This window comes from Variovorax sp. LjRoot84 (assembly GCF_964254305.1).
In the GTDB taxonomy this organism is placed as follows: domain Bacteria; phylum Pseudomonadota; class Gammaproteobacteria; order Burkholderiales; family Burkholderiaceae_C; genus Variovorax.
Genome location: NZ_CAXUTE020000001.1, coordinates 4,341,532 through 4,453,607 on the forward strand (window position 1 = coordinate 4,341,532; position 112,076 = coordinate 4,453,607).

Annotated in this window: 101 protein-coding genes and 4 pseudogenes (2 of these 105 only partly in view); 39 read left to right on the plus strand and 66 right to left on the minus strand. The window is 65.1% G+C overall.

Annotated elements, in window-relative coordinates:
- Both ACSQ9I_RS21610 and ACSQ9I_RS21615 read right to left on the minus strand, forming a co-directional pair.
- Window positions 1-152, minus strand: the 5' portion of a protein-coding gene (locus ACSQ9I_RS21610; protein ID WP_436290895.1) for a Bug family tripartite tricarboxylate transporter substrate binding protein. 847 nt of this gene lie to the left of the window's left edge; 152 of the gene's 999 nt are visible here — the first part of the coding sequence; it begins with the start codon at window positions 150-152; its stop codon lies off the left edge, out of view.
- A 93-nt stretch (window positions 153-245) separates the two neighbouring features.
- The gene (locus tag ACSQ9I_RS21615) at window positions 246-554 is read right to left on the minus strand and encodes an acylphosphatase (protein ID WP_436314404.1); all 309 of its coding nucleotides are present in this window, start codon (window positions 552-554) and stop codon (window positions 246-248) included.
- Between the two features lie 179 nt (window positions 555-733).
- Between ACSQ9I_RS21615 and ACSQ9I_RS21620 the strand changes: the two genes are divergently transcribed.
- The 3 genes from ACSQ9I_RS21620 to ACSQ9I_RS21630 are packed head-to-tail and all read left to right on the plus strand — an operon-like array spanning window position 734 to window position 3,750.
- Window positions 734-2,194, plus strand: a complete 1,461-nt coding sequence (locus tag ACSQ9I_RS21620) for an NCS1 family nucleobase:cation symporter-1 (RefSeq protein WP_436315796.1) — start codon at window positions 734-736, stop codon at window positions 2,192-2,194.
- A gap of 6 nt (window positions 2,195-2,200) precedes the next feature.
- On the plus strand, window positions 2,201-2,965 hold the full coding sequence (locus ACSQ9I_RS21625) for an aspartate/glutamate racemase family protein (RefSeq protein ID WP_436314405.1): 765 nt from the start codon (window positions 2,201-2,203) through the stop codon (window positions 2,963-2,965).
- A gap of 41 nt (window positions 2,966-3,006) precedes the next feature.
- A complete protein-coding gene (locus ACSQ9I_RS21630) occupies window positions 3,007-3,750 on the plus strand; it encodes a GntR family transcriptional regulator (RefSeq protein ID WP_093102828.1) in 744 nt (247 codons plus the stop codon).
- A gap of 152 nt (window positions 3,751-3,902) precedes the next feature.
- Here ACSQ9I_RS21630 and ACSQ9I_RS21635 read toward each other — a convergent pair whose 3' ends face one another.
- The 18 genes from ACSQ9I_RS21635 to ACSQ9I_RS21720 form a co-directional block, all read right to left on the minus strand.
- A complete protein-coding gene (locus tag ACSQ9I_RS21635) occupies window positions 3,903-4,127 on the minus strand; it encodes a hypothetical protein (protein WP_436314406.1) in 225 nt (74 codons plus the stop codon).
- Between the two features lie 73 nt (window positions 4,128-4,200).
- Window positions 4,201-4,722 carry an N-acetyltransferase family protein gene (locus tag ACSQ9I_RS21640; protein WP_436314407.1) on the minus strand — a complete coding sequence of 174 codons (522 nt, stop codon included), beginning with the start codon at window positions 4,720-4,722 and terminating at the stop codon, window positions 4,201-4,203.
- A gap of 23 nt (window positions 4,723-4,745) precedes the next feature.
- A complete protein-coding gene (locus tag ACSQ9I_RS21645; protein ID WP_436314408.1) occupies window positions 4,746-5,201 on the minus strand; it encodes an N-acetyltransferase family protein in 456 nt (151 codons plus the stop codon).
- A 35-nt stretch (window positions 5,202-5,236) separates the two neighbouring features.
- A complete protein-coding gene (locus ACSQ9I_RS21650) occupies window positions 5,237-6,094 on the minus strand; it encodes an aldo/keto reductase (protein WP_436314409.1) in 858 nt (285 codons plus the stop codon).
- Window positions 6,095-6,206: 112 nt separating this feature from the next.
- Window positions 6,207-6,863, minus strand: coding sequence for an enoyl-CoA hydratase-related protein (locus tag ACSQ9I_RS21655; RefSeq protein WP_436314410.1), 657 nt, complete (start codon window positions 6,861-6,863; stop codon window positions 6,207-6,209).
- Window positions 6,864-6,910: 47 nt separating this feature from the next.
- A complete protein-coding gene (locus tag ACSQ9I_RS21660) occupies window positions 6,911-7,528 on the minus strand; it encodes a response regulator transcription factor (RefSeq protein WP_093102821.1) in 618 nt (205 codons plus the stop codon).
- 17 nt (window positions 7,529-7,545) lie between these two features.
- Window positions 7,546-7,794, minus strand: a complete 249-nt coding sequence (locus tag ACSQ9I_RS21665) for a hypothetical protein (protein WP_436309530.1) — start codon at window positions 7,792-7,794, stop codon at window positions 7,546-7,548.
- Between the two features lie 37 nt (window positions 7,795-7,831).
- The gene (locus ACSQ9I_RS21670) at window positions 7,832-8,212 is read right to left on the minus strand and encodes a response regulator transcription factor (protein WP_093102820.1); all 381 of its coding nucleotides are present in this window, start codon (window positions 8,210-8,212) and stop codon (window positions 7,832-7,834) included.
- A gap of 107 nt (window positions 8,213-8,319) precedes the next feature.
- Window positions 8,320-8,946 carry a response regulator transcription factor gene (locus tag ACSQ9I_RS21675; protein WP_436314411.1) on the minus strand — a complete coding sequence of 209 codons (627 nt, stop codon included), beginning with the start codon at window positions 8,944-8,946 and terminating at the stop codon, window positions 8,320-8,322.
- On the minus strand, window positions 8,946-13,610 hold the full coding sequence (locus ACSQ9I_RS21680; protein WP_436314412.1) for a PAS domain S-box protein: 4,665 nt from the start codon (window positions 13,608-13,610) through the stop codon (window positions 8,946-8,948). Before ACSQ9I_RS21680 ends, ACSQ9I_RS21675 begins: the two co-directional genes overlap by 1 nt.
- A gap of 63 nt (window positions 13,611-13,673) precedes the next feature.
- Window positions 13,674-13,934, minus strand: a complete 261-nt coding sequence (locus ACSQ9I_RS21685; RefSeq protein ID WP_436290885.1) for a hypothetical protein — start codon at window positions 13,932-13,934, stop codon at window positions 13,674-13,676.
- A 121-nt stretch (window positions 13,935-14,055) separates the two neighbouring features.
- Complete coding sequence (gene dmpG / locus ACSQ9I_RS21690) at window positions 14,056-15,108, minus strand: 4-hydroxy-2-oxovalerate aldolase (protein WP_436314413.1); 1,053 nt, start codon at window positions 15,106-15,108, stop codon at window positions 14,056-14,058.
- A complete protein-coding gene (locus ACSQ9I_RS21695) occupies window positions 15,105-16,064 on the minus strand; it encodes an acetaldehyde dehydrogenase (acetylating) (protein ID WP_436314414.1) in 960 nt (319 codons plus the stop codon). Before ACSQ9I_RS21695 ends, dmpG begins: the two co-directional genes overlap by 4 nt.
- Before the next feature lie 10 nt (window positions 16,065-16,074).
- Window positions 16,075-16,329, minus strand: coding sequence for a 4-oxalocrotonate tautomerase family protein (locus tag ACSQ9I_RS21700; protein ID WP_093102809.1), 255 nt, complete (start codon window positions 16,327-16,329; stop codon window positions 16,075-16,077).
- Between the two features lie 3 nt (window positions 16,330-16,332).
- On the minus strand, window positions 16,333-17,100 hold the full coding sequence (locus ACSQ9I_RS21705; RefSeq protein ID WP_093102808.1) for a 2-keto-4-pentenoate hydratase: 768 nt from the start codon (window positions 17,098-17,100) through the stop codon (window positions 16,333-16,335).
- Window positions 17,097-17,912 carry a 2-keto-4-pentenoate hydratase gene (gene mhpD, locus ACSQ9I_RS21710; RefSeq protein WP_436314415.1) on the minus strand — a complete coding sequence of 272 codons (816 nt, stop codon included), beginning with the start codon at window positions 17,910-17,912 and terminating at the stop codon, window positions 17,097-17,099. Before mhpD ends, ACSQ9I_RS21705 begins: the two co-directional genes overlap by 4 nt.
- An 85-nt stretch (window positions 17,913-17,997) precedes the next feature.
- Window positions 17,998-18,522 (minus strand): GlcG/HbpS family heme-binding protein, encoded by a 525-nt coding sequence (locus ACSQ9I_RS21715; RefSeq protein WP_093102805.1) that lies wholly within the window; start codon window positions 18,520-18,522, stop codon window positions 17,998-18,000.
- Between the two features lie 32 nt (window positions 18,523-18,554).
- Entirely contained in the window at window positions 18,555-19,529 is a 975-nt protein-coding gene (locus ACSQ9I_RS21720; RefSeq protein ID WP_436314416.1) for a tripartite tricarboxylate transporter substrate binding protein, read from the minus strand.
- A gap of 123 nt (window positions 19,530-19,652) precedes the next feature.
- Between ACSQ9I_RS21720 and ACSQ9I_RS21725 the strand changes: the two genes are divergently transcribed.
- Window positions 19,653-20,585 carry a LysR family transcriptional regulator gene (locus ACSQ9I_RS21725; RefSeq protein WP_436314417.1) on the plus strand — a complete coding sequence of 311 codons (933 nt, stop codon included), beginning with the start codon at window positions 19,653-19,655 and terminating at the stop codon, window positions 20,583-20,585.
- A gap of 1 nt (window position 20,586) precedes the next feature.
- Here ACSQ9I_RS21725 and ACSQ9I_RS21730 read toward each other — a convergent pair whose 3' ends face one another.
- The gene (locus ACSQ9I_RS21730) at window positions 20,587-21,642 is read right to left on the minus strand and encodes a lysophospholipase (protein WP_436314418.1); all 1,056 of its coding nucleotides are present in this window, start codon (window positions 21,640-21,642) and stop codon (window positions 20,587-20,589) included.
- 129 nt (window positions 21,643-21,771) lie between these two features.
- A complete protein-coding gene (locus tag ACSQ9I_RS21735) occupies window positions 21,772-22,740 on the minus strand; it encodes a LysR family transcriptional regulator (RefSeq protein ID WP_436314419.1) in 969 nt (322 codons plus the stop codon).
- Between the two features lie 114 nt (window positions 22,741-22,854).
- On the opposite strand from ACSQ9I_RS21735, the gene ACSQ9I_RS21740 reads away from it, so the two are divergent.
- From ACSQ9I_RS21740 to ACSQ9I_RS21760, 5 genes are all read left to right on the plus strand, one after another.
- Window positions 22,855-23,601: a transporter substrate-binding domain-containing protein gene (locus ACSQ9I_RS21740; RefSeq protein ID WP_436314420.1), complete on the plus strand. Its 747-nt coding sequence runs from the start codon at window positions 22,855-22,857 to the stop codon at window positions 23,599-23,601.
- A gap of 8 nt (window positions 23,602-23,609) precedes the next feature.
- Window positions 23,610-24,335, plus strand: a complete 726-nt coding sequence (locus ACSQ9I_RS21745) for an RraA family protein (protein ID WP_436314421.1) — start codon at window positions 23,610-23,612, stop codon at window positions 24,333-24,335.
- Window positions 24,336-24,347: 12 nt separating this feature from the next.
- On the plus strand, window positions 24,348-25,328 hold the full coding sequence (locus ACSQ9I_RS21750) for a D-2-hydroxyacid dehydrogenase family protein (RefSeq protein ID WP_436314422.1): 981 nt from the start codon (window positions 24,348-24,350) through the stop codon (window positions 25,326-25,328).
- 182 nt (window positions 25,329-25,510) lie between these two features.
- Window positions 25,511-26,344: a tripartite tricarboxylate transporter substrate-binding protein gene (locus ACSQ9I_RS21755; RefSeq protein WP_436314423.1), complete on the plus strand. Its 834-nt coding sequence runs from the start codon at window positions 25,511-25,513 to the stop codon at window positions 26,342-26,344.
- 51 nt (window positions 26,345-26,395) lie between these two features.
- The gene (locus ACSQ9I_RS21760) at window positions 26,396-27,184 is read left to right on the plus strand and encodes an SDR family oxidoreductase (RefSeq protein WP_436314424.1); all 789 of its coding nucleotides are present in this window, start codon (window positions 26,396-26,398) and stop codon (window positions 27,182-27,184) included.
- Window positions 27,185-27,225: 41 nt separating this feature from the next.
- On the opposite strand, the gene ACSQ9I_RS21765 is transcribed toward ACSQ9I_RS21760, so the two are convergent.
- Window positions 27,226-28,944, minus strand: a complete 1,719-nt coding sequence (locus ACSQ9I_RS21765) for a sigma 54-interacting transcriptional regulator (protein ID WP_436315797.1) — start codon at window positions 28,942-28,944, stop codon at window positions 27,226-27,228.
- 371 nt (window positions 28,945-29,315) lie between these two features.
- Here ACSQ9I_RS21765 and ACSQ9I_RS21770 point away from each other — a divergent pair, with 371 nt between their 5' ends.
- Genes ACSQ9I_RS21770 through ACSQ9I_RS21800 form a run of 7 tightly spaced genes read left to right on the plus strand, consistent with a single transcriptional unit; the run spans window position 29,316 to window position 39,250 of the window.
- Window positions 29,316-30,791 (plus strand): benzaldehyde dehydrogenase, encoded by a 1,476-nt coding sequence (locus tag ACSQ9I_RS21770; protein WP_436314425.1) that lies wholly within the window; start codon window positions 29,316-29,318, stop codon window positions 30,789-30,791.
- Window positions 30,792-30,824: 33 nt separating this feature from the next.
- Complete coding sequence (locus tag ACSQ9I_RS21775) at window positions 30,825-31,592, plus strand: coniferyl-alcohol dehydrogenase (RefSeq protein ID WP_436304930.1); 768 nt, start codon at window positions 30,825-30,827, stop codon at window positions 31,590-31,592.
- A gap of 40 nt (window positions 31,593-31,632) precedes the next feature.
- Entirely contained in the window at window positions 31,633-33,321 is a 1,689-nt protein-coding gene (locus ACSQ9I_RS21780; RefSeq protein ID WP_436314426.1) for a DUF1302 domain-containing protein, read from the plus strand.
- A 22-nt stretch (window positions 33,322-33,343) separates the two neighbouring features.
- On the plus strand, window positions 33,344-34,702 hold the full coding sequence (locus ACSQ9I_RS21785; RefSeq protein ID WP_436314427.1) for a DUF1329 domain-containing protein: 1,359 nt from the start codon (window positions 33,344-33,346) through the stop codon (window positions 34,700-34,702).
- The gene (locus tag ACSQ9I_RS21790; protein ID WP_436314428.1) at window positions 34,702-35,790 is read left to right on the plus strand and encodes a WD40/YVTN/BNR-like repeat-containing protein; all 1,089 of its coding nucleotides are present in this window, start codon (window positions 34,702-34,704) and stop codon (window positions 35,788-35,790) included. The genes ACSQ9I_RS21785 and ACSQ9I_RS21790 overlap by 1 nt, the downstream gene beginning before the upstream one ends.
- Before the next feature lie 23 nt (window positions 35,791-35,813).
- Entirely contained in the window at window positions 35,814-38,231 is a 2,418-nt protein-coding gene (locus ACSQ9I_RS21795; protein WP_436314429.1) for an efflux RND transporter permease subunit, read from the plus strand.
- A 29-nt stretch (window positions 38,232-38,260) separates the two neighbouring features.
- A complete protein-coding gene (locus ACSQ9I_RS21800) occupies window positions 38,261-39,250 on the plus strand; it encodes an alpha/beta hydrolase (RefSeq protein ID WP_436314430.1) in 990 nt (329 codons plus the stop codon).
- Here the strand turns inward: ACSQ9I_RS21800 and ACSQ9I_RS21805 are convergent.
- Genes ACSQ9I_RS21805 through ACSQ9I_RS21820 form a run of 4 tightly spaced genes read right to left on the minus strand, consistent with a single transcriptional unit; the run spans window position 39,151 to window position 42,219 of the window.
- Window positions 39,151-40,128, minus strand: a complete 978-nt coding sequence (locus tag ACSQ9I_RS21805; RefSeq protein WP_436314431.1) for an amidohydrolase family protein — start codon at window positions 40,126-40,128, stop codon at window positions 39,151-39,153. The two genes, ACSQ9I_RS21800 and ACSQ9I_RS21805, sit on opposite strands and share 100 nt — an antisense overlap.
- A gap of 1 nt (window position 40,129) precedes the next feature.
- The gene (locus ACSQ9I_RS21810; RefSeq protein WP_436314432.1) at window positions 40,130-40,750 is read right to left on the minus strand and encodes a 2-hydroxychromene-2-carboxylate isomerase; all 621 of its coding nucleotides are present in this window, start codon (window positions 40,748-40,750) and stop codon (window positions 40,130-40,132) included.
- Between the two features lie 2 nt (window positions 40,751-40,752).
- The gene (locus tag ACSQ9I_RS21815) at window positions 40,753-41,436 is read right to left on the minus strand and encodes a glutathione S-transferase N-terminal domain-containing protein (protein WP_436314433.1); all 684 of its coding nucleotides are present in this window, start codon (window positions 41,434-41,436) and stop codon (window positions 40,753-40,755) included.
- A 9-nt stretch (window positions 41,437-41,445) separates the two neighbouring features.
- Window positions 41,446-42,219: an enoyl-CoA hydratase/isomerase family protein gene (locus ACSQ9I_RS21820; protein WP_436314434.1), complete on the minus strand. Its 774-nt coding sequence runs from the start codon at window positions 42,217-42,219 to the stop codon at window positions 41,446-41,448.
- 144 nt (window positions 42,220-42,363) lie between these two features.
- On the opposite strand from ACSQ9I_RS21820, the gene ACSQ9I_RS21825 reads away from it, so the two are divergent.
- Together ACSQ9I_RS21825 and ACSQ9I_RS21830 are read left to right on the plus strand one after the other, a co-directional pair.
- Window positions 42,364-43,356 (plus strand): GlxA family transcriptional regulator, encoded by a 993-nt coding sequence (locus ACSQ9I_RS21825; protein ID WP_436314435.1) that lies wholly within the window; start codon window positions 42,364-42,366, stop codon window positions 43,354-43,356.
- Between the two features lie 112 nt (window positions 43,357-43,468).
- Window positions 43,469-43,738, plus strand: a pseudogene (locus ACSQ9I_RS21830) (nuclear transport factor 2 family protein); the annotation flags it as partial.
- 46 nt (window positions 43,739-43,784) lie between these two features.
- Here the strand turns inward: ACSQ9I_RS21830 and ACSQ9I_RS21835 are convergent.
- The 9 genes from ACSQ9I_RS21835 to ACSQ9I_RS21875 are packed head-to-tail and all read right to left on the minus strand — an operon-like array spanning window position 43,785 to window position 52,426.
- Window positions 43,785-44,705 (minus strand): ribokinase, encoded by a 921-nt coding sequence (locus ACSQ9I_RS21835; RefSeq protein ID WP_436314436.1) that lies wholly within the window; start codon window positions 44,703-44,705, stop codon window positions 43,785-43,787.
- 4 nt (window positions 44,706-44,709) lie between these two features.
- Window positions 44,710-45,627, minus strand: a complete 918-nt coding sequence (locus ACSQ9I_RS21840) for a dihydrodipicolinate synthase family protein (RefSeq protein ID WP_436314437.1) — start codon at window positions 45,625-45,627, stop codon at window positions 44,710-44,712.
- Between the two features lie 51 nt (window positions 45,628-45,678).
- Entirely contained in the window at window positions 45,679-46,548 is an 870-nt protein-coding gene (locus ACSQ9I_RS21845; RefSeq protein WP_436304939.1) for an isocitrate lyase/PEP mutase family protein, read from the minus strand.
- A 1-nt stretch (window position 46,549) separates the two neighbouring features.
- Entirely contained in the window at window positions 46,550-47,350 is an 801-nt protein-coding gene (locus tag ACSQ9I_RS21850) for an SDR family NAD(P)-dependent oxidoreductase (RefSeq protein WP_436314438.1), read from the minus strand.
- Window positions 47,347-48,126 (minus strand): SDR family oxidoreductase, encoded by a 780-nt coding sequence (locus ACSQ9I_RS21855; protein ID WP_436314439.1) that lies wholly within the window; start codon window positions 48,124-48,126, stop codon window positions 47,347-47,349. The genes ACSQ9I_RS21850 and ACSQ9I_RS21855 overlap by 4 nt, the downstream gene beginning before the upstream one ends.
- A gap of 16 nt (window positions 48,127-48,142) precedes the next feature.
- The gene (locus ACSQ9I_RS21860; RefSeq protein ID WP_436304942.1) at window positions 48,143-49,162 is read right to left on the minus strand and encodes a TRAP transporter substrate-binding protein; all 1,020 of its coding nucleotides are present in this window, start codon (window positions 49,160-49,162) and stop codon (window positions 48,143-48,145) included.
- A gap of 26 nt (window positions 49,163-49,188) precedes the next feature.
- A complete protein-coding gene (locus tag ACSQ9I_RS21865; protein ID WP_093102738.1) occupies window positions 49,189-50,466 on the minus strand; it encodes a TRAP transporter large permease in 1,278 nt (425 codons plus the stop codon).
- Window positions 50,463-51,008: a TRAP transporter small permease gene (locus ACSQ9I_RS21870; RefSeq protein ID WP_093102736.1), complete on the minus strand. Its 546-nt coding sequence runs from the start codon at window positions 51,006-51,008 to the stop codon at window positions 50,463-50,465. The genes ACSQ9I_RS21865 and ACSQ9I_RS21870 overlap by 4 nt, the downstream gene beginning before the upstream one ends.
- A gap of 2 nt (window positions 51,009-51,010) precedes the next feature.
- The gene (locus ACSQ9I_RS21875; RefSeq protein ID WP_436314440.1) at window positions 51,011-52,426 is read right to left on the minus strand and encodes an FAD-binding oxidoreductase; all 1,416 of its coding nucleotides are present in this window, start codon (window positions 52,424-52,426) and stop codon (window positions 51,011-51,013) included.
- Between the two features lie 144 nt (window positions 52,427-52,570).
- Here ACSQ9I_RS21875 and ACSQ9I_RS21880 point away from each other — a divergent pair, with 144 nt between their 5' ends.
- On the plus strand, window positions 52,571-53,254 hold the full coding sequence (locus tag ACSQ9I_RS21880) for a GntR family transcriptional regulator (protein ID WP_436314441.1): 684 nt from the start codon (window positions 52,571-52,573) through the stop codon (window positions 53,252-53,254).
- 36 nt (window positions 53,255-53,290) lie between these two features.
- Here the strand turns inward: ACSQ9I_RS21880 and ACSQ9I_RS21885 are convergent.
- Together ACSQ9I_RS21885 and ACSQ9I_RS21890 are read right to left on the minus strand one after the other, a co-directional pair.
- A pseudogene (locus ACSQ9I_RS21885) lies at window positions 53,291-53,488 on the minus strand (ABC transporter substrate-binding protein); the annotation flags it as partial.
- A 46-nt stretch (window positions 53,489-53,534) separates the two neighbouring features.
- Window positions 53,535-55,616: an LTA synthase family protein gene (locus ACSQ9I_RS21890; RefSeq protein ID WP_436314442.1), complete on the minus strand. Its 2,082-nt coding sequence runs from the start codon at window positions 55,614-55,616 to the stop codon at window positions 53,535-53,537.
- A 669-nt stretch (window positions 55,617-56,285) separates the two neighbouring features.
- Between ACSQ9I_RS21890 and ACSQ9I_RS21895 the strand changes: the two genes are divergently transcribed.
- Window positions 56,286-58,472, plus strand: a complete 2,187-nt coding sequence (locus tag ACSQ9I_RS21895) for a S8 family serine peptidase (protein WP_436314443.1) — start codon at window positions 56,286-56,288, stop codon at window positions 58,470-58,472.
- 1,277 nt (window positions 58,473-59,749) lie between these two features.
- Here the strand turns inward: ACSQ9I_RS21895 and ACSQ9I_RS21900 are convergent.
- From ACSQ9I_RS21900 to ACSQ9I_RS21930, 7 genes are all read right to left on the minus strand, one after another.
- Window positions 59,750-60,220 (minus strand): DM13 domain-containing protein, encoded by a 471-nt coding sequence (locus ACSQ9I_RS21900; protein WP_436309547.1) that lies wholly within the window; start codon window positions 60,218-60,220, stop codon window positions 59,750-59,752.
- Window positions 60,221-60,468: 248 nt separating this feature from the next.
- Window positions 60,469-60,675, minus strand: a complete 207-nt coding sequence (locus ACSQ9I_RS21905; RefSeq protein WP_093102726.1) for a hypothetical protein — start codon at window positions 60,673-60,675, stop codon at window positions 60,469-60,471.
- Window positions 60,676-60,717: 42 nt separating this feature from the next.
- A complete protein-coding gene (locus ACSQ9I_RS21910; protein ID WP_436314444.1) occupies window positions 60,718-61,155 on the minus strand; it encodes a LysR substrate-binding domain-containing protein in 438 nt (145 codons plus the stop codon).
- Between the two features lie 58 nt (window positions 61,156-61,213).
- Complete coding sequence (locus ACSQ9I_RS21915) at window positions 61,214-61,732, minus strand: LysR substrate-binding domain-containing protein (RefSeq protein ID WP_436314445.1); 519 nt, start codon at window positions 61,730-61,732, stop codon at window positions 61,214-61,216.
- Window positions 61,627-61,893, minus strand: a complete 267-nt coding sequence (locus ACSQ9I_RS21920; RefSeq protein WP_436315798.1) for a helix-turn-helix domain-containing protein — start codon at window positions 61,891-61,893, stop codon at window positions 61,627-61,629. The genes ACSQ9I_RS21915 and ACSQ9I_RS21920 overlap by 106 nt, the downstream gene beginning before the upstream one ends.
- 104 nt (window positions 61,894-61,997) lie before the next feature.
- A complete protein-coding gene (locus ACSQ9I_RS21925; protein ID WP_436314446.1) occupies window positions 61,998-63,056 on the minus strand; it encodes a DUF3500 domain-containing protein in 1,059 nt (352 codons plus the stop codon).
- Between the two features lie 400 nt (window positions 63,057-63,456).
- On the minus strand, window positions 63,457-63,924 hold the full coding sequence (locus tag ACSQ9I_RS21930) for a ferritin-like domain-containing protein (protein WP_436314447.1): 468 nt from the start codon (window positions 63,922-63,924) through the stop codon (window positions 63,457-63,459).
- A gap of 481 nt (window positions 63,925-64,405) precedes the next feature.
- Between ACSQ9I_RS21930 and ACSQ9I_RS21935 the strand changes: the two genes are divergently transcribed.
- The 7 genes from ACSQ9I_RS21935 to ACSQ9I_RS21965 all read left to right on the plus strand — a co-directional run bounded on the left by ACSQ9I_RS21935 (window position 64,406) and on the right by ACSQ9I_RS21965 (window position 74,093).
- Window positions 64,406-66,370 (plus strand): adenylate/guanylate cyclase domain-containing protein, encoded by a 1,965-nt coding sequence (locus tag ACSQ9I_RS21935; RefSeq protein ID WP_436314448.1) that lies wholly within the window; start codon window positions 64,406-64,408, stop codon window positions 66,368-66,370.
- On the plus strand, window positions 66,367-67,392 hold the full coding sequence (locus ACSQ9I_RS21940; RefSeq protein WP_436314449.1) for a dienelactone hydrolase family protein: 1,026 nt from the start codon (window positions 66,367-66,369) through the stop codon (window positions 67,390-67,392). Before ACSQ9I_RS21935 ends, ACSQ9I_RS21940 begins: the two co-directional genes overlap by 4 nt.
- Window positions 67,393-67,678: 286 nt before the next feature.
- Complete coding sequence (locus ACSQ9I_RS21945; RefSeq protein ID WP_436314450.1) at window positions 67,679-68,296, plus strand: GyrI-like domain-containing protein; 618 nt, start codon at window positions 67,679-67,681, stop codon at window positions 68,294-68,296.
- A gap of 1,152 nt (window positions 68,297-69,448) precedes the next feature.
- Window positions 69,449-70,369 carry an MBL fold metallo-hydrolase gene (locus tag ACSQ9I_RS21950; RefSeq protein ID WP_436315799.1) on the plus strand — a complete coding sequence of 307 codons (921 nt, stop codon included), beginning with the start codon at window positions 69,449-69,451 and terminating at the stop codon, window positions 70,367-70,369.
- 616 nt (window positions 70,370-70,985) lie between these two features.
- Entirely contained in the window at window positions 70,986-71,147 is a 162-nt protein-coding gene (locus ACSQ9I_RS21955; protein WP_436314451.1) for a hypothetical protein, read from the plus strand.
- Between the two features lie 244 nt (window positions 71,148-71,391).
- Window positions 71,392-73,575 carry a catalase/peroxidase HPI gene (gene katG / locus ACSQ9I_RS21960; RefSeq protein WP_436314452.1) on the plus strand — a complete coding sequence of 728 codons (2,184 nt, stop codon included), beginning with the start codon at window positions 71,392-71,394 and terminating at the stop codon, window positions 73,573-73,575.
- A gap of 287 nt (window positions 73,576-73,862) precedes the next feature.
- Window positions 73,863-74,093, plus strand: coding sequence for a hypothetical protein (locus tag ACSQ9I_RS21965; protein ID WP_093102713.1), 231 nt, complete (start codon window positions 73,863-73,865; stop codon window positions 74,091-74,093).
- A gap of 458 nt (window positions 74,094-74,551) precedes the next feature.
- On the opposite strand, the gene argC is transcribed toward ACSQ9I_RS21965, so the two are convergent.
- Complete coding sequence (gene argC, locus ACSQ9I_RS21970) at window positions 74,552-75,469, minus strand: N-acetyl-gamma-glutamyl-phosphate reductase (RefSeq protein WP_436314453.1); 918 nt, start codon at window positions 75,467-75,469, stop codon at window positions 74,552-74,554.
- 82 nt (window positions 75,470-75,551) lie between these two features.
- Between argC and ACSQ9I_RS21975 the strand changes: the two genes are divergently transcribed.
- The 7 genes from ACSQ9I_RS21975 to ACSQ9I_RS22005 all read left to right on the plus strand — a co-directional run bounded on the left by ACSQ9I_RS21975 (window position 75,552) and on the right by ACSQ9I_RS22005 (window position 83,625).
- The gene (locus tag ACSQ9I_RS21975) at window positions 75,552-76,442 is read left to right on the plus strand and encodes a LysR family transcriptional regulator (protein ID WP_436314454.1); all 891 of its coding nucleotides are present in this window, start codon (window positions 75,552-75,554) and stop codon (window positions 76,440-76,442) included.
- 884 nt (window positions 76,443-77,326) lie between these two features.
- Window positions 77,327-80,509, plus strand: a complete 3,183-nt coding sequence (locus tag ACSQ9I_RS21980; protein WP_436314455.1) for an adenylate/guanylate cyclase domain-containing protein — start codon at window positions 77,327-77,329, stop codon at window positions 80,507-80,509.
- A gap of 238 nt (window positions 80,510-80,747) precedes the next feature.
- Window positions 80,748-81,029, plus strand: coding sequence for an HU family DNA-binding protein (locus ACSQ9I_RS21985; protein WP_436314456.1), 282 nt, complete (start codon window positions 80,748-80,750; stop codon window positions 81,027-81,029).
- A gap of 317 nt (window positions 81,030-81,346) precedes the next feature.
- Window positions 81,347-81,763, plus strand: coding sequence for a hypothetical protein (locus ACSQ9I_RS21990; RefSeq protein WP_436314457.1), 417 nt, complete (start codon window positions 81,347-81,349; stop codon window positions 81,761-81,763).
- A 327-nt stretch (window positions 81,764-82,090) separates the two neighbouring features.
- Window positions 82,091-82,471 carry a TonB family protein gene (locus tag ACSQ9I_RS21995; RefSeq protein ID WP_436314458.1) on the plus strand — a complete coding sequence of 127 codons (381 nt, stop codon included), beginning with the start codon at window positions 82,091-82,093 and terminating at the stop codon, window positions 82,469-82,471.
- A 25-nt stretch (window positions 82,472-82,496) separates the two neighbouring features.
- Window positions 82,497-83,306, plus strand: coding sequence for a hypothetical protein (locus ACSQ9I_RS22000; protein ID WP_436314459.1), 810 nt, complete (start codon window positions 82,497-82,499; stop codon window positions 83,304-83,306).
- A gap of 1 nt (window position 83,307) precedes the next feature.
- Window positions 83,308-83,625 (plus strand): hypothetical protein, encoded by a 318-nt coding sequence (locus tag ACSQ9I_RS22005; RefSeq protein WP_436314460.1) that lies wholly within the window; start codon window positions 83,308-83,310, stop codon window positions 83,623-83,625.
- Between the two features lie 185 nt (window positions 83,626-83,810).
- Here ACSQ9I_RS22005 and ACSQ9I_RS22010 read toward each other — a convergent pair whose 3' ends face one another.
- The 3 genes from ACSQ9I_RS22010 to ACSQ9I_RS22020 all read right to left on the minus strand — a co-directional run bounded on the left by ACSQ9I_RS22010 (window position 83,811) and on the right by ACSQ9I_RS22020 (window position 88,100).
- The gene (locus ACSQ9I_RS22010) at window positions 83,811-85,583 is read right to left on the minus strand and encodes an adenylate/guanylate cyclase domain-containing protein (RefSeq protein ID WP_436314461.1); all 1,773 of its coding nucleotides are present in this window, start codon (window positions 85,581-85,583) and stop codon (window positions 83,811-83,813) included.
- A gap of 576 nt (window positions 85,584-86,159) precedes the next feature.
- Window positions 86,160-87,236 carry an alkene reductase gene (locus ACSQ9I_RS22015; RefSeq protein WP_436314462.1) on the minus strand — a complete coding sequence of 359 codons (1,077 nt, stop codon included), beginning with the start codon at window positions 87,234-87,236 and terminating at the stop codon, window positions 86,160-86,162.
- A 63-nt stretch (window positions 87,237-87,299) separates the two neighbouring features.
- Complete coding sequence (locus tag ACSQ9I_RS22020; protein ID WP_436314463.1) at window positions 87,300-88,100, minus strand: SDR family NAD(P)-dependent oxidoreductase; 801 nt, start codon at window positions 88,098-88,100, stop codon at window positions 87,300-87,302.
- Between the two features lie 109 nt (window positions 88,101-88,209).
- Between ACSQ9I_RS22020 and ACSQ9I_RS22025 the strand changes: the two genes are divergently transcribed.
- On the plus strand, window positions 88,210-88,755 hold the full coding sequence (locus tag ACSQ9I_RS22025) for a MarR family winged helix-turn-helix transcriptional regulator (RefSeq protein ID WP_436314464.1): 546 nt from the start codon (window positions 88,210-88,212) through the stop codon (window positions 88,753-88,755).
- 38 nt (window positions 88,756-88,793) lie between these two features.
- On the opposite strand, the pseudogene ACSQ9I_RS22030 reads toward ACSQ9I_RS22025, so the two are convergent.
- The 8 genes and pseudogenes from ACSQ9I_RS22030 to ACSQ9I_RS22065 all read right to left on the minus strand — a co-directional run.
- Window positions 88,794-89,348, minus strand: a pseudogene (locus tag ACSQ9I_RS22030) (oxidoreductase); the annotation flags it as partial.
- 282 nt (window positions 89,349-89,630) lie between these two features.
- Window positions 89,631-90,911 carry a porin gene (locus ACSQ9I_RS22035; protein ID WP_436314465.1) on the minus strand — a complete coding sequence of 427 codons (1,281 nt, stop codon included), beginning with the start codon at window positions 90,909-90,911 and terminating at the stop codon, window positions 89,631-89,633.
- Window positions 90,912-90,954: 43 nt separating this feature from the next.
- Entirely contained in the window at window positions 90,955-91,920 is a 966-nt protein-coding gene (locus ACSQ9I_RS22040; RefSeq protein WP_436314466.1) for a Bug family tripartite tricarboxylate transporter substrate binding protein, read from the minus strand.
- Window positions 91,917-93,026 carry a CobW family GTP-binding protein gene (locus tag ACSQ9I_RS22045; RefSeq protein ID WP_436314467.1) on the minus strand — a complete coding sequence of 370 codons (1,110 nt, stop codon included), beginning with the start codon at window positions 93,024-93,026 and terminating at the stop codon, window positions 91,917-91,919. Before ACSQ9I_RS22045 ends, ACSQ9I_RS22040 begins: the two co-directional genes overlap by 4 nt.
- A complete protein-coding gene (locus ACSQ9I_RS22050) occupies window positions 93,023-93,397 on the minus strand; it encodes a hypothetical protein (RefSeq protein WP_436314468.1) in 375 nt (124 codons plus the stop codon). The genes ACSQ9I_RS22045 and ACSQ9I_RS22050 overlap by 4 nt, the downstream gene beginning before the upstream one ends.
- A gap of 8 nt (window positions 93,398-93,405) precedes the next feature.
- Window positions 93,406-95,202, minus strand: coding sequence for a hydantoinase B/oxoprolinase family protein (locus tag ACSQ9I_RS22055; RefSeq protein ID WP_436314469.1), 1,797 nt, complete (start codon window positions 95,200-95,202; stop codon window positions 93,406-93,408).
- Complete coding sequence (locus tag ACSQ9I_RS22060) at window positions 95,199-97,283, minus strand: hydantoinase/oxoprolinase family protein (RefSeq protein ID WP_436314470.1); 2,085 nt, start codon at window positions 97,281-97,283, stop codon at window positions 95,199-95,201. Before ACSQ9I_RS22060 ends, ACSQ9I_RS22055 begins: the two co-directional genes overlap by 4 nt.
- Window positions 97,284-97,296: 13 nt before the next feature.
- Complete coding sequence (locus tag ACSQ9I_RS22065) at window positions 97,297-98,148, minus strand: fumarylacetoacetate hydrolase family protein (protein ID WP_436314471.1); 852 nt, start codon at window positions 98,146-98,148, stop codon at window positions 97,297-97,299.
- A gap of 154 nt (window positions 98,149-98,302) precedes the next feature.
- Here ACSQ9I_RS22065 and ACSQ9I_RS22070 point away from each other — a divergent pair, with 154 nt between their 5' ends.
- Window positions 98,303-99,247: a LysR family transcriptional regulator gene (locus ACSQ9I_RS22070; protein WP_436314472.1), complete on the plus strand. Its 945-nt coding sequence runs from the start codon at window positions 98,303-98,305 to the stop codon at window positions 99,245-99,247.
- 109 nt (window positions 99,248-99,356) lie between these two features.
- Here ACSQ9I_RS22070 and ACSQ9I_RS22075 read toward each other — a convergent pair whose 3' ends face one another.
- Window positions 99,357-99,782: a hypothetical protein gene (locus tag ACSQ9I_RS22075; RefSeq protein WP_436314473.1), complete on the minus strand. Its 426-nt coding sequence runs from the start codon at window positions 99,780-99,782 to the stop codon at window positions 99,357-99,359.
- Between the two features lie 544 nt (window positions 99,783-100,326).
- On the opposite strand from ACSQ9I_RS22075, the gene ACSQ9I_RS22080 reads away from it, so the two are divergent.
- On the plus strand, window positions 100,327-100,851 hold the full coding sequence (locus ACSQ9I_RS22080) for a hypothetical protein (protein WP_436314474.1): 525 nt from the start codon (window positions 100,327-100,329) through the stop codon (window positions 100,849-100,851).
- Window positions 100,852-100,952: 101 nt separating this feature from the next.
- Here the strand turns inward: ACSQ9I_RS22080 and ACSQ9I_RS22085 are convergent, their stop codons facing one another.
- The 7 genes and pseudogenes from ACSQ9I_RS22085 to ACSQ9I_RS22115 form a co-directional block, all read right to left on the minus strand.
- Window positions 100,953-101,861 carry a serine hydrolase domain-containing protein gene (locus ACSQ9I_RS22085; protein WP_436314475.1) on the minus strand — a complete coding sequence of 303 codons (909 nt, stop codon included), beginning with the start codon at window positions 101,859-101,861 and terminating at the stop codon, window positions 100,953-100,955.
- A 45-nt stretch (window positions 101,862-101,906) separates the two neighbouring features.
- Window positions 101,907-102,218: a hypothetical protein gene (locus ACSQ9I_RS22090; protein ID WP_436314476.1), complete on the minus strand. Its 312-nt coding sequence runs from the start codon at window positions 102,216-102,218 to the stop codon at window positions 101,907-101,909.
- A 100-nt stretch (window positions 102,219-102,318) separates the two neighbouring features.
- Entirely contained in the window at window positions 102,319-102,855 is a 537-nt protein-coding gene (locus ACSQ9I_RS22095) for a CbrC family protein (RefSeq protein WP_436314477.1), read from the minus strand.
- A gap of 408 nt (window positions 102,856-103,263) precedes the next feature.
- Window positions 103,264-104,400: an IS110 family transposase gene (locus ACSQ9I_RS22100; RefSeq protein WP_436314478.1), complete on the minus strand. Its 1,137-nt coding sequence runs from the start codon at window positions 104,398-104,400 to the stop codon at window positions 103,264-103,266.
- 576 nt (window positions 104,401-104,976) lie between these two features.
- A pseudogene (locus ACSQ9I_RS22105) lies at window positions 104,977-105,878 on the minus strand (DMT family transporter).
- Window positions 105,879-106,880: 1,002 nt separating this feature from the next.
- Window positions 106,881-107,474, minus strand: a complete 594-nt coding sequence (gene thpR / locus ACSQ9I_RS22110; protein WP_436314479.1) for an RNA 2',3'-cyclic phosphodiesterase — start codon at window positions 107,472-107,474, stop codon at window positions 106,881-106,883.
- Between the two features lie 910 nt (window positions 107,475-108,384).
- On the minus strand, window positions 108,385-108,900 hold the full coding sequence (locus ACSQ9I_RS22115) for an O-acetyl-ADP-ribose deacetylase (protein WP_436314480.1): 516 nt from the start codon (window positions 108,898-108,900) through the stop codon (window positions 108,385-108,387).
- Window positions 108,901-109,069: 169 nt separating this feature from the next.
- On the opposite strand from ACSQ9I_RS22115, the gene ACSQ9I_RS22120 reads away from it, so the two are divergent.
- The gene (locus tag ACSQ9I_RS22120) at window positions 109,070-110,239 is read left to right on the plus strand and encodes a hypothetical protein (protein WP_436314481.1); all 1,170 of its coding nucleotides are present in this window, start codon (window positions 109,070-109,072) and stop codon (window positions 110,237-110,239) included.
- Between the two features lie 211 nt (window positions 110,240-110,450).
- Here ACSQ9I_RS22120 and ACSQ9I_RS22125 read toward each other — a convergent pair whose 3' ends face one another.
- Window positions 110,451-110,663, minus strand: a complete 213-nt coding sequence (locus ACSQ9I_RS22125; protein ID WP_436314482.1) for a hypothetical protein — start codon at window positions 110,661-110,663, stop codon at window positions 110,451-110,453.
- A gap of 687 nt (window positions 110,664-111,350) precedes the next feature.
- On the opposite strand from ACSQ9I_RS22125, the gene ACSQ9I_RS22130 reads away from it, so the two are divergent.
- Window positions 111,351-112,076, plus strand: the 5' portion of a protein-coding gene (locus ACSQ9I_RS22130) for an adenylate/guanylate cyclase domain-containing protein (protein WP_436314483.1). Its footprint extends 405 nt past the window's final position; the window shows 726 of its 1,131 coding nt (coding positions 1-726); its start codon is at window positions 111,351-111,353; its stop codon lies beyond the right edge, outside the window.

A 112,076-nucleotide genomic window follows, 5' to 3' on the forward strand; every position in this document is an offset into this window, starting at 1 on the left:
ACGTCGGTGGCGCCGCCGGGCGGATAGGGAACGACCAGCTTGATGGGCTTGTCGGGGTAGGCGGCGATGGCCAAGGGGGCGCCGAGGGCTATGCCGCAGGCCAGGCAGGCCCGAAGAATCGCGCGACGCGCGAAGTAGTGGCTGGCTTTCATGCTTTGTCTCCTTTGGCCCGGAGTGTGGCCAGCCGGGCGCGCCGGTTGAAGCGGCTTCGACAAGGACAAAAGATAGATTCTTTTGCGTCTGCTCTACAAGCTGGGCAGCCGTTCGAAACGATCGAGGCGATCGAAAGGCGGCGGCACCTGCGTGAGCTCGAGCGCGTCGACCCATGCGCCGGGCACGCCGTCGCGCAGCCAATTGCACATGGCATCCAGTTCACGGCGAGAGCCCTGCAGCATGGCTTCGACCGACCCATCGGCGCGGTTGCGGACCCAACCGGTGATGCCCTTGGCGCGCGCGTGGTGCAGGCAGGCATCCCGGTAGCCGACGCCCTGCACTCGGCCGCGCAAGCACACCAGCCGGCACTCGATCGCCTCGTTCTTGTCGCCAGGGTTCATGGCGCGATTGTTCCTCAAGCAAGGGTAAACACCAACCATCAGGCCGCAGATCGTCCTTGATTGCACCCATTTTTTGTATACAAATATAGGGTGCAATCCACGTACCGAACATGCCGTTCGGACATCCGCCCATCCCCCACGAGGAGACACCCGTGAACACAGCCGTCAGCCCAGGAAGCATGGACCTGCCGATCGCCGGCCATGCGCCGCATACCGAATCCAACGCACTCATCAAGCCGGGCTACGACCCCGCCCTCACCAACGAAGACCTCGCGCCGCTCAAGAAGCAGACCTGGGGCCAATACAACATCTTCGCCTTCTGGATGTCCGACGTGCACAGCGTCGGCGGCTACATCACCGCGGGCAGCCTGTTCGCGCTCGGCCTGTCGAGCTGGCAGGTGCTGGTAGCGCTGCTGGTGGGCATCTGCATCGTGCAGTTCTTCTGCAACCTGGTGGCCAAGCCGAGCCAGCTGACCGGCACGCCCTACCCCGTGATCTGCCGCGCCTCCTTCGGCGTGCGCGGCGCCAACATCCCGGCCATCATCCGCGGCCTGATCGCGGTGGCCTGGTACGGCATCCAGACCTACTTGGCCTCGGCCGCCTTCATGGTGCTCGCGCTGCACCTGTTCCCCAACCTCGCGCCGTACGCCGACGTCAAGCTGCACGGCTTCGCAGGCCTGTCGGCGCTGGGCTGGCTGGCCTTCATGGTGATGTGGGTGCTGCAGGCCTTCGTGTTCTGGCACGGCATGGAAGCGATCCGCAAGTTCATCGACTGGGCCGGCCCGGGGGTCTACGTGGTGATGACGATCCTGTGCGGCTGGCTGGTGTGGAAGGCCGGCTGGAGCCGCATCGACCTCAACCTGGGCGGCGTCAAGTTCCAGGGCTGGGACGCGCTGCCGGTGATGCTCTCGGCGATTGCGCTGGTGGTGAGCTACTTCAGCGGCCCGATGCTCAACTTCGGCGACTTCTCGCGCTACAGCAAGAGCTTCGACGCGGTGAAAAAGGGCAACTTCTGGGGCCTGCCAGTCAACTTCGTGTTCTTCTCGCTGCTCACCGTGATCACCACGGCCGCGACGCTGCCGGTTTTCGGCGAGCTGATCACCGACCCGGTGCACACGGTCGGCAAGATCGACAGCACCACCGCCGTCGTGCTGGGCGCGCTGACCTTCATGATCGCCACCATCGGCATCAACATCGTCGCCAACTTCGTCTCGCCGGCCTTCGACTTCTCGAACGTCGCGCCGCAGCACATCAGCTGGCGCACCGGCGGCATGATCGCCGCGGTGGGCTCGATCTTCCTCACGCCCTGGAACCTCTACAACAACCCCGAGGTGATCCACTACACGCTGGACATCCTGGGCTCCTTCATCGGCCCACTGTTCGGCATCCTGATCGCCGACTTCTACCTGGTGCGCAAGCAGCAGGTGGTGGTGGACGATCTCTACACGTTGAGCCCCAAGGGCCGCTACTGGTACAGCAAGGGCTACAACCTGAAGGCCGTGTGCACCATGATCCCTTCGGCGCTGATCCCGATCCTGTGCGTGCTGATCCCGGCCTGGCGCGGCGCCGCCAATTACGCCTGGTTCATCGGCATGGGCCTCGGCTTCGTGATCTACGCCCTCCTCAACCGCAAGCCCTGAACTTTCATGCGCATCAAGATCATCAACCCCAACACCACCTGGAGCATGACCGAGAAGATCGGCGCCTGCGCGCGCTCGGTCGCGCGGCCCGGCACCGAGATCGTGGCGGTCAGCCCCTCGATGGGCCCGGCCTCGATCGAGAGCCACTACGACGAGGCGCTGGCGGTGCCCGGCCTGCTGCAGGAGATCGCCGCCGGCGAACGCGAAGGCATCGACGGCTATATGATCGCCTGCTTCGGCGATCCGGGCCTTGCGGCCGCGCGCGAGCTGGCGCGCGGGCCGGTGGTGGGCATCGCGCAGGCGGCCATGCACCTGGCCAGCCTGGTCGGCACTCGCTTCAGCGTGGTGACCACGCTGGGCCGCACGACGGGCCAGGCCTGGCACCTGGCCGAGGCCTACGGCATGAAGCGCTTCTGCGCCAACGTGCGGGCCTGCGAAATTCCGGTGCTCGAGCTGGAGGCGCCGGGCTCGAAGGCGCGCGAGCGCATCGTCGACGAATGCCGGCGTGCGCTCGTCGAAGACGGCTCCGACACCATCGTGCTCGGCTGCGCCGGCATGGCCGACCTGTGCGCGCACATCGGCCAGGTGCTGGGCGTGCCGGTGGTCGACGGCGTGGCGGCCAGTACGCAGCTGATCGAATCGCTCGTGAACCTGCGGCTTTGCACCAGCAAGCGCGGCGAGCTGGCGCAGCCGCTGCCGAAGCCGATCGCCGGCTTGCTGGAAGGCTTCACGCTGCCGTCTCCGGCGCCGGCGCTGAAACGCGCGGCCTGAAGCCCGCGCGCGATGCGGCGCCGCTCGTCCACAATCGCGCCATGCCCCGCGTCACCAAAGCAACCACGACCACGCCGGCGGCCGTTCCCGAAGCGGCCGCCGCGCCCGACAAGAGCGCGACCATCGAAAGCATCGCGCAGGACATCGCCACCGCCATCGTCGAGAAGCGCCTGCCGCCCGGCACCTGGCTGCGCGAGGAGGCGCTGGGGCGCGTCTATGCCGTGAGCCGCACCAAGATCCGCGCGGCGCTCTTGACGCTTTCCAAGGACAAGCTGATCGAGATGATTCCGGACAAGGGCGCCTTCGTCAGCAAGCCCAGCGTGCAGGAAGCGCGCGAGGTCTTCGGCGTGCGCCGCATCCTCGAGAGCGAAGTGGTGCGCCTCTTCATCGCCAAGGCCCGGCCCGCGGACTACCGCGCGCTGGAGCAGCACATCCAGTTCGAGCGCAGCGCGCTGCGCTCCACGACCACGGGCACCGTGCGCGAAAAGCTGCTGGGCGATTTCCACGTCGCGCTGGCCGAGGCCGCGGGCAACGGCACGCTGGCCGAGCTGGTGCGCGAACTGGTCGCGCGCAGCTCGCTGATCGCGATGCTCTACCACTCCTCCAACGATCCGCACTGCTCTTCGGACGAGCATTCGGACTTCCTGCGCGTATGCCGCAGCGGCGACGTGGAGGCTGCCGTGGCCTGCATGACGGATCACCTGTCGCGCATCGAGGCGAATCTGCAGCTCACGAGCGGGGTGCCGGACCGGCAGCTCGATCTGGTGAAGGCCTTGCTGGCCTGAAGGACGCGGGCTAGACAGAATGGCTTGAGCCGTTGAGGTGGCCCGTCTCCAGGACTACCGTGGGTTGCGCACCGTGGGTGCGCCGAGCCACAACGCTGCCCCCCGAGGGGCGGACAGCGTGCAACGAGCAAGGAGACGGGCCATGAATCAATCTACCAACCACTGCGGCCACCGTTTACGCGGGTCTGCACGTCCACAAAGACAGTATCGACATTGCCCTGGCCGAGGCCGGCCGTGACGGCGAAGTACGCCACCTGGGCTCGGTGGCCGGTGGCGTCGATGCCGTCAGCAAGGCCCTGCGCCGCCTGGTCAGCCGGGGCCACTGCGTGCATGTGGTCTACGAAGCGGGCCCCTGCGGCTTCGTGCTGCAGCGCCACCTCACCGCACTGGGCTACCACTTCTGCGAAGTGGTGGCGCCCTCGTCCATTCCCAAGCGCTCGGGCGATCGGGTCAGCCGTCGACCGGATTCGCCGGCGTTTCGAGCACCAGCTGCCAGAAGTCCACGTCGAGCCATCGGCCGAACTTGAATCCGGCCTGCCTGATGGTTCCGGCGTGCTCGAAGCCTAGCCTCTGGTGCAGGGCGATGCTGCCCTTGTTGGCCAGGTCGATGGCGCCTACTATGACGTGATACTGCTGCGCCCTGGCAGCCGCGATCAGTTCCTGCATGAGCAGCAGGCCCAGGCCTTTTCCCCGGTGGTCCTTGTGAACGTAGACCGAGTGCTCGACCGAGTACTTGTACGCGGGCCAGGCGCGGAAAGTGCCGTAGCTGGCAAAGCCGAGGAGCCCGCCGTCTTCTCCGATGGCGCCGATCACGGGGAACCCGCCCGCCTCCTTGGTCTTGAACCAGCCGACCATGCTCTCCGGCGTGCGAGGCTTGTAGTCGTAGAGGGCGGTCGAGCTGACGATGGCATCGTTGAAGATCTCCAGGATCGCAACGGCGTGGGTGTCGTGCGTGCATGCGACGAACTGCATCGGATTCTCCGTGGGCATGGTGATCAAAGCTCCCTCGCGTAGACGATGAATCCAAGGTGCTTCGCGACCTTGTCGTAGAGCAGCCTGCCCGCGGCGTTCGATTCGTGCGTCTGCCAGTAGACCCGCGAGGCGCCGACCGATTTCGCCTGCTCGTAGACCGCCTCGATGAGCAGGCGGCCGATGCCGCGCCCGCGCCGGGATTCGAGCGTGAACAGGTCGGAGAGATAGCACACCGGCTCGACACGGGTCATGCTGCGATGGATGACGCAATGGGCCAGCCCGACGAGCTGCCCCTCGTCTTCCGCGACCAGCGCGAACATCGGCTCCTCCGGATCGAGGAAGCGCTGCCAGGTCGTCTGCGTCACGTGCTCGGCCAGCGCAGTCGCGCCATGGCGGCCGTAGAAGGCGTTGTAGCCGTCCCAAAGCGGCCGCCAGGCGGCGTGGTCGTTCTGCGTGACGGGGCGTACGGAAGGAGTCATCGGGGTTTCGGTAGTTGCGTACTGGGTCGTCGGGATCAAATCATCGAAAGCGGCTTCTTGCGCCGCGGCGGGGGATGGAGTCTATCGATCTCGGCGAGATCTTCGTCGCCGAGCTGCAGTTCGGCAGCAGCGAGGTTGTCACGCAGATGCGCCTCGCGCACCGCCTTCGGAATGGCGACGACGCCGGGCTGTGCAATGACCCAGGCCAGCGCAAGCTGCGCCGCCGTGACGCCGAGCCGCTGCGCCATCTTCTTCAATGCCGCATCGCCCGCCAGCGCGCCCTGGTCGATCGGGCTGTAGGCCATCAGCGGCATGCCGCGGGCACGCTGCCAGGGCAGCAGGCTGAACTCGGGCCCGCGCTCGCGCACCGAGTAATAGACCTGGTTCGCCGTGCAGTCCAGCGGCTCGCCGCACACGGCGGCCAGTTCGTCCATGTCGCCGGTGTCGAAGTTGCTGACGCCCCAATGCCGGATGTGCCCGCCGTCGACCAGCGCGCGCATCGCCTCGCAGGTTTCGGCAAGCGTGTATTCGCCGCGCCAGTGCAGCAGATAGAGGTCGATCTGCTCCAGCCCCAGCCGCGCCAGGCTGCGCGCGCAAGCGGCCGGCGTGCCCTTGCGGCTCGCGTTGTGTGGATAGACCTTGCTGACGACGAAGAGCTCGCCGCGCGTCACGTCGCCGGCGCGCAGCGCCTCTGCGATCGCCTGCCCGACCACTTCTTCGGCGCCGCCCTCGCCGTACATCTCGGCGGTGTCGATGAGGCGGTAGCCCATCTCGATGGCCGCGCGCACGGCGGCGATCTCGCTGCGGCGCAGCGCGCGGTCTTCGCCCAGGCGCCAGGTGCCCAGGCCGAGCACGGGCAGCGGAGTGCCTGTTGCAAGTTGAAGCGTCTTCATTGTTTGCCGGGAACAAAGTCGTAGAAGGATGAAGATTCTCTGCGACCGGTAGCAGATCCGCCTGCGAAACCCATCTCGCTGGTCGCGCGATGGATCATCTCGCGCACGGTGATCAGCTTCGGCTGGCGCTCGCAGACGCTGCTTCCCCTGTTCCAGTTCGATGAGCCCCCATCCGGCTGAGGATCGTTTCCGCACGGGGGATGAGCTGGTCTGCATCGACAATCTCGTTGACGAGGCCGTTCCGGTGCGCTTCCGTCGCGTCGATCGTGTCCGCCGTGAGAATGAGCTGCAGCGCACGGCCCTTGCCGACGAGACGCAGGAGGCGCTGCGTCCCGCCGAAGCCGCGAACGAAACCGGGCTTCGCTTCCGGGCTGCCGAATCTCGCATGTGCCGTTGCAAGACGCAAGGTGCAAGCCATCGCCAGTTCGCACCCTTCGCCCGACGCGCAGCCATTCACAGCGGCGATGACCGGCTTGCCGAGCTGCTCGATCAGATCGAACGCAAGCCGGCCGCTGCGCGTGAACGCGTGCGCGTCGATGGCGGAAATCGACGCGCCCGCGGTGATGTCGGCCCCGGTGACGAAGGCCTTGTCGCCCGCGCCGGTCACGATCACGCCATGGACGACGGGGTCCCCTCGCGCGTCCTCCATCACCGATCTCAGCTCGTCGAGCGCCGTGTGGCTCAGCGCGTTCATCGCCTGCGGACGGTTGATCGTGACGTAGGCGATCCCCGCCCTCTTTTCATAGAGGAGGTCTTGCAGCGTCTGCATGTGGGTCTTCAGGCCGTGCGGCGGGCGGAATATCGTGAAAGCTCCGGTCACCGCCAATTCGGGTGCAATGAGCTAATGAGCTTGTTGCAGTCGCCGCGCGTGAGGAGGGCGAGCACATCCATCTCGCGTGGGGTCAGGTCCTGCAGCACGAAGGAATCGGCCAGGTCCGCCGCCATCCGCGGCGAAAGGTAGCGTTGCGAGCGGGCGGCCGCGACCAGCGCGGCGCGGATCTCGGCGGGCTGGGCCGTCTTCTCGACGAATCCGCTGGCGCCCCACCGGATCGCCTCCCGCACCATGTGCGGCGAATGCATGTCGCTGATGAGCACGACGCGCACCCTGGCAGCCATCATGCGGAGCAATTGCATGAATGCGCGCAGCCCCTGCGGACCGAGGGTCGGATCCACCAGAGCGATGCAGTCCTCGGCCTCCATGCAGCAGACGAGCAAACGGTCCAGTGTGGGCGCCGAGCGCCCGAAAGCGAGGCCCGCGGTGCCGCTCACCAGCGATTCGAGGCCGCACAGAAGCGCGGGCGAGGCTACGCCGATGATGACCTTCACTGCGCTGTCGGCCTTCGCTGCGACTCCTTCGCCGCCGAGCGACGCGTGGGGAGTCGGATCCTGGAACGGCACCTCGCCGTCCGGGATTTCGGCAGATCGATCGCTCATGGCTTTGCTCCTTCGCTTCAGCTTTGCACTTGGCAAGAGGCCTGCACGCTGGGCCACCCGTAGTCGCGGCCCGTCAGTGCGCGCGCAAGAAGGTAGTTGTTCAGCGCGCGCTCGCTCAAGCTGTCCATTTGCACCGAGCCGCTGGCATCGCAGGGAAATGACAGGGCGCGGCCCGTGCCGCTGAGCGAGGGAAAGCGCAGCTCGAAGGCGGACTGTGCAGCGGATGAATGGCGCGCGGCGTGCATGGCGGTGTCCTCGTGGTTCATTTCGATGAAGCAGCTCCGGGAAGCATGGTCGTGCGCCTCACGCAGGATCGCGTCCGCGCAGGGCGGTCTGGATGCAGGCGAGGAGGTCTTCCGCACTGAAGGGCTTTGCGAGAAAGCAGATCACGCCCGTCTTCAAGGCGCGCGCGCGCTCCCGTTCGTCGGGGTAGGCGGTGATGAGGACCGTGGGAATCGGGGTGCCGGCGGCGGCCAGGCGCCCGTGCAGCTCGAGCCCGGTCATCCCCGGCATGCGCATGTCGGCGATGAGGCATTGGATGGCGCACGTGCCCTTCGATTGCAGGAAGCTCTCGGCCGAGTCGAAGGTGGCGGCGGACAGGCCGGCAGAGTCGAGCAGGTCCTTCGTGGTGTCTCGAACCGATTCATCGTCGTCCACGATCGCTACGGTCGGGTTGTTGCGCACTTGGATCTCCTTGCAGGTCTTCTTGAACGTTGACGCAAGACTAGGCCGATTGCGCGCGCAAGACCATTGCACGTGCGTCACGTGCGCTACGACTTTGGTTTAGGCGCCTAAGGCCTCGGGGTGGAGAGGCCGAGCGTGTCCGCGATGCGCACGAGCTGCGCCAGGGATTTCGCCTGCATCTTGCGCATGATCTGCCCGCGGTGGACCTTGACGGTGGCCTCGCTGATGCCCAGCTCGGCCGCGATCTGCTTGTTCACGCGCCCGGTGCTCACCAGCGCCATGACTTCGCGCTCGCGCTGGGTGAGCGCGGCGAAGCGTTGCCGGAGCTCCGCGACGAGCGCCGTCTCGCGGCGCTGCGCGCGGTGCCGCTCGACCGCAGCATCGATCGCATCGAGAAGCTCCTGGTCGCGGAAGGGCTTGCTCAGGAACTCGACTGCGCCGGCCTTCATGGCGCGCACCGTCATCGGAATGTCGCCGTGCCCGGTGATGAAGATCACCGGCAGATCGACGCCCGCTCGCGGGAGTTCTTCCTGGAAGCTCAATCCGCTTGCGCCGGGCAGCCGCACGTCGAGCACCAGGCAGCCGGGCGCGTCCGGGCGCTGCGCCTGCAGGAAGTCCTGCGTCGAGGCGAAAAGGCGCACGTCCATGCCGACGGAGGCGAGGAGGTCCTGAACGGCCTCGCGCATGGCCAGGTCGTCGTCGACCACGAAGACGACGGGCCGCTCGGTTGCCATTACGGCTCCCGTTCCCCGGTCGGCAGCGAAAACCGGAACACGGCGCCGTGGGGCAGGTTCGGCGCGGTCCGGAGCTGGCCGCCATGGGCCTCGACGATCGACCGGCTGATCGAAAGCCCCATGCCGATGCCCTGCGCCTTGGAGGTATGGAAGGGCTCGAAGAGCTTGTCCGCGATCTCGGGCGCGATGCCGGGGCCCGAGTCGCGCACCTCGATGCACACGCCGCCCTCCGCTTCGCTCGCGCCGATGACCAGCTGTCGCGGGCGATTGCCGGTCGCGCTCATGGCCTCGATGGCGTTGACGATCAGATTGAGGATCACCTGCTGGAGCTGCACCCTGTCGCCCCATACGGGCGGCAGGCCGTCGGCAAGCGTCTTCTCGAGCGCAATGTCGTTGCGGCGCATCTGGTCGCGCGTGAGCGCAATCACGTCGAGGATGGTCTGGTTGACGTCGACGCGGTCCCGGCGCGGCGGCTGGCGCATGACCAGGGCGCGGATGCGGTCGATGACTTCGCTCGCGCGCTTGCCGTCCCTGGCAATGCGTCCGAGCGAGCGCTGGGCCTTTTCGAGCTCGGGCGGCTGGGCCGCGAGCCAGCGCGCGCAGGACCCCGCGCTTGCGACCATGGCTCCGAGCGGCTGGTTGACCTCGTGCGCGATCGAGGCCGCCAGCACGCCGAGCGTGGTCACGCGGTTCACTCGCGCAAGCGCCGCCTGCGCCTCGCGCAGGGCTTCCGACGCGAGGACGTGGTCAGTGAGATCGCGCGTGATCACAAGCGCTGCCTCCAGGCGCTCCGAATCGAGCCGCAGCGGCGAGTAGGACACCGACAGGTAGAAGCGCCCCAGTTCGGTCGTGAACCATTCTGCGACGGTGAACTGCTCTCCGGCGAGACAGCGATCGAGACTCGGCTTCACGGCGCGCTCGAAGACGTCGGTCCCGAGGAGATCGGCGACATGCATGCCGACGATCTTCTCGGCCGGCATCCTCCAGTTGCGCTCGTAGACCGCATTGACCCTTTGATAGCGGTAATCCCGGCCGATCACGGCCACACCATCGGAGGCACTCTCGAACATTTGCCGCGTCAAGTACTCGGCCCGCTTGCGCTCGGTGATGTCCATGATGCTCACGAGCGTGCTGCCGAACTTGGCCGGCTGAGGCGGAAACGCGATCGTGAGGAGGACGGACAACTTGTCTCCCTTCAGCGTTCCGCGCACCGTCTCGGCCGTAAAGGAAGTCCGGCCCTCTGCCAGGGCGCACAGCTCTTCTGCGAACACCTGCTCGGTCTCCGGCAGGACGAGCTTGGGGAGCGACACCATGAGCTCCTCCTTGCTCCGCGCCCCGAACAGCTCGATGGTTGCGTCATTGACGTCGAGCACCTTCACCAGGGCGAGGGCCTGCCGGACGAACTCGGGATGCGTGGCCAGGTGCCGGCGCAAGTCGCGCACGCCCTGCGCCTTGAGTCCGTCGATGGCCGCCTCGACCGCTGACAAGTCCTCTTCCCAGATCGAAACGCTCGCGCCCTGGAAAATGTGCCGGTATCGGCTTTCGCTTTCGCGCAGCTCCTCTTCCGCATGCCTGAGCTCCGTCATGTCCTGCACGATGCCGAAGAAGCGCCGAGGCCGGCCGGAGGGATCGCGCGCCACGTCGGCGCTGTTGTGGACCACGCGCACCTCGCCGTCCGGACGCACCACCCGGTATTCCATGTCGAAGCGCGGACCGCCCTGCACGCCGGCCTCATTGGCCTGCTTCACCCGTTCCCGGTCGTCCGGATGGACGAGGTCCAGCAACCGGCCTTCCAATTGCCCGGACTCGGGCCGCTTAAGGCCGTGGATGCGGTAGGCTTCTTCCGAGGCGGTCACGCGACCGCTGTCCAGGTCGGCTTCCCAATGACCGAGATGCGCCATGCGCTGCGCCTCTTCGAGCTTGCGCTCGCTTTCGCGCAGGCTGCGGAAGATGAGAAGACTGGTGAGCGCGTCGGCAAGCCGATGTCCGATCTCCTCGAACAGCCGCGTTTCCTGCGCCGTCCAGGCGCGCGGGCGCGAGCACTGGTGCAGCCCGAAGAGGTAAGGTTGATCGGCCTTGGGATACAGCGCCATGGCGAGCACGGATCTGATGCTGAAACTCTCCGCGAGCTGCGCCGGCACCTGGAGCTCGCAGCCAGGACCGAATGACACGGCTCCGCTCGCAGCGCGCGCTGTCCGGAACACCGTGGCGACATCCGCATCGAGGGGCAGCTCGGCGCCCAGGCTGAACGCGCCGGGAAACTCAGGCCGCGTCTGTTCCATGACCGCGCGCCAGCAGCCAGCTTCCGGATCGCACGGATAGGTGAGCCATGCCCGGTCGCAAGCAAAGATGTCGAGGACTGCATCGAGCACATCGCTCATCATCTTCTCGAGGTCGTTGGTTCCCTGCATGGCGCGGTTGACGCGGTTCATGCTTTCCAGGAACCACAGATGCGCGCGGCGCTCCTCTTCCGCGCGCTTCCGGTCTTCGATGTCGGTAAGGATTCCATACCACTTCAGAATCCTTCCACCTTCGCCGCGCATCGGCACGGCGCGGCTCAGGAACCAGCGGTATTCGCCGTCCGCGCGACGAACACGCGCTTCCTGCTCGAAAGGCTCGCCGGTCGCCATGTGATGCGCCCGCGCTTGCACGTAGCCGGGCAGATCTTCGGGATGAATTGCAGCCAGCCAGTTCGCCCCGGTGAGCGAAAAGCCGGTGTATTCGCTCCCGCGCCGGTTGACGAGCACACCGGAGCCATCGGCGTTGGTGACGAAGGCAATCGCCGGCATCGTCTCGAGCACCTCCCGAAGCTCCTTCTCGCTCCGGCGCAGCGCATCTTCAGCGCGCTTGCGCTCGGTGATGTCCCGCCCGACGCCCCGGTAGCCCGTGAAGCGCCCCGCCTCGTCGAACATCGGCAGCCCGGATACCGACACATGGCGTATGCCACCGTCGGACGTAGCCCTGGCGAGCTCGAAGTCGCGGAACGGGACATGGGCATCGAGCGCTGAGCGGTGCTGGCGCCAAGCCTCCTCGTCCGGCTCCAGATAGGGCACTTCCCACCGCGTCTTGCCGATCTCCGAGGCCGGCGCCGGCGCACGGTCGAACTGGGCGGAATACTCCTGCCGGGTGAAGCGATGCTGGGCGTCGCTCTCCCAGTACACGTCGAAAGAGAATTTCACAAGCGTGCGAAAGCGCTCCTCGCTCTCGCGCAACGCCTCCTCGGCGTGCTTGCGCTCGGTAATGTCCTCGCACGCCACAAGCAGCACCGGCCCGCCCCTCAGCACGACCGCGTTCGCCGACTCCCGGACCCACAGCATCGTGCCGTCCTTGCGGACCTTGCGCGCCTTCCAGCGCATCACGCGCCCCGGCTGCCGGAAAGCCTGCTCGGCGTTTCCCTGGACGAACGCCCGATCGGCTTCGTAGAACACGTTCAGCACCGGCTGGCCGATCAGCTGGCTCACGCGCCAACCCAACTGCTCTGCGCCGACGGGATTCACCGACAGGATCGCGCCGGCCGCATCGATGATGAAGTACATCGTGGGATTGGCTTCGAAGGCCGCTCTCCATTGCTCCTCGAGATCCTGCCGGGCCTCCTCGGCCCGCTTGTGCTGCGTGATGTCGGTATTGGTCGCGAGGATCGCCACCGGCTCGCCCTGCTCGTCTCGCTGCAATGCCAGGCGGCTCGCCACGACCACCGGCGTTCCGTTTCGCCTGTGATGCACCAGCTCGCCTTCCCAGCGTCCGGTGCTCAGCACCTGCGATTCGATCTGCTCGAGTGGCACGGTGGAGATGGTCTTCAGCAGCTCGGGCGCGGACTTGCCGAGCGCCTCTTCAGCCGTCCATCCATACATCTCCTCGGCGCCGCGGTTCCAGTACTTGATCGCTGCTTCCATGTCGCGCACGAACATGGCGTCGTGCGTGAGATTCAGCAGGTCGGCGTGCTCGCGCAGCGAGGCTTCGACCTGCCGCTCGAAAGGCTGACGCGCCGGGCGCGACAGCGTTTCGTCGTCTTTACGTTTCGTCACGAGCGACTCCGATAGGCGTCGCGGCATGTGAGCCGCAGCATGTCCCGCAGCGCCGGTGGTAGGGCCAGCTCCTCCTTGGGTAGTGGCGAACGCTATTCTGAACGCCCTCGTGACCGCTGTCACGGCGCACGCCAACCCGATCTCACCGCGCAGGGGCCGATGCTTCGGGCGACGACGCCTCGAACGACATCGCGTCAGGCGAGGGGCGGAGGTCCATCGCCTCGCGGCTTGGCGGCCATGGCTTGCAGTTCGGGGACGAAAGTCAGGAGCCTGCGAGTGAGCCAATACAGGTGGGACGCATCGATCGGGTTTGGCAACCTGAGCGTGCTGATCAACCGTTGCGGACGATCTCCCAGGGCAAGAGCAATCAACGGCTCGAGGACACCTGCCAGGTCGGCTCGTACCCGCTCGTCCACGAGATCGTGCTCGTCCAAACTGCGCCAAATGGCCAGCACGGCGCGCTCGCACAACTCGGCATCCGATGGCGGCGTCATTGCTCCGGCGTAGCTCGATGAGCTCGAGCGCATCGGGGGCGTGCCGCGCTTGTCTCTTCGTACGAAGCTTGTTGGTGAAGGCATGGATCGCTCCTTCTCGGCAGCCAAGATACGCCGCACCGAGGCGGATGGCAATCCTTGACATCAAGGACTTCCGCCCTGCGACCCAGAGGCGAACGTGCACTCACGCCGATCAGACGGACGTGCGTCAAAAGCCTCCGACAACCAAGCCACTGTGGCCCGGCTCCATCGAGGCTTCCTTGCGCTTGACGGAACCTGGGGCGTTCTCATCCCCGACCGGCTTGACCGCGTCTGCCTGGTCGGCGGCGCTGCCGCCCGTGGATTCGGTCGCGTCGGCATACTCGCTGTCACTATCGGCTTCCGCAGGGACAATGGTTGCCGGGCTCTCGGGAAGAACCTTCGATTTGTCAGTGGACCGTGGACGGGACGGTGTCTGCTGAGTGGCCATGACGTGCCTCCTTCGGTTGGAATGACAACGTACACCGCGCCTCTCGGCAATGCATGTAGGAGCGCACCGCAGTGGAGTGCCGAGCTGGGCGCACTCATCGCCTCAGCTGGCACCTCGCTGCCTAGCTCATCGCGAGTCCGGACTGCACACGGTCGTGCTCGGACCTGCGAAGCAGATCGAGCGCCACGTCGACGATCATGTCTTCCTGGCCGCCCACCATCTTGCGTGCGCCCAGCTCGACGAGGATGTCCACGGTCTTCAGGTCATACTTCTTCGCGGCCGCTTCGGCATGGCGCAGGAAGCTCGAATAGACGCCCGCATAGCCCAGCGCCAGCGTCTCGCGATCGACGCGCACCGGACGGTCCTGCAGCGGGCGCACCAGGTCGTCGGCCGCGTCCATCAGCTTGTAGAGATCGGTGCCGTGACGCCAGCCATGGCGCTCGGCCGCCGCGATGAACACCTCGAGCGGCGCGTTGCCGGCACCGGCGCCCATGCCGGCCAGGCTGGCGTCGATGCGATCGCAGCCCTCTTCCACGGCCACGATCGAGTTCGCCACGCCAAGGCCCAGGTTGTGGTGCGCGTGGATGCCGGTCTGCGTATCGGCTCTCAGCACCTCCTTGAACGCACGGAACCGGTCCCGCACGTCGTCCATGCCGAGCGCGCCGCCGGAGTCGACCACGTAGACGCAGCTTGCGCCATAGCTTTCCATCAGCAGCGCCTGCTCGGCCAGCTTCTTCGGCGTGGTCATGTGGCTCATCATCAGGAAACCCACCGCATCCATGCCGAGCTCGCGCGCGTATTCCAGATGCTGGCGAGACACGTCGGCCTCAGTGCAGTGCGTTGCGACGCGCACGATGCGCGCGCCTGCATCGTAGGCGTTGCGCAGGTCGTGCGTGGTGCCGATGCCGGGCAACAGCAAGGTTGCGACCTTTGCGGTCTTGACCGTTTCGGCCACTGCCGCGATCCATTCGACATCGGTATGCGCACCGAAGCCGTAGTTGAAGCTGGAGCCTTCCAGCCCGTCGCCATGCGCGACCTCGATGCTGTCGACGCCGGCAGCGTCCAGTGCCGCGGATATCGCCTTGACGTGCGCGATGCCGTACTGGTGACGAACGGCATGGCTGCCGTCACGCAGGGTCACGTCGCTGATGTACAGCTTGTTGGCCGGCGTCATGCGACCTCCTTCAGACCGCGAGCGATGCCGCTGGCGATGCGTCGTTGCGCCATCAGGTCTGCGCACGCGAGCGCGGCCGAGGTCATGATGTCGAGGTTGCCGGCGTAGGCCGGCAGGTAGTGCGCGGCGCCTTCGACCTCGAGGTACACCGAGGTCTTGAGTCCGTGCCGCAAGCCGAGCTTGGGCACGTTGAGCGGCCGGTCGGCCGGGACTGGGTCGAACTGCACGCGCTGCTTCAGGCGGTAGCCAGGCACGTAGGCCTGGACGCTCGCCACCATCTGCGCGATGCTGGCTTCCACCGCCGCCTGGTCGGCCGCCTCGGACAGTACGAACACCGTGTCGCGCATGATCAGCGGCGGCTCCGCCGGGTTCAGCACGATGATCGCCTTGCCGCGCTCCGCGCCGCCGAGCTTCTCGATCGCGGCCCGGGTGGTTTCGGTGAACTCGTCGATGTTGGCGCGCGTGCCGGGGCCGGCGCTCTTGCTCGAGATCGATGCGACGATCTCGGCATAGTGCACCTTGGCAACGCGCGAGACGGCGGCCACCATGGGAATGGTCGCCTGCCCACCGCAGGTCACCATGTTCATGTTGCTGGCGTTCTCGGCATCGAGGTTGATCGCGGGGATCACGTAGGGGCCGATGGCAGCGGGTGTCAGGTCGATGACCTGCACGCCATGGGCCTGCAGCACCTCGTTGTGGCGCTTGTGGGCACCGGCCGAGGTGGCATCGAACACGATGTCGATGTCGCGGAACACGCCGAGCTGCACCAACCCTTCGATGCCCTCTGCGGTAGTGGCGATGCCGAAGCGCTCGGCGCGGGCCAGCCCATCGGACTTCGGGTCGACCCCGACCATCGCACCCATCTCGAGGTGTTTGCTGTTGCGCATGACCTTGATCATCAGGTCGGTGCCGATATTGCCCGGGCCGATGATTGCGACCTTCAGTTTGTTCGTCATGTTGCTTCTTTCAGTTCGCGAGCAGCTTGGCCGTCGCGTCGGCCACCTGTGCACTGGGTGATTCGGAGGGCGTTTTCGCCTGGATGTCGGACACCAGGCGGCCCCCGCGTCCCCAATGGCCTGACGGGTATTCATGGAGAAGGACCCGCACTGCGTCGAGCGGCATCTCGAGGCTGTCCGCCATGGCCTGCGAAACGCTCTCTATCAGCCGGCGCTTCTTCTCGGGGCTGCGCCCCTCAATGATCTTGATCAAGGCAATGGGCACGGTTCACTCCTCGACGTGGAAGCCGGCGGTTCCGAGGCGCTCCATCTCGATCGAGATGTACTGGCCCGGCTTGATCCACTCGGCGGGCGTGGCGCCGCCAGCCATCACCACCCAGCCGGCCTGCAGCGGCTCGCCGGCCGCCGCCGAGAGGCGCGCCGCGGCGACCAAGGAGCGCAACGGATGGCCCAGGATGGCGGCGGTGGAACCGACCTGCACCACGCGCCCGTCGATGCTCATCGTCAGGCCCAGATTGCTGAAATCCTGGTGCGGGTCGCTCCAGGCACCGATCACGAAGCCGCTCGACGAGGCGTTGTCCGCGATCACGTCGGGCAGGCTGAACTTGAAGTCCTGGTAGCGCGAGTCGATGATCTCGAGCGCCGGCGCCACGGCTTCGACCGCGGCGAGCGCCTCGGCCGCGGTGACGTCGCCGGCCAGCGCTTTCTTCAGCACGAAGGCCAGTTCCGGCTCGACGCGCGGATGCACGAAGCGCGCAAACTTCACCGGCGTGCCCTCCTCCACCTGCATGCCGCTCGACAGGCGCCCCCAGATGACGTCGTCGATGCCCATCTGAACCATCTTGGCGCGGCTGGTGAAGCCCATCTTCACGCCGACGCGGCGCTCGCCGCGCGCAACGCGTCGCTGAACGGAGGCGGATTGGATCGCGTAGGCCTCGGCCAGCGAGAGCTCGCCCTTCGGGTCGATCTGCGGCACCGCTTTGGCGTGACGGGCCGCATCGTCCAGCAGTTGCGCGAATTCGGGTGTCTGGCTCATTTGCATTCCTTCGCGGCGGCAGCGGCTTCGAATACGGCCTTGACGCCTCCGAGGCCGTTGATGTGGGTTTCGAACACGTCGCCCGGCGCGACCGGCACCATCGGGCCGAGTGCGCCCGAGAGCACCAGGTCGCCGGCGCGCAGCGGCTGGCCGAGCGCGGCCATGGTGCGGGCCAGCCAGACCACCGCATTGATCGGGTTGCCCAGGCATGCCGCACCCGCGCCGACCGACACCGGCTCGCCGCGGCGGTTCATGACCATGCCGCACAACCTGAGGTCCAGCTCCCTGAGAAGCCGCGGGCTTCCGCCCAGGACGAAGGCGCCAGACGATGCGTTGTCCGCGACCGTGTCGACGAACCGGATGTCCCAGCCCGCGATGCGGCTACCCACGATTTCGATCGCCGGAAGGACGTGGTCCACCGCCTTGATCACGTCCGCGTGCCCGGGGTTGCCCATGTCGAGGTCTCGGCCGAGCACGAAAGCAATCTCTGCCTCGACCTTCGGCTGCTGGAGCTTCTGCATGGGAATCGGCTCAGCGTCCCCGAAGCTCATGTCATCGAAGAGCACGCCGAAATCGGGCTGATCGACGCCGAGCTGCGCCTGGACGGCGCGCGCCGTCAGGCCGATCTTGCATCCGACCACGCGACGGCCTTCGGCCAGTCTGCGCTCGGTGTTCATCCGCTGGATGGCGTATGCATCGGCCGCATCCAGCTCCGGGTAGGAGACTCTCAACGGCTTGATGTAGTTGCCGGTCCTGCCGGCGTTCCATAGGACGTCGGCTGCTTCAGCCAGCACGGCGGGTTGGGAAGGCATGGGTTCTCCGTTGCCCGCGCGCGGCGGGCAGATTGAAAATTCTCGGATGGGGATACCGGGCAGACTCAGCCGCCGGGCACGGTGCTCAGAGGGCGCGGTCCTTCAGGCCCACCTTGCTGTAGATCTCGTTCACGTGCTTCTTCACGCTTTCGGGCGTGGTGTCGTCGACCGGCATGTGTGCCCAACCCACCTTCGCGCGGGCGTGCTGGCCGATCTCCTCGTCCTGGTCGCCCGTCGCACCGCTGATGCCGTAGGCGCCGACCATCTCGTTGCCCTTGAACACGGGCGCACAGCCACCGGAGGCAACCACCTGGCCGTTGGTGAAGACCGATGCGTTGGCCAGCATCTGCGGGTTGCGCTCCTTGAACCATTGTTGAATGACCAGGCCGTCGCTGAAACGCGGGCTCATCGAGCGGAAAGCGGCGACGGTGAATGCCTTCGCGCGGGCCGTGTCCGGGGTGATGAAGCCCGCGTCGTCCATGCGCTCGAGCGCGATCAGATGGCCTTCGGGCCCGACGATGGCAACGGAGATGGGCACCCCCATCTCGGCAGCCTTCTCGGTGACCGCCGCGATGAACTCGCGGCACTCGGTAGCGCGCAGTTTGGACATTTCGATATTCCCTTCTGAAGAAAATGCTTCTCTCACTCGGGCTTGATGCCCGTCTGCTGAATGAACTTCGACCACCGCGCGCCCTCGCTCTGCAGGAAGCGGGACAGCGCTTCGTCGCTGGTCTTGAGAACGTCGATCGCCTGCGCCTTGTAGATCGCCTGGATCTCGCTCGAATCGAGCGCCGCGTGGGCCGTGGTGCGCAGCTTGCCGATGACGCTGGATGGCGTCTGGGCCGGGGCCACCAGCCCCATCCACACCGAGGTGTCGAAGCCCTTCAGCCCCAGCTCGTCGAGCGTGTGCAGATCCGGCGCGCTCGAGGTCCTGCGAGGGCTGGTGACGGCCAGCGCCACCAGCTTGTTCGCGCGCACGTGCGGCAGCACGGTCGAAGCCGGCGAGAACATGAGCTGCACCTGGCCGCCGAGCAAGTCGGTCACCGCGGGCGTGCTGCCCCGGTACGGAACGTGGACCATCTTGACGTCGGCCATCAGTGCGAACAGTTCGCCAGACAGGTGGGGCGAGGTGCCGACGCCGGATGATGCATAGGCCAGAGAGCCCGGCTTGGCCTTCGCGAGTGCGATGAGTTCGGCAACGGTCGCGACCTTCAGCGAGGGATGAACCACCAGGACATTGGGAACGTTCCCGATCAGCGTGATCGGCTTGAAGTCTTTCAGTGGATCGACCGCATTGGCGCCCGGGAACGCGGCGTTGATGATGTTGGCGATCGTGATCGCGAAGACGGTGTAGCCATCGGGCTGCGCCGTGGCCACGGCCTTGGCGGCGATGTTGCTGCCGGCGCCGGGCTTGTTGTCCACGACGAAGGGCTGGCCCAGGCGCCTGGACATCTGCTCCACGACGGCACGCACCGCCACGTCAGTTGCTGTGCCGGGCGGGAAACCCACCAGCACCTTGACGGGCGCGCTCGGATAAACAGGTTGCGCTGCGGTCCATGACGGTAAGGCGGCGGCAGCAAGCGCTGGCACGGCGGCGAGGAGTTCACGGCGTTTCATGTCTCTGTCTTTCTGTTGAGGGTGCAGACCGGGTCTGTCCCATCGGTTTGCATTGCAGTGATTAGAAGACGCGCGTGGCTATGATTCAATCGAGACTTTCCAATCGAATGATTGGCTCCGCTCATGAATGTGACTCTCCGCCAGCTCCGAGCTTTCGTGCTGGTCGCGCGGCTTGGCAACTTCACCCGTGCCGCGCAGGCCATGCACGTCACGCAATCGGCACTCAGCCTGCTTGTGCGCGAACTCGAAGGAGCCATCGACAGCCGCCTGTTCGACCGCACCACGCGAGCCGTGGCCCTGACGGCGGCGGGCAGCGACTTCTTCCCGCGCGCGGAACGGGTGCTGGCCGAGCTCGAGTCGGCGCTCGCGGGCGTGGACAAGCTCGTGGCGAGGGAACGCGGGCGCGTGGTGGTGGCGGCGCCGCTGGTTCTGTCCAGCACCTATCTCCCGCCGATCCTCGCCGCCTTCGGCGCGCAGTACCCGGGCATCGAGGTCGTGCTGCAGGACACGCTGCCCAATCAGGTTTTGCCGCTGGTGCGCGGCGGTGCGGCCGACGTCGGCATCGGCACCTTCGCCTCGGATGAAGCCGACATCCAGCGCACGCTTCTCTTCTCGGAAGCCATGGCAGCCGCATTTCCGGCGGGGCATGCGTTCAGCCGCCTGCAGCAACTGACCTGGACGGATGTCGCGCAGGAGCCGGTGCTCGCATTGAGCCGCGGCAGCGTGTTTCGCGATCTCACCGAAGCGGGCTTCGCGGCTGCCGGTCTGATGCTGAAGCCCGCAAGGGAGGCCAACTATGCAGGCTCGCTCATCGGGATGGTGGACGCCGGGCTCGGCGTCGCGATCCTCCCTGGCTATGCGGTGAAGCTGGCGGACCCTGCGCGCATCGGCTGGCGCCGTGTAGAAAACCCCTTGATCGACCGCGAGGTCTCGCTCGTGCAACGCGCGGGCATTTCGCTCTCCCACGCGGCACAAGGCTTCGTCGACTTCATCGTCGCGCCGCGGGCAGCGCAGCAACTAACACCGACCAAGCGGGTTCGAAGCAAGGCGGTCTGACTCAGCGCACCTTGTCCGCGATCCAGCGCAGGATGAAGTCAGCCACCTCCAGGTTGTTCTTGTCCTGCATCATCATGTGCGAGTTGCCTTTGATGCCCACGTCGGGAAGCCGCACCAGGCTCGCCCTGCCTGCCTCGAGGCGATTGATCCGCTCGACCACGGCCTTGCGTGCCTCGTAGCGAGGCTGGCCCGTGAACACGGGAGCGTCGAGATGGTCGCCGAACAGTTCCAGCACGGGGACACCTCTGTAGGCCGTGATCTGCGCGTCGGTGGGAACGACCGACTGCGCACCCTCGATGTTGACGACCGCCTTGACCAGGGCGGGACGCAGACCGACCAAGGCATCGGCGAAGGGCCCCGCCAGCGAGTGCACCACGATGATCGCGGGCCCGATATCGTCCAGCAGCGCCGCGAGCGCCTGTGGGGCCGTGCCCATGCCAGCTCCCTCGAGCATGGCCTCGGCAAAGGGCACGCCCTGGGAAGCGAATCTCGGGAACGCCTCGACCGGGAACTGGGTATCCGGATACGCCGTTCCGTGCGAAGGCCCGAAGCGAAAGAGAGGCCAGGCAAGTTCGGCAGTCACCATCAACACGCTGGCGGGCAGCCCCGAGACGCTTCCCTCGGCCTTGGCCTCGTTGATGGCTGTCGAATTGAAGCCGGAGCGTCCGCGCCCGGGCGTGTCGACGACGTAGACGGCATGCCCCTTGCGCACGAGGTAGGTTGCCCACCCCTCCCGTCCGTCGGGAGTGGTCTCGTAGCTCATGCCGGTCAACCCGCCGCCATGCACCAGCACGATGGGGATGGCGCTGGTTCTGCTTGCGGGGACGCGGTAGTGCACGTACATCTGGTTGACGGTCACCGTCCCTGGGCGAACCGGACCAGCAGGCGAAACCCCCGGATGTTTGGAAGTGACGGCCTTCCCGTTGACGAAGAACATTCCTTCGTCGGCCAGGTTCAGGGGCCCGCCGATCGAGGCCGCGGCGGCGGCCCCGATGCTCCCGCATCCGACCACAAGCGCGCAGGCCGCGGCGGCGATCTTTCCGGACATGTCAAGCATGAAGAGTCTCCGTCGTGTTCGTGGTAGTCCACGAATTAGAGGTCTTCGAATGCGACGCGTCCAACGAGGAAAGCAAATGAACTCATTGGGTCCGCTCATTGACGAGCCGTGCGCGCCGGCCAGGGTTGTTCAACGATCGCGCACGGTTGCGCCACAGACCTCCGCCACGAGCGAGCGGAACCATTGATGCGCAGGGTGAGCATGCAGGCGCTCGTGCCAGATCAACTTGTACAGGAGCTTCTCCACTGCGAACGGCAGGTCCCGTGTCACAAGTTTGTTCTTGACCATGAGCTTGCGAGACTGGCCATGGAGAAGGTCGCTGGGAACGCAGACCAGCAAGTCACTGTCGGCCACGATCCGCAGTGCGTCGGCGAAGCGGTTGACGACCGCGACCACGCTGCGGCCGCGGCCATGCAGGCTGAGCCAGCTGTCGACGATGCCCATGTCCTGGCCCGACGGCGATACAAGCACATGCCGCGCTTCGGCAAACGCATCCAGAGACATCGCGCGACCGAGTTCGTGCCCTCGCCTCATGACGCAGACGTAGTGGTCCGCGCGAAGACTGTGCACGTGGACGCTGTGGGGCAGCGTTGGAAACATCCCGACTGCGCAGTCCAGCGTGCCGCGTTCGATCGCCTCGAGCGAACTGGCATTCGTGTGGTGGGAGAACACGACGCGTCCGAAAGGAGAGGCTTCGCTCAGCTTCAGCGTGATGCCGGAGACCGCCTGGGATGCAAGGCTGTCGGTCACCGCGATGCGAAAGGTGGTGGAGTCCGCACGAGGATCGAAGTGCTGCGGCGCGATCGAGGCGCGCAAGACGGCAAGCGACCGATGGATCTCAGGCCACATCGCCATCATCCGCGCCGTCGGCCGAACGCCATCGGGAACCTTGATGAACAAATCGTCGTTGGTGAGTCGGCGGGCGCGACGAAGCGCGTTGCTGACGGCGGGCTGGGTCATCGCGAGACTGGCCGCTTCGCGCGTCACGTTGCGTTCGAGCATGACGGCTTCCAAGATGGAAACCAGATTGAGATCCAGCCGCACGTTATTCACTGGAATGATGACGATACCGGCGAATTCTAAATTGGACGCGTGCATCCATGCGGGTGAAGATGCGTGCAAGAAGTACGGCGGACGCTGAAAGCGCGATGTTGCATGATCAGGCTGGCTACTTACTCTCCATTGTTTATGTCGCTGCTCGCTGGAACCGTCATGGCCGCCGAACCGGTCCTGGCACCCACGGGCCAGCTGCGAGCTGCATACATCGTCGCCAACCTGGCGCAGGCGCGCCGCGATCCCGCCACCGGCGTCGTCTCGGGCGTGGTGGCCGATCTCACCCGTGAGCTGGGTCGCAGAGCGGGCGTGCCGACGGCCATTGCACCTCTCGCGACGGCGGCTGATGTCCTGGAAGCAGTGCGAAGCGGATCGGCCGACATCGGATTCGTAGCCCCAAATCCGCAGCGAAAGGGCACGGTGCTCTACTCCCAAACCTACATGCTGGTGCAACAAAGCGCACTGGTGCGCGCCGACTCGAAGATGCAGTCGGTCCGGGACTTGGACGGTGCCAAACAAGCAGTTGGGGTGAACACGGACGACAGCGTGGGCGTATGGCTGCAAGAGCGGCTGGGCGCCGCGCGTGTTCGTGCAACGCCCGACTACACGTTGCGAGAGGCCGTCCAATGGCTCACGGACGGAAGCGTGATTGCCTTTGCCGGCAACCGGCAGCGACTGGCAGCCAATACGCGAGACGCATCGGGACTTCGGCTGCTGCCCGACAACTTCTATGGCGTACCGCAAGCGATCGCAGTTCCTCTAGACCGCAGTGATCGACTGAAGTGGATCAACGCGGCGCTGGACGACCTGCGCGCGAGCGGCTTCCTGGCGGATTCGGTGTTGCGCAGCGGCGTGGATGGACTCGACGTCGCACCGGCCGAGCCGCGCGGCCGCACAACCCGATAGGACGCGCAATGGCAGAACGAAAGCTCACTGGAAAGATCGCGCCCGAGCGCATCCTCATGACGGCGCTCCCGAGACCCGACCCGGATCTGATCGCCGGCTTCCTCTCGCTGGGCGACGCAAGCGGCATCCTGTCGGACATCATGGACGAACTCGGCATCACGGGCGTGCTGCCCGCCAGCTGGTTCAGGCCAACGATGGCAGGCGCGTGCATCGTCGGCCCTGCATTGACAGTGCGCAACATCGCGTTGCGCGAGCACCCGTATGAAGCTGCCCGCGCAAAGGTCAACAGGATGGCCGAGTTCGAAGCGCACAACCTGGCCGAGTCGGGCGATGTCATCGTGATTGACGGCGTGGCGGGTGTATCGAACATGGGCGGCATCTCGGCGCAGACCGGGAAGCGCCAGGGCGAGGCTGGCGCGATCGTCAGTGGCGGCATCCGCGACGTGCCGCACTCGCGAAACGTCGGCTACCCGGTGTGGGCCACCGAAGTGACGCCGATGACAGGCAAGTGGCGCATCGAGACGGTCGAGATCAACGGCGACGTGAACATCGGCGGCGTTCGCGTTTCTCCGGGGGACATCGCATTCGCCGACGACACCGGCGTCTGCTTCATTCCTCGAGCCAGGGCGCGCGAAGTGCTGGAACTCGCCCTGAAGACGGCCGCCGCCGAGGAGCGCAAATGCCGGCTCATCGACGAAGGCCTCCCCGTCGCGGACCTGCCGACGAACGCCTGAAGCGGATCACCCATGAACATCGCCATCCTCGACGACTACGCGGACGTTGTCCGCAAGCTGGACTGCTTCAGCCTGATCGCGGACAAGGCCGTCACCATCTACACCGACTACGTGAGCGACCTCGATGTACTCGCCGATCGGCTCCAGGACGCGGAAGCGATCGTGCTGCTGCGCGAGAGAACGCCGGTCGGCGAGGCGCTGCTGCAACGCCTGCCGAAGCTCAAGCTGATCAGTCAGAACGGCCATGTTCCGCACATCGACCTTGCGGCATGCACGCGTCATGGCGTGCTTGTCAGTGCGACCTTGACGTCGCGGCCTTCCTACGCGGCAGCGGAGCTGACATGGGGCTTGATGATTGCGGCCCTGCGCCACATTCCGTTTGAAGTCGAAGCGCTGAAGCAGGGGCGCTGGCAGAGCACGATAGGACGGGGGCTGCGGGGTCGCACGCTGGGCATCCTCGGCTACGGCCGCATCGGAAAAGTGATCGCCGGCTACGCCAAGGCTTTCGAGATGCCGGTGCTCGTGTGGGGGCGCGAAGGCAGCCGCATCGCGGCCGAGGGCGATGGGCTCGCGATGGCAAGAGACCGCGCCGACTTCTTCCGGCGCTGCGACGTGATCTCGCTGCACTTGCGGCTCAACGACGACACGCGCGGGAGCGTCACGGCCGACGACCTGGCACGCATGAAACCCACCTCGCTGCTGGTCAACACCAGCCGTGCGGAACTGATCGCCCCTGGCGCGCTGATGGCAGCATTGAAGGCAGGCAGGCCGGGGATGGCGGCGGTCGACGTGCTGGACCACGAACCAGTCCTCGGCGCCGCCGACCCGTTGCTATCGCTTCCCAATGCAGTGTGCACCCCGCACATCGGCTACGTCGAGATCGACAATCACGAGATCGCCTACGGGAACGCGTTTCGGCAAATCCTGGCCTTCGAGGCCGGCGAGCCGATCGCCGTTCACAACCCCGAGGTGCTGCGCACACTCCGGGCCTGATCGACCGGATGCTCGCCGTACGGCCGAATTGATTGGGAGACATACACATGTGCTCATGGCGCTTCTGCGCTTTCGTAGCGTTTGCCTTGTCGAGCCTCATCCCTGGGCTTGCCGTTGCGCAGCCCTATCCGAACAAGCCCGTCAAGATCGTCGTGCCGTTCACGCCAGGCGGCAGTCCCGACGTGCTCGCCCGCACCGTGGCGCAGAAGCTCCAGGAAATCTGGGGACAGCCGGTGATCGTGGAGAACCAGCCGGGCGCCGGCGGGGCGATTGCGGCCAAGGCCGTGGCGCACGCGCCCGCGGACGGCTACACCTGGCTGGTAGCCCCGAACAGCGTGCTGGTCTTCGCGCCGTTGCTCGGCGCGGTCCCTTACGACCCCGTCAAGGACTTCGCCCCCCTTGGTCTTGCGATCTCCGTGCAGAACCTGCTCGTGGTCCATCCGGCACTGCCGGCCAAGAACGTCAAGGAATTGTTGGCGCTTGCGAAGGCGCGGCCGGGACAACTCACCTACGCCTCCGGCGGACCGGGTTCGCCGCAGAACTTCTCGCTCGAGTTGCTCAAGAGCATGAGCGGAACATCGATCCAGCAAGTTCCCTACAAGGGCGCACAGGCCGCGCTGCCGGACCTGCTCGCGGGGCGCGTGGATCTGTTCCTTGGCCAGGCGAATGCGTTGCTGCCGCATATCGAGTCCGGGCGCCTGCGGCTGCTTGCCGGTACGGGCGCAACGCGCTATGCGTCGCTACCGCAGCTGCCGACGGTGGGCGAAGCCCTGCCCGGTTTTTCCGTCGACATCTGGGCGGGTTTCGTCGCGCCGGCGAAGACGCCTGCGGATGTGATCCGCAAGGCGAATGCCGATGTCATGCGCGTCCTCGCCATGCCGGACGTCCAGGCAGTGCTTGCCAAGCAAGGAATCGAGGTTCGTTCGAGCACGCCGGAAGCGATGGCGACCGTCATCGAATCCGATCTGAGAAGCTGGGCCCGGGTGGTCAAAGAGGCGAACATCAAGGCCGAGTAATAGGCGCCGCAGTGCGGTGCCGGTGCGGCGCGTTCAATGAGGAGAATCGAGATGAATCTGAATCTGCAAGGCAAGGTGGTCCTGGTGACGGGCGGCAGCAAGGGCATCGGCTTGGCATGCGCGCGGGCCTTTGCGGCCGAAGGCGCGCGCGTGGCGATCGCTTCGCGAAGCGAGGAGAACCTGCGCGCCGCCGCTGCCGAACTCGCCAGGGAAGGCTTCGACGTACTTTGCGCCGTGGCGGACTTCATCGACCAGCGCAGCGCCTTCGCGGCAGTCGCGCAGGTGGAAGAGGCGCTCGGCCCGATCGACGTGCTGGTCAACTCGGCCGGAGGGGCAAAGCGCGTCGTGCCGGCGGAACTGAACGCGCAGGCCTGGCGAACCGCGATGGACGCCAAGTACTTCAGCTACGTGCACGCGATGGACGCGGCGCTGAAGTCGATGGTCGCGCGGCGCACGGGATCGATCGTCAACATCATCGGAACGGGTGGCAAGGTCGCGAGCGCGATGCACCTGCCGGGCGGGGCGGCCAATGCGGCCTTGATGCTGGTATCCGCGGGCCTGGCCAACGCATGGGGCGGTCACGGCATTCGCGTGAACGCCATCAATCCGGGGGCGACCTATACCGACCGCGTGAAGAACTCGCTCGAGACGGAATCGCGTCTGACCGGCAAGCCCGAGGAAGAACTGCTGAAGGCCAACGAAGCCCGAATCCCGATGGGTCGCTACGCGCATCCTCAGGAGATTGCCAACGCGGCCGTCTTTCTCGCATCGGACTGTGCCAGCTATGTGACGGGGGCGCTCATCACGATGGACGGCGCTCTGACGCCGATGGTGGTCTAGCAAGTATTCAGTGGCACAGAGCCGACAGGAGCAAGCGGTCGTCAGCTTGTTATGCCGCGCTTGCGCGCACGGTAGGCCAGTTGGGGACGCGTGACGCCCAGCACACGCGCTGCCGCGGAGAGGTTTCCCCCGCATTGTTCCAGCGCACGGCGTATCAGCGCCTCTTCCGCTTGTCCCAATGAACTGGAGCCGGCGCGGTCTGGCACGGCGTGGCTTGCAGGCGTGGCCTGCGGGGTCGGGGCGCCGGCAGCGCCCACGCCCGCCAAATGGCCATCCGGTCGTACCGACAGCACGTTCTTGTCCAGCGTCTCGCCGCTTGTGAACAGGTGGTGAACTTCGAGCAGGCCGCCCTCGGGGGCGACGATCAAGGCGCGCTCGATCAGGTTTTGCAGTTCGCGGATGTTGCCGGGGTAGTCGTAGTTCAGAAGCGCCTTGACAGCGGCTTGCGTGAAGCCAGTGACCTGCCGGCCGTGCTTGCGGCCGTAGTGCTGCAGAAAATGGCTCATCAAGAGAGGCACGTCATCGCGTCGCTCGCGCAGCGGCGGCAGGTGAATGGGAAAGACGTTGAGCCGGAAGAACAGGTCGTCGCGAAACTTGCCCTCGCGCACGGCCTGGCGCAGATCGACGTTGGTGGCCGCGATGACGCGCGTGTCCACCTGTACGCTGCGCGTGCCACCCACGCGCTCGACTTCGCCCTCCTGCAGCGTGCGCAGTAGTTTGCCCTGGGCCGCGTAGCTCAGCGTGCCGATCTCGTCCAGAAACAGTGTGCCGCCGTGGGCGCGCTCGAAGCGTCCCGGCCGCGCCGCGCCGGCGCCGGTGTAAGCGCCGCGCTCCACTCCGAACAGCTCGGACTCGATCAGCGTCTCCGGAATGGCCGCGCAATTCACCGCGACGAAGGGCTTGTCGCGCCGCGGGCTGATGCTATGCAGCATGCTGGCGAACTTTTCCTTGCCGACGCCGGACTCACCGGTAAAAAGCACAGTGGCTGTGGTCGGCGCAACGCGATGCAACAGGTGGCAGGCCGCGTTGAAAGCCGATGACGCGCCCACCATCGCGTCGCTTTTGCGCCGCGGCGTGGGCAACTCCGCGGCCTGCGGCGCCGCGTCGCCGTACTGCGACACTCCGACGAAGTCGCGCGCGCGCAGGTAGCGCATGTCTTCTTCCACATCGTCCCAGCGCTCCGCCGATTTTCCGATCACGCGGCACTGGCTCTCGCCCATCGAGCGACAGGCGACTTCACGGAACACCACCAGCCGCCCGAACAGGGTGCTGACGTAGCCGGTGGCATAGCCCACCTGCATCCAGCAGGCCGGCGAGCCGCCGATGCCGTAGGCCGCGATGTGCTCGTCGTCTTCGCTCGAGTGGTGCCAGACGAATTCGCCCTCGTAGTCCGAGGTCTCGGGGTCATAGCGCGCGTGCACCAGCTCGACCTTCACCAGGCCTTCGAGGGCATGCAGGCGGGTGCCGGCCATCGCGGCCGCGGCCGGCTCGGCCTCGGGCCAATGTTCGCGCACCAGCCGCGCGTCGCGCGCGCCGCTGACGTAGCCCGCGCGCGTGAACAGGCCGCGGGCCTTCTCCTGGCCCAGGCTGTCGATCAGCTCGCGCCGCAGGGAGCCCAGCGCCTCGGTATGCAGAAGCACCATGCGCTGATCCTGCAGCCAGATGCGGCCGTCACCGGGCGAAAAGAACAGGCATTCGCTGATGTCGGCAATCGTCGGGTGCTCTTCGCTGCTCACATGCGAGGCCTCGAAGCGGCTCATCGCACGCGCCACTTCGGCGCCGTCGAAACGGCCCAGCGCGGCGCCGGTGGCGCGCGCCACCTCGGCCAGCGAGATCCGCTCCGGGACCGGTGAGGCAGTGGATTTGGTCAATTTCGAGCTCATCGTTTGGTGAAACGCGTGACCGATTTTTCATCATTTGATGAAAGCGCTGATCAGGGTAAACCAGTTATTCAAGATAACTATCACGACTCCGGGAATTCCCCTAATCCTCAAATGAAAAACAGCGTCGCGCAGCGGCGTCGGCCCACCCCGCCGCGGCGCCGCTGGTATGCCCGTTGCGAAAAGAAGGCAGTGCCGCGGGCATTTCCACCCGCGGCCAGCCGATCAACTTTTTTCGCAAGGGGTGAGTCATGGGTGTTTCGGAGAAGCCGGCGTTCCTGGACGCGGCGGCCTGGACCGGCAAGGTGTTCAACGGCGGGTGGGTCGCATCCGCAGGCGGTGTGCGCGACGTCGTCGAGCCGGCCACGGGCAAGGTGATGGCGGCCGTCGGCATCGCCGACGCGCAGGACGTGGGGCTGGCCACGGCCGCCGCGGCGCAAGCGCAGAAAAGCTGGACGCAGGTTGCGCCGCGTGAGAAGGCCGCGGTGTTCCAACGGGCCGCGGCGTTGTTCCAGCAGCACTTCGACGAGCTGGCGCTCTATGTCGCCCGAGAGAGCGGCGCCATCCTGCCCAAAGGACAGCATGAGGTGCGCGAGGCCATTACCCTGTGCCATCTGGCGGCGGCCATGCCCCTGCAGGCGCAGGGGCAGATCCTGCCGAGCGCGAGCGGCACCACCAGCCTGGCGCGGCGCGTGCCGCGTGGCGTGGTGGGCGTGATCTCGCCCTTCAACTTTCCGCTCATCCTCACCATTCGCGCCGTGGCGCCGGCCCTCGCGGCCGGTAACGGCGTGGTGATCAAGCCCGACTCGCGCACGCCGGTGAGCGGCGGCTTCATGATCGCCCGCGTGTTCGAAGCGGCAGGCCTGCCCTCCGGCCTGCTGCAGGTGCTGCCCGGTGACGCCGCCGCCGGTGAAGCCCTGGTGACCGATGCGCACGTGCCGATGATCGCTTTCACCGGCTCGCCCGCCGTGGGCCGGCGCATCGGCGAACTGGCGGGGCGTCATCTGAAGAAGGTCACGCTGGAGCTGGGCGGCGCCAACTCGCTGATCATCCTGGAAGACGCCGACCTCGACGTGGCCGCGAGCAATGCGGCCTGGGGTGCCTACCTGCACCAGGGGCAGATCTGCATGGCGACCAATCGCATCATCGTGCACGAGAGCGTCGCCGCCGCCTTGACGCAGCGGCTGGTCGCGAAGGCCCAGCACCTGCCGATGGGCGACGGCGCCAGCGGCCAGGTGGCCCTGGGGCCGTTGATCGACGCCAGGCAGCGCGACCGCGTGCACGCCATCGTGCAGGACAGCATCGCGGCCGGCGCGCAGTTGCTGGCCGGCGGCAGCAGCGACGGCCTGTTCTACAAACCCACGGTGCTGGCGGGCGTGAAGGCCGGCATGCGCGCGTACGACGAAGAAGTGTTCGGCCCCGTCGCCAACATCATCACCTTCAAGACCGACGACGAGGCCGTGGCCCTGGCCAACAACCACCAGGGCAGCCTGGCCTCGGCGGTGATCTCGCCCTCGATCGGACGGGCCATGGCGATTGCCGCGCAGTTGAACTCCGGCATGGTCCACATCAACGACCAGACCGTCAACGACGAGTGCGTCAACCCCTTCGGCGGCCCTGGCATCGCCGGCAACGGCAGCAGCGTGGGCGGCCCGGCCGACTGGGAGGAATACACCCAGTGGCAGTGGCTGACCATCAAGCAGGCGCCGCATCCCTATCCGTTCTGAGTGTTATCGACTGAACCCCCGAGGAGACATTTCATGCAGCTTCAAGGAAAAACCATCGTCGTCACCGGCGTGTCGTCGGGCATTGGCGCCGAGGTGGTACGCGTCGCGCGCTTTGCCGGCGCCCGCGTCATCGGCATGGACCGCAACGACCCCAGCCTCACGCTCGACGGCTTCGTCAAGGCCGACTTGAGTTCTGTCGCCGCCATCGATGCGGCTGTGGCGCAATTGCCCGACCGCTTCGACGCGCTGTGCAACATCGCCGGTGTGCCCGGCACGGCGCCAGTCGAGCTGGTCGCCGACATCAACTACCTGGGGCTGCGCCATCTGACTGAACAGGCGCTGCCACGCATCCCGCGTGGTGGTTCCATCGTCAACGTGGCCTCCATCCTCGGCGCCGAATGGCCGCAGCGATTGGAGCCGCACAAGGCCCTCGCCGCCGCGCAAGGCTTCGAGGCCGGCGCCCATTGGCTGCGCGACCACCCCGTGCCGCAGGAGACCTGCTACCAGTACTTCAAGGAAGCGCTGATCGTCTGGAGCGCCACGCAGTCGCAGAAATGGTTTCTGGAACACGGCGTGCGCATGAACTGCGTCGCGCCCGGTCCGGTGTTCACGCCGATCCTGGGCGACTTCGTGAGCATGCTCGGCCAGGAGCGGGTGCAGGCCGATGCGCACCGCATGCTGCGCCCCGGCTTCGCCGACGAGATCGCGCCGGTGATCGCGTGGCTGTGCTGCGACCAAGCGCGCTGGATCAGCGGCGCCAACATCCCGGTCGACGGCGGACTGGCATCGACCTACATCTGAGCCGCAATCCACACAACAAATAGAGAGACGAGGAGACACGATGACATCTGCATTCATTCCCTTCCGCCCGCGAGCGCTGGTCCTGGCAGGCTCCCTGGCTTGCGCCTTGCCGGCGCTGTCGATGGAACTGGAGTCCAGCGACCCCGACGCCAAGATCCGGCTGGACTTCACGCCCAAGTACAGCCTGGCATCTCGGCTGAAGGAGCCTTCGGCCGTGCTGACCTCGCCCGCGGCGCGGGGCGACGGCGGCGTGACCAACGAGAACGATGGCGACGCCAACTTCAGGAAAGGCGTGGTCTCCAACCGCTTCGATCTGCTGACCGAGTTCGACTTCAACCACCGCAACTGGGGCGTGCGCCTGAGTCACGCGGCCTGGTACGACTCCAAGTACCTGGGCACCAACGCCAACGACGGCTCGCTGGGCGTGAGCAACCAGCTGGGCCAGGCGGCCAACGAGTTCATTCCCGCTACGCGAAGCCAGCACGGCCGGGGCCAACAGTTCCTCGATGCATTCGTCTATGCCAAGGGATCGCTCGGCGACATGCCCGCCTCCATTCGCGTGGGCAAGCACGCGCTGCAATACGGCGAGAGCCTGTTCTTCGGCCAGAACGGCATTGCAGCGGCGCAAGGGCCGGTGGACATCGCCAAGATTGCCTCGGTGCCCAACTGGCAGTTCAAGGAAGTGCTGCTGCCGGTGGAGCAGATCTCCGGCACGCTGCAGGTGGCCGAAGGCGTGACGCTGGGCGGCTACTACCAGCTCAAGTGGCGGCCCAGCAAGATCCCCGGGGTCGGCAGCTACTTCTCCAATCAGGACTACATCGGCGGCGGCCGCGTGTACTTCGGCCCGCCGCTGCCGCCGGTGCTGGTCACCGACGACAGCAAGAACCAAACGCCCGGCAACAACGGCCAGTTCGGCGCGCAGTTGCGCTGGTCGCCGACCGGCAGTGCCTTCGAGTACGGCTTCTATGCGGCGCGCTACAACGACAAGACGCCGGCCGTGCCGGTGTTCGACCTGATCAACGGCAACGCGCACACGGTTTACGCCAAGGGCATCAAGACCGTGGGCGCCAGCGTCACGTCGTCGATCGGCCAGCTGAACTGGGCGCTCGAAGGCTCGATGCGCGCCGACGCGCCGCTCACCAGCGACCCGGCCGTGCTGGGCGGCGCGCCCTTCATGCCGCCGGTCAATTGCGATGGTACGGCGGCGAACCCGTGCTATGCCATCGGCAAGACGGCCCACCTGAACCTGTCGGGCATTTACGTGCTGAAGAAGTCCGGCCTGTGGGACGGCGGCGTGGTGCTGGCCGAGCTGGCGTGGAACCGCGTGATGAGCGTCACCAAGAACCCGGCCACGACCGGCTTCGGCGGGCTGGACCCCAACACCACGCGTTCGGCCGCCGCCTTCCGCATGATCTTCGAGCCGCAGTACTTCCAGGTGCTGCCCGGCCTGGACCTGTCGATCCCGATGGGCCTGGGCTACAACTTCGGCGGCCGCTCCTCGGCGATCTTCAACTTCGCGGGCGGCGCCACCAATGCGGGCGATGTGACCCTCGGCATCAAGGGCAAGTACCAGAACACCTGGAACATCGGCCTGAGCTACACCGCCTTCTTCGGCAGCGAGAACACCTTCACGGTCGCCGACGCGCGCACGCCCACGCGCATGTTGTCCTATGGCCAGACGCTGAAGGACCGCAACTACCTGTCGTTCACCGTCTCCCGCACTTTCTGAAAAAAACTCATCGAGACACACCATGATGCACATCGCAAAACAATCATTGCTGCTGGCCGCCTTGCTGGCATCCGCCGCTTCGGCGCAGGCCGCCGTCAGCGCGGATGAGGCCGCAAAGCTCAAGTCCACGCTGACCCCGGTAGGCGCGGAGAAGGCCGGCAACAAGGCCGGCACCATCCCCGCCTGGGACGGCGGCCTGGCCAAGGCGCCACCCGGCTACAAGAACGGCGACGTGCGGCCCGACCCATTCGCGGGCGAGAAGCCCGTGCTGTCGATCAACGCCAAGAACATGGCGCAGTACGCCGACAAGTTGACCGACGGCGTGCAGGCGCTGATGAAGAAGTACCCCGACTTCCGCATCGACGTCTATCCCACGCATCGCACCGCGGCGGCTCCGCAATCGGTGTACGACAACACCTTCAAGAACGCGACGCATGCCAAGACGGTGGATGGAGGCCACGGCGTGGAGGGCGCCTGGGGCGGCATTCCGTTCCCCGTTCCGAAGGACGGCTACGAGGCGATCTGGAACCACCGCCTGGCGTGGAAGGGCGGCAACTACGCCATGCCCGTTCGCGTGTGGGTGGTGACGTCCGACGGTCGGCGTGCAATGGCTTCGGGCGGTGTGCAGACGGTGCGCCGAGCCTATTACGACAAGGACGGCAGCGCCGAGAAGTTCGACGGCTACTACCAGTTCGGCAAGTTCCTCGTGACCGAGCCCGGCTCCAAGGCCGGCGAGGCCATCCTGGCGCACGACGGCATGAGCGAGTCGGTGCCGCGCGGCCTGTGGCAATACCTGGTGGGCCAGCGCCGCGTGCGCAAGGCGCCCTCGGTCGCCTACGACACGCCCGACTCGGTGACCTCGGGCATCGGCCTGTTCGACGAGGCCTTCAACCTGTTCGGCCCGATCGACAAGCACGAGCTGAAACTGGTAGGCAAGAAGGAGATCTACATCCCCTACAACAACAACCGCGCGGCCGCCGCCAAGGTGGACGAGCTGGTCACGCCCAATACGCTCAACCCGGCGCAGGTGCGCTGGGAGCTGCACCGCGTGTGGGAAGTGGAGGCCACGCTGGCTGCGGGCAAGCGCCACGTCGTGCCCAAGCGCAAGTACTACATCGACGAAGACTCCTGGCAGATCGTGCTGTTCGACGGCTGGGACGCCAACGGCCAGTTGTGGCGCACCAACTATTCGCTGATGCTCACCGCGCCGGACATCCCGGCGGTGACCAGCTTCGTGCTGTGGGGCGGCTATGACATGCAGACCGGCGCCTATTACCTGAACATGGCCTCCAACGAGCTGCGCAAGCAGTACGAGCTGTTGCCGCCGATTCCGCGCACATTCTTCAGCCCGGAAGCCCTGGCCAACGAGGGCGGACGCTGATGGCCGATGCGGCACCCATCGGGCTGACACGGCGCGCGGCCGTGGTGGGGCTGGCCGGTTGTGCGGTGCCCGCGCTGCTGCCGATGCGCGCCCGTGCCGCACCGGCCGCGCCCGCGGTGCTGTCGTTGCCGGCGGTGGTCACACCCAAGGCGCTGGGCGCCGCCATGCTGGCAGTGGGCCGTGCAGGCACGCGCCTGGTGGCGGTGGGCGAACGCGGCACGGTGCTGCTGTCGGACGACCACGGCGCGCGCTGGGCACAGGCCCGGGTGCCGCTGCAGGCCACGCTCACCAGCGTGTGCTTCGTCAATGAGCGCACCGGCTGGGCGGCGGGCCACCTGGGCACCATCCTGCGCAGCGATGACGGCGGGCAGAGCTGGCACAAGCAACTCGATGGCATGGCCGCGGCGGCCCTGGTCGCCGCGGCGGCGCAGCGCACGGGCGACGCTACCGCGATCAGGCATGCGCAGCAGCTGGTGACGGAGGGCGCGGACAAGCCCTTCTTCGACCTGGAATTCACCGACGCGGAGCGCGGTTTCGCCACCGGCGCGTACGGCCTGATGTTCGCCACGGCGGACGGCGGCCAGAGTTGGGAGCCCTGGCTCGGGCGGCTGCCCAACCCCAAGAGCCTGCACCTGTACGGCGTGCGCGCGGCCGGCGGCACGCTGGTGGTGGCGGGCGAGCAGGGCCTGCTGCTGCGCTCCGTCGATGGCGGCGCCACCTTCGCGCCACTGCCTTCGCCCTACAAGGGCAGCTTCTTCGGCCTGCTGCGCACGCGTGGAGGTGCGCTGGTGGCCTACGGCCTGCGCGGTTCGGCCTTTCGCTCCAGCGACGATGGCGCGCACTGGGACAAGCTGGACAGCACCACGCCCATGACCGTGGGCGCGGGCACGGCCTTGCCGGGCGGCGGCTTCGCGCTGGTGACGCAGGCCGGCGATTTGCTGCTGGCGCGCCAGGACACGGCCGCGCTGCGCCGCATCCCCTCGCGCGAGCCCGTGCCCGTGGCCGGTATCGCCGTGGCCGCCGACGGCGCCCTGGTGCTGGCCAGCCTGCGCGGCATGCGCCGGCTGCCCGCGCCGCCGCTCGACTGAAAAAAGAACCGCTTTAACGCCTCATGCATACCGACTCTCCCTCCAGCGCGCAGGCCGTCGTGGCGCGCATCGAAGACTTCGACGCGCGCTCCGGCTCGGCCGTCGAACGCGCCTTGTTCAATCACCGCCCTTGGGTGCTGGCCCTGTGCCTGTTGCTCACCGTGGCGCTGGGCTGGCAGGCGCTCAAGCTGCAGCTCAATGCCAGCTTCGAAAAGACGCTGCCCACTGGCCACCCCTACATCGTCAACTACCTGGCCCACAAGGGCGACCTGGGCGGCCAGGCCAATGCGATGCGCGTGGTCGTGCAGGCCCGCCAGGGCACCATCTTCGACAAGGTCTACCTCGACACGCTGCAGAAGATCAGCGACGAGATCTTCCTGATGCCAGGCGTGGACCGGCCCTTCATGAAGTCGCTGTGGACTTCCAACACGCGCTGGGTGGCGGTGACCGAAGAGGGGCTGGATGGCGGACCGGTGATTCCCAACGCCTACGACGGCTCGCCCGCGAGCCTGGCCGAGCTGCGCGCCAACGTCGAACGCTCGGGCGAGATCGGCCAGCTGGTGGCCGCCGACTTCCAGTCCAGCATCGTGTTCGTGCCGCTGCTGGACCGTCATCCGCAGACCGGCCAGGCGCTCGACTACGGCGAGCTGTCGCGCCGAATCGAAGCGCTGCGCGGCAAATACGGCAACGATGCGCTGCAGATCCGCGTGACCGGGTTCGCCAAGGTGGTGGGCGACCTGATCGAAGGCCTGCATCAGGTGCTGCTGTTCTTCCTGCTGGCGTTGGCGATCTGCAGTGCCGTGCTGTACGGCTACACGCGCTGCGCGCGCAGCACGGCGCTGGTGGTGGCCTGCTCGCTGGTGGCGGTGGTGTGGCAGTTCGGGCTGCTGGCGCTGCTGGGCTACGAGCTCGATCCCTATTCGGTGCTGGTTCCTTTCCTGGTGTTCGCCATCGGCATGAGCCACGGCGCGCAGAAGATGAACGGCATCATGCAGGACGTGGGCCGCGGCACGCATCGGCTGGTGGCGGCACGCTACACCTTCCGGCGTCTGTTCGTGGCCGGCCTCACCGCGCTGCTGTGCGACGCGGTGGGCTTCGCGGTGCTGGTCATCATCCGCATCAAGGTCATCCAGGACCTCGCCTTGATCGCCAGCATCGGCGTGGCCGCGCTGATCTTCACCAATCTCGTGCTGCTGCCGGTGCTGCTGTCCTACCTGGGCGTGAGCCCCAAGGCAGCCGCGCGCAGCTTGCGCCTGGAAACCGCGTCCGATGCGCAGCGCTCGCGCCTGTGGTCGCTGCTGGAGCGCTTCACCACGAGGCGCTGGGCCGTTGGCGCAGTCGCCGTGGGAGGGCTGCTCGCCGCCGCCGGTTTCGCGGTGAGCCTGCACCTGTCCATCGGTGACCTGGATCCGGGTGCGCCCGAGCTGCGGCGCGAGGCGCGCTACAACCTAGACAACGACTACCTGATCGGCCACTATGCCGCCAGCACCGACATCCTCACCGTGATGGCCACCACGCCAGTGGACCAGTGCACGCGTTACGGCACGCTGGCGAAAATGGACGCACTGGCCTGGCGGCTGGAGCAATTGCCAGGCGTGGAGTCCACCAACTCGATGGCGGCGCTGTCCAAGCTGGCAATGGTGGGCTACAACGAGGGCAACCTCAAGTGGTTCGACCTGCTGCCCAACGAGGGCGCGCTGGGCGGCGTTCAGACGCGCGCGCCGCGCGAGCTGTTCAACCAGAACTGCTCGTTCCTGGCGCTGTACGTCTATCTGAAGGACCACAAGGCCGAGACGCTGTCGCGGGTGACGGCCGAAGTCGAGCGCTTTGCCGCCGCCAACAACACGCCCGAGGTCACCTTCAAGCTGGCGGCCGGCAGCGCGGGCATTGCCGCGGCCACCAACATCGTGGTGCACCAGGCGATGCGCGAGATGCTGCTGTGGGTTTACGCCGCCGTGGTGTTGCTGTGCTGGGTGACGTTCCGTTCCTGGCGCGCCGTGGTGGTGTCGGTGCTGCCGCTGGTGCTGACCTCGGTGCTGTGCGAGGCACTGATGGTGGGCCTGGGCATGGGCGTGAAAGTCGCCACGCTGCCGGTGATCGCGCTGGGCGTGGGCATCGGCGTGGACTACGCGCTGTACGTGCTCAGCGTCACGCTGACGCGCATGCGCGAAGGCGCGAGCCTGGCCGACGCCTATGCGCACGCGCTGCGCTTCACCGGCCGGGTGGTCATGCTCACCGGCATCACGCTGGCGCTGGCAGTGGGCACCTGGGCGTTCTCGCCCATCAAGTTCCAGGCCGACATGGGCATCCTGCTGGCTTTCATGTTCGTGTGGAACATGGTCGGCGCGTTGGTGCTGTTGCCCGCGCTGGGCTATTTCCTGTTGCGGCCCGCCGCACCGGTGCTGCGGCCTGCGGCCGAACCGGCATCCGTGCCCGCTTGAGAACCGAGATCAACACCTGGACGATCGCAATGACCCACACCTCCATCCCCACCGTGCTCGACACGGCGCCTCTCGACCCGGCGCTGGCCGGCTTTCTGGCGCAAGCCGCCGCCCAAGGCAACCCGCCGCTCGAGACGCTGCCCCCGCTGGTGGCACGCCAGATCTACCGTGACCTGGCCGCCCAGTTGGGCCTGCAGGCACCCACCATCGCGTCGGCGAACGACTGTGCCATCGACGGACCCTGCAGCCTTTTGATGCTGCGTATCTACCAGCCCGACGCGGAGGGGCCGCTTCCCTTGCTGCTCTACGTGCACGGTGGCGGCTTCGTGATCGGCGACCTCGAAACCCACGACAAGGTTTGCCGCACCCTGTGCCATGACGTGGCCGCCGTGGTGGTGGCGGTGGACTACCGGCTGGCGCCCGAGCATCCCTTTCCAGCGGCGGTGGACGACGTGGCCTGTGCGCTGCGCTGGGTGGCCGCGCACGCGCGCGAGCTCGGCGCCGATCCGTCGCGCATCGCGCTGGCCGGCGACAGCGCGGGCGCGCAGCTCGCCACCGTGGCGGCGCTGCGTGCGGCCGGCGCGATCGCGCCGCGTGCGCTGGGCCTCATTTATCCCGTCGCCCAGCACTACAGCGAACCGAGCCCTTCGATGGTCGAGAACGGCGAGGGCAAGTTCCTCACCACCGGTGTCATGCAATGGTTTGTCGACTGCTACCTCGGCGGGCGCCAAGAGCTGGCGCGGCACTCCGATTTCGCCTTGTTGCACTCGCAGGCACTGGACACGCTGCCGCCCACCTGGCTGGCCACCATGGGCCACGACCCGCTGCGTGACGAAGGCCATGCGCTGGCGCTGCGCATCGCGCAGGCCGGCGTGCCGACCGAGCACCGCCACTACCCCGGTGCCATCCACGCCTGCATTCACTTCACCGCGGTATCGACGCTGGGCACCCAGGTGATGGCCGACCTGGCCGCGTGGTTGCGCTCGCAACTATCGCCCCACTCCCACCCCAACCACTGAAGTGAGACTGTCATGCAAATATCAAGCTTGCAGCTTGAACGCCCGTCGCGCGTGCCTGACAAGAACAAAGGCAGCACTTCATCTCCCAACTGAAGCGCATCGATGCCGGCGAGGCATTCGGCGGGCGTGAGCATGGGGTAGTTCGTGCCGAACAACACCTTGTGCTTGCCCGGACCAGGCATGTACGCGACCAATTCCGGGGGGAAGCGAGACGCCTTGTACGCGGACGTGTCGACATACACGTTCGGGTGCTTCATCATGACCGAGATCATCTCGGCGACCCAAGGGAGCCCAATGTGCCCTCCAACGATGCGCAACTCCGGGAAGTCGTGCGCAACGTTGTCCAGGTACGGGATGGGCCGTCCGGGCTCCGAAGGTCTCATTGGCCCCGCATGACCGACTTGAAGGCAGAACGTGATATCCAACTCGATGCACTCGGCATACAGGGGGTAGTACCTGCGATCGTCCGGCGGCAGCCCCCATAACCAAGGCAAAACGCGGAGGCCTTTGAAGCCCAGTTCCTTCACGCAGCGGCGCAACTCCCGCACCGCAGCCATCGGCTTGCCTATGTCGACGGATGCCACTCCGACGACATATTCGGGATTTGCCCGGACCGCGCGCGCGACCTCGTCGTTCGTGATCATCGGACCACCAGGCCCCCACCAGGCGCTGGCGATAACCTGCGAGACCCCTTGGGAGCGAAATGTGCCCAGCGCCTCTTCGTGAGTCACTCCGGGGTTGTCCTGCGCCAGCATCTTCCACGCAGCAGGCCATCTGCGCAGGGAGTCGAACATGGGATCCAGAAGGTACCCCTCGTTTGGGAACTGCATCCACGCATCGATGATTTCCGGCGGCCGATAAGATTCCTGCGGCAACATTTCAGTTGCCTAGCTTGTTCTCGCGAGAACTCAGGGCGTTGGCTAGAAGATCCAGCCGATCCCCGCCCCAGAACAGCTCACCTCGATAGACAAAGGTAGGGGCGCCGAAAACACCAAGCGCTTCAGCTCGCTGTGTCGCCGCTGCCATGTCGCGCATTGCGCATACCTCCTGATATTCATGCCATTCGCGCGGCTCCAGCCCGGCATGGACAAGTGCTGCTTCTATCTGCGCTGGCGACTCCAGATCGAACTCCCTGCGCCAGAACGCCGCCAGAAGCGGATCACAGAATTCCCACAGACGGCGCTTGCGCTTGGCGAACAACAAGGCCTGGCTTGCGAGCGTCGCATCCCACAGTTTGGTTGTGGAACGGATCGTGAGGCCCTGCCTCTCGGCCAATCGGCGACAGTCCATGTAGAGGTATTTCAGCTTCGCGACATCGCGGCTCGAACGTTGTTCGACTTCGCCGCCGTACGCCGAGCGAAAGTCGGTGATGAACGGCCACCACTCGAAGGCCACCCCGCTTTGCTGCGCCAGGGTCCGCGCGGGCTGCAGCGCCAGGTAGGTGTAGGGACTGCGCAGGTCGACGAACGCATCGACGACCTGCTCGTTGCGGTCGGTCATGATCAGCCAGGCACGCGAAAGAGATTCCGCTTGGCTTCGGCAGATTTGGTGACATCCACCCAGCGGTCTCTCAGCAGGTCCATCGCACGCCCTACCGCCGGCCTGCTGCGCACCCGCCCGTACCACGCCTCGACACGAGGAAATTCGGACAGCGCGATCCCGGTCATCTTGTGAATGCGGATCCAGGGAAAGCAAGCCATGTCGGCAATGGAGTAAGTACCGCAGAGATACTCCCGGCCCTCCAGCCGGTCATCCATGACCTTCAGAAGTCGCCGCGTCTCGTTCTGGTACCTGCTCACCCCATAGGGCACGGACTCCGACGCATAACGAAAGAAGTGCTGGGCCTGGCCCATCATCGGACCCAGTCCGCCAACTTGCCAGAACAGCCACTGGATCACTTCGCTGCGCTGCCGCAGGTCCGAAGGAATGAAGCGGCCTTCCTTTTCCGCCAGGTACAGCAGGATGGCCCCGGTCTCGAAGACCGTGACGGGCTCCCCGCCGTCCAGCGGCGCGTGATCCACGATGGCCGGGATCTTGCCGTTCGGATTGATTGCGCGGTAACTTGCTTCGTGTTGAGCGCCGCCGGTGATGTCGATGGGAATGATCCGGTAGGGAATCCCCAACTCTTCAACCACGATGTGCACCTTGTGCCCATTCGGAGCCGGCCAGCTGTAGAGGTCGATCACTTGGCGCGCCTACCGCTTGCGCATGATCTCTTGGCGCCGGCGATCTTGCGCGCGACGGTTTCCTTCGTCACTCATGCCGGCAGGCAGGCGCTCGTCCAGGCTCACTGTTCGCTCTGCAATCTGCCTCATCACGCCATCCTGCAGCGCCTTCTTGGACATGGCGTAGGCCGTATTGCAGTCAGGCGTGATGCATTTGGCGTAGTCGATCGCCGTCGCAAGCAGTTGGTCGGGCTCCACGACCTCGTGGAAGAACCCGAGGCGCTGCGCCTCTTCGAGCCCATAGAGCTTTCCACGCAGGGTCGCCAGAGCCCCGACCTGATCGCCCAGGGCGTACTTGATGATCTCGACGTAGGCCGCAGGCATCGGGATGCCGATGGGCACTTCGTTCAGCCCGAAGCGTGCCGGCTTTCGCGCGGCGATCCGGAAATCGCAGTCCAGCGCGGTGATCAGCCCGCCGGCGATGGCATGTCCGTTCACCGCCGCGACCGTAGGCCTCGGATACTGGAAGATCCGCAGGTTGATTTCCCGGTATGCCCGATACCAGTCGCGAACCTTCTCCTCGCTTCCGCTGCCAAAAATTTCGAAGCTGTACTGGAAGTCGATACCTGCAGAGAACACATCGCCTTGGCCGGTGAGCACGACCGGCAGATCGCCGAACTCGCGTTCGAGCCGATCGAAGGCTCCGTGCAGGTCGGCAAAGAACTGATCGTTCTGCACGTTGACCTTGTTGGTGTTCATGCGCACGACGGCGCATCCATCCACCACCTCGATATTCCAAGCCATGAACTCTCCTTTGTTGAGCGAGCGGCGGCGGATTGCCGGTCCTGAACGTATCCAGGCCGAACGCCGCTTGCCCCCCACTTTAGGAAACCCGACACCGGGTGTACATTGGCGAAACTGACTACAACTGTGCGACTTCCGACAATCATGCCAAGCGCGGCCATCCTGGCTTTCGATGACTGCTATGCGTCCAGCGTTGGAGGCTTCGCTGACATTCTTCAGATCGCGAACGCGCACTTGAAACGTCAGGACGGTCCCGCCGCTGCGCTCTTCGATTGGCAATTCGTCTCGCCGTCCGGCGCGCCGGCGATGGCAAGCAATGGCCTGTCGCTTCAGACGCAGCAAATCAAGCAGCGGCAGCGATTCGACGTGATCTTCGTCCCGAGCATTCACTACCGGGGGCATCGCGAGTTCGATCGGCTCCTGGAAAGGCAATCGGACGCCTGCGCGTGGCTTGTCGGCCAGTGGCGCGCGGGTTCATGGATAGCAGCCAATTGCACCGGCACGTTCCTTCTTGCGCAAACTGGCTTGCTCGACGGCCGCGCAGCCACGACCACCTGGTGGCTCGAGCGGCAATTCAGGGCCAAGTTCCCGAATGTGGACCTGCAACTGCGTCCGGTCCTGACCGAGGCTGACCGGCTGATCTGCGCGGGCGCCTCGGCCTCCTACCTGCTGCAGGCGATCCATGTGGTTGAGCGATTCTTCGGACCAGCCATGGCTTCGCGATGCGCAAAAAGCATGTTGATCGACGTGAGCCAGACGAGTCAGATTCCCTACATTCCCCTCCTGGTTCAGCGAAGCCATTCCGACTCGCTCGTACACCGCGCCCAACAATGGCTGCAGAGCAACATGGACAGAGATCTGCGAATCTCGGACCTGGCGGAGGCGCTCGGAATCAGCGACAGGACGCTGATCCGACGGTTCAGATCGGCACTCGATCAGACTCCGCTCGCGTACCTGCAGGATCTTCGCCTCGAATCCGCGCGCGCGTTGCTTGAAACCAGCGCCCTCAACGTGGAGGATGTCGCCGGCCAGGTCGGGTACGGCGACACAAGTTCGTTCTCCAGGCTTTTCAAGCAGCGCATCGGCATGAGCCCGGGCGCTTATAGAGACCGCTTCCAGCCGGATCCAGGGCATTGAACTGCCGACCCTCACGAGTGGGAAATCTCGAGTCAGGGACGGATGTCCTGACCTCTCGTTCATCTGTTGTTCATGCTCCGGCGCGTGCTGCAACGCTAAAGTCGCCGCATGTTCCGTTTCGAACCAGCCGCGCACGAATCCGGCGGAGATCCGCGATTACTTCGTCAAGTTCCTGAAGGGCGCGCCTGAGGGCAAGGTCGACCACCGCATCATCAAGATCGGCTGCAACGTGGCGCAAGACGTCGGCACCTATACCTTCAAGTTCAAGGACGGCAAGAGCGTGCATGCCCGCTACACATACGTCTACGAGTGGCAGAACGGCCAATGGCTGATCGCTCACCACCACTCTTCGGCAATGCCCGAAGTGATCGCGCGCAAGTAGGCAGCCCTTCGATCACTCGGCAATCCCGGTTCGCGCGCATACGCTTCTACGCAGTGCGCCTGGCCAGCAGTGCGTCCGATTCGTGTCGCCGAGGCATGCCATCGATCGCTCCACGGCCACTTGCCGATAGCGCCGCCGCAGCGTTGGCAAGGCGCATCGCCGAGGGCAGCAGCTCGCCGCGCGCCAGCGCGGCGGCCAATGCCCCGGTGAAGGTGTCGCCCGCGCCGATGGTGTCCATCACCGGCACGCGATGCCCGGGCTCCTGCTGCGGGGACTCACCACGCCGATAGAGACGGCAGCCCGCGCCGCCGAGCGTGACCACGATGGCGCCCACGCCGCGTGCCAGCAGCAGCGCCGCCGCCTCGTCAACGGAGGCCGCGGCCGGACCGGCCAGCGCGATCAGTTCGCCTTCATTGGGCGTGAGCACGTCGACCAGCGGCAGCAGTTCGTCGGGCAAGGGCATGGCCGGCGCCGGATTGAGCAGCGTCAGCGCACCGAGGCTGCGCGCCTGCCGGAAGGCCTGGAGCGTGCAGCCGAGCGGCACCTCGCACGAGGCCATCACCACCCGGCAGACCGCCATGGTGGCGGCCGCGGCCCGTGCATGCGCCGCGCCGAGGCCGGCACTGGCGCCGCGGAACACGGCGATGGCGTTGTCGCCGTCGTCGAACACATGGATCTGCGCGACACCACTGCGCTCGCCGGCGGCGCGCTCCACGTGACGCACGTCGATGCCTTCGGCCTGCCACAGCTCGATCGCCATGCGGCCGAAATCGTCGTCGCCGATGCGGGCCACGACGGCCACGGCAGCGCCCTGGCGCGCCGCCGCGACCGCGGCGTTCGAGCCCTTGCCGCCGGGGCTGATCTCGAAGCTGTCCGCCATCAGCGTCTCGCCGCGCGCCAGCGGCCGCGGGATGCGCGACACGAGGTCGGCATTCCAGCTCGCGATGCAGACTACCGTGGCAGCCATGCGCTCAGTCCCGGTCGCGGTCGATGCCGAAGGCGCGCAGCTGCGCCGCCAGCCGCTCGTATTCGGCCGCGTCCAGCGCCACCAGCGGCGCACGCACGCGCATCCAGCCCGGCGCATCGCCCTGCAGCGCCATCACACCCTTGAAGGCCGCCGTCAGGCCGTAGCCGCCGAGGATCTGGAGCAGCGCGAGCACGCGCTGCTGATCGGCGGCCGGCTCGCCGGAGCCCTTCACCAGGCGTTGCACGAGGCGCGGCATGACGTTGGCGATGCCGCTGACGGCGCCGACGCTGCCGCGTGCGGCCAGGGTCTGGAGATCGGGCTCGTTGCCCACCCACACCTGCATCGGCGGCATGAACGCCTCGGCGTAGGCCAGCGAATCCTCGCGCCGGCAGCCGCTGTCCTTGAGACCCACGATCGTGTCCGGGTACAGCGTCTTCAGCGTGCGGATCACGTGGTGGCTCAACCCCACGCCCGATACTTGCGGGATGTGATAGAGCACGATGCGCAGCCGTGCATCGCCGACGCCGTCGATGATCCACCGGTAGGCGTCGATCACGCCCTGGTCGGACACGCCCTTCAGAAAGAAGGGCGGCAGCAGCAGGCAGCCGTAGGCACCCAGCTCGACCGCGTGCCGGGTCAGCGCCAGCGCATCCGGCAGTGCGGCGCAGCTGGTGGAGACCAGGATGCGCCCCGCCGGTACGCCCCGCGCCACCAGGCCAGCCAATGCATCCATGCGCTCGGCCACGCTGAAGGAAGGCCCTTCGCCGGTGGTGCCGAAGGGCGTGACGCCGGTGCAGCCGGCGTCGATCAGGCGCAGCGCGTGCGAGGCGAAGCGCGGAATGTCGATGTCGAGCTTCGCATCGAGCGGGGTCAGCAGCGCGGGCCAGATGCCGGCATAGGGAATGGGAGAGGAGGTGTTCAAGGTCGGGACTTTCGCAAATGGGAAGAGACAAGGCCAGGGAAGAAATGCGTTTCAGCCATCGGCACCGAACTGCTCGTCGAGCCGCTGGTGGGCCGCGAGGCCGACGATGCGGGTGAAGTCGGCATAGGCCAGCGAGGGAACATCGCGCGGCGTGCCGTCCTGCCGCAGGCGGGCCAGCGCCTGCTCGACGGCCAGCGCCGCGCTGAAGAGCGCGGTCACGGCGTACAGCACCACGGCAAAGCCCATGGCCTGCAGATCGGACGCGCTCAGCGCAGTGGTCTCGTTGCCGTCGACGATGGAGACGATCTTCGGCCCGGGCAGCTGCCGCGCCACGGCCTCCACCTCGGCGATCTTCTTGATGCCGTCGACGAAGACCAGATCGACGCCGGCGTCCTGCCAGCGCCGGGCGCGCGCCAGCGCTTCGTCGATGCCGGCGGCGGGCAGCGCATCGGTGCGCCCGATGATCAGCATGGGATCGCTGCCGCGTGCAGCGACCGCGCAGCGCAGCCGACGCTCGTTCTCGCGCGCATCGATCAGGCGGATGCCGGCCATCTGGCCGCAGCGCTTCGGCGCCACCTGGTCCTCGAGGTGGATGGCGGCCACGCCGGACTGGACGTACTCGCGCACCGTGCGCTCGATGTTCGACGGGCCGCCGTAACCGGTGTCGGCGTCGGCGATCACCGGCACGCCGACGGCGCGCACCATGTCGCGCGCGTGGCCGGTCATTTCGGTCTGGGTCAAGAGGCCGATGTCGGGCTGGCCCAGCCGCGACGCGGTGGCGCCGAAGCCGGTCATGTAGATGGCCGGGAAGCCGGCGCGCTCGATCTGCCGCGCGCTCAGCGCGTCGTAGGCGCCGGGCGCCTGGACGATGGAGCCGCCGGCAAGCAGCGCCTTGAGGGACAGTGCGGGATGTGGGGTCATCTCAATTCATCATCAGGCCGCCGTCGATGTTGATCGACTGGCCCGTCATGTAGTCGGCTGCCTGCGAAGCGAGAAACATCGCCAGGTCGGCCACATCCTCGGGGGTCTGCGCCCGGCCCATGGGCACGGCGGCCACGCGCTGCTGCCACGCCTGGCCCCGGGGCACGCCTTGCAGCGCGGTCCAGTCGCGGTCCATGCGCTGCCACATGTCGGTCTCCACCAGCCCGGGGCAGATCGCGTTGACGGTGATCTGCGGCGCGAAGGCGATGGCCGCCGACTGGGTGAGGCTGATCACCGCCGCCTTGCTGGCGCGGTAGTGCGGGATCACCGCCGCGATCGCGCCGGCGCCGCTGCGGCCGGCGATCGACGCCATCAGCAGGATCTTGCCGCGCGGCCTGCCTTCGGCCAGCGGCGGCTGCGCCAGCATCTGCCGCGCCGCCGCCTGCAGCGTGAGGAAGCTGCCCTTCACGTTGACGCCGAGCATGCGGTCCCAGTCGCTGCCATCCAGTTCGAGCAGCGGCTTGAGCTGCATGATGCCGGCGTTGCAGACCATCACGTCGAGGCGGCCGAATGCGTCGACCGTGCGCCCGACCAGTGCCGCGCAATCCTCGGCACGCGTCACGTCGGCCGGCACGCCGAGCGTGTCGAGTTCGGCCGCCGCGTCAGCGCAGGAGCCGACGTCGATATCGGAAACCACCACCCGTGCACCCTGTCCTGCGAAAGCCCGCGCCAGCGCACGGCCGATGCCCTGCCCGGCGCCGGTGACGGCCACAACCGGCCCGCCGCTCGCGGCCTGCGTCACGGCGCCACCTTGCGCTGCAGCGCTTCGCCGGCAACGTAGGTGCGGTTCCACACAGGAGAGATCACCAGCTCGTTGATGCAGACGTGCGGCGGCATCTCGGCGATGAAGCGGATCGTGCGCCCCAGGTCCGCCTCCTGGAGCATGCGCGCCTTCTCCGCGTCGGTCGGCTGCACCGGCCGCTTCTTCAGGATCGGCGTGGCGACTTCGCCCGGGCACAGCGCGGTGGCGCGCAGGCCGTTGACGCACTCCTCAATGTTGAAGGAATGCGTGAGCGCCATCAACGCGGCCTTGCTGGCGGTGTAGGCCGGTCCGGTCAGGTACTCGTAGTGCCAGCCCGCGAAGGAGGCGACGTTGATCACCGTGCCCTCGCGGCGCGCGCGCATGCCCTTGGCCGCCGCCAGCGTGCAGTAGGTGGCGCCGTTCAGGTTGACGGCGACCACCTGCTCGAAGGTGGCCGCGTCGGTTTCGCACCAGTAGCGCTTGGGGAAGTTGATGCCGGCGCTGTTGACGAGGATGTCGATGCGGCCTAGCTCGGCCTCGATCGTCCGCGCCACCACCGCGACGGCCGTCGCATCCGCCACGTCCAGCGGCGCGGCCGTGATGGCGCCACGCGGCGCGCCGAGGCGCTCGGCGGCCTCGATGCCCGCGTCGAGCTTGGGCGCCTCGCGCCCGGAGATGACGACCCGGCAACCGGCAAGGGCCAGTTCGGTCGCGCCGGCCCATCCGATGCCGCTGCCGCCGCCCGTGACCCAGGCGACCTTTCCGGAAAGACTCATCGTCGACACCCTCGCCTCAGTTGCCGCGGATGCGCTTGAGCTCGGAGGTGACCATGGTGATCGCCTCGCCGCCGATGGCCTTGGCGTGGCGCTCGTAGATCACGCTCGAGCGATCGCGGATGCGCTGCATCTCGGCCGGCGCGATCTCGTTGACCGCCATGCCCTTCGCCTTGAGGTTGTCCACGCTGCGCGCTTCCATGGCGCGGTTGGCGCGGCGCTGCTCGTCGCGGCCTTGCAGCGCGCATTCGCGCAGCGTGGTCTGCTCCTGCGGCGAGAGCGTGTCCCAGATCTTGCGGGAGAACAGCACCAGCGTCGGGCTGTAGGCGTGCTTGGTCAGCGTGAGGTACTTCTGCACCTCGTAGAACTTCATGTTCTCGATGTTGGTGAAGGGGTTCTCCTGGCCGTCCACCGTCTTGGTCTCGAGCGCCGAGTAGACCTCGGTGAAGGCCATCGGCACCGCGTTGCTGCCCAGGGTCTTGAAGGTGTCGAGGAAGATGGTGTTCTGCATCACGCGCATCTTCACGCCGTCGAAATCCTCGACCTTGTTGATCGGCCGCTTCGAGTTGGTCGTGTGGCGAAAGCCGTTCTCCCACCAGGCGAGATTGACGAGGCCGACCGCCGGCAGCTTGGCGGCGAACCAGTCGCCGACCTTGCCGTCGAGCAGCTTGTCGGCCTCGCTGGAAGTGTTGAAGAGGAAGGGCAGATCGAACACGCCCAGCTCCGGCACGATCGAGACCACCGGCGCGGTCGAGGTGATCACCATCTCGAGCGAGCCCGTGCGCACGCTCTGCGTGCCGGTGAGGTCGTTGCCCAATGCGCCGTCCCAGAAGGGCTGGATCTTCATCTTGCCGCCGCTCTTCTCGAGCGTGCAGGCGCCCATCTTGGCGAGGCCGTTGCCCATCGGGTGCTCCTTGCTCACGCCGTTGGAGACGCGGAAGTTGCGCTCCTTGAACTGGGCCTGTGCGGCCCCGGCTGCAACACCGGCGGCCAAGGCCACGGCAACGAATCGGGAAAGGCGGGAAGAACGGATCGTCATCGTATGTCTCCTTTATGTGTGAAAAATCAGCTCAGCCACTTGAGCGGCACCAGCACCAGCGCCGGAAACAGCACCAGCAGCAGCAGCACGATGAGTTCGGCCCAGAGGAAGGGCCACAGGCCGCGCATCAGGTCCCGCATCGAGATCTTGGCCACGCCGCACATCACGTTGAGCACGATGCCCACCGGCGGCGTGATCAGGCCAATGGCGTTGTTCATGATGAACAGCACGCCGAAGTACACCGGATCGATGCCCGCCTGCTTGACCACCGGCATCAGCACGGGCGTGAGGATCATCAGCGTGGGCGCGAAGTCGAGCGCGGTGCCGACGATCACCACGATGACCATGATCACCAGCATCAGGAGGATCTTGTTGCCCATGAAGGGTTCGAGCATCGCTGCCACCTGCGCCGGCACCTCGGAGGTGGTGATCAGCCAGGCCGACACCAGCGCCGCTGCGATCAGGAACACCACCACGGCGGTGCTCTTCGCGGCCGCCACGAGCAGGCCGTAGCACTGGCGCGCGCTCAGCTCGCGATAGACAAAGGCGCCGAGCACGAAGGCGTAGACGCAGGCCGCCACGCCGGCTTCGGTGGGCGTGAAGATGCCGAACTTGAGCCCCCCGATGATCCCCAGCGGCATCAGCAGCGCCCAGATGCCGTCGACCGCGGCGCGGCCGCGCGCGGCCATCGACTGGCGCGGCTGCACCGCCACCTTGTCGCGCCGCGCCACCCACTGCCAGGCGATGACCAGCGACAGGCCCATCATCAGCCCCGGCACGATGCCGGCGAGGAACAGCTTGCCGATCGACACGTTGGCGATGACGCCGAACACGATCAGTCCGATCGACGGCGGAATCACCGGCGCGATCACGCCGCCGGCGGCGATCAGCCCGGCCGAGCGCGGCACGTCGTAGCCGGCCTGTCGCATCATCGGAATCAGCATCGCCCCGATGGCCGCGGCGTCGGCGGCGGCGCTGCCGGAGATCGCCGCCATCACCACCGAGGCGAAGATCGCCACCAGCCCGAGGCCGCCGCGCAGGTGGCCGACCCAGGCCAGCGCGAAGTTGACGATGCGCCGCGAGATGCCGCCGGCGTTCATCAGCTCGCCGGCCAGTATGAAGAAGGGGATCGCCAGCAGCGGGAAACTGTCCGCGCCCTCCACCAGCTTCTGCGACAGGATGGTGGTGTCGATCTGGCCCTGGGCGACCATCAGGGCGCCGCCGCAGATCAGCAGCGCGAAGGCAATCGGCGCGCCCAGCATCATGGCGCCGAGCAGCGAGATGGTGAATACGGCGATCGTCATGGCCGGGCTCCCGGATGAGCGACCTCGTGCGGGATTTCCTCGCTCTCCGTCACCTGCACCAGTTCGTCGTCGCGCAGTCGGCCGGTGGCGATGCGCCACAGCGCGTGCAGCGCGTGGGCGCCGATCGCCACGCTGGTCAAGTAGCCGACGCCGAAGACCCAGATCATCGAGATCTCGGTGACCGGCGCCTTGGTGGTGGCATTGACCTCGTGCTGCTGCCAGGTGCCCCAGAACAGCATCACGCAGCAAATCAGCACGATCGCCTGGCTGGCCGCCAGGCAGGCCAGCTTGCCGCGCCGCGACAGGCGGCTGACGAAGCCGTCCATGCCCAGGTGGGCGCCGTCGCGCATCGCGACGATGGCGCCGATGAAGGTGAGCCAGACGAAGAAGAAGCGCGACAGCTCCTCGGACACCTGGATGCCGGAGTTGAACGCGTAGCGCAGCACCACGTTGCCGAACACCATCAGCACCATGCCCAGCAGCAAGGCCGCAAGCACCGCCTCGATGCCCTTGAACAGGCGGTCGACCCAGACGCGGCCCATGCTCACACCACCTTGCCGGGGTTGAGCAGGCCCGCGGGGTCGAGGGCCGCCTTCAGCGTCTTCATCAGCGCGATCTCCTCGGCGCTGCGCGCGTGGCCGAGCCAGCGCTTCTTCGCCGTGCCGATGCCATGCTCGGCCGATACCGTGCCGCCGAACTCGCGCACCAGGCCGTAGATCACCTCGTCCATCGCATCCTTGGGCTGCTGCTCGATCGACAGGCCGCGAACCCACGCCACCAGGTGCAGGTTGCCGTCGCCGATGTGCCCGTAATAGACGCTCTCGCAGCCGGGGATGCGCGCGGCCAGCGCCGCCTTGCAGGCACGCACGTAGGCATCCATCGACTTCACCGCCAGGCCGACGTCGTAGGAGACGTGCGGGCCCAAGGTGGGGAAGAACTCGGCGCAGGCATCGCGCAGCGCCCAGAACGACTGCGTATCGGCCATCGACTGCGCAACCACCGCGTCGGCCAGCACGCCCTCTTCCATCAGGCGCTCGAGCCAGCGCTGGAAACGCGGGCCGTCGATCGCCTCGTCGGTGCCCTGGGCCTCGACCAGCACATAGTGTCCGTGCGGTGCGCCGCCGGTCAGCGGATCGCGCACGCCCACCCGCTCGGTCACCACCTGCCAGTAGTCGGGCCACATGACCTCGAAGGCCGAAAGCAACGGCCCCAGTCCGCCGCGCGCGGCGCCCAGCAGGCGCACCACGCTGTCGTAGTCAGGCACGGCGCACAGCGCCGACAGCGTGCAGCCCGGCTGCGGGTGCAGCCGCAGCACGATGCGGGTGATGATGCCCAGCGTCCCCTCGCTGCCAATGAACAGGTGCTTGAGGTCGTAGCCGGCGTTGTTCTTCAGCATCTTGTTGAGGCTGGTCATCACCGTGCCGTCGGGCAGCACCACCTCCAGGCCGAGCACCAGCTCGCGTGCCATGCCGTAGCGGATCACGCGGTTGCCGCCCGCGTTGGTCGACAGGTTGCCGCCGATGGCGCAGGAGCCGCGCGCGCCGAGGTCGAGCGCGAAATAGAAGCCGGCTTCGGCGGCTGCGCGCTGCACCAGTTCGAGCGGCGTTCCGGCCCACACCGTCATGGTGGCGCTCGCGGGGTCGATCTCCTCGACGCCGACCATGCGCTCCAGTGACAGTGCCACCCAGCCGTCTTCCGGCCGCGCACCGCCGCACAGGCCGGTCAAGCCGCCTTGCGGCACCACCGGCACGCCGGCTTCGCGGCAGGCGACCAGGGCAGCCGAGACGCCCGCCGCATCCACCGGCCGCACCACCGCCAGCGGGCGCGTCGGCGGCTGGGTGCTCCAGTCGTTGCGGTTGCGCTGCGGCACCTCGTCGCCAAAGAGCACGGCGGAGGCGCCGAGCACCTCGCGCAGCGCGAGCAAGGACGGCGGCACGGCAATCGAAAGCGTGAGCGTCATGGGCATCCGTTCGAAAGAGATGAGCGCATCATCTTGTATGTAAGGCACTAGAGCATTAGTATTTCCTCGGGCTACTCCCTACGCCCGCAGGTCGGCTATAAGCCCCTGGGTGCCCTGCCCGACTCCATCAGCCTCCATCGCACCGTGTCTGCATCCAACCGATTCAAGATCGAAGCTCCCAAATCACTCGCGGCCCTCGTGGCACAGCGCCTGCGCGAAGCCATCATCGACGGCGAGTTCGCGCTGGGGGAGATGATTCCGGAGGAGTCGCTGGCGAGCTCCTTCGGCGTCAGCCGCACCCCGGTGCGCGAAGCGCTGAACCAACTGCAGCTGGCCGGCCTGGTGGTGATCCGGCCGCAACGTGGCAGCTATGTGTTCGAGCCCAGCGAGGCCGACATCGCCGCGATCTGCGAATTCCGTTGCCTGCTGGAGCCGCGCGCGGCCGAGCTCGCCTACCAGAACGGGCGCGAAGCCACCGCCGCGGCGCTGCAGGCGGCGATCGACGAGATGGAGGAGGCGCGCGCCGCGCGCGACGCAGTGCGCTACGGCCGCGCTGACACGCGGCTGCACGAGGCCTTCTTCGAGCATTGCGGCAACCCGTACATGCAGGCCGCCTACGCCACCGCCGCGACCAAGATCGCGGCGCTGCGCACGCACCTGTCGGCGCCGGCCGACGTGCTGCACACGGCCGGCTTCGAGCAGCACTCGAATCTGCTGGCGCTGTTTCGTGCCGGCGACTTCGCCGCCTTCGAAGCGCTGATGCGCGCCCACGTCACCGGCACGCGCAACAGCTACGTCGCCAGCCTCAAGGCGCGCGCCGCCGCGTGAAGCGGCAACATGACGCCGCGGACGGCAAGCCTTGACCTATGCCTCATTCGGCGCGACTGAGGCGCCCTCAATGCCGTGACGTTGCAATGCGTCGGCGACGAACCCGCTGTCCTTCATCTCTTCGACGAAAGCGTGAAGTGCACGTGCGGCGCCCGCTCCTCTTGTTTTCGGCACCCCCATGGCTTGCTGGATCACCATGAAGCGACCGGGCAGTAGACGGAGTCCGGCGTGCTTGCGGCAATCTGACTCAAGCGGTCTCAAGCCGCCCAGGACCAATCCATCATTGGCGAAGCCAAGGACTCAACGGATCGGCGCCATCGCTGGGACGGGCAAGCATCGACAGTTCCGCATGCATGCGCCACTCGAGCATGTCCTGCTTCGTGCTCGCCAACTCTTGAGCGTCGATATCGGCGAGCGCGACCAGTTCCTTGGGATCCTTGTCGAGGTCGAACACCTCCATCGGCTGGCGGTCGAAGCTGTAGATGTATTTGCGCTGACCGCGTCGGGCACTGAGAAACGACCAGTCGATGCTGCTTGTGTAAAAAAGCTTCCGACTCGCATCGACCGCATGCAGAAGCGACTGGCCGGGCAGCTCCGCGCCTTCGACGCGATAACCGAGCAGTTCGACGACGGTCGGGAGGATGTCGATCTGCTGGCGGGGACCGCGTACCGTACCGGGCTGCAGTGCCATCCCGGGCGCGTAGATCAGCGCCGGGACATGCAGGCCCTCTTGATAAATGGCGTTGTGAATCTGCCTGGCGCCATGTTCGTCGAACATCTGTCCGTGATCGCCTACGATGATGAGGATGGTGTCGTCGAGCACCCCCAGGCGCCGGTAGCCCTCGATGAGGGTCGAGAGCACGCCATCGATATAACGCAGGCAGTTGTAGTAGGCCTCCAGCTTGGGATTGGAAACACCTTCGAACCTCATCTTCAGCCACGTCGAGGGCGTCTCGAAATTGTGGTGGCCCACGTTGGTCATGATGGCGGTAAAGAACGGACGCTTGGCCCTGGATTGAGCAGCTGTCCAGTCAAGGATGGGCTGGACCACCCACTCGTCCGCGATGCCGAAATAGGTGACGCGTTCGGCCTCTGGGTGAATGAGCTCCTGTTCGGTCTGGATGAACTCGAAGTTGAAGGTGTCGATGACGTCGAGGTCATTCTGGAATCGCAAATCCGTGGGGGTGAAGAAGCTGGTCGCATAGCCCGCGTCGCGCAGGACGGAGGGCAGCGAGCGAATGCGAGGTTGCTTGCGGTTCTCGTTGGCCCAGCTTTGGGTGCCCTCGTTGGCCAACGGATACTGGCCGCCGAGCACAGCCATCCACGCCGCCGCGGTGCGCGGAATGACTGCGGTCATGTCCTCGACCACGAGGCTCTTGCTGGCCAGATTCCATAGAAACGGCGTCGTCTGCAACGCCGGCGTGTGCAGAGTCGTCGACTCCGCGCGCACAGACTCCAGCATCACGATCACAACGTTGCGGCGATTCGTCTTCTCGGTCTCCTTGAGCGCCATGTGGGCGCTGTGCCAGCGCGGCTTGTGCGTCCGTTCGAACTCTTGTGCCACTTTCACTTGAACATCGTGGGCGAGCGTAGGGGCGGCGGTCATGGCCAGCGTGATGAGCGTGCCCTCGGTGTGCCGCAGCAGCGGCAGCACGCCATGGGCCGGGGTCGGCAGCACGATCGCCAACGAGAGCGCCAGCGCTACCGCGCCACCCAAGAACGCGCGCGGCCCACCGAACAAGGGCGTGCTGGCCAGCGCACGTTGGCGCCAAGCCCAGGCCGCGGCGACGAGGATGCCGCCCGCGATGGCCAGCACCCGGAAGGGAGTCGTTTCCGACGCAACAAGCGGCGCCAGTTCCTTGGCGTTCAAAACGGCGAACAACAGAACCCTCAAACTGCCGGGCTGCCCGGTGGCGAGCTGATAGGCCAGGTCGATGCCGACCAAAGCGCACAGCAGCAGCACGAGCAACTGCAGCAAGTGCACGATGCCGCGCTGAGCCCGCCTCGGCGTGAGTGCGAGCACCAGCCCCATCGCGAGCGCCGTCAAGCCGATGGAGATGGCGTCGCGCCACAAGCAGGCGGCCAGGCCCGTCACCTGGCCGGCCGCGATGATTGCCCACACGCGCAACGTCCGGTCCAGGGTCTCGTCGGGACTTGTTTGCGGAAACGCGAGCGCGAGTGTGACCGAGATAGCGGCGGCGATCGGCAAGAACACCCATCGGTGTCGCGGCATCACCAGTCTCTGGATCGCATAGCCCGCGAGCAACGCGAGCAGGAAGCGCAGGGAAACGAACCACCAGAGCCATTTCAACAGCGCCCCCCATCCGGCGCCATCTTCCGGCGCCGCGAGCAGTGCATCCATGACCAATGCGGTCTTGGCGAGACCCAACCAAAGTGCCAAGGGAACGAGCAACACCCAAGCGACTTGCCAGGGACCCTTGCCAGCCGTTCCGAGTGGCTCGCCCGCCGGGACTGTGTGTCTATCGCGATGCGCATCGGACACCCCCCCAGAATGCCTGTTCGGTGCTGGAGTTCGACGCCTGCGACGCGTCAGCGCCGGAGTCTTTGGGGAGGACAACTTTAGTTCCCGTTGGTTCCGCATCGTACTCCCGCCGGATGCAGTCTTAAGGTCCACTGATTCAGCACGCGAACTCGCCGAGATCCGGATCAGCAGCCACATCCCTATGGAACCCCAGGGCTTGCTGAAGCCGGCGGTTGGCGCGCACGAGGCCAGCGCAAGCCCGTCTGAATTTCTTGCCCGATTGTTCGAAGTCACTCCGGAGATGCGCGACCGGGCTGCAGCCAGAGGTCAATAGGCGACCATCGAGGAGTTTCCCCCAACCTCGCTGCATACCTATTCCAAACTTTCACAGAGTCGCTCATCAGGACGGCTGCCTCCGACCTTCTGCCGCTGGGCGGGCTCCGCCAACTTGTTCGACATGCATAGGTCACGGTCTATTGCTTACTGGGGATGTCGAGATCACCGACCCCTATGTACGATGCGCCGGTCCGCATTCTCGAAAGGGATCCCATGTCCAAGACTGACACGGTCAATCGCAGACCCGGCTATGCCGTCGAACTTCAAGCTGGCGAGGTGGTGCCGCGCGGACGAGCGATCGTGATTAGCGCTGACGCTGCAGTCTCGCCCGAGGCTTGGCGCGGCGTCGCGGTAGCAGGCCAACGTGTCAACGTCAAAGCGCAGGCCGACGGCCGCGGTGCAGCGATCGACACGTCGACACTCACGCCAGGCTCGCACATGCTGCGGGTGGAGGAACTGTGGTCCAAACGCTCAGGCAAGAGCTTGCCGGACTCCGAGATCCCATTTGTCGTGGTCGACACAAGCGCCCCGCTGCCGCGCGACACCGTGATCCGCCATGCGGTACGTCTGCGCTTTGACGATCTCAAGGTCAGCCGCAGCCCACTGATCGGCCCCTGTGCGGCGGGCATGGTCGAAGTCTTCAAGTCCGAGGACCGCAAGTCGCGCAAGCCCGCGCAACTGGCTTTCGATGCACAAGGCAAGCGCATCGACATCGACCGCGAGTTTGCCGAGCTTGCACGGCGTCAGCACAAGGTCTACGGCAAGCTGCACCCCGCACTGCACGCGCGCATCGAGGCTCAGCCGGCCCGCAAAGTACCCGTGGCGGTTTGGCTGGACAGTCCGGAGGCCGAACTTCCGGACAAGCCAGCGCGGGGCGTGGTCCGCCGCCGCCTCCCTGCAGAGGCCAAGGCACTAGAGGAAGGGCAGGCTGCGGCTGCCCGCTTCACGAAGGTAGCGGAGCGACAAGGCATGAAGATAGACCGCATCGACAGCGCCGCGCCGGTGGTCTTCGGTACCGTCGCCGCCGACCGCGTGGCCGAGCTCGCCACTTTGCCCGAGGTGGCCGCGGTGTTCCTGCACCAGACAGAAGGTATTGATGACCTCGGTACTTCCATAGGCATCGCCAACGCCGACGATGCGCATGCCTTGGGCTTCACCGGCACCGGCATCAACGTGGCCGTCTACGAGCTGGGCCCCGACGACACCAGCCTCCTAGATATCACCGATCAATTCGACAGCAGCCCGGCGACGAGCCAGCATTCGCGACATACACACGGCATCATCAAGAACGTCGAGCGCAACGCGCCCCATGGCCACGCACCCGACTGCAACCTGCATTCCGCCAACAGCCGCGACCTTGACGCGCTCCGCTGGGCAGTGCAGGACCGCGAGTGCACGGTGATCAGCCAGAGCTTCCATCGTCCCGACGAGCAGACTTCTGCCGGCCTGTCGTTCGATGACGTCTACAAGGACCATCTGGCGCTCCACTGGCCCTATCCGACCATTTGCGAAGCGGCTGGCAACGGCGCGGACACCGAGTTCGTCAACCACAAAGGCTTCAACCGCCTGGCCGTGGGTAACCACAACGACGCGGCCGGCGGAATGGCCTCGGATTCGGTGTTCCGCAACCCCGGTTCTTCGCACGGTGACCGCGAGTTGCCCGAGATCGCCGCCAACGGCACCGGTGTCACTGCCGTAGAGCTGACCCTCGGCGGCACGAGCATGGCAGCCCCGGCCGTGGCCGGCGGCGTGGCACTGATTCAGCAAGCGAACGCGACCCTGCGCTCGTGGCCCGAAGGCTGCCGCGCCATCATGATGGCCGCCGCCTGGCGTAACCCGGCCGGGAGCACGTGGCGAAACGATGTGGTGGCTGGCGTCGACGCGTCCGACGGCGCCGGAGCCATCGACACGAACGCCGCTGTGCAGATCGCTCGCGCCCGCCGCGGCCGCAAAAATACGCCGGCGCGCCGCGGCTTTGACGTCGGCACGGTAGTGTCGGCTGATGTCGGCGCCGACGGCTTCCTGACCTATGTTTACCGCATCAGCGTGCCCCGCGTGCTGCTGTCGCCCACCGTCAAGGTCGCACTGGCATGGGATTCGAAGATCACGATGCTCAGCATCCTTGGCATCAAATTACCGATCGCATCGGTCCTGGCGGTCGACCTTGATCTGCACGTGCGGGATTCAACCGGCGCGACGGTGGCCTCGAGCGATACGTGGGACAACAGCTATGAGATCGCCGAGTTCGCGGCGCGACGTGGCGAGACCTACGAAATCCGAATTCGGCGCTGGTCGGGGACCGACAACGTGTGGTTCGGTGTGGCATGGGAGGTGCGCGGAATCGACTTCGTCATCGATCGATTCGCCGAGGCGTCACAGGTTGTCCTGGGTCGACGCTAAAGTTCGCGAATCCCGGCTACGGCCCGAACCACGCCGTTCCACTATCCCTCTTCAAAGCCCGCCTCGCGCGGGCCTTTTTCTCGACGCTGCCCTGCCCTACCCTGCGAAGTGCCTTGTGCGGGCCTGGCGCCCATTTCCGCCGATCCGCCTTGCATCGCGCCAACGGCTGTCTTTGCGGGTGCGCCGCAGCTATTTCTTCGTTGATGCAGCTGAGGGGGTTGCCGGCGTTGCCGGTGTCGCAGGGGTGGCGGGTGCAGCTGGGGAAGTTGCCGTCGCAGGAGTCGCCGGGGTCGCTGGGGTGGCGGGCGTGGCCGGTGTCGCCGCGTTGGCTGATCCGGTGGCACTCGCATTGGAGGTCGATGAGTTGCCGGGGCCGCTTCCGGAGGCCGAGGCCGCTCCAGACCCGCCGCCAGATGCGCCCCCGCCAGAGCCTCCACCGCCGCCGGCCCCGCCGCCTGCGCCACCCCCGCCTCCACCTCCGCCCCCGGCTGCGTAGATCGAGGGCGCGACGCTGGCGCAAAGAGCAAGGGCAATGAGAGCAGGTGCACTGGACCGTCGCTGCAGTTTCATCTGAGATCCTTTGAGAATGATCGGGCGTCAAATATCACTGCCCATTTCACCGTAGGCAGTGGGTCAGAGCAGCGAGAGCCCGTAAGAAAAACGCCAATCAACAGGGCTCTTGCCCCGACCCGAAACGACCGCGGCCTTTTCGATCGTCCGCTGAAATTGCAGCGGAAATGCCAGGTCAAGCATGTCAGCGCTGGCTGAGCACCCCCCGGCGCCAGCTCAGAAGCCGCTCATCATCGATCCCCCTTCTTGTGGGAGCGCGCAGGCGCGTCTCAAGGGTGAGACGCCTTGGTTCGGCCAAGTCCTTCCGCTTGGGTTCGACCGGGACAGCAGCATGCCGCAGCGCCAAGGGAATGCGCCATCGCGGCCAACCGCGCCGACAGCAGCGCATGGAAACGCTGCAACACGCTGAACTCCAGCACGCGCCCCGCTGCCTGCGCCGGTACCACCAGGGCCGCAACGGATACTGCCAGCGCGAAGCCCACGCCGGTCGCCTGCAGCGCCCGGCCGCGCAAGCGAATGACGGCGCCAACACCGCATTACGCAGTGTCATGAACTCGAGACCGCCGCACGTCGATGTGCTGGAGAGCCTGTTGGCGAAGGACCCGGCGCCACGACGCTTACGGTGTCCATGCATGCAGCGGCGAGGGATTCGTCGGACTTTCAGACAGGCGGCCTTCACGCCACTCTCGCGCGTTGACGCATCCGCGTCATCGGTACTGGGCCGCAGTGATGAACTGGCCGAACGATTCGCACCAGACGATGACTGTGTTGTAGGCCGTCGGATCGGCAGATGCCGGCATCGGCACGATGAAGTTCTCGAAGGTTTTCACATCGCCTACGCGCAGCATCTTCGGCTTCAGCCGCAGGAAGTCGGCTTCGGTCTGAACGAACTCCGGAGCGAGATAGAGCTTGTAGTCAGGCCCGGGCGCGATCTTGCCTTGCAACGATACCGCGCTGCGGCTCACCGCCACCGTGCCCTCACCCCAGTGCAGGGCATCGCTGTCTGTCAGGTCGCGCCTGAACCGGCCGGTGAACTGCGCTTGCGCGGCCAGTGCCGCGACCTCGGCCTGCGCAGGCGCGGGCGGCGCCGTGAGAATGGGCAAGGCATAGATACCCACGCCGAAGCCCGTAGCGGCCACGACAGCGTGCGAAACGATGAGCAGGAGAATCTTCTTCATGAGTCTCCTTCGAATGCGTCGCAGTCCACGGGTTTGAGAAAGACGTCGACATGGGGCGCGCGCCCAAGGCGTCGTTAGGGTCAGCCCATTCTGATCCGCCATGGCGCTCTCGAAAAGATAGCGATTGCCGCCTTGCGCGAAGTTCCAGCGCGTTGCCGCCTTGGGTGCATCGACTCCGCGTCCGTTCCAACGCATGCGCTGACACAAGCCAGCGTGAAATGAAGCAACGCCCCATCCCCTTCGCCAGACTAGGGTGCTGCGTCAAGCGCCTTGATCGCCGCGATTGCCTCGTGCCTGGCCTCGATGAGCGCCTGTTCCTCCGAGTGCGTACCGGTTTGAACATTCTCAACCGGCAACCGATCATCGATCTGGAACGACCACCCCCAACGCGATTCAGTTTGCCAGACTTTGATCTCGACCTGGTGCCCGTGGTGTTCGAAGCTCGTGTCCGCCATGTCGTGCCTCCTGCAGTTGGAGTCACAGTATGAAGCAGCGGCCTATTCTCTTCTCCCGCTCCCATGGTCCATGACCATGACGGGTTCGAACGGCAGGAAGGTCAGGCCCCCGCCGCGATGCTCCAGAGCGGTGATGGGATCGACCAGCGACACGCCGAGGCCGGTGGCCACCATGGCGCAGACGCCGACCGACACCTGCGTTTCGACCTGCAGCCTGCGTTCGATGCCGTAGGAAGCGAAGAGCGCGTCGATATGCAGCCGCGACTCGAGCGGATATGGATGGGAGACGAATCGCTCGCCTGCCAGGTCCGCCGGCCGGATCCGCTTTCGTTTCGCGAGCGGGTGATCGCTCGGCATCACGCAGACCATTCGAGTCGAGATCAGCCGCTCGCCGTGCGTGCTTGAGTGGCTCGTTGGAAGAATTACGAAGCCGACGTCGCAGCGCTCGACTCCGCTCGCGCGCGGCATGCTGTCCGGCAAGGTCCGCAGCCTCGACCAGCTGGAGCCGAACGATGTGCGCCGGAAGTACCCTCGGTTTTCACCAGAGAACTTTCCGAGGAACGTGGCCCTGGTGGATCGCTTGGGTGATGTGGCGCAGAAGGAGTTCCGCATTTTGCAAGCAACGCGCTCTCGCTGTGGAGCGGAAGTTCAGATGGAGGTTGAAGGAGGATAAGAGGTCTGTTGCCGCCCGCCGGTCATGGAACTCCGGTTCGCCCGCGAGTCTGTGGAACCCCGAGGCCCCCGAACAGCGCGCTGCCGCGATCATTCGACTTCGAGTCGAACGCGCTGGTTTGAACAGGTTCGAGAAGTCGCAGACCTCCTGCGCCAGCTCGGCAATCGACGACATCAACGAACTCTGGCCGCCGCTTCGGTACAGCGCCACGTAGTTCACCAGGGGCAAGGCGGGCGATGTCTTCAGAACCGCCAGCGCACGGCGATCGATGAGTGGCTTCAGGCAGGCGCGCGGCAGGCAGCTGACGCCGATGCCTGCCACCGTGAATCCGATGAGTGCGAGCATGTTGTTGCTGTGGATGGTCCTCGCCTGCGCGAGGGCCAATGGGCACAGCCAGGGTTCGAAGAGGATCGCGGTGCGCCCTTTTCCGACAGCTTGGCATTCCGCTGGGCGCGGTCGAACAACGGCGCGCCGAGCGAGGACTCCAGCTCCTGCACGCGCTTGGAGATGGCCGACTGGGTGGTGTTGAGCTTGCGCGCTGGCATAGCGCAATGCCGCAGGATGTGCCCCAAGTTGTGGATTCAGCACAGCTGCCGCCAAGCCGCGCCCAACGAAGGCAAGCCAAGTGAACCCTGGCAGAACGCGACATTCAGTGCCGGTGGCTGCTTGCACGCGCGCGGCGGTAGTGTTCGCCGAGCACGTCGCGCCCCCAGTCACCCTGGAAGTCGCGCCACACGCTGTGGATGTGGTTGCCGCCCGAGTTGTCCCATTCGATCAAAAAGCGCGCGCCCTGGATGCGCCAGTAGTGCGGCTGGCCGCGCTCGGTGGCGCCGGCCCATCCGAAGCGGATACCGTCCAGGCCGCCCGCACGCACGCGTTCCAGTCGCTGCTGCGCCAACGACGATTCGGCCACCGAGGCCTGCGACTCGATGATGCGCAGCAGCAAGGCTTGCTGCGCTGCGTCCATGGCGCTGAAGGCCACACCCACAGGTGCCAACGGGTCCGGCTGGGCGGCATTGCGCGTGACGATGTCACCGAACGGCCGGGCACTGAAGATGGCCTGCTGGCGCTGCGCCGGCGAGAGCGCGGCCAGCAGCGCAAAGGCGCGGTCTTCCTCCTCGCCCAGCGCGCGCTGGCCCTTGCGCGGGCCCTTGTTGGCGATGTCGCGCGGCACCTGCGCCGGATTGGCACCCAAAAACTGCGGCAGCGTGGCCACTACCTGGCCGTCGGCCAGCGTGAAGTGCAGCGAGAGATGGTGCCCTTCAATACGCCAGCCCCAGGGCGAAGTGGAGTCCGGCGTGCCGAACAACGCGATGGCGTAGTTCTCCGGATCGCGCGAGAGGCCGAAGGATTCGATCTCGCGCAGCGCGATCTCCAAGGCGATGATGGCCTGCACCTTGACCAGCCCCGGCTCCGACAAGGCCGCGGCCAGCAACTGCTGCGCTGCCTGGCGCTGTGCATCCTCCATGGTCTTGAACGCAATGCCGGGCCGGCTACGCGGCGTGTAGTTCCAATCGCCGCGCGCCTCCAGCGTGAACGGCCGCAGCAGCTCTGGCCGCTGCCCCGCCGACGTCGCCTCCAGCAGCGCCCGCGCCGCGGCCGACATCGCCTGCGCCGCGCGGCCGGTGTCGGCCGCGGCGGCGGCAAGGGGCACCACGGCGAGCAAGGTCCAGCAGGTCATCCAGGCGGAGAGAGTGCGCAGCAGCATGGTTGGTCTTCTACCTGAAATGACCAATGAACAGGCGCAAGAATGCCTGAGTTGGGGTGGCGAGTCGAGTTGGGGGTCATAGCACTTGCGACTCACGCGGCACAAAGGCGGGTGCGGCGGTGAGGATCCGATATGCAGCGGGAGGCTGTCATTGAGATAGCCACCGCGAACCCTTCTCTGTGCTCGCCATGATGCTTGCCTTCATGTGCTGGATGCGCTCGATGCGGTCAGCCACATACTCGGGCTCGATGAACGGATGAGCTTCTTGCACACGCCCGGATGGCCCAAGCGTTTCGCAAGGCAGTCCACCGGCCGAAACGCTGGGGAGGGTCGCGCCTGCTTCGGCTCCGGCGCGGGGCCAGTTCGCCATTCATGCTGCCGACTGCGGGCGGCAGAACGCTCAGGGCACCGGCTTCGACGAGAACGCCGCCACGTCGCCTGGCTTGCGCAGCATCTTGTCGACGTCCGCGGCGTGCAACTCCTCGGCGTGGATCATCTGCCGCGTGAACTCCTCCAGCGCCACCGAGCGGCCTTCCACATGCGACAGCAGCTCGCGGTACAGGGCCAGCGCGCGCGCCTCGGTGTCGAGCGATTCGCGCAGCATGGCGGCGATGTCGTGCTGGTGCGAATCGAGCAGTGGCCCGATCGCGAGCGAGGGGTAGTCGCCGAGCGTGGTGATCCACTCGCCGACCTCCTGCGCGTGCAGCAGCGATTCGCTGGCCTGTTCGCGCAGCCACGAGACGATGGGAATGCGGCCGAAGCCGAACACCAAGAAGGAGTAGTGCGTGTAGCGCACCACGCCGGCCAGCTCGGCTTCAAGTAGCCGGTTGAGCACGGAGACGACCTTCGCTTGATCGAACTGTTCCATGTCAGCGCTTCCGGATGAGGGGGAGCAAATTATGCGCCGCGCGCCGCACTGCTGCGAGGTGAGCGTAGTCGCGGCACGATCACGGCGAAAGACAACGGATCCAACGGCGTCTTGACGAGTCCGACCCGCATCACGTTCCGTCGACCAAGAAGCACGGGGGATCATTTGTCGCCCATAGAAGCTTGTCGACACGGTTGTGCGTGTATTTAGCAATCCCATCCATTCCGAGCGCCAAAGCAGCATGCGGCCCTGGCCAGAATGATCAGATTGCATCCCAACTGCCAATGCGACTTCATCAGGATGCGGTATCACTTGCCCCAGCCTGCGCCGCCGCTGTCCGCCATCACAAGCGCGAGCGGGATGATCATCAAGTCTTCGACGACCATGCAGGGCGCTAAAGCCACGGTGCTCATTTGGCGTTTCGGCGCTCGGGCTTGACAATGGCGCAGACGCAGTAAGGGTTGCTTAGACGCAAGCTGCCATGCAAAACGGCATCCGACATCGACTCCTGGCGATCCTGGCAGCGGATGCGGTCGGCTATTCGCGATCGATGTCTTTCGACGACTTGGGCACGTTGAGCGCGCTGGATGAGGCCCGCCTGGTCTTTCGAAGCCATGTCGAGGCGGCCAGCGGACGAGTGGTCGACACATCCGGAGATTCGGTGCTGGCTGTGTTCGACACGGCGATTGGCGCAGTGCGGGCGGCCGTTGAGATCCAGGAAGATCTCGCGACACGGGCCGACGCTGCGCCCGAGCACCTTCGATTGCTGTTTCGCATCGGCATCCACGTCGGCGACCTGATCGAGAAGCCGGATGGCACGGTCTATGGCGATGGCGTCAACATCGCGTCGCGCCTGCAGGCGGTGGCGGAGCCGGGAGGCGTTGTCGTCTCCCACGCTGTGCAGGAGTTCGCCTCAGACCGCACAGGCGCTGCCTTCGAGGACATCGGCCAACAGAAGGTAAAGAACATCGCAAAGCCCATCAGCGCGTTGCGGCTGCTGCGGGCACCCCGGGTGACTAGGACTGACGAACTGGCGAGGGCTCCGTTGGGGGAGCAGGCAAGAATCACCCACCGACATTTCGCGCCAAACGCAGTGGACGTGACTGTTCGGACATCCCGGCGCGCGCGCCGTTGGCGCTGGGTGGGTGCTGGCGCTCTGGTTGTCGTCACCTTCCTTGCCGCCGGTGCCGCCTGGCAGTGGCATGCGACCCCCACGCTGAATATCGACGAGGAGGTGATAAACCGGCGAGCGCTCGCCGTGCTCGCCTTCAATGACAAGCGGGGCAAGGCCGCGGGGTCATCGCTCGGCGATGACCTGGCGGACAGCATCGGCGCCCAACTCGTGCGCGGCGGCGTGCGAGTGATCGAGCGCGGCGCTACCGTCCGGCAAGATCCAGCGGCACCGGAGTTCGAGCGAATCGGTCGGGAGCAAGCTGTCCGGTTCGTGCTGGGTGGGCGGGTGATCCGCGACCGCGACGCAGTCCGGGTGACCACCTACCTGACGGAAATTGCTTCCGGCGCTGTCTATCGGCTGCACGAGGCCGAGTTCAAGAGCGACGACGATGCCACTCGGTCGAACTATGGGCATCAGGTGGCGATCGCCTTGACGGCGCGCTACTACGAGATAGAGACCGTTCGGGCAAGGCTCCCCGGCCACGAAAAGGATCCCGTGGACGCCATCGTGCTGGCTTGGCGCGACCTGAACCGAGGGAACACAAAAGAGGATCTGGAGCGGGCCCGCCACCGATTTGAGTTCGCGGCGAAAGCCGATCCGAATTCGGTCGACGCGTCTGTTGGCCTGGGCGTGGCGCACATGATGGAGTTCTACTACTTCTACAGCGAGTCGCCCCGCGATAAGCTGGACATCACCGAGAAGGTGCTGAAGAGAGCGCTCGATCTCGGGCCGGGCAATGCTCAGAATCTCTCGGCCTGGGCAGAAATGCTGATTCTTCGACAAAAGCCCGAGGAGGCGTTCTGGGTCTGGCGAAGAGCGTTCGAGATCAACCCCGACTATCAGATCGGCCATCTGCGCATGGCGAGTGCACTGATCCGACAGGGACGCTTGGCGCAAGCCCTGGAGCACATCAACAAAGTCAACGACCTGCAGGCCTATCAGACGCACTCGCAGCAGTGGCTCATCCAAAGCCGGTCCGATGCCGCGTTTGCCCAGGGGCACGACGACCAAGCCTACGAGATCCTGCGGAACTGGGCAGCCGAGTTCCCGAACAACGGCCGGCCCTACCTCATGCTCGCTGCGATCGATGCGTTGCACGGCCGGAAGGCCGCCGCCGCGGCCAACATGGCCAAGCATCGTCAACTGCTGCCCCTGAGCAATATCGATTACGTCGTTCTAACTTACCCGTCGACAGACCCAGGCTTCCTTGCACAACGCGAGCGGCTTGTGGCAGGTCTTCGAAGGGCAGGCCTTCCGGAGGACAGCAAATGACAAGGGTCTATTCGACTTTCTACCGAACGATCGCGCTGGCAGTGACGGCACTCCTTGCGGCTGCCGGACATGCGCAGATAGAGCAGCTCGTACCGCCGCCGTTCGGGGGGGGGAGGCCGACGGTTCCGGTGCCGCTTACCTACGCACAGCCCCAGGGAGGTGCGTTGATGACTTTCAAGTCCCCTCGAGAAGGTGCGCCCGAGTTTGCGATCAAAGGTGTCCTCTTCAAACCCACCGGGGCAGCCAGGGGCGCAGTGGTGATCGTCAATGCATCGGACGGATGGAGCGACGTCCGAGAGGGCCACTACGCCAGGTCCATCAGTTCAGCCGGCTACGCCGTGCTGGCCGTCGATACGTACGGTCCGCGAGGCGTCACGGGTGCGTCAACCGATAACACGACGATCACCACATATGAGCAGGCCCGTGACGCATTCGCGGCGAAGAGGTACCTGGTCTCCCTCGGCTATCCGGGCGACCGCATGGCCATCATGGGAGCCGGCCGAGGCGGAACCATTGCCCTGCTTGCTGCCGACCGGACCTTCATGCAGGAGGAGAAGGGAGAGCGCTTCGCCGTCGCAATGGCCGTCGGCGCGGCATGCTTTCTTCACCCACGGGAGCCGAAACCGAGCGCAAATGTGTTCATGGCGATCGGCGACAAAGACCAAGTCGCAGGCGTCAAGCCATGTCAAGACCTGGCGAACGAGTACGCCGCGGCCGGCGGCAAAAGTACGGTCAAGGTGTATCCCGGGGCCACCAGCGGTTTCGACGGGGACCCGGTGAATCGAACGATGTACCGCTACGCGCGAACGGAGACGTTCGTCAACTGCAACGTGGTGGTCGAGCCCGACGGACGGTCTATCTACGGGGGCAAGACATTTGCGGAAACCGACTCCCGCGCATTGTTCGTGGAGATGCGCAAGTCCTGCATCAAGAATGGTGTATCTGGCTATACGAACGTAACTCAAAAAGCCAACGTCACGCTCGATTTGATCGACTTCCTGGACGCCAACTTTCGGCATTGACAGGACCGCCGCATGAACACCTTCATCCACGAAACGGTCGGAACGGAGGATGTTTCATGCCACGGCGCTCTCGCCCCAGACCGGGCCGACGATGCGCGAGCTCGCGGGGCGCCGGCAATGTGCCCGCGCGACGGGAAATGTGTTTGTGTTTGTGTATGTCAGGTTTGGGGCAGGCAGGCTCAAAGCCCGAACGACCGGATAGGGCCCGAGAGCAGTCGTTACCACCGCTAGGCGGAGATGACGCCAGCGGGTGGAAAAGGCGACACGAGCGAGGATTGTGACGAGGATGGAGAAGATCGATTTCAAAAAGACCCTTAAGCCACTCTATAACCCGCCTGCCGGGGAGTTCGCTTCGGTCGAAGTGCCGCAGATGCAGTTCGTAAAGGTGGACGGCGAAGGCGATCCCAACACCGCGCCAGCTTACCGTTCGGCGGTCGAATGGCTCTACGGGGTCAGCTATGCCACTAAGTTCGCTGCGAAGGCGGCACTCGGCAAGGACTATGTGGTGCCGCCGCTGGAAGGATTGTGGTGGGCCGACGATCCCAAGAGCTTCATCACGCGCGAAAAGGACCAGTGGCGCTGGACGATGATGATCATGGTCCCTGATTTCGTCACCCGTGACATATTCGAGAACGCGGTGGCCAAGACGAGCGGGAAGCTCGGCCAGCCCCCGCAAAGCCTGCGCCTCGAACCCTATGGTGAAGGGCTGTCGCTCCAGACCCTGCATGTGGGTAGCTATGATGAGGAAGGTCCGGTTTTGGCCCGGCTCCATGGTGAGGTGATGCCGAACGAGGGGATGGCCTTCAACGGCCCACACCATGAGATCTATCTGAGCGATCCGCGCAAGACTGAATCGGCCAAGCTCAAAACGATCCTGCGCCAGCCGGTGAAGTTCATGACGTAGGTCGGCTCAGGGTCGAAGCGCGACCATGCGGATGGCCAAGCCGAACGTGTTGAAAGTCCGCATTGCGGCCACTGCGAGTAGCGGCCCCCGGGCTTCCGCTTTCCACCGAAAGTACGCAGGGCTAGCACGTCCGCAACGTCCAACAGGAAGGTCGCGAGCCTCACCAGAACTGCCACCAGGGTCGGGGACGCGCCGACAGCGACGTCCTATCGAGCCGAGCGCCCAATGTCGTCATCGCTCGGGTGCGGCGACGAATCTCGGTCTCGTATTCATGGGCGTAGCCCCGCGCGTGCAACGCACCCTGGAGGGCCAGCCGGCGCCAAGCGAGAGCGCGCTCCCGCAGCTCAGCGTCCGAGAGTTCGCCGGGTTCAGTCATTGGGTGATTTTGCCGTGACACGCGGTCTCGCTCGCGTGAACGGTTGCGCGCATCGGTCACTTTCTGCGCCGCGCGCGGCGCACCGGCAACAGCGCTCGGCCCCCCGCCCGCCGCGGTATTCCGGGCAAATAAATGCACAGACTGCGACCCAGGCAGCGCGGGGCAAGCCAGGCCTCTCGAGCTTGAAGGTAGGCGAAACAAATTCACAAACAACATCCGCCCGGGCAGGAACGGAAGGCGCGCATAAGCAAATATCTGCTCGAACGAGGCGCGTCCCGTCGCCGATCGTGTCGGCCGCATATTGGAGCGATCCGGCCCTGCAGCCCCCTCGGGTGGAGGCCCCGTTCTCGGCGTCGGTGGGTTCCGGCTATCTGGGCGAAGCGTGCGACAGACGTGTCGGTTCTTCCTGGGACCCCAAACAACACGCAGCGGCGGGTCTGGCCATAAACGAGTTGCGTCGGATGGCGCGCTCGGTGATCAGCGCGAACCATCGCTCAACCTGGTTGAGCCAGGAACTGTAGGTCGGCGTGAAGTGGATGATCTCTGCGGCCTTCGGGCTCAGTCCTCCTTCATGGTGCTGATTGGTGCGTCTCAGGCACCACTGTGCGCCCGCTTGCAGGCCTACCGCTCGTGCCCCCTCCCTATCTACGATGGAACACATACGGCCTTCTGCCGTGATCCGTGCCCGACAACCCTGAGGTGTTGAACGGAGACTTGCTGCCAGTCGTCCGACTGGTTTGGCCCGGGCAATCGGGCCGTCTATTGGAGATTTCATGATGTTTTCTGTAGATGACACCTTGCGCCCCGGTAGCCAGAGGCCCGACGAGCTGGTTCCGTCCCGTTACGCGCTGCGGGTCGGCGAGATTGACGTGCTGGTGATCAGCGATGGGGTGTTTCCGCTGCCAGCCACGACGTTGGCCACCAATGCCGACCCGGCCGACCTGGCGGCCTGGCTGGACGACAGGCTCCAGCCGTCGGACGTGTACAAGTGGCCGCTGAACGTGGTCGTGGTGCGCAGCGGCGGCTGGACCGTACTCATCGACGCCGGGATGGGGGCGGAGTACCCGGACTTCCCGCGGGCCGGGGGGCTTCTGGCCATGCGACTGGAGGCCGCCGGCATCGATCCCGCATCCGTGACCGACGTGGTGCTTACCCACCTGCACGTGGACCACGTTGGCGGGCTGCTCGCCGACGGGCTGAAGGGCAGGCTGCGTCCGGACGTGCCGATCCACCTGGCGGCCGCCGAGGCCGAGTTCTGGGCGTCGCCCGATTTCTCCCGCAACTCTTTTCCGCCGCGGATGCCGGACGTGCTTCGGTCGGCCGCCGGGCGGGTCATGGACGAGTACCGCAGCCAGCTGCGGCCGTTCGAGGCGGAGTACGAGGTGGCGCCGGGGGTGGTCGTCTGTCGCACCGGCGGCCACACCCCCGGGCACAGCGTGGTCCGCCTCGCGTCCGGCGGCGACCGGCTGACGTTCCTCGGCGATGCCGTGTTCCCGGACCATTTCGACCGCCCCGACTGGTACAACGCTTTCGACCACGACCCCGAGGAGGCGGTCCGCGTCCGGGTCCGTCTCTTGCGGGAGCTGGCGGCGACCCGCGAGCCGCTGGTGGCCGCGCACCTGTCGTTCCCGTCCGTCGGCCGGGTGGCGGTCGCCGGCGACGTCTTTCGTTGGATACCGGTCGACTGGGATTACTGACCGCTTGTCAAGGAAATAGGCCGAAAGAGGCCTGCTTTAGGGAGCTTCGCCCCCCGGGGAAAGAACAGCACGCTCGACAAATTCATGGCCCATCGCCGAGGCGCGCACGGACCGACCAGACAACCTTCTTTGGCACCTACTGCACCGGACGCAACCGATCGGTCGGCAGGCCTCGGCAGAAGTTGTTCAGTCGCGCAGCTCGAGGACACGGCTGCTGGCGTTCCTCTTCATCGTGGCCATCAGACTTGTAGCCAGTGTCCTGACGTGGGAGGGCTGGACCTCCGTGTACGCAGCTGCCGGCTCCTTGGTGGGTACCTAGGCCATGCATCGCTGAGGGCCTTGAGATCGATGAGGCATATCAAGCCCGCAGCGCCGCCCGTGCGAGGCACCGTGCAACCGCCCTCTCGGCCGCCTGCCCTGGAGGCCCCAGGCGCTGCCAAGATCGAGCCCCCAGCCTCCACAGCCGGAATGGCAAAGGCTCCGCCGCCCTGGATTTCCAAGGCGCGGGGCGCTCGCGGCCCGCCGGCCGCACCCGCCCGCCTGCTGCGCGTTCGAGATCCGAAGCGCGCCCCCTGCTTCGACGGAGTGATGCTGATGGCATTGAACAAAAGCACGCGTGGAAGCGAAGCGGGCGCTTCTTTCAGCGGCTATGCAGCGATTGCCGAGAATCGACATCGCCGGCATCGAAGCCATGCACATGGTCAACATGGGGCAGCTGGCCTATGCCAAAGGCCAAGTCACGGCCGCTGCCAACCAGTTCTACAGCCTGGCGTTTTGAGCCCAGTGCCTCGCAGCCGCCTTCGCTCGTTACAACCTCCTCGTTGCGACAGACGTGATTTCACCGCCAGCGCCCAAAATCCGTCCACCGCCTTCTGAGTCCCCACCCCGCCTACCTGCCATGGTTGCGACCGCGGTCCGTCAACGTGGCAATGGGCTATCACCGTCATAGGCAAAGCGTTTGCCCTATTCGTCCGTGCGGATCCAAAATGCTTACGTCTCAATCAAAAAACTGGAGACTCCCCATGAGCCAGAATCAAGCGGAAGCCAAGTGCCCGTTCCACCATGCGGTGGCCCGCGGCACTGTCAATCGTGACTGGTGGCCCAACCAGTTGCGGGTGGACCTGCTTCACCAACATTCCTCCAAGTCCGATCCGATGGGCAAGGACTTCGACTACGCGAAGGAGTTCAAGAGCCTCGACTACGAGTCGCTGAAGAAGGATCTGCGTGCGCTGATGACGGACTCACAGGACTGGTGGCCGGCGGACTTCGGCCACTACGGGCCTCTGTTCATTCGGATGGCCTGGCACAGCGCCGGTACCTACCGTACCGGCGACGGGCGTGGTGGCGGCGGCCGGGGCCAGCAGCGCTTTGCGCCGCTCAACAGCTGGCCTGACAACGTCAACCTCGACAAGGCGCGCCGACTGCTGTGGCCGATCAAGCAGAAGTACGGCCGCAAGATCTCCTGGGCCGACCTGATGATCCTGACCGGCAACGTGGCCCTGGAATCGATGGGCTTCAAGACCTTCGGCTTCGGCGGCGGCCGTCCGGACACCTGGGAGCCCGACCAGGACGTCTACTGGGGCAAAGAGACGACGTGGCTGGAGGACAAGCGCTACACCGGCGACCGCGACCTGGAAAACCCGCTCGCTGCGGTGCAGATGGGCCTGATCTACGTCAACCCGGAAGGCCCGAACGGCAACGCGGACCCGGTCTCGGCGGCCAGGGACATCCGCGAAACCTTCGCCCGCATGGCGATGAACGACGAGGAAACCGTCGCCCTGATCGCCGGCGGCCACACCTTCGGCAAGACCCACGGCGCCGGCCCGGCAGACCTCGTCGGCTCGACCCCGGAAGCGGCCGACCTGGAAGAGATGGGCATGGGCTGGAAGAGCACTCACGCCAGCGGCATCGCCGGCGATGCGATCAGCAGCGGCCTGGAAGTCACCTGGTCACAGACGCCGACGCAGTGGAGCAACCACTTCTTCGAGAACCTGTTCAAGTTCGAGTGGGAACCGGTCAAGAGCCCGGCCGGCGCGGGACAGTGGCAGGCCAAGGGCGCTGCGGCGGACATTCCGGATGCCCATGACAAGTCGAAGAAGCGCGTGCCCACCATGCTGACCACCGATCTTTCACTGCGCATCGACCCTGCCTACGAAAAGATCTCGCGGCGCTTCCTCGAGCACCCCGAGCAGCTTGCCGACGCGTTTGCGCGTGCCTGGTTCAAACTGACGCATCGCGACATGGGCCCGCGCTCGCGCTACCTCGGCCCGGAAGTGCCCGCCGAAGAGCTGATCTGGCAAGACCCGATTCCGAAGGTCGACCATCCCCTGATCGACGACAAGGACATCGCGGCGCTCAAGTCCAAGGTGCTGGCCTCGGGCCTGTCGGTATCCGACCTGGTGCTGACGGCCTGGGCCTCGGCCTCCACCTTCCGCGGCTCCGACATGCGGGGCGGCTCCGACGGCGGCCGCATCCGCCTCGCGCCTCAAAAGGACTGGGAAGTCAACGAGCCGACCAAGCTGGCCAAGGTGCTCCAGACGCTGGAAGGAATCCAGGGCGAGTTCAACAAGGCACAATCAGGCGGCAAGAAGGTCTCGATGGCCGACCTGATCGTCCTGGCCGGCTGCGCCGGCGTCGAGCAGGGGGCCAAGAACACCGGTCACAACGTGCCGGTGCCCTTCACCCCGGGCCGCATGGACGCGTCGCAGGAGCAGACCGATGTGCAAGCCATGGCGGTGCTCGAGCCGGTGGCCGACGGCTTCCGCAACTACCTCAAGAAGGACTACAACGTTCCCGCCGATGCGCTGCTGATCGACAAGGCGCAGCTGCTCACCCTGACCGCGCCCGAGATGACGGTGCTGGTGGGCGGCATGCGCGCGCTGGGCGCCAACGTCGGTGCCACCAAGCACGGCATCTTCAGCCAGAAGGAGCACGCGCTGACCAACGAGTTCTTCGTGCGCCTGCTCGACCTGAACACGACCTGGAAGGCTGTGCCCGGCGAGAACAACCTGTACGAGGGAGTTGAACGCAAGACGGGCGAGCGCCAGGGCAGCGCGACGCGCGTGGACTTGGCCATCGGCTCCAATTCAGTGCTGCGCGCCCTGGCCGAGGTCTACGGCAGTTCGGACGCGCAGGAGAAGTTCATGAAGGACTTCATCGCGGCGTGGACCAAGGTGATGAACCTTGGCCGGTTCGACATGGTCTAGACAATCCTCATGGTTGCCGATTTGACGTAGCTTCAAGGCAGTCGCCGTTGCGAGCGCCCGGCGACGCCATCGCATGCAACGCCGTGGTGCTGGACCTTCGCCAACTGGACATTGCAGGAGGCCAACGAACGATGGCCTCCTCAAGCGCGGCCTGCCGATCGCCAGGCGGAAGCTATGTCTGGTCGCGATTTTCACGAACAAAATGGTCTTGCCTCGTATGTCCGGACACGGCCTATTCGCAAATTAACGCCGCTACGCCTATGCAGCCAAGTGCGCAGGAGACAACGATGACGGCCAGCTACGTAGAAATACAAGGCGCCCAGGCGGATATTGACCTCTGGGATGGGTTGATCACGGATCAAAACGCCCTCATCGGCGTCATGATGCAGAAGATGTCCCAAGTCGGATGCACGGATGCAGCATGGCTCGACGAGCGAATCACGGAGGCGGAAAGTATCGAGAATCGCTTAGTCGTCGGACTCGACCGAGCCCAGCGCCGACTGCGGGCATTGATCTAGACATCCCAAGTGCTCGACTCAAGCGGACCAACGTCCGGGAATGATGCGGTGCAAAGGTCGGAATGCGGCCAGACTGAGGCGCGAGACGAGTATCAAAGCTACCTGTAGCGGGTTGGAATCCGAATCCTTCCGGCTCGCAATCAGCGAGCTCTTCGGCTCACATTCGAAGCGACTGCCGAAGCAACCAACCCGTCCGACCGCATGCAAGGTAGGACGAACGGAGAGCACCGCCCGCGACAGCCGTCTGCAACGTTCTTCTGGCCCGACATGCCGTTGGCGCAGGTGCTGATGAGGATCGTCGGACGGCCGCTTGTCGAATTCAAGAAGCCAGAGCCGCCGGTGGACAACATGCCCAAGGTTCGCTTATGCAGCAAAAGCGGAAGCTCGCCACGCCAAGGTTGGGCTTTAACTTCAGAAAAGTGCCTCTCCCCATCAACGCTTCGGATTCACAACGTGGGCTACGAAGCCCTCGTCATCAGGCGCAGGTTCTGCACGGCCGCGCCTGCGGCACCTTTGCCCAGATTGTCGAGAACCGCGCTCAAGACGATCTGACCTGTGCGTTCATTGCATGCAACGGCCAGACTCATGTCGTTTGAGCCGTTGTGGACTTGAGGGTCCAGTTCGGTCATCGGCGCGGCGGAAGACATCGGCATCACACGCACATGCGCCGCATCGCGGTATCGTTCCCTGAGGCATTCGTGGATGCGCACGCCAGAAACATCGGCGGGAAGCATTCGCGTGTGCAGTCCAATGGTGAGCACGATGCCCTGCCGGTAGCTGCCATAGGCCGGCACGAAGATAGGCCGGTCCGCCAAGCCGGCGTGGGCCTCAATTTCCGGCACGTGCTTGTGCTCGAGTGCAAGGCCATAGACCTTCAGTGAATGCGCCCCCGCCCCGGCCTCATGCGCTTCCGCCCCCGCCCTGCCCTGACCCGAATAGCCTGAGACGGCGTGGATGACAAGCGGATAGTCGGCGGGCAACAGGCCCGCATCCGTCAGCGGCCGCAGCAGGGCGACCGCGGCCGTGGGATAGCAGCCCGGATTTGTGACCCGCAGTGCCGAGGCGATACGTTCGCCTTGCCGTGCATCGAGCTCCGGCAGGCCGTAGACCCAACCCGGGCTGGTGCGGTGCGCCGAGCTGGCATCGATGACCCGCACCGAAGGGTTCTCGATCATCGCCACCGCATCTCGCGCCGCGGCATCGGGCAGGCAAAGGATTGCGATGTCGCTCTCGTTGAGAGCGGCCCGGCGGGCAGCCGCATCCTTGCGCAGGTTTGTCGGTAATGTGCGGATGCGAAATTCCCCACCCCGGAGTCGGTTCTGCAGGTCAAGGCCGGCGGTGCCCTGGTCGCCGTCGATGAAAATATTGAGGTCCATGGAGCGCAATCGTAGGGATACGACTCCCATGTCTCCAGCTAAATATACGGAACGCAGGATTAAGAAAAGTTAAATTAGCGAGATGCGGGAATTGAGCCTTGACCATCTGCGCACCCTCGTCGCCATCGCAGACCTTGGGTCCCTGGCCAATGCCGCACGCGCCCTTCACCTGGCAGCACCCACCGTCACCGTTCAGATCGCGGAACTGGAGTCGCGATTGGGTGGCCGCTTGCTCGTTCGTGGGCGGGGGCCCGCGCAAGCGACCGCCTTGGGTGAGCGCTTCATCGTGCGTGCCCGCAGGCTGCTGGCGGACGCGGACGACGCAGTGGAGGACGTTCGACGTCAGCTCGCAGGCAAAACGGGCCGCGTGCGGGTGGGTGCCTCGACAGGCGCCATTGCGCACCTGCTGCCGCCCGCGCTCGAACGTCTTGGCCGGAACCATCCCGGCATCGACGTGAACGTGCAGGTGCTGACCTCCAACGACAGCATGGCCCGGCTCGCCGCAGGTAGCCTGGACCTGGCGGTCGTTGCGCTGCCGCAGGCGCCTGTGCGCGGCGTTCATGTCACTGCCCTGCGGCGCGAGGCTGTCGTCGCCTTTCTGCCGGCGGCCTGGAAAGCACCCAAGCGGCTTACCCCGCAGTGGCTGGCCCAGCGACCGCTGATCATGAACGACTCCTCTACACGTCTTTACCGGCTGACCGCGGAATGGTTCTCTACGGCTGGCGTCCATTGCCGGCCGTGCGTCGAGCTCAACTACAACGATGCGATCAGGACACTGGTCGCCGCCGGCTACGGAGCGGCCTTGCTGCCGGAGGAATCGCACGAGCCCGCGCGTGATCCTCGCGTCGCCGTCCGCCCGCTCAGCCCGGCTCTATGGCGGCAGCTGGGTCTCGCGATCAGTGACCGAGGCGCCAGCGGCCCGACACGTTTCGTCTTGGAGGCGTTGCTGCCTGAGAGGGATTCGGCTACTTGAGTCGGTGCTGGGCGGCTGCATAGGGCCGACTGTACGCATTCGCCCAAGCAAGTTCAAAGTCCGCAACCAGTCTGACCCCGACCTACACATGATGGGCAGCCGGCGAGGTCCGAGCCCCTCGGCTGTTTGCGCACTTATTGACCTAGAACAATCGTTCTGCAACAGTAGTAGGTGTTCTGAGCTAATAAATGCCCAAACGGCGATCCAGGCGGCATGCGGCTCGCCAAGCTCCTCGAGCGTTAGGTCGCCGACGCAAATGCCCGAACGACACCCGCCCGCGCAGGTTCGGACGGCAGGTAACTGCTAATAAATGCCCAAACTAGCGCTGCGCGTCCTGTGTCGATCGCGACGGCCGCGTCGTTGTGCCCCCTCACGACGGCCTGCGGAAGGGAAGCCGTCTCCCGGAGTCGCCAACGGCATCCACCAGGCGCCGTTTCGGCCGAACGCCTATAGATCGTGTGGGCGGTCGGCAGCAAAGTGCCCCTTCCGCATACCGCCGCGCGAAGCGCGTGCACACCCACTGGCTGTAAGGCAGGATCCGGCCATCACCGGTCCTTGGGCCGCGCAAATCGGGCGGCAGCTCAAGACTTGGGAGCTGTCATTCAGCGGCGCTGGGCCGACCACCGACTACCGACGCTTGGCCGTTCGGTGCCGATAAGATGCTGACCGTCGATGCTCGGCATGCGAGCGCTTCGCCGCGCTGGGCATCAAGCACACCGGTGGATGCGGCAGATCGTATCCTTTGCAGGTTCGTGCAGACAGCACGGGCTTGCAGCCGGTATCGAGACGGCCGACACTGGGTCAAGTCGCGCACGAAAGGCAACTTGGGCTCCTGTTTCCCAAGGAAATCAAGGAGCGCTTACGAACCGTCGTGAGGTCCTCGAATGTCAGACATCAGCTCGTGGCTCCAAGGTCTTGGCCTTGAGAGGTATTGCGAAGTCTTCGCCAGCAACGACATCGACGTGACGGTCGTGCCGGACCTGACCGAACAGGACCTTGAAAAGCTGGGGCTGTCGCTCGGCCACCGCCGCAAGCTCCTCGCCGCCGCGTCCAAGCTGCGGCAAGCCACCACCATGCCTGCCGGCCCCGTTGCGCCTGCGCCGGCCGCCAAGGAGGTCGAACGCCGCCAGGTCACCGTGGTGTTCACGGACCTGGTGGGCTCGACCGCGATCGCCAGCCAGCTCGACCCCGAGGACCTCGACCAGTTGTTGCGCAGGTATCGCGATGCCTGCGCCCGCGTGATTGAGAGCTTCGACGGCCACATCGCCCAATACCTGGGGGACGGCGTACTGGCCTACTTCGGCTATCCGCAGGCACAGGAACAGTCGACTGAGCGCGCGATCCGATCGGCACTCGAGATGGTGATGGCGGTCGCTCGTCTGCAGCGCCCCGATGGCCAGGCGCTGCAGGCCCGCGTCGGCGTCGCCACGGGCCTGGTCGTCGGGCACGCTGCCGGTGACGGACGCGAACAGACAGTGGTCGGCGATACGCCGAATTTGGCAGCCCGTCTGCAAGCGCTTGCCGAACCCGGCAGCGTGCTGGTGAGCCCGATGACACGGCAACTCAGTGGCGAATTCTTCGAGTACGTGTCCGCCGGCGAACACGCGCTGAAGGGCTTTGACAAGCCTGTCCCGGTCTGGAAGGTGGTGCGCGAACGCAGCGTGGAGAGTCGGTTCGCCGCGTCGCGCGGCAGACTTGCCGGGCCGATCGTTGCGCGAGAGCGGGAACAGGTCTTTCTTCTCGATTCATGGCAACGCGCGGTCCAGGGCAACGGCCACCTCGTGTTGCTCGGCGGCGATGCAGGAATGGGCAAGTCGCGGTTGGTCGAGGCGCTCGCCGAGCGAGTACGCGACACGCCGCATCGGCTGCTGCGCTGCCATTGCTCTCCCTATCACAGCAACAGCGCGTTGTACCCGCTGACCCAGTTGCTGCGGCACGAAGCGGCGATTCAGCCCGAGCGCGCAACAGAAGAGAACCTGGGCAAGCTCGAAGCCCTGCTGCCGCGCCTCGGCCGGACATCGCGCCGGGACCTGCTCTTGATCGCGGAGTTGCTCGACCTTCCCACGCCCGACCGCCTGTCGCCGATGGAGATGACCACGGCACAGCGCAACCTGGAAATACTCGTCATCCTCGAAGACTTCGTGCTCGCCACGCCCGACGATGTGCCGGTGCTGTTGTTGTTGGAGGACGCGCACTGGAGCGATCCCACGACACAAAGCCTGGTGGAACGGCTGCTGTCGCGCATCGGGTCGCGCAAGGTGCTCGCCCTTGTCAGCCACCGGCCCGAATTCCGCAAACCCTGGAGCGAGCACATGAACGCCACGGCCATTTCATGCAAGCCGCTGGGACACGAACAAAGTGCTGCCATAGCCCGCCGCGCCGCTGGAGATTGGCCGATCGATGAGGCGCTGATCCAGCAGATCGTGGAGCGCAGCGACGGCGTACCGTTGTATGTCGAAGAACTCACTAAGGCGGTGATCGACATGCAGGCTGCGCACGCCGTTGTCGTGCCTTCGACGCTGCAGGATTCCCTGATGTCCCGGCTGGATCGTCTGGGCGAAGCCGAGGACATTGCGCTGGTAGCCTCCGTGATCGGGCGCCATTTCTCCTACCCGCTCCTGGCGGCCATTGCCGGCGTGCAGGAGGCCACGCTGCGCGCGGGCTTGGATCGGCTGCTCGGTGCAGGCCTCGTATTCGCCACCGAGGACTCGCAGCAGGATGGCTACAGCTTCAACCATTCTCTGGTGCAGGAGGCGGCGTACGAAAGCCTGTCGCGCAGCCGTCGCCAGGCCTTGCACCTGAGAATTGCCGAACTGCTGGCATCGCAGCAGGACACCTCGGCCGCCAGCGCGCCTGAGATTGTTGCCCACCATTTCGACCGCGCGGCGCAGCCAGAGCGATCGTGCGCGTATTGGATGCTTGCCGCGGAAAGGTCGGGGTGGCGCTCGGCCCATGCCGAGGCGATCGCCAACCTGAATGCCGCGCTTGCGCAAGCAGAACGAATCACCGACGCCGCGACGCGTGCGCGCTGCACGATCGAAGCAAAGCTCAAACTGGGTGCGACCTTCAACATCCAGTCCGGGCCGCTGAGCCATGACATGGCAGCGGCGCTGACGCAGGCCTATGCGCTGGCCAAGAAGGCCGACTCCGAACGGCAACTGTTCCAGGCGACATGGGGGCTGTACATCACCAAGGTCAACTCGCGCCAGTTCGACGATGCCCGCATCTTGGGCGATGAACTGACAGAGATCAGCCGCAAGCTCGGCGATGACGATCTGCAGATGGAAGGCCTGCATCACCGCTGGGGCATCTGGTACTTCACGGGCCAGACCGCGAAGATGCTGGAGGCGTCTCGTGAAGGCGTTCGCCGCTACGATGCGCAGCGCCACCACCGCCTGTCCCAGGTGTATGCGGGTCATGACCTGGGTGTCTGTGCCCATTGCTGCACTGCCATCGGGCTGGGCCTGGGGGGTCTGGCGCAAGATGCCGCCACCAGCCTCGACTCCGCGCTGGCGCTTGCGGAGTCGGTGCAGCATCCGCTCAGCCTGACGTTCGCACTGGGGGTGGGAAGCGTCGCCCTGCAACTGGCCGGCGACATCGAAGCCTGCCAGAACATGGCTGAGCGCGAGATGCAGGTGGCAATGAAGTACGACTTGCCGCTGCAGCGCGGGCTCGGGCAATTCATGCTCGGCCTGGCGCGCGCACGGCAAGGGGACATCGCCGCCGGGCTGGCCATGATGGAGGCGAACTACGACACGGCGGTCAGGCACAGTTTCCTCGGCGTGTATCCGCATTTGGTCATGATCGAAGCGCTGAGGTGGGGCGGCCGCGGCAAGGAGGCGTTGGCGCTCGTCACGCGCACCTTCGACACGCTGATTTCGCCGGAAGTCGGCATCCATGTTCCGGAGATGTGGCGGCTGCGCGCAGAGCTTGCGCTGGCGGACTCGGCGGTGAACGCGGCACTCGCCGAAGGTTGGCTGCGTACCGCCGTGCGCATCGCCTCGGAGCAGGGTGCGACGGTCTACCAGACAAGAGCTGAGTCGGCGCTGGCTCAGTTGGTCGATTGAAGGCAAGTTGGTCCGCGCGATTGCAGGCGAGCGGCTTGCGAGGTCTGGAGCGATCACCTGATCGCCGGAGCAGCCGCGCCCGCACTGCATATCTGCCGTTGAGCGATCGAGGGCGACGGATCGCAAGGGGCCCACTACCGTCTCACACCCATCTCCGGGCATGGCGTTTCCTGCCAGCCTCTGACAAGCTCAGATGTGGAGCTATCCTGCTCATCATGTTTTCGAAAGGAACCTCAGTTTGAACAAGACCGAACTTATCGCCGCGATCGCTGCGGACACTAACGTCAGCAAGGCCGATGCCGGCCGCGTACTCGATTCGGCCGTTGAAAACCTGACGCGGCCCCTGGCACGTGGGGAAGCCGTGCAGCTCATCGGGTTTGGCAATTTCACCGTGGCGAGCCGTGCCGAGCGCACCGGCCGCAATCCATCGACCGGCGAGCAGATGACGATCAAGGCGAGCAAGGCGCCTAAATTCACGGCAGGCAAGGCATTGAAGGATGCTGTCAAAGCGTCAGCGTAGTCGCTGCCAGATCGAGCGCCAGGCGCGACGATCACGGGTCCCAGCAGCATGTAGGTTGAGGAGGCTCGCGCCATCAAGGGCGACAAGCGGCCAGGAGCCGACGTTCGAGGTAGCCTCGCCGCGCTACGGCCTAGTCATCGTCGAAGGCATCATGCGGTCGGGCAAGTCGACCACGATGCGCTTCCTGCCAAAAGCCTGCTGGGACGCCCGGTCAGCGCGTCCCCCTCGCGGCCTTTCAGTTTTGAATCGACGCTCACTTGGGCTCGCGCGTACCGGCGAATTCAACTAGAGTGGCTCCAGGCTTGAGGAGACATACGATGAACAATTTTGTTTCTCGGCTCGCGACGCTTGCATGCGTCACTTTTGGGTGTCTCACCGCTGCGGAGGAAGTCCCAAAGTACTTGTCTAAGCTGGAAGTTGACAAGGCGCTTACTGGCAAAGTTCTGCTGTTCAATCGTCCAAGTGACGGGGCGGCGGTGCGGTGGGATATACGTAAGAGTGACGTATTTGCGAATCTCGTAGGACGAAGGTACGGAAGCGGTACCAGCGGCGCCGGCGGCGGTTTTCCGGGAACGTGGGAGACCCGAGAGGATGGCGCCATGTGCGTCAAATGGCGCGACAACAGCCCGGGTCAATGCCACTTCTATTTCTGGGACGGCGACAAGCTCAAGCGCACACTTGAACCAACGGCAGAGGCAGCAGCCAGCGCTACTCTCGTCGAGTTCGAAAAGTGAAGCGAGTGGCTCGGTGAATCGAACCTTCATGCCATCATCAACTGAAAGCCTAGCAAACAGGGGGCCGTTCGTCGAAGCCGAGCCCCATTCGATGGCCCCGTACGCGCACTGAGTGCCTCGTCTGAGAGGCAGAATGCGGCCAGAACCCGTCATTCGGTGAGCAGGCTCAATTCGCCTCATAGCCGACCTTCGCGGCGCGCACACAACGATTTCTGTGGGTTTGGGAGCCGCTCGCCCTGAAGCGCGTGCACACCAACCGAGCGGCCCTCAACAATCGGCCAGGAGCGGACGCTCGGTTGCTTTCATAACTCTTTGACCTTCCGATCTGTGAAACTTCGCTTTGCCCTCATCCTCGTTGCAAGCGCGATTGCTGGTTGCGCGACAAAGCAGCTTCCTGCGCCCTCCACCCCCGAATCTCGTTGCGACATGGCAATCGCACAACAGGCGCCAGCCGTCTACCCTCGGAGTGCCGCCGAGAAAAAGCTGGAAGGGTGGGTGGTTGTCACTTATGAACTCGACGGTTCTGCCAAAGCAAAGGATGTCCGCGTGAGCGAATCGGAGCCTGTCGACGTATTTGATTCGTCCGCTGTGAGATCAATTGCTGACAGCGTATTCAAGGTAGGCGTGGTTCGAAAGAGTTGCCGCCAGGTGTTTCGGTTCAACTACCAGCGATCGCCTGGCAGCATGGAAACTCCGGTCCGCCGTTGATGGGCTGGACCGGCAAATCTGATCTGTGGCTGCAGCCAGCAGCGGACGGTCGCCCGCCGGTCTCGAATGGTTTGTTTTCATCACACCTGAGGCAATGAAGTCGACTTCAAGGAAAACAGCACTGGCGTGGGCGCTGCAGCACCTTGCCGATGAATTCGAACGCAGAGGTTGGGAGCGACAAGAGCGTCCGTCTTCCAGGCTCACGATGTATCAACAGCCGTCTGAGGAGGTTGAAAACAAGCTGATTGTTCACGAACCCTTTGGTCCAACCGGCCTGGGCTTGCCTTCGCCGGAGATGCTTGGCCTTGCATGCACGGTGAACGTGGTCTTCCCGAGCATTGAGGCGGCAATCGACAGAGTCTTCGGCCACGGAGAGGAGTCGGCGGGACGCCTTTCCTTTCGTCTCGCCTTGAGCCAGCTAGTTGGCCCTGAGCGCTTGCACGCGGGCAACGTCCACTTGCTGTCGATGCAAGACGGCTCGGCGGCCGTCTCCTCTGTGGAGTTCTTGGGTGATTTCGACCGCGTCATGGAGCCGGTGCGCCAGCAGCTGCTGGACTGCACGGTTTTCCTTGACGAATCGTTCGTGCCGCCAACCGTTGATTGGTGGTCTTGGAACCTACGTCGAGTCGCGTACCTGAGCGAGCACGCGGACGCCGCCACGTGGCGCCGTTGTGCAACTCGGCTTGAGAGTCAAGCGGCAACCCTTGAAGCCGGGGAACCCGCAAACGCGGAAACGGCTGACGGCGCATTTTCGAGCTTCTCTTCACTCCGCACCGATGCCGCACGTCACGGTGCAGCTCAGGTTCTCCGATTCCTCCGGCAGGCGGCTCGCTGATATGAGTGGCTTCTTGCGTCCGGCAAAATTCGGCCAAAACCAGCCGTTCAACGCAGCCCTCCGACATGAGACGCCCAACATCATCCGTCCCGAGCAAGAACTTCGCGTACCTCTTGGGTTGGCTGTGGCCGCTGTCTTTGCAACGTTTGGCATCGCCGGCGTGCTCAAAAGCCTCTATGGCTATGAGTGGTTCGGTTCGCCCGCACAGCGATGCCATGACTATTGTGTCTCCCAGGGCAAGGAGGGCGATATGCTTCGGGTCTATCCCAAGACGATGACAGGCGCACGAGATGGGCCGCGCGAGTGCCAATGCCACTGAGGGCCTCCGAGCGACCTCTCTCAGCGATGGTCAATGCCCGCTGGGACCCCAAGGTCCTGCGGCATGAAGGGCTACAGTCAGCTTGAGCCCAGACGTTCGGCCATCGGCCCGAACCAACCCATTCGGGCACTGGAGGACTGACGCGCGCTCCAAAGAGCGTTGACTAGACAACCGCCATACCGGACTCATTGCGGCAGCCCGGCCTTGCGCAGACCCTCCACGAACTGTTCGAGCGGCGCAGGGTTCCTGTAGGGCAGGACTCGCATCGTGTGTTCGATCGTGTACTGGGGGTTTATGGCCATCAGTTCTCGCCAGACTCGACGGGCCTCGTCTTGACGATCGGTATGACCGTAAAGCGAGGCAAGGTAGGCGCGCGTGACGTCCGATGCGGGCATATGGATCAGGCGCCGCTTGAACGTCGCTTCGGCCTCGTTGTAGCGCCCGAGGGCGAATAGGGCCCGCCCCAGAGCATGCATCCACAGGTTGAATTCCGGGTCGAGCCGAAGCGCCCGTTCCAATGACTCGAGCGCTTGCTCATGCCGTCCGGTGAAATGCAGCACGTTGCCCAGGGCCCCATGGGATTGGGAAGAGTTCGGGTCGAGCTCGATCGCCCGCCGCGCCGCGCTCTCGGCTTCGTCCAGCCTTCGCAGCCACATCAGGGCGACGGCCAGCGCGTGATGCGAAACCGCTTCGAACGCGTCGGCCTCGCACGCCTTGCGTGCCAGCGCCAGGGCCTGTTCCAGATCGCTCGCCGTGCGACCATTCCATGCGTTGACATACTCGACGCCGCTGCATATCGCCAAGCCCGCATAGGCCTGCGCCAGCCCCGGGTCGATCGCCAGCGCGCGCTCCAGCATGGCACGGGCCTCGACGAGCGCTGCGGCATTGAAATCCCGGATGCAGCTTTTCGCGCGAATCAGGCAGTCGTAGGCCTCGACATTGACCTTGCCGCGATCCTGCCGGCGCGCCCTTTCGCTGCCGGTGAGGGTCACTTCGAGCGTATGGACGATCTTTCGCGTCACTTCGTCCTGGACCGAGAAGATGTCCTCGAGGTCCCGGTCATAGCGCTCGGCCCAGACGTGGCCGCCGGATTCGGCATCGATGAGTTGCACATTGATGCGCACTCTCATGCCAACCTTTCGCACGCTGCCTTCGAGCACATGTCGAACGCCGAGCTTCCTTCCGACGTCCTTGATGTCGACGTTTTGCTTCTTGAAGGTGAAGGACGAGTTGCGGGCGATCACGAACAGGCCGGATATCTGGGAGACGTCGGTGATGATGTCTTCCGTGATGCCATCGGCGAAGTACTCTTGCTCGGGGTCTCCGCTCATATTGGTGAACGGCAGCACCGCGAGCGAGGGCTTGTCAGGCAGACGCAGCACCGGCGCAAACGATGGCGATGCCGCCGCGGCGACATTCACCGATGGCCTCGCGGGCGCCACCTTGAAGGCCCGCACTGGATGGCCGATATTCTTCACCTGCTGTTCGCCCTGATCGACAAACTCCGCGCTGACCTTGCTCCTCACGGCCCCGTGCACTGCATCCGATACGGTGATGCCGCCCGGTTCGGCCAGCGCCTGCAGCCGCGCTGCAATGTTCACCCCGTCGCCGTACACCGTGCCGTCCGCCTTCTCGATCACGTCGCCCATGTGAACGCCGATCCGAAAGCGCATTTGCCGATCCTGCGGCGCGGCGTCGCAGGACATGCCTAACTCATGCTGAACAGCAACGGCCGCGGTGACCGCTCCGGCCGCGGTCTCGAACACGGCGAGCACCGAGTCGCCAGCCATGTCGATCACACGGCCATGGTTCGACTCGATCTGAGCACGAAATACCGCGCGCGCCGCATCGAGCGCGGCCACGGTCGCGCGGTCGTCGTTCGCCATCAGGCGCGAATAGCCCGCCGCATCCGCGGCGAGGATCGCTGCCAGGCGCTGCCTGAGACCAGATTCGTTCACATCCGTCGACCCCCTTGCTAGTTGCCGATGAATGTTACGCTCCGCGTGGCCAATCGCATGCGAGCTTGTCGGATTGTGCGGCAGCCTCATCCTGCCGTTGTGGCTGGGAAATGTTTGCTCAGATTCGCAATTGCCAAGTCGCGATCGAGCAAGAATGGACTGCACATTTCGGCGCGCAGCGGTTCAAGGCCTTGCGCGAGACGCTGCACGACCTGTCGCTGTGGCACGGAAGGCTCACTTGAGACGATTCATTCGCGTTCACAGACTACTCTGGAGTGCCGCGCTCGACCGTCAGGTCTTGGGCCGGCCGCCGACGTCTGGTGCTCCGACACCCAAGGGCCGCGCTGCGGTGCGGAAGTTCAGAAGTGAAAGCCGGAGGACGGCAACGGGCCCAAAGCTCCGAGGCCACGACGGGCTACATTCGGCCACAACCAGAACTTCACGACGCACGCCCACCTTCTATGGCCGAGAGCGCGGGTTCGTCGACGGCACAGAAGCACCGGACCGGTGGGACCGGTGGGACCGGTGGTGCCTGTGTCAGTACTACTCACCGGCATGTTTGCAACAGTGCGATGTCTAGCCGGCGAGCGTCGGATAGTCCGTGTAGCCCTTGGCATCGGGCGTGTAGAACGTGTCCGACGCGGGCGCGTTCAGCGGCGCGTCCTGGCGCATGCGATCGACCAGGTCGGGGTTGGCGATGAAAGCCCTGCCCATGGCCGTCAGGTCCGCGCGGCCTTCGCTCAGGGCCCGTTGTGCGCTGGCTTTGTCGAGTCCGCCGGCAAGGATGAAGGGGCCGTCGAACGCAGCCCTCAGATCGGTCTTCAGCTTTGCCGGGACAGGCGGGGTGCCCATGGCCGAATGGTCCAGCACGTGAACGTACATGAGGCCGAGCGCGGAGAGCTGCTTCACCAGCGCCAGGTACTGTCCGTCCACGCCTTCGAATGCGCCGGTGCCATTGAGCACGCCGTGCGGCGACAAGCGGATGCCCACTCGCTCGGCGCCGATCTCCTTCACGGCCGCACGGGCGACCTCGAGCACCAGCCGGTTGCGCCCTTCGGCCGTGCCGCCGTAGCCGTCGGTGCGGCGGTTGACGTTGGCGTTCAGGAACTGCTCGAGAAAGTAACCATTGGCCGCGTGCAGTTCGATGCCGTCGAAGTCGGCTTCGATGGCAAGGCGCGCGGCCCTTGTGTACTCGCCGATCGCAATCTGGATGTCGGCTTCGGTCATGGCGCGCGGCGGCGTGTGCGGCTGGTTGCCCTGCGTATCCGTCCACATCTGGCCCGGGCATGTCTCCGCTGAAGCGCTGAGCACTTCGGCGCCGGCCGGCAGGTTGTCCTTGTGGGTCACGCGGCCGGTGTGCATGAGCTGCACGACGATCCTGCCGCCCTTGGCATGGACTGCGTCGGTCACAAGCTTCCAGCCTTGCACCTGGGCGTCGTTGAACAGGCCCGGGATCCGGGCATAGCCCAAGCCGTTGGGCGACGGCGAGGTTCCTTCCGTGATGATGAGGCCGGCGCCCGCGCGCTGGGCATAGTACGTGGCCATCAGGCTGTTGGGCGTGTTGTTGTCGACCGCGCGGCTGCGGGTGAGCGGCGACATCACGGCACGGTTCTTGAGCGGGGTGGCGCGCAGGGAGAAGGCGTCGAAAAGCATGGACTGTCCTGAGAAAATGGAATGAGAAAAGAGAAGAAGGGAGGGCTTTGGGCCTGCAGCGGCTCAACCGATCCGGTAGCGCGGAGCCGGCGTTCCAACCTGGGTGGCGGCGAAGAGTTCGGAGCGCGCGGCCTCGTACTTGTCCCACAGCGCTGCATCGGCAACCGACGGCCACGTGATCGCTTCGCCTTGGTCCAATCCCGCAAGGGCCGCATCGACCATGTGCTCGGTCGTCATCAAGGCCTCCTTGTTGAGGGCCGCCAGTGGGACGCCCGACAGATCCCAGATCTCGGTGGCTGTCGATGCCGGCAGGACCAGCTGAACCTTCACCCCGGTGCCGGCCAGCTCTTGCTGCAGACCTCGGCTGTATTGCAGAACGAAGGCCTTGGTGCCGCTGTAGACGGCGCTGATGGGCAGCGAATGGATGCCCAGCACGGAAGCGATGTTGATGATCACCCCCTCGTTTCTCGCGATGAAGGCCGGCACGGCCGCTTGAGTGAGGCGCGTCAACGCCGTGATGTTGAGGGCGATCTGGGACAGCGCGTCGCCTGCGGACCTCTGGGCCAACGGTCCCAGTCGTGCGATGCCGGCGTTGTTCACCAGGACGCGCACCCCGGCTTCGGTGGACAGAATCGTCTCGATCCGCGCCAGGTCCTCGTCCTTGGTCAGGTCGGCAACGACCGGCTCGGCTTTGATACCGTGCGCCTTCGAGACCTGTGCGCAGAGGGCTTCCAGGCGGTCGGCGCGCCGGGCGACAAGAATGAGGTCGTATCCACGCGCAGCAAGGCGATCCGCATAGACGGCGCCGATGCCGGAAGAAGCCCCGGTGACAAGGGCGACTTTCCTGGAACTGGGGTTTGTCATTGATGGCTTTCCAATAAAATTGAGGGCTCAACCAAAAAGTTGAGGGCTCAAATGTAGGTTTGATCAGCTGCGGGTTGCCAATGGTGCAGCACTCAACCATATTCAGAACATGGGAATCAACACAAAGCTCATCGACGCGAAAAACAGCCCGGACAAGCCGGCCATGGATCAGTCCGCCGCAGGCGAGCAGGGCATCCTGGGCGGGCGTGTCTGCACGAACACCGCACTGCGCCTCGCGGCTCGCAGGCTCGGCCAGCTGTATGACGAAGCGCTGGCGCCGTTGGACCTCAAAGCCACGCAGCTCGCGCTCATCGCGGAAATAGACAAGCTCATGGTTGCCGATCGACAAGGACCGACGCTGCAGGAACTGGCGGCCCGGCTCGCCATCCAGCTTTCGGCCTTGACCCATGCGCTCAGGCCGCTGGTGCGCGATGGGTTCGTCGAGCTGCGTCCGGACGCCAAGGACCGGCGGACCAAACACGGCGTTCTCACTCCGCTTGGCAAGGCCAGGCTCTCGGAAGCAGCGGTGCGCTGGGCCGCGGCCAACGACCGCGTGGAGGCCGTCTTGGGTCCCGCCTCGGCTGCGAGCTTGAGGGCCCTGGCCGATCAGGTGGCATCCGACGCGTTTCTGGCCGCATACAAGGCGGAGCATTGACCGCTGGCCCGGCGCGTAGTGCTGCCGCATCGATGTTGCTAGGTACTCAGGTCTACCAGTGTTCTTCCACGAACGCCACCCTTCAGCACCTGCTTGGCGCGCTCGGACACTTCATCGAGTCCGATCATCGTCGTCATCTGTTCCAGCAGACCCGGATCCAGATCGGTGGCAAGGCGGCGCCATGCATGCTCGCGCAATGCCATCGGCGCATTGACCGTGTCCACGCCGGCCAGCGTGACACCGCGGAGAATGAAGGGCGCGACGCTGCCGGTCAGGTCCAGGCCCTGCGCCAGACCGCAAGTCGAGGCGGCAACTCGAAAGCCGCGCGCGGCAAGGATGGCGATGGCGACGGAGCCTACGCCGCCGGCCGCGCCCCTGACCAGCACGTCGCCACCGCTCAGGCCTCCGCGCTCCAGTGCCATCACGCAAAGCATGGCCGCGAAGCCCGCAGTTCCGATGGCGGCCGCGTGCCGCGTGGTGATGGCAGGCGGCAGCTTGATCAGCCAGTCACCCGGCACTCGCGCACGCTGGGCGTAGCCTCCGTTGTGCGTGACGCCTGCTTCGAAGCCGTTGAGTACAACCTTGTCACTCGACAGATGACCCTGTCGCTTGGAAAACAGCTGAGCGAGCGCGGAAGTTGATACCCAAGGTGCCGAATCACGGGAACGTCAGTTTCGGAGAAATCTGAACTTCGGCTTAGGGCCCATTGCGGGCCTTCGCCTTTGCCGATAGCAGACACCCGACCTCGACAATCGCGAGGCGCGCAAAGCCATTCTGGAAGCAGCCGTCCAACGACCCAATGGACGAGCCTCAGCTTCATCGACCTACAACGTGATGGACTCCTTCAGTTCCTGCCGTCAGAACAGCCCGTCCCATCAGAACGCATGCCGGATGCCAAAGTCATATCCGGTGGACCTGCGCGGTGCCAATCCTGATGTTCCTGCACCTGTAGACAGATACGCCCCGCCACCCGTCACCGCCCCCATGATCACCGGATTGTTTTGACCGTCCTTGATCCGAATGCGGGCAACTGTGGCGTACAGCGCCGTGCGCTTCGAGAGGTTGTAGTCGTACCCGACGGCAAGCTTGTTCACCGATGCGTCTCGTCGCGGCGCAAATGAGGTGGCCAATGGGCCCAGGTCGTTGTCGAACTTGACGCGCGAGTACGACGCCTTGATCAGACCTGGGCCGACGGGCACGGTGACGCCCAGAAGCCCGCCCTTGTACTTGTCTGAATCACGAAGCGTGACAGAACCAAGCACCGGCGCCGGCGCCGTTGACAACGCCCGATCCGTGACTTGCGAGACTTCACCGAAGACCTTCATAAAACCAAAATCGTACGAGGCACCGAGATTGATGGTCTTGATCTTCTCGTCCAGATTGACGCCGGTGGGAAATCCAGCGGCGTTCATGCCGGTGGTGTCCGCTGCCGTGCTTTCCCCATAGGCCAAGGCAACGTCGAGCGGCCCGGCAGCGTAGCCCAACCGCCCCCCAAAAAAGCGCCCCCTGTGGCTTGGACTTCCCGGCATATTGCTCTGCGAGACGTTCTCGTGCAGTGCGTACTGCAGTTGTCCATAGACCCCGCCCAGATTGGGCGGAAGAAAGTAGCCGATGCTGTTGCTGGTGCGAAGGTAGTTGTCGGAAGCGGCCACGGGCGACCCAGGACCTCTTACCGTCTGCAGGTTCGTCCCTACAGTCGAAACAACATTTGCGCCGACGCCGATCGTGCTGAATGGGCTGAAGACCGAGTCGTTCCAGAAGGTTGGCGTGAAGTCGCGGCCCAGCCGAATCTCGCCGAAGGGGCCGGACAAGCTGACGGTCGACCGTCGATTGAAACTTGCGACCCCAGTTGCTCCGCTATCCGGCGTCGTACCTGCTTCGAGCCAGAAGCCGGCGGCGAGTCCTCCGCCAAGATCCTCTGTGCCGCGAAAGCCCAAACGGCTGTTTGATTGCCCGCTGTTGGACAACACCGTCTGGCTTCGGGTGACGCTCGGCAGCGGAGGCACCAGTGCAGCCGTGTTGTTGTAGAACTCGCTCTTGGCGCTGTAGTAGCTAACGCCGACATCGACGACGCCGAAGAGCGTGACGGACGATTGGGCGGTGGCCGCGGTGACGCAAGACAGCATGCTCGCTGCCGCGATGATGGTTCTGTTCATGATTCTGATCTCGATGAATGAAGCGTGGCGATGGCGTCTGTCGTCACTCTGGCTTGAAGCCTGCACTCTTGAGGAGTTCAGCGCTTTGGGACACGAAACCAGCGACATAGCGTTTGAACTGGTCGACGTCCTGAGTCACAGGCTCGACGCCAAGGCTTGCCAGCGCGCCAGACTTGCCCAACTCAGACATAGATTTGTTGATGGCAGTGTTGAGCAACTGGACCCGATCGGCGGGTGTGCCCTTGGGCGCCCACACGCCGTACCACGACCCGTATGTGAAGCCCGGCAGCCCGCTCTCCTGCACTGTCGGAACGTCAGGCGCTAGCGGGCTGCGTTTGGCTGAAGTGATTGCGATGGGCCGGACGCGGCCCGCCTTGGCCAACGGCAGCACAGAGATCATCGAGTCCATCAGGAGCTGCACGTGTCCGCCCCCTACATCCACCAACGCAGGTTGGGTGCCCTTGTAAGGCACATAGGTGAACTTCACGTTGCCCTGCTTCGCCAGAAGCAGCGTGGCCAGGTGACTTGGCGCGCCTGCAGCCGGAATGGCCGCTGTCCACTTGTCCGGCTCCTTCTTCGCCGCAGCCAGCACGTCCGTGAGCTTCCGAGGCTCGAGCTGGGGCGCGATGACGAGCATCAGCGGTGCCTCGGCAACGCGCGCAATCGGGGAGAAGTCCGTTTGCGGGTCGTAAGGCGGCGTCGCGACGACCTCCTTGGCCAGCACGTGCGTGGCTGCGGAGAACAGCAGCGTATAGCCGTCGGCGGTAGCGGTCTGGACTGCCTTGCCACCCAGCGCGCCGTTCGCGCCGGCACGGTTTTCCACAATCACCGACACCCCGAGCTGCGTGTGTAGCTGGTTGGCCAGCAGGCGCGCGATGTTGTCTACACCGCCTCCCGCAGCAAAAGGAACGACGATGCGGATCAAGCGGTCAGGGAATTTGCCAGTCTGCGCCCATGCGGGCGCGACCGCGAGCATCGCGCACGCGACCAATACTTTCAGTGATTTCATGGAGTCTCCGTTGATTTAGATGAGGGGTCCGGTGAAGAGGCAGCGGGCGGTCTCGGGCGTCGTCGCCGCTCGAAGACGCGCAGCGACTCGTCCATCGACTCTGCATCGACGCCTCGGGTGATGAACACAATCCGGGTGCGTCTGTCCGCGCTTGGCCAGGCCGGCAGTGACTCGGGCGGCTGGTACAGGTGCTGTACGCCATGGAACACGAGCGGCTGTTCCGGCTGCTCCTGCAGGTTGACGATTCCTTTCACGCGCAGCAGGTCTTCGCCCCGCATCGCGATCACCATGTCGAGCCAGGCAAAGAAGCTGTCTCGCGGCAACGGATCGTCGCGAGCGATCACGAATGAAGTAATTCCGCCCGAGTGGGCGGGTGCATCACCCGCTTCGCCAGTGGTTGCCACCGGTCTGTAGAAGGATCCACTCTCCGCGGAGAAAGACCGCGCGTCGCTGGCGGGTGTCTGCATCGTCTGCCGCAGCACCGCCACGTACTCTCCGCGCTCCTGATGCACTGCAGCTGTCGGGTTCAAGCTCCTCAAGCGGTCAAGCAACTCCTGGGAGATCGGTTCGCCCAGCAGATCGGCCTTTGTGAGAAAAAGGTGATCGGCCATGGCGACCTGTCTGGCGGCTTCGGAATAACGATCGAGCGTGCCATGCGCCAGAACGGCGTCGACGGTGCAGCACACGCCGGCCAATGTGAAGCGATCCTTGACGGCGGGCTCTCCCATCACGGTCCGGAGGATCGGCGCAGGGTCGGCGAGACCGCTCGTCTCGATCAATACATGGCGCAATGCTGAACCACCCGATGCGCCGCGTTCCGCGAGACCCACCAGCGCACCGATGAGATCGCCGCGCACCGCACAACACATGCAGCCGTTGGCCAACAGGATGGTGTCCTCCGTCGTGTTGGCGATCAGGTCGTGGTCGATACCGATTTCACCGAACTCGTTGACGATGACTGCGGTGCCGTGCAGATCAGGCTCGCGCAGCAGCTCGTTGAGGAGCGTCGTCTTGCCGCTGCCAAGGAATCCGGTCAGGACCGTCACAGGGACGCGCACCTGCCCGGGCTGGTCGGCTCCCAGCAACGAGGAAAAGTGGCCGGTCATGACTCGCCCTGCTGACGCCGGCCGTGAAGTTCAGCGAAGGATTTCAAGGTTCGTTCCAGCCTTGTCAGCACCCATTCGCTCGCCTCGGCGGGAAACTCGTCGCGCTCAAGATCTTCCAAGAGAGTCTGAAGCGGGAGACCGGTGGCTTCAGACGTCGGGCGTGCCCGGAAGAATTTCTCCACTTCGACAACACCTGAGCGAAGGCCTTGATCCTCGAGGTATTCCACGATGTCCAGCTCGAAGTCGACCAGCTGGAGGCTCACGCCGCCGGCGCCGCAGCCGCAACTGGAGCCGAGTGCAACGTGACGCATCGCAAGTTCGCTCCACAGGCGTGAGAGCCTGGAGGCGCGCTGCGACACGTCATCGGCCATGGCGAGGCTCACTGTCCGTCCCAGGCGACGTCGAGGGAGGCACCATTGCGCGAGGCTTTCGGTGCCTTGCGAAGCGTGCGGGTGGCCTCTTGGTCGACCTGCCCCTTGGAGTCCAGGGCGACGCAATAGACCTGACGTGCCACGTCACTGCTGACGTAGCCCTCGCGCACGTCCTCTGCGACCAGGTCCATGTCGCGTGCAAGCGGATCGCCGAAGCCGCCACCGCCGCCCGACAGCATCTTGTAGGCGTCGCCGCGCTCCAGCCGCACGTTGAAGATCTTTGCGTTCAGGTGGTCGGTCTTCCACTCACCCTTGTGACGCACGGCGAGGCCGTTGCCCATGGCGTCCCCGCCACCTTCCAGGCCCCATGGCTTGCAGTGGACGCGATCGATGCGGGTGGTGACGGTGAAAGGCGACAGCGCCTGCACCACCATCTCCGCGCCCAGACCACCGCGGTACTGACCGGCGCCGGCACTGTCCTGGCGAATCTGGTACTTCTCGACCAGCACCGGGTACTTGGCCTCGAGCTGCTCGGTCGGACTGTTGTGGGTGTCGCCGTCGTTGATGCAGACCGTGACCGAGACGCCGTCTTCCGTCGACTTGGCGCCCCATCCTCCGCCCAGCGGTCCGATGCCGACGATGAAGAGTCGCCCGTCCTCCGGGGAAATGCCGTGGATGTTGGGAAACACCAGGTCGGCGTGGTGACCTGCGATCGAGCGGTCTGGGATGGCTGGCGCCAGCGCTTTGAAGATGGTGTCGATCACCGTCATCGGAAAGGTCATCCACACCCGCATCGGATACGGCCGCTCGGCACTGATCACCGTGCCCATCGGCATGATCACCTTCAGCGAGCGGAAGCTTCCGTCGTTGACCGGGTAGTCGGTCGGCGTGGTCAGGCACTTGTAGGCCACCTGCGCGCAGGCGATGCCGGTCGTGAAGCCCGAGTTGTAGAAGCCGCGGACTTGCTTGCTGACGTCGGACAAGTCCACCGTCATCTCTTCACCGGTGACGGTCACCTTGACGCGGATCGGGATGCGCTTGCCAATCTCGAGTCCGTCGTCGTCCATGAAGGACTCCGCCTCATACACGCCATCGGGAATTGACAGGGTGTTCTTGCGCGCCACGGCCTCCGAAGAATCCATGATCTGGCGGATCGAGCCGTTCACTGCATCCACGCCATAGCGCTGCAGAAGCTCCGCGTAGCGGCGCTCGCCTGTGGTGATGGCCGTGATCTGAGCGCGCAGGTCCCCCAACGCCCGATCGGCCAGCCGCACGTTCATCGCGATGATGTCGATCAGGTCCTGGTTGACCACGCTTTCGCGTTGGTACTTCATGATGGGAATCTGGATCCCCTCGCTGAAGATGTCGGTGGTCACGTTGCCGAGCGTGCCGCCCACGTCGAGCCAGTGCGCCATGCAGCAGGTGAATCCTTCGAGCTTGCCCTCGTGGAACACCGGCATCGTGAACGTGAAGTGGTTCAGATGGCTGCCGGTGGTATAGGCATCGTTTGTGACCAGGATGTCGCCTGGCAGGATGTTCTCGTAGCCGAAGTGCCTGATCTTGGCCTTCACCGTCTCGGACATGCCTCGAATGAACATCGGCAGGCCCAGGCCGATCGAGACCGTGTCGCCCTCCTTGGTGAAGAGCCCGACGGTGAAGTCCAGCGCCTCGTAGATGATCAGGTTGTAGGCCGTGCGCGTGAGGTTGGTTTTCATCTCCTCCGTCACGGCGTACAGGCCGTTGCGGATGATCTCAACGGTGACCGGGTCAACCGCGGCCGCTTGGGTTTTAAGAGTGCTGCTCATGACCGGTCGCTCCCGATGGAAATTTGAAGGTTGCCGAGTTCGTCCACGCGCATCTCATCGCCTGGTTGCATCACGGTGGTGGAGGCGTGCTCCTCGATCAGCGCCGGGCCGCTAACAACGTTGCCCGAGCGCAGCAGGTCGCGCTTGTAGACGGGCGTGTCGGCCCAGCCGCCGGAGCGGAAGTACACCGGCTTGACGGTGCGCACCGCCGCTTTCTCGGGCTTGGACGAACCCTCGTCCACGCGGTGCTTGGGCGGCTTCTTCATGATGCCAAGCACGGTGACGCGCAAGCTCACGAGGTCGGCCGGTTCTTTCGGTGCCGAAGTGCCGTAGCGCACCTTGTGCAGTTCGTCGAATTGCTGCTTGATCGCCGATCGGTCCTTGCCCTCGAAGAACGCCATCGGAAGGTCGACCGTCACCGCGTGCTCCTGGCCCACGTAGCGCATGTCGGCGGCGCGCTCGATCACAACCCCGTCCGCCTTCACGCCGGACTGCGCCAGCGCGGCGCGGCCTTCGTCTTCCATCGTCTTGTAGGCGGATTCAATTTCCTCGAAGGAGACGTCGTTGAGCTTGCGGAACACCGAGCGCACGTAGTCATAGCGCAGGTCGGAGAACAGCATCCCATAGGCCGAGAAGTAGCCTGGCGCGTACGGAATCAGCACTTTGCGGATGCCGATCTCGCGTGCGATCGCCGAGGCGTGCAGCGGGCCGGCGCCGCCGTACACCACCATGGTGAAGCTGCCGGCGTCCAGGCCGCGTTCGGTGGTCACCGCCTTCACTGCGTGCGACATCTGCGTCACCGCGATGCGCAGGATGCCGTCGGCCGCTTCGGTTGGGTCCAGGCCCAGAGGCCCGGCCACGCGCTCAGCCATCTGACGCTTGCAGCCTTCCATGTCGAGCTTGAGTTCCCCGCCCAGGAAGTTGTCGGCGTCGAGCCGGCCTAGCACGAGGTTGGCGTCGGTCACGGTCGGCTCCTTGCCGCCGCGGCCATACGCCACGGGGCCGGGGATGGAGCCGGCGCTTTGCGGCCCCACACGCAGCGCGTTTCCGGTCTCGACGCGGGCGATCGAGCCACCGCCGGTGCCGACCTCGTGGATGTCCATCATCGGAATCTGGATCGGCAGCGCGCGCTCGTAGCCGCCGATCAGCGCCGAGCCTGTCGTGAGCGGCCGGCCCTTGCTGATCACGCCCGCCTTGGCCGTCGTGCCGCCCATGTCGAACGCGATCGCATCACCCATGCCGAGTTGCGCACAGATGGCCTGCGCACCGATCACGCCGGCCGCGGGGCCCGACTCAAGCATCCGAACGCAGCCGACGCGTGCATGCTCGATCGGAAACAGGCCGCCGGTCGACTGCACGACGTAGAAGTCGCCGCCGAAGCCCTTGTCGGAAAGGTGCGTCTCGAGCTGACCGAGGTATTCGGAGACACGGGGCCCGACGTAAGCGTTGGCCACGACGGTGGAAACGCGCTCGAACTCGCGGTATTCCTGCGAAAGCTCGTGCGAAGCGGAAACGAAGGCGTTCGGAAGCTCTTCCTGCAGGATCTGTTTGACACGCTGCTCGTGCGCCGGATTGCGATACGAGTGCAGGAGCAGCACCGCCACCGCCTCGATGTTCTGGCCCTTCAACTCGCGGGCCAGCTCGCGCACGGCGCCCTCGTCCAGCGGCTTGTGCAGGCTGCCGTCGGCGCGAAGTCGCTCGGCCACTTCGAAGCGCAGCGAGCGCTTGACCAACGGCTGGTGTTTGTTGAAGAAGAGGTTGTAGGCATCCGGACGGTTCACGCGGCCGATCTCGTAGATGTCCCGAAAGCCTTCCGTGATCAGCAGCGCGGTGTTGGCGCCGTTGCGCTCCAGCAGCGTGTTGATGGCGATGGTGGAGCCATGTAGGAACAGTTGGCCATTGCGCACATCGATGTCGGCGCTGTCCAAGGTGGCCTGGATGCCATTGACGAGCTGACCGTGCGTCGAAAGTGCCTTGCCGAACAGCAGCTTGCCGGTGGACTCGTCGAAGGCGGCCATGTCGGTGAAGGTGCCGCCAATGTCGACCGCGATGCGCAGGTTGGGTGTGGATCTGGTTGCCATGGTTTCGCGGCGCTCAGGCTGCCGTTCCGATGCGGTTGCGGAGAATGCCGAGGCCGGTGATCTCCACCTCGACCACGTCGCCTTCCTTCATGTACAGCGGTGGTTCGCGGCGGTCGCCGACGCCGCCCGGCGTTCCGGTGGCGATCACGTCGCCGGGCGACAGCGGCGTGAAGCGCGAGATGTACTCGACCAGGACGGGGATGTCGAAGATCAGGTCGTCGATGCTCGCGTGCTGCATCACGTTGCCGTTGACCCGCGTCTCCAGCGTCAGCTTGGTGACGTCCGGCACCTCATCGCGGGTCACCAGGTAGGGGCCGAACGGGGCAGTGCCGGGGAAGTTCTTGCCCGGCGTGAACTGGTGCGTGTGGCGCTGCCAGTCGCGTACGCTGATGTCGTTCAGGCAGGCATAGCCCGCGATGTGCTCGAAGGCCTGCGCCTTCGGGATGTGGCGGCCGCCCTTGCCGATCACGAAGGCCAGTTCGCCTTCCCAGTCGAAGCGCTCCGAGAAGGCCGGGCGCAGCACGACGTCTTCGTGCGCCGCCAACGTGTCGTTGAAGCGAAGGAACAATGACGGGTATTCGCTGTCGCCGCGCTTGGTCTCGGCGACGTGGGTCTTGTAGTTCAAGCCCACGCAGATCAGCTTGGGTGGGTTGGGAATCACCGGGAGCGCGTGCACCGCGCTCGCCTGCACGGAGTTCCCGCTTGCCGCCGCCGCCTGCTCGAGTTCGCGCAAGGCGTCGGCCCGCAGCACCGACACCAGGTCCGGGTAGCGGCCGAGGAAGTCGGCCGGCGGCAGTTGGTAGCGCTCTTCCTGGACCACTCCGTAGGTGGCCTGCCCGGCGTGTATGAAGCTGGCGAGTTTCAAATGGGTCTCCTTGGATTCATCACTGCGTTGGTTGCTCGAAATGATCAGTTCGCAGCGGGTACAGGGACTGTAAAAATCCAGAAGCTCTTCGCATAGATAGAATTCAGAGCAATCAGACTTGCCAGATTTGGCATGGCCCACGCGGGTAACCCCTATGAACGTCGCGACCGTCAAGCTCTTCCTGGAGGTGCTGGAGGCTGGCAGCCTGAGCAAGGTTGCGGCCCGCCGCCAGACGGTGCAGTCGCACATCAGCCGCCAGATCAGTGACTTCGAGGCGACCTTTGGCGGACCGCTTTTCCGGCGAACGGGTAGGGGTGTCGCGCCGACCGAGTTGGGCGAGCGCGCTGCGGTGCGGTTACGTTCCTGGCTGCTGGAGACAGACCGGCTGGCTCAGGAGCTTCGCGAGGAATCGGGCAAACTGCTTGGGGAGGTCCGCCTGGGCGTCATCCCGTCCGCAGCGCATCCGCTGATGACTCGGCTTTTTCAACGCCTGCAGGTCGAGCACCCGGGCATCCGCCTCAACATCGCCGAGGCTCAGGGCACTGAACTCAACGCGATGCTCGATAGCGGCGCCGTCGACATGGCGATCCTCTTTCGATTCAATCGCCCAAGCGGCCACGAAGAAAAACTGCTGAGCGTTGCGCATACCTATCTGATCGCTGCACCGGGCGACGAGCTCACGAAAGAACCCACGGTGAACTTCTCGCGCCTGTCGGGTCTGCGCCTCGTGCTACCTCGCCGTCCCAGTCACTGGCGCAATGCGCTTGACGAAGCAGCTCGGAGCTTGGGGTTCACTCTGACGCCTATCGCCGAAGTTGATTCGTTGACGATGCAGAAGGAACTCGTGGCGAGCACGACTGGGCTCTATTCAATGATGGGGCCGTATTCGATTGCCGAGGAACTTCAACGGGGCCGTCTTCAAGCCAGCAAGCTCGTCAAGCCGGATCTCTTTCGCCACGTGACTCTGGCGTTCCCTAAGCAGGGGAAGCTTTCCCCTGCCTGCAAGGTGGTCGCCGAGATCATTCAACAGTTGGTCAACGCCTGGGGGAGCCTAACCGAGCCCACAGCCGATGAGGAGTCCGGCCACGCCCACAACTGACAGGCGCACGCGACCCCAGGCTCAGATCCAGCGCACGCCATGAAAAGGCGATTGTGTGCAATTTGACGTCAAAACCGAACGACTGGTTTTGGCCGAGTCCTGCCTGTGGTCAGTTTGCCGAAACCTGGAACGCGTGGAACTCCCGAGCTGCATCGACTGCTTCCGGCTCGGCATTCGGCGCGGTAGCGGCGGCCGACAGCAACCCGAGCAGGCGTGCCTTCCGTTGTCCGTCTCGCTCGCCATTGATGAGGCGGTTCAGCATCCACAAGGTGTGGGCGGTGGGTTTCCTTTCGACCGAAGCAATCAGCTCACCTTCGTAGCCTTGGCCATGAAACCGTTCAACGAAGTGAACCAACGGTCCAGGCGTGCCTAAGTCCCAGTCGCTGTGAGCTTCCATGAAGCGCAAGACCGGCTCAACAGCGGCGACGCCCACATTTGCACTGAGCCAGCTTTGAACGAGGTCATCGCCAAGGTCGGCAAGGTGCTGGTCGGATGCGATGCTCGCGAGGCTCTGGGTAACTTCGTTTTTTGTCATTTCTTGGCTCACTGAAGCTCGGCTTTGAACGTCCGTTCCTGGCCGACTGTAGCCGCTGGCTACCCGCGGCTGTCACTGAGGAATGCCGCAACCTTCTCGGCCAAGGTTGGGTCGGCAGACCGTACCGCCAAAGTTGAGGCCTCCCCAGGGATTGGGTCAACAGTGACATGCTGCCCGGGCGCGCCGCGAAGGGACAGTGTCAGTTCGGTCCACTCCTCGTCGTCCGGTGTTTGACTGTTCCCGTCGGAGTCGATGTTGCAGCCGGCTCCCCACAGATGCGCCGCGAGTTTCCAGTACGCAGGACGACGTCCGGCCGAGCTGATGTGCACGACGTGCGTTGAGGATGATGGTCTTGAGGTCATGTCACCAAGGTCCGGTTGTGGCCGCATCCTGCCTTACGTCGAGTGGGTGTGCACGCGCTTCGCGGCGGTATCCGGCAAGGTCCCTTGCGGTCATGGCGTCCGCTCGAAAGCGGTCGTCGCATGCCGCAGGCAGGTAGGATTCGGCGGCCGATGTTGGCAGAAGACGGGCTGGGGAAGCACTGATGGGCGTTCGAGTAAAGACGGGAGACCTCTTCTGCGTTCCCCTCAACGACGCCGCCTTCGGCCTGGGCGTCATCGCGGCGGATTGGCGTTCGGAGCTCTACATCGTGCTCTTCGCCGAGACGGTCCCAAGCCCACAGGCAGCCGTCGTCAACACCGCCGTACTAACACCGCTGCTGGCGTCCTCCTCGCTCGATGCAAAGCTGTTTGTCGGCGACTGGCCTATCCTCCGACGTGGGACCGACAGCGCGGCATTCAGTCAGCCCATCTACAAGGTGGAGGAGCCTGATGGCACCATCGCCGAGTCATTCGACCGCAAGCTCCGCATCCCAATCTCGGCCAATGTCGCGGAAAGACTTCAGTACCGAAAAGGCGTCGCGCCGGTCCGGTTGGAGAAGGCATTGGCAGCGCATCACGGCTTTGGAGAGTGGCTCGCTCACTTCGATGAGCTTCTGTACGTCAATGTCCTGCGCTCGAACACGGTACTGGCGGAGTCTGGACTTCTTCCCACCGTGCGTCCGAACTGAACGTCGGGTCTTGGCCGACTGTAGCCGGTCGGCGGATCGGAGCTTCGGGCCGGAAGCTGTCTTATGCACTTCCTGAAACCAGACCCTCAGAGCCCGCATCATCAATCGCCAGACTTCTCAGGCTTCAGGGTTGCCGACAGGCGATTAACGACCTCGCCTTCAGCAAAGCCTTCGCCGGAGCCCTCACGAAAGACGGCGCAGCTCGCCGTGTCAACACCATAGGCGCTGCGGTAGACGGCCACTACGCTGCCCGGCCCAGCTCCGGTGTGTCCGCACAAGGTCAGACCCGTATCCACCACGCCTTGCATCAGGCCGAGGCCATATCCCGGCGAAGTCCAAGGGCGCCCAGGAAGAGGTCCGCCGAGGGGGCGTGCTGCTTGCATCTCCTGCAGCAGCGAATCAGGCAGGAGGTGTCCAGCCAGCAGGCGGTCTAGAAAAAGGGCTGCGTCCGAGAGAGGGCCGACAAGCAAGCCGTGATAAACCCATCCAGGGTCATAAGTGGATGCGGCCCCCAGACACACGCCATCCAAGTCAGCTCGCGTCTTTGCGGCGCGAACTCGCGACAAGCCCAGCGGCGCCAACGCTCGTTGCTTCAGCGCTTCCTCAAGCGCGAGTCCTGTCACACGTTCGATAAGCCTCGCTACGTACATGTAGCCGACGTTCGAATACCGCCAACCGGCTCCAGGCGCATAACGCAACCTCGTAGCATCGAGGCGTTGCACCATTTCATCCGCCGGCCAGGGCGCCTCGCCGCGAGCAACGGCAGCGTGGTATTCGACAAGCTCGCCATAGTCAGCCAGCCCGGCTTCATGTCTCAGCAGCTGACGCAGCGTGAACGGACCTTCAAGGACTGCGTCATCGAGTCGAACCAACCCATCACGCACCAGTGACAGGGACACTGCCGATAGCACTGCTTTCGTAAAGCTCCACCAGGGAACCACCGCATCGTGCTCTCCGTGCCGCACTGGCGAACCGTTTGATACGAGGGAGAAAAACGTTGAGGAGTGCACTGGATGTGGAATCAGGTTGGCGCATCGAAGGTCCGCTTCTGGCCGTCAGCCGGCGGATGTCTTGAACGACAGGCTCATAAGGCGAGCCCAGTGGTTGACCAGGGCAACGAGGACTTCGGTGACGTACTCCTCGTTCTCGTTTGCGAACATCACAGGTGGGAACCAGTCAGTGATGCCGCCCATGCCGGCTGGCTTTACGCGCTGCGCATGGCGGACAGCCTGCTCCAGGTTCTTGGCTTCGAGGGCAACCAAGCAAAATCCAAGGTCGGCATCTGGCACACCCTGATGGTCACTGATGAACTTGACCAGAGCACGGGTCGCCCGGGTTTGCTCCCGCAGCCATGTATGTTCGTACATCGATTGAAGCCGAGTTTTTGAGGATTCTGACAGGACGCCGACCGTCCGGTCTTGGCCGACTGAAGCCGGTCGCGATGGGCACACGCCCTGACCAAAGCCGTCAGCACAAGTCCCAGCCGAACAGGACTGCCTTGCAATGCCGGCAGACGAACTTGTAGAGCGCCGAATCGCCGCCGGGCCGATAGCCCTCAGTAGCGAAGAGCCAGCCCTTCTCGTCTTGCCTGTACTCTGCAAGCCAATGGCTCTTTGTTTCCTGAGATGCACTCTTTACATCTTCGCTCGATGCATCTCCATGAAATTCGCATGCATCGTTGCAGTGCGCAAGCCACTGCTCCTGCTGCCAGGACTCGTAGCCAGGAGTCCGAAGGTTCACCTCCTCGACAATCTCAGCCGCGATGCCAGCTTGCAGCAGCGGGTGCGCATCCGCGAAGCTCGCGCCAAGATTCACGTGAGCGGAGCCATCCGCGATGCACCATGGGCACAGAACGGGTTCCTGTGGTTGGGTCGAATAGACCGGTCCAACGTAAACAAGCCCGCGCGCCCTCTTGCAACTCGCGCAGACCGTCGCCTTCGGCACAACCATGCCTGTGGCCAATGGGTCAGGGTGATAGGCAAAAGTAGGAAGCGGAACTGACATTTTTCTCTTTTGGAGGTTTGGCTCAAACGACTGCTTCTATGGGGACTCTTTTGTCAAGCCTTTTTGATCAACGTATCGAAGCGGCATTTCATGGCGGCCCCCCAGGTGTTGCTGAGCGGGTGAGGCAGTGGCGCGGCACCCGGTGATGCATCCCTGATTCGAGGTCGGGGTATGGCGAGCGTTCGAGCCAGTGCTCGGACGAACTTCTATCCGTGCAGGGCGTGAACGCCTTGCACCTCATGCTGCATGCGCGCGAAGCGCACCGGCAAACCCCGGTTACCGGCGCGCCCCTTCTTTGGGAACGGTCACTTCTTTGCAGTGACCCGCAGTCGTTTCGGGCGCGTCGACCTTTGATCATGATGATGCGTTCCTTGGCCACCGTGCGTTGGAACAAGGCTGCTCGGGACTTCAGGCAGCGGCCGGCTTGAGCGAGGCTCCGACCGGGATCTCGCCGTACTGCAGATAGCGCCACAGCGCGATCGCCAGCCTCCTCGCCAAGGCGATGATGCCCACCCTACGCATGCGCTTGCCGCCACCAGCGAAGCGCCGGTTGAACCACTGGGTCAAGGCGCTGTCGGGTTGCAGGCGCAGCCAGCTCCAGGCGAGTTCGACCAGCATCGTGCGCGCTCGCTTGTTGCCGGCCTTGCTGATGCCTTGCTCGATCTGGCTGTCGCCGCTCGCATAGGGCGTAGGTGCCAACCCCAGGCAGCCGGCCAGTTCACGCCGGTTGGCGAAGCGCCGCCAGCCATACACCTCCTTGACCAGCACCCAGGCACCCTTGGGCCCGATGGCGCGCAGCTGGGCCAGTTGTGCCACCTGCGGCTGCTTGCCATCGGCCAGTTCCTGGCGTCGCTCGGCCTCCATCGCCTTCATCTGCTGCTTGACCAACGCAAGCCGCGCGCTCTCGCGCTCGATCTCGGCGCGCAAGACAGGCGGCACCTGCTCGCCATGGCGTTCCCACCAGCGCGCCCAGTCGCGTCCGCCGATGATGACGTGCGGGCGCAGGTTGTGCAGCACCAGCAGCGAGCCGATGCGGTTCGTGTGGGCAGTGCGCTCCTGCGTCAGCCGGGCGAATTCGCGGTGCGTGCGGCGCGCGTCTTCGTCCTCGGGCGTGGGCTCATGCAGCACCGACCACACACGCTCGCCGCGGTGATGGCGCAGTAGCATCGCCAACAGCTTGTCGCCATCGATCCGGTCGGTCTTGGCCCGCCTGGCGTGCCGGTTCACCTCGATGCTGGAGGAGTCGACCACGATGTTGTCGATGCCCTGCTCGATCAGCCAGCGGTGCAGCCACCAGCCGTCGCGGCCGGCTTCATAGCAGGAGTGCACCTTGGCCTGCGGCTCGAGCTTGCAGCGCTCCAAGACCTTGCCTATGCAGTGCGCAACTGCGGCCGTGTCGCCCGCATCCACGTTGTACCGGCTCGGGCCGCGGTGGCCATCGCTCGTCGTCACCTTCCAGGACTTGTCGCCGAGCTCGAAGCTCATGTACAACTCGCCCGCGATCGCCGTATCCTTGACTTGTGGGGCTGTCTGGGTTGTCGACATTTCCGTCTCCTTCGCTACAAAGAGGTTGGGAAGTTCCGTTCTAGCTCAACGGGTCTTGCCCGGGGAGTCCCACATAGCATCTTCTGGCCGGAAGCAGGCATACGGTTAAACGACAGCGTGCCCCCGGCCTGCAGCAAGTGACTCGGCACAGCGCTGGTCCCGTCCGACCTCCGACTACTTTCGATGTCCATGACGCGGCTCATCGTCATGTTCGCTGCTCTCGCCTCAGGCCGGCTAGGTCCGGGCCCCGACTGTTTGCGCATTTATTGACCTGTTCAGGCATTTATTGACCTAGAACAAATCGTCGTGTTCTGAGCTAATAAATGCCCAAACGGCGATCCAGGTGGCATGCGGCTCGCCAAGCTCCTCGAGCTTTAGGTCGCCGGCGCAAATGCCCGAACGACGCCCGCCCGCGCAGTTTCGGATGGCAGGTGACTGCTAATAAATGCCCAAACTAGCGCCGCGCATCCCGTGTCGATCGCGACGGCCGCGTTCTCACGAATGCCCTGGGAGCAGAGCGCCAACTAGTTGGGCTCAGAAGGATCTTTCCTGGGACGGAGAGCCTTGGCGCCCGTGTCAGACCTGAGAAGTTGTCTCGCGGCGCAAGGACCAGCCCAGGGTGATTCCGGCAGCCGCGATCAGGATGGCCGCCGAGCCAACGAGTTGCAACGGCTTGAGCCGATGGTCGAAGGCCACGAAGTCCACCACCATGGCGAAGATTGGATAGAGGAAGGAAAGTGCTCCCACCGAGTGCGTCGGCAGTTTCTGGATCGCGCCATACAGTAGAGCGAAGACCAGCCGGTGTACACGACGCCCATCACCACGTAATCGCGCCAGGCCCGATGGTCGGTCGGAAGATTCGTAAAGTCCGCGAAAGGCGCGATCATCAAGGTGCCGAGGCAGACATGAATCAACGCGATGAGGTGCGGCGGTGTGGTGCCCAGCTTCTTGGTCGCAATCGCAGCGACGGCATAGAAGAATGCAGCGCCGAGCGCCATCAGGACGCCGACGATATAGGCGCTTGCAGGGGCGGCGTACGCTGCCGCTGTAGGGCTGGCATAGACAATGAGCAGTACGCCCGCGAAGGCAATGCCAAGCCAAGCGAGCTTGGTGGCGGTGATGCGCTCCGAGAAGAAGAGCGCGCCCAGTCCGACGAGGATAAATGGCTGGGTGTTATAGACCGCGATGGCAACCGAGATCGATGCGCGAGAGAACGATTCGAAGATCAGCAGCCAATTCAGGACGATGGCCGCACCGCCGAGCACGGCCCAGCCGACTTGCTTGAGCGTCAGCGTGCCGACCAGCGTTCTCGTGAGGAAACAGACGATGAGCAGTGTGGCGGCACCGAAGACACACCGCCAGAACAACAGCTGGACTACAGGCTGCCCGGTGTAGATGACGAACCAGCCGATGGTTCCCGAAATCAGCATGGCGGCAACCATCTCGACGGTGCCGCGCACCTTCATGCCGTTGCTCATCGCAGGTTTGCGGTGCTCGGCGGCGCCACGATAACGACAGCGATCTGCGCCTGCCCCGCATCGCGCGCAACGCGGACGCCACTTGGGATCTGAGCGCGCATGGCGTTATCGTTTCTATCCATAACCATTTCCTTCGGAGCGCGATGGTACTCCGTCGCTGCAGGCCCGCGATGTAAGAGGTTCAGCCGGTTGATGTCTCACCTGCCTCTCGCAATCTAACCGTGAACAACTTCACGAAAGCGCGCGCCTGAGTCTTGCCTTCCGATGTCGCAGAACCTGACGGTCGCAGACATTCACAAGGCCATGCGCCCCCACGCCCTATTCGACTCGCTGATGAACGGCCGCCGAGAGCCTCTAACGCCTTGGGAACGCGGTCTACGCCCCGCGAAATCGTCGAATCGGGTTCTGCACTTGGCGCTTGTGCTGGCGGCCGCGCTCGTCGGATTCGCTTGGTCACAGGGATGGCTGACCTTCGTATCCAAAGTCCGGACCGAAGCGCGGCAAGGCGCGCCTACTCCCCTGAGGCCTGGTGCCGTCGCTCCAGCGACAGTGCCTCCTTCGCCGAGCACCTCCGCGTCGCGGGAAGGGCCATCGCCTCGCATCCAGCACGTCACGAGGTGCGTGACAACCACGGGCCAAGCAACGTACTCCGACGTCGCGTGCCCCGCAGGCGCACGCGCTACCCTGGTGGAGGTTCGGCCTGATATCAATCTGGCGGACGGCATGAGTTCTCGGGCTCGAGAGGTATCAATGCGGGAGAACCGGGTTGCCGCTCAGGAGCTTGTGGCCCACGAGCGGCGCGTGGCGATGAATGTTGACAGCACCGTTTTCGAATGCAGCCAACTTGAATCGCTGATCGCATCGTTGGATGCAGCTGCTCGGCAGCCGCTCAACGGCTACCAGCAGGACAGGCTACGCGGCGAACGCAAGCATGCAAGAGACCGTCAGTTTGCCCTCAGGTGCAGATGAAGGACCGTGCGCTCAGCGCGCGTAGCTCGCGCATCAATAGCGCGAAATGACGTTGTAGCGGCCTCCCGCCGACTCCACAAAGACGTGACCCGAGGTGCGCCACTTCACCTCCAATGGTTCAGGCGCTCGCATCAGGAATGAAGCAGATCTGCCCGCATTGCGCGCAAGCGTTATGTGCGGAAGGTACGGCCGAGAATCCACGGGCAGTCCGCTGCGAACGAGCGTTTCGCTCAGCGCCGCATGCAGGTCGAGGAGCGCTGCAGGCGTGTGACTCGCGGTGAGCGCCACGAGGCCTCGGCCCCAGAGTTCGGTGCGGTCAAAGGTGAGCTGGACCGGTCGAGAGGCGACTGCAAACGCGCCGATGAGCTCCGGGAGTCGGCCTCGAGGCATCTGCCCAATGAAGTGCAGCGTGATGTGGATGTTCTCTCGCGGCGTTAGGCGCGCAGTAGCGGGCCAAGGCAGTGACTGCTGCACCTTCGCGACGGCGTCCAGTTCACCTCCACCTGGCCATAGAGCCAGGAATAGACGGCTCGCTGGCAACCTCAGAAATTTGGAGGGCACGCCGGAGCCAAGGTTATCCGCCGGGTGGCCTGAGCAGTTGGAAGTACGAATCCGGGGGAACTGCATCCCGTCCCTCGCAGCATGCTGCCAGAGCAGCTTCTTCGGCCTCGTCAAAGAGGTGCGCCAGCCGACCTTCCTCCTCCGAGAGGCAATCTTCGGCGTCGGACAGCGCAAGACATTCGCCGGCTCGCTTGAAATGGGCCTTGGCAGTGTCCCAGGGGTCTACGCCGGCGCGCTTGAATACTTCCTGGGCTGCCGCCACTCCGCGCGCCTGCTGTTCGGGGGTTGAACCTCTCACATGTACAACCATTTCGGTCATCAAGCACCTCCCGCGCACGTTGGCCGCAGCTGCCTGCAGCAAGCGACACGCGAATTCACATCGCTGGGCATATAGGGGCATCCACACTGTACTGCGGGTCGGCCGAGCTGCTCTGGCGCGCGGATTGCAGACCGACATCGCGGAAATAGCCCCCCCGAACTCACTTTCTGCGCGCGGGCCGTGGTCAGAGGGCCCCGTCGGTCCCGCAACGGCTTCCTTCGCGATGTTGACCCGGGCCATGGCCGACGCCTCCGGCTCGACCGCGACCCCGAGACCGCAAGAGGTTCCCAGATTCTGTCGCAGGTCGCGCGAGCCAGTCTTCAATCCAGTTGCTCGCCTTGACTTCAAATTCCGCAATCAATTCGTCCTCGGTTGCAAAGCCGTGAGCTATGGCCAGACGGCACATGTGCTCACCCTGGCACGCCACGTCGACAGAGCCCCAGAGCAAGCCCTCGGCGTTGAGCGGCGCCATACGAATCGAGATGTGCCATCCATCGCGCTCGATGCTTCTGACCTCGGCACCTTGTTCCATGCTTCCTCTTCGCCCCGCAGGATGCGGCGCATAGGCAAACCCTACTCCGCGCAGCCCTACAAAGCCAGCTTGTAACCCTCGTTCTCGGCCGGCTTCCCTCGTCTCCAGGCATCAACCGCGGAGAGTCAAACGTCGCTTGCCAGCACCCGTTCATATACGACCAAATCGCCGTCTGAGAAGCAGCGGAAAACTACTTCTTCAAAATCGTCCTTGCCCTCAACCACCGCCCTCACCGCGTGGACTGCGACCTGAGCTGCGTCCTCGATTGGGTAACCGTAGATGCCGGTGCTGACGGAGGGAAAGGCAACCGTGCGTGCGCCGGCGTCGCGGGCGAGTTCGAGCGCCCGTCGATAGCAAGATGCAAGCAGTTCGGGCTCGCCTTGAATGCCTCCGCGCCAAACTGGACCGACAGTGTGAATCACGAACCTGGCTGGAAGGCGATATCCGCCGGTGAGTTTGGCGTCACCAGTCCTGCAGCCGCCCAAGAGGCGGCACTCGTGCACGAGGTCCGGGCCAGCCGCACGATGGATTGCTCCGTCGACCCCACCGCCACCCAGAAGGCTGGAGTTCGCGGCGTTGACGATGGCATCAACCTTCAAGGTGGTGATGTCGCCCTTCAAGGCACGTAGGGTGGCTGGCATTTTGTCGCTCCTAGGTTTGGGTCAACAGCTTAGCGAATCGTGCTCATCCGAAGGCCGGGACAGGAGTCGCCCGAGGTCACGGCCCAAATCAAGCCAGTGCGGAATTTGCCCCAGAGGCCCTGTGGCAGTCCCAACGCACAACCGCATTCGGGCCGAATAGACTTCGACCATGAGCGTCGGCCAACACATCCCCTTCGGACTTCGCCCCGACGGTTCGCTCATCGACCCGTTCACGGCCGAGCGGGGCCTGGCATGCAACTGCGTGTGCCCCGGGTGCAGACTTCCCTTGATGGCAAGGCAGGGTGACATCCTCGTTCATCACTTCAGCCACGTAGGCAACAACAACTGCAAGAACGGGCAGATGGCCGCCCTACTCTTGGCCGCAAAACAAGTTCTTCAGACCCATCGGCGCATCGAGGTGCCCGCGCTCGTGGTGACCGCAACGGATGAGCCTCGGTTTGGCAGGCCCCGGCAGAAGACTTTCCGTCAGCCGCAGGCTCGATGGGACTTCGAGGCTGTTCAGTTGGAGCGCGCCGTCGCAGGTCATCGCGCCGACGCCTACGGCATCCGTGCGGACGGCTTAGCGGGCGTTGTGGAGTTCCGAATCACCGCCAAGACGAATGCGCAGAAGCTCGCCGCCTACCGCGAAGCGAACATTCCCGCGGTGGAGGTCGACCTGCGCCCTCTTGTCGGCAAAGCCCTCAAGCTGGACGAGCTGGCAAAGGAAATCTGTGACAGCCCCGCGAATCGGGAGTGGCTCCATCACCCGGAGGCGGCAGCGCTCGAGCGACAGCTCCTGGCCGAGCTCCACGCATTGCGGCCCACGCCCACGCCCACACCCGCACCGGCACCGTTCAGAGGCGCCGGACCGCCGGTCTATATGCGTACGGGCACCGACCTCAGCATGCTGGACGCGGAGCGCCTCGCCATCCGAAAGGAGCACGAGCGCCACCGTGCGTTGACGCCCGAGCAGAAGCTCGCCGAGCTCCAGGCCGCATTGGGCGCGCCGCCGGACGCCTGGCCCGACCTGTTCACAACGGTGAAGCCCAACTCACGGCCGGCCGTCAATGCGCCAGCGCCCCTTTGGCAAGGTGCCCTCTTCCAAGAATTTGTTCTTGGCACCCTCGGGGACGCGCGAAGGCGCGATTACGGCTTCTCTGCAGCAACGGTGAACGCCTGGACCTGGGCGCGTTTCGACGCAAGCCCAGGCGAGTCGATGACCGGCATCATTTCGGAAGTGCTTCGCTTCCTTGAGCATCTTGTCGCCAAGGGGTACCTGCGCTTTTCAGGCGACAAGTACTTCGTCGTGCGTGACTCGCTGCCACTGCGCGGCGGCTGAACGAGGTGGGCCCAGACGCTGTGCTCGCGCCCGGAAGTGCTTTTTTCTGATAGTCGTCTTCGTGCGGATGGCGATTGCGGCCTAGCTTATACCTTGGCATCGCATGATGAGGTATAAGTTCAGTCATGGGCTGAGAAAGGCGGAGGGCTCTGACGCCAAAAAACCGTGGCCCCGTCGGCGCTGCTGCCGCAGCCGGCAATCGGCCTGCCTCTTATTTTTTGGGGACCATGATGCCGACCATCAGCTCCGTGTTCAGCGAGGCCATTTGCTGCACCAGCCCCCATTGCTTCGTCATGAGAGCTAAGAATTCCGGGTTGGTCGGCACAGCTCTGGCCGAGAGCGCGAGCCGCGACATCGACTGAGCGAGGTCCTGCTGCTCCGCATAGATTTTCTTCGCAGCTTCCGTGTATTCATCCAGCGTCATGCAATGTCTCCATGTGGTGGTGTCTAAATCTTAGCCGCATGGAAGGTTAGGCCAAGGTGGAGGTGCTTCGAAGTCCGCCGCCCCCCTCCTTGAATCCCTGAATCCCTGAATCCCTGAATCCGTAGCCTCACCTCCGAAAGCGAACCCCGTGCGCCAGTGCGATGGCCGGTACTGAGCTACTGAGGCGCCGGGTTCCTTGCACGCGGCCACGACGAGTACGGCAAACAGCCGGTTAGGGCCCGTTGTCCCCGGGCCGCGACAGGCTACAGTCGGCCATCAGCTGCCGCTGGTGACGGGCGGCAATACGGCGTATCAGCTAGGCGCGACTGTCCAAAAAGTCTTCGAGATCTACCGCGATTGTGACGGTCGCCGCACGAACGCGGTGGTTGTGCGCACCGCGACGGAAGCCACCCCATCTTGCGCATGCACGACTCACAGGCATCGAGCTCTTCTTCCACCTCGTGTTCGTGTTCGCGGCGACGCAGCTGTCGCACACCCTGCTCGCGCACCTGGGCTGGTTGTACCGGCATCGAGACGACGCTGCTCTCCTCGCCCCCATGGTTGATCTGGACCTACATTACTTGACACGGCTCGCTCCGTCACGACGTTCGACCGCTGACGCCAACCGCGAGCGTGGCCGGAGCTGATTTTCAACAACCGATGAGGTTCCTACTCGAACACCGCTCCATGGTCTCGATCGCTCCTGACATGCCGACGACGATGCGGGCGGGCGCAAGACGCCGGGTCGACCTCCTTCGCCGTGCGCTCCGCTGGGGTGCCGTGATCGGCGCGGTGGTCGGGAGCACGAGCGGCTACGGGTTCCCCGACGCGCCGCTCTTCGGCGCAAGCTTCGGTGCCTTGGCGGGCGCCACCCACGGCGTGCTGCTGGCCGGCGCGATTTTCGGCGCCGAAATCTTCCTTCCGCCGACGCGGCTCGGTCACACGCTCGAACGGGCGCCGTTCCTCGTCAGCTTCGCGATGAAGTTGCTTGTCTATGGCGCCGTCATCGTGCTCGTTATCGGAGCCAGACCAGGCTGGCAGCTCGCCGGCGCCATCGCTGCCATATTGCCCAACCCCGAGCTCGCAGCGGCGATCTCCGTGAAGATCGCGACTCCGAGGGCGCCATCGGTTGCGCTTGCGTTCCTGATCCTAGGTGCCGGCATTTTTTTGCTGCAAATGGGCCGCCTGGTCGGCGAGCAGACCTTGCGCGACATCGTGTTGGGCCGCTACCACCGCCCGCGCACGGAGGAGCGGTTCTTCCTGTTCGTCGACATCGTCGGCTCGACGCCGCTCGCCGAGCGGATTGGCCCCGACGCGGTCCATCGCTTTCTCGGCGAGGTCTTCCGGCTCGCCTCGGACCTGATCGATGACCACCTAGGCGAGGTCTATCAATACGTCGGCGACGAGATCGTG

What these genes read in the sequence shown, in the direction of transcription:
- dmpG (WP_436314413.1), bottom strand. Translation starts at nt 15,108, where the DNA reads ATGACGCCGGCCAACAAGCTGTACATCAGCGACGTGACCCTGCGTGAC.
- ACSQ9I_RS21950 (WP_436315799.1), top strand. Translation starts at nt 69,449, where the DNA reads ATGTTTTCTGTAGATGACACCTTGCGCCCCGGTAGCCAGAGGCCCGAC.
- ACSQ9I_RS21765 (WP_436315797.1), bottom strand. Translation starts at nt 28,944, where the DNA reads ATGAGCCGCTTCGAGGCCTCGCATGTGAGCAGCGAAGAGCACCCGACG.
- ACSQ9I_RS21650 (WP_436314409.1), bottom strand. Translation starts at nt 6,094, where the DNA reads ATGAAGACGCTTCAACTTGCAACAGGCACTCCGCTGCCCGTGCTCGGC.
- ACSQ9I_RS21835 (WP_436314436.1), bottom strand. Translation starts at nt 44,705, where the DNA reads ATGGCTGCCACGGTAGTCTGCATCGCGAGCTGGAATGCCGACCTCGTG.
- ACSQ9I_RS22125 (WP_436314482.1), bottom strand. Translation starts at nt 110,663, where the DNA reads ATGACGCTGGATGAATACACGGAAGCTGCGAAGAAAATCTATGCGGAG.
- ACSQ9I_RS21905 (WP_093102726.1), bottom strand. Translation starts at nt 60,675, where the DNA reads ATGGCGGACACGAGCTTCGAACACCACGGGCACCAGGTCGAGATCAAA.
- ACSQ9I_RS21860 (WP_436304942.1), bottom strand. Translation starts at nt 49,162, where the DNA reads ATGACGATCCGTTCTTCCCGCCTTTCCCGATTCGTTGCCGTGGCCTTG.
- ACSQ9I_RS21875 (WP_436314440.1), bottom strand. Translation starts at nt 52,426, where the DNA reads ATGACGCTCACGCTTTCGATTGCCGTGCCGCCGTCCTTGCTCGCGCTG.
- ACSQ9I_RS21890 (WP_436314442.1), bottom strand. Translation starts at nt 55,616, where the DNA reads ATGGATGCACTGCTCGCGGCGCCGGAAGATGGCGCCGGATGGGGGGCG.
- ACSQ9I_RS21870 (WP_093102736.1), bottom strand. Translation starts at nt 51,008, where the DNA reads ATGGGCCGCGTCTGGGTCGACCGCCTGTTCAAGGGCATCGAGGCGGTG.
- ACSQ9I_RS22020 (WP_436314463.1), bottom strand. Translation starts at nt 88,100, where the DNA reads ATGACAAACCCCAGTTCCAGGAAAGTCGCCCTTGTCACCGGGGCTTCT.
- ACSQ9I_RS22060 (WP_436314470.1), bottom strand. Translation starts at nt 97,283, where the DNA reads ATGGCAACCAGATCCACACCCAACCTGCGCATCGCGGTCGACATTGGC.
- ACSQ9I_RS21660 (WP_093102821.1), bottom strand. Translation starts at nt 7,528, where the DNA reads ATGAGCGATCGATCTGCCGAAATCCCGGACGGCGAGGTGCCGTTCCAG.
- ACSQ9I_RS22035 (WP_436314465.1), bottom strand. Translation starts at nt 90,911, where the DNA reads ATGAACAGAACCATCATCGCGGCAGCGAGCATGCTGTCTTGCGTCACC.
- ACSQ9I_RS21745 (WP_436314421.1), top strand. Translation starts at nt 23,610, where the DNA reads ATGGCAGAACGAAAGCTCACTGGAAAGATCGCGCCCGAGCGCATCCTC.
- ACSQ9I_RS21770 (WP_436314425.1), top strand. Translation starts at nt 29,316, where the DNA reads ATGGGTGTTTCGGAGAAGCCGGCGTTCCTGGACGCGGCGGCCTGGACC.
- katG (WP_436314452.1), top strand. Translation starts at nt 71,392, where the DNA reads ATGAGCCAGAATCAAGCGGAAGCCAAGTGCCCGTTCCACCATGCGGTG.
- ACSQ9I_RS21685 (WP_436290885.1), bottom strand. Translation starts at nt 13,934, where the DNA reads ATGGCCACTCAGCAGACACCGTCCCGTCCACGGTCCACTGACAAATCG.
- ACSQ9I_RS21740 (WP_436314420.1), top strand. Translation starts at nt 22,855, where the DNA reads ATGGCCGCCGAACCGGTCCTGGCACCCACGGGCCAGCTGCGAGCTGCA.
- ACSQ9I_RS21780 (WP_436314426.1), top strand. Translation starts at nt 31,633, where the DNA reads ATGACATCTGCATTCATTCCCTTCCGCCCGCGAGCGCTGGTCCTGGCA.
- ACSQ9I_RS21990 (WP_436314457.1), top strand. Translation starts at nt 81,347, where the DNA reads ATGAACAATTTTGTTTCTCGGCTCGCGACGCTTGCATGCGTCACTTTT.
- ACSQ9I_RS21640 (WP_436314407.1), bottom strand. Translation starts at nt 4,722, where the DNA reads ATGCAGTTCGTCGCATGCACGCACGACACCCACGCCGTTGCGATCCTG.
- ACSQ9I_RS21620 (WP_436315796.1), top strand. Translation starts at nt 734, where the DNA reads ATGGACCTGCCGATCGCCGGCCATGCGCCGCATACCGAATCCAACGCA.
- ACSQ9I_RS22075 (WP_436314473.1), bottom strand. Translation starts at nt 99,782, where the DNA reads ATGACAAAAAACGAAGTTACCCAGAGCCTCGCGAGCATCGCATCCGAC.
- ACSQ9I_RS21645 (WP_436314408.1), bottom strand. Translation starts at nt 5,201, where the DNA reads ATGACTCCTTCCGTACGCCCCGTCACGCAGAACGACCACGCCGCCTGG.
- thpR (WP_436314479.1), bottom strand. Translation starts at nt 107,474, where the DNA reads ATGCAGTTCCCCCGGATTCGTACTTCCAACTGCTCAGGCCACCCGGCG.
- ACSQ9I_RS21855 (WP_436314439.1), bottom strand. Translation starts at nt 48,126, where the DNA reads ATGAGTCTTTCCGGAAAGGTCGCCTGGGTCACGGGCGGCGGCAGCGGC.
- ACSQ9I_RS21715 (WP_093102805.1), bottom strand. Translation starts at nt 18,522, where the DNA reads ATGTCCAAACTGCGCGCTACCGAGTGCCGCGAGTTCATCGCGGCGGTC.
- ACSQ9I_RS22005 (WP_436314460.1), top strand. Translation starts at nt 83,308, where the DNA reads ATGAGTGGCTTCTTGCGTCCGGCAAAATTCGGCCAAAACCAGCCGTTC.
- ACSQ9I_RS21945 (WP_436314450.1), top strand. Translation starts at nt 67,679, where the DNA reads ATGGAGAAGATCGATTTCAAAAAGACCCTTAAGCCACTCTATAACCCG.
- ACSQ9I_RS21760 (WP_436314424.1), top strand. Translation starts at nt 26,396, where the DNA reads ATGAATCTGAATCTGCAAGGCAAGGTGGTCCTGGTGACGGGCGGCAGC.
- ACSQ9I_RS21735 (WP_436314419.1), bottom strand. Translation starts at nt 22,740, where the DNA reads ATGCACGCGTCCAATTTAGAATTCGCCGGTATCGTCATCATTCCAGTG.
- ACSQ9I_RS21795 (WP_436314429.1), top strand. Translation starts at nt 35,814, where the DNA reads ATGCATACCGACTCTCCCTCCAGCGCGCAGGCCGTCGTGGCGCGCATC.
- ACSQ9I_RS21805 (WP_436314431.1), bottom strand. Translation starts at nt 40,128, where the DNA reads ATGTTGCCGCAGGAATCTTATCGGCCGCCGGAAATCATCGATGCGTGG.
- ACSQ9I_RS21675 (WP_436314411.1), bottom strand. Translation starts at nt 8,946, where the DNA reads ATGGCAACCGAGCGGCCCGTCGTCTTCGTGGTCGACGACGACCTGGCC.
- ACSQ9I_RS21665 (WP_436309530.1), bottom strand. Translation starts at nt 7,794, where the DNA reads ATGAACCACGAGGACACCGCCATGCACGCCGCGCGCCATTCATCCGCT.
- ACSQ9I_RS21630 (WP_093102828.1), top strand. Translation starts at nt 3,007, where the DNA reads ATGCCCCGCGTCACCAAAGCAACCACGACCACGCCGGCGGCCGTTCCC.
- ACSQ9I_RS21865 (WP_093102738.1), bottom strand. Translation starts at nt 50,466, where the DNA reads ATGACGATCGCCGTATTCACCATCTCGCTGCTCGGCGCCATGATGCTG.
- ACSQ9I_RS22090 (WP_436314476.1), bottom strand. Translation starts at nt 102,218, where the DNA reads ATGTACGAACATACATGGCTGCGGGAGCAAACCCGGGCGACCCGTGCT.
- ACSQ9I_RS21655 (WP_436314410.1), bottom strand. Translation starts at nt 6,863, where the DNA reads ATGCAGACGCTGCAAGACCTCCTCTATGAAAAGAGGGCGGGGATCGCC.
- ACSQ9I_RS21965 (WP_093102713.1), top strand. Translation starts at nt 73,863, where the DNA reads ATGACGGCCAGCTACGTAGAAATACAAGGCGCCCAGGCGGATATTGAC.
- ACSQ9I_RS21725 (WP_436314417.1), top strand. Translation starts at nt 19,653, where the DNA reads ATGAATGTGACTCTCCGCCAGCTCCGAGCTTTCGTGCTGGTCGCGCGG.
- ACSQ9I_RS22115 (WP_436314480.1), bottom strand. Translation starts at nt 108,900, where the DNA reads ATGCCAGCCACCCTACGTGCCTTGAAGGGCGACATCACCACCTTGAAG.
- ACSQ9I_RS22045 (WP_436314467.1), bottom strand. Translation starts at nt 93,026, where the DNA reads ATGACCGGCCACTTTTCCTCGTTGCTGGGAGCCGACCAGCCCGGGCAG.
- ACSQ9I_RS21810 (WP_436314432.1), bottom strand. Translation starts at nt 40,750, where the DNA reads ATGACCGACCGCAACGAGCAGGTCGTCGATGCGTTCGTCGACCTGCGC.
- ACSQ9I_RS21930 (WP_436314447.1), bottom strand. Translation starts at nt 63,924, where the DNA reads ATGGAACAGTTCGATCAAGCGAAGGTCGTCTCCGTGCTCAACCGGCTA.
- mhpD (WP_436314415.1), bottom strand. Translation starts at nt 17,912, where the DNA reads ATGCCTTCCCAACCCGCCGTGCTGGCTGAAGCAGCCGACGTCCTATGG.
- ACSQ9I_RS22015 (WP_436314462.1), bottom strand. Translation starts at nt 87,236, where the DNA reads ATGCTTTTCGACGCCTTCTCCCTGCGCGCCACCCCGCTCAAGAACCGT.
- ACSQ9I_RS21790 (WP_436314428.1), top strand. Translation starts at nt 34,702, where the DNA reads ATGGCCGATGCGGCACCCATCGGGCTGACACGGCGCGCGGCCGTGGTG.
- ACSQ9I_RS21785 (WP_436314427.1), top strand. Translation starts at nt 33,344, where the DNA reads ATGATGCACATCGCAAAACAATCATTGCTGCTGGCCGCCTTGCTGGCA.
- ACSQ9I_RS21900 (WP_436309547.1), bottom strand. Translation starts at nt 60,220, where the DNA reads ATGAAGAAGATTCTCCTGCTCATCGTTTCGCACGCTGTCGTGGCCGCT.
- ACSQ9I_RS21730 (WP_436314418.1), bottom strand. Translation starts at nt 21,642, where the DNA reads ATGCTTGACATGTCCGGAAAGATCGCCGCCGCGGCCTGCGCGCTTGTG.
- ACSQ9I_RS21820 (WP_436314434.1), bottom strand. Translation starts at nt 42,219, where the DNA reads ATGGCTTGGAATATCGAGGTGGTGGATGGATGCGCCGTCGTGCGCATG.
- ACSQ9I_RS21920 (WP_436315798.1), bottom strand. Translation starts at nt 61,893, where the DNA reads ATGCCAGCGCGCAAGCTCAACACCACCCAGTCGGCCATCTCCAAGCGC.
- ACSQ9I_RS21935 (WP_436314448.1), top strand. Translation starts at nt 64,406, where the DNA reads ATGCAAAACGGCATCCGACATCGACTCCTGGCGATCCTGGCAGCGGAT.
- ACSQ9I_RS22095 (WP_436314477.1), bottom strand. Translation starts at nt 102,855, where the DNA reads ATGTCAGTTCCGCTTCCTACTTTTGCCTATCACCCTGACCCATTGGCC.
- ACSQ9I_RS21615 (WP_436314404.1), bottom strand. Translation starts at nt 554, where the DNA reads ATGAACCCTGGCGACAAGAACGAGGCGATCGAGTGCCGGCTGGTGTGC.
- ACSQ9I_RS21825 (WP_436314435.1), top strand. Translation starts at nt 42,364, where the DNA reads ATGCCAAGCGCGGCCATCCTGGCTTTCGATGACTGCTATGCGTCCAGC.
- ACSQ9I_RS21775 (WP_436304930.1), top strand. Translation starts at nt 30,825, where the DNA reads ATGCAGCTTCAAGGAAAAACCATCGTCGTCACCGGCGTGTCGTCGGGC.
- ACSQ9I_RS22040 (WP_436314466.1), bottom strand. Translation starts at nt 91,920, where the DNA reads ATGAAATCACTGAAAGTATTGGTCGCGTGCGCGATGCTCGCGGTCGCG.
- ACSQ9I_RS22070 (WP_436314472.1), top strand. Translation starts at nt 98,303, where the DNA reads ATGAACGTCGCGACCGTCAAGCTCTTCCTGGAGGTGCTGGAGGCTGGC.
- ACSQ9I_RS21980 (WP_436314455.1), top strand. Translation starts at nt 77,327, where the DNA reads ATGTCAGACATCAGCTCGTGGCTCCAAGGTCTTGGCCTTGAGAGGTAT.
- ACSQ9I_RS21680 (WP_436314412.1), bottom strand. Translation starts at nt 13,610, where the DNA reads ATGTCAAGGATTGCCATCCGCCTCGGTGCGGCGTATCTTGGCTGCCGA.
- ACSQ9I_RS21895 (WP_436314443.1), top strand. Translation starts at nt 56,286, where the DNA reads ATGTCCAAGACTGACACGGTCAATCGCAGACCCGGCTATGCCGTCGAA.
- ACSQ9I_RS21705 (WP_093102808.1), bottom strand. Translation starts at nt 17,100, where the DNA reads ATGAGCCAGACACCCGAATTCGCGCAACTGCTGGACGATGCGGCCCGT.
- ACSQ9I_RS22120 (WP_436314481.1), top strand. Translation starts at nt 109,070, where the DNA reads ATGAGCGTCGGCCAACACATCCCCTTCGGACTTCGCCCCGACGGTTCG.
- ACSQ9I_RS21925 (WP_436314446.1), bottom strand. Translation starts at nt 63,056, where the DNA reads ATGCTGCTGCGCACTCTCTCCGCCTGGATGACCTGCTGGACCTTGCTC.
- ACSQ9I_RS21720 (WP_436314416.1), bottom strand. Translation starts at nt 19,529, where the DNA reads ATGAAACGCCGTGAACTCCTCGCCGCCGTGCCAGCGCTTGCTGCCGCC.
- ACSQ9I_RS22055 (WP_436314469.1), bottom strand. Translation starts at nt 95,202, where the DNA reads ATGAGCAGCACTCTTAAAACCCAAGCGGCCGCGGTTGACCCGGTCACC.
- argC (WP_436314453.1), bottom strand. Translation starts at nt 75,469, where the DNA reads ATGGACCTCAATATTTTCATCGACGGCGACCAGGGCACCGCCGGCCTT.
- ACSQ9I_RS22100 (WP_436314478.1), bottom strand. Translation starts at nt 104,400, where the DNA reads ATGTCGACAACCCAGACAGCCCCACAAGTCAAGGATACGGCGATCGCG.
- ACSQ9I_RS21750 (WP_436314422.1), top strand. Translation starts at nt 24,348, where the DNA reads ATGAACATCGCCATCCTCGACGACTACGCGGACGTTGTCCGCAAGCTG.
- ACSQ9I_RS22050 (WP_436314468.1), bottom strand. Translation starts at nt 93,397, where the DNA reads ATGGCCGATGACGTGTCGCAGCGCGCCTCCAGGCTCTCACGCCTGTGG.
- ACSQ9I_RS21625 (WP_436314405.1), top strand. Translation starts at nt 2,201, where the DNA reads ATGCGCATCAAGATCATCAACCCCAACACCACCTGGAGCATGACCGAG.
- ACSQ9I_RS21845 (WP_436304939.1), bottom strand. Translation starts at nt 46,548, where the DNA reads ATGACCCCACATCCCGCACTGTCCCTCAAGGCGCTGCTTGCCGGCGGC.
- ACSQ9I_RS21695 (WP_436314414.1), bottom strand. Translation starts at nt 16,064, where the DNA reads ATGACGAACAAACTGAAGGTCGCAATCATCGGCCCGGGCAATATCGGC.
- ACSQ9I_RS21800 (WP_436314430.1), top strand. Translation starts at nt 38,261, where the DNA reads ATGACCCACACCTCCATCCCCACCGTGCTCGACACGGCGCCTCTCGAC.
- ACSQ9I_RS21975 (WP_436314454.1), top strand. Translation starts at nt 75,552, where the DNA reads ATGCGGGAATTGAGCCTTGACCATCTGCGCACCCTCGTCGCCATCGCA.
- ACSQ9I_RS21940 (WP_436314449.1), top strand. Translation starts at nt 66,367, where the DNA reads ATGACAAGGGTCTATTCGACTTTCTACCGAACGATCGCGCTGGCAGTG.
- ACSQ9I_RS22080 (WP_436314474.1), top strand. Translation starts at nt 100,327, where the DNA reads ATGGGCGTTCGAGTAAAGACGGGAGACCTCTTCTGCGTTCCCCTCAAC.
- ACSQ9I_RS22025 (WP_436314464.1), top strand. Translation starts at nt 88,210, where the DNA reads ATGGGAATCAACACAAAGCTCATCGACGCGAAAAACAGCCCGGACAAG.